Below are 112862 nucleotides of genomic sequence, written 5' to 3' on the forward strand. Positions count from 1 at the left end.
GTGTCAGTGGAACTTTGGCAGCAGTGCGTGGAGCTTCTGCGCGATGAACTGCCTGCCCAGCAATTCAACACCTGGATCCGTCCGCTACAGGTCGAAGCCGAAGGCGACGAGTTGCGCGTCTATGCGCCTAACCGTTTCGTTCTCGATTGGGTCAATGAAAAGTACCTGGGTCGTTTGCTCGAGCTGTTGGGCGAAAACGGCAGCGGCATTGCGCCTGCCCTTTCCTTGTTGATCGGCAGCCGTCGCAGCTCCGCGCCACGTGCCGCACCCAACGCGCCAGTAAGTGCTGCGGTGGCCGCCTCGCTGGCCCAGAGCCAGGCCCAGAGCCAGACACAGAAGGCAGTGCCGGCAGCGGTCGAACCCGTCGCCGTCGCGGCGGCCGAGCCTGTGCTGGTCGATGAACTGGCCGAGCCATCCTCGCGTGACAGCTTCGATGCCATGGCCGAGCCGGCTTCTGCGTCGGCCGGCAGTGCCCGGACCGAACAGCGCACCGTGCAGGTAGAAGGTGCGCTCAAACACACCAGTTACCTGAACCGCACCTTCACCTTCGACACCTTCGTCGAAGGTAAGTCGAACCAGCTGGCGCGCGCGGCTGCCTGGCAGGTGGCAGACAACCCCAAGCATGGTTACAACCCGCTCTTCCTTTATGGTGGTGTGGGCCTGGGTAAAACCCACCTCATGCATGCTGTGGGTAACCACCTGCTGAAGAAGAACCCGAACGCCAAGGTCGTGTACCTGCATTCGGAGCGCTTCGTCGCGGACATGGTCAAGGCGCTGCAACTCAACGCCATCAATGAATTCAAGCGTTTCTACCGCTCGGTGGATGCGTTGCTGATCGACGATATCCAGTTCTTTGCCCGTAAAGAGCGCTCGCAGGAAGAGTTTTTCCACACCTTCAACGCCCTGCTTGAGGGGGGCCAGCAGGTAATCCTTACCTCTGACCGCTACCCCAAGGAGATCGAAGGCCTGGAAGAGCGTCTGAAGTCGCGCTTTGGTTGGGGCCTGACGGTGGCCGTCGAGCCACCAGAGCTGGAAACCCGCGTGGCGATCCTGATGAAGAAGGCCGACCAGGCCAAGGTCGAACTGCCGCATGACGCGGCCTTCTTCATTGCCCAGCGCATCCGTTCCAACGTCCGTGAACTGGAAGGCGCATTGAAGCGGGTGATCGCTCACTCGCACTTCATGGGGCGCGACATCACCATCGAACTGATTCGTGAGTCGCTCAAGGACCTGCTGGCGCTCCAGGACAAACTGGTCAGTGTGGATAACATTCAGCGTACCGTCGCCGAGTACTACAAGATCAAGATCTCCGATCTGTTGTCCAAGCGTCGTTCGCGTTCCGTGGCGCGTCCACGCCAGGTGGCCATGGCCCTGTCCAAGGAGCTGACTAACCACAGTCTGCCGGAAATCGGCGACATGTTCGGTGGTCGCGACCATACGACCGTGCTGCACGCCTGCCGCAAGATCAACGAACTGAAGGAATCCGACGCGGACATCCGCGAGGACTACAAGAACCTGCTGCGGACGCTGACGACCTGATGGCCGTCTGCGCAGCTAATTGAAGGCAAGGGACTAGACCATGCATTTCACCATTCAACGCGAAGCCCTGTTGAAACCCCTGCAACTGGTCGCCGGTGTCGTCGAGCGCCGTCAGACCTTGCCGGTCCTGTCCAACGTATTGCTGGTCGTGCAAGGCCAGCAACTGTCGTTGACCGGTACCGACCTGGAAGTCGAACTGGTAGGCCGCGTGCAACTGGAAGAGCCGGCCGAGCCTGGCGAAATCACTGTCCCGGCCCGCAAGCTGATGGACATTTGCAAAAGCCTGCCGAACGACGCCCTGATCGATATCAAGGTCGACGAGCAGAAACTGTTGGTCAAGGCCGGCCGTAGCCGCTTTACCCTGTCGACCCTGCCAGCCAATGACTTTCCGACCGTGGAAGAAGGCCCGGGCTCGCTGACCTGCAACCTGGAACAGAGCAAGCTGCGCCGTCTGATCGAGCGCACCAGTTTCGCCATGGCCCAGCAGGATGTGCGCTACTACCTCAACGGTATGCTGCTGGAGGTTTCCCGCAACACCCTACGAGCTGTGTCCACTGACGGTCATCGCCTGGCGCTGTGCTCCATGAGCGCACCGATCGAGCAGGATGATCGCCACCAGGTCATCGTGCCACGCAAAGGTATCCTCGAACTGGCACGCCTGCTGACCGACCCGGAAGGCATGGTCAGCATCGTCCTGGGCCAGCACCACATTCGCGCCACCACCGGTGAATTCACCTTCACTTCCAAGCTGGTGGACGGCAAGTTCCCGGACTACGAGCGCGTACTGCCCAAGGGCGGTGACAAGCTGGTGGTCGGCGACCGTCAGGCGCTGCGTGAAGCCTTCAGCCGTACTGCGATTCTTTCCAACGAAAAGTACCGCGGTATCCGCCTGCAACTGGCTGCTGGCCAACTGAAGATCCAGGCCAACAACCCCGAGCAGGAAGAAGCTGAAGAAGAAATCAGCGTGGACTACGAAGGTAGTTCGCTGGAAATCGGCTTCAACGTCAGCTACCTGCTGGACGTGCTGGGCGTAATGACTACCGAGCAAGTTCGTCTGATCCTGTCCGATTCCAACAGCAGTGCCCTGCTGCAGGAAGCTGGCAATGACGATTCTTCCTACGTTGTCATGCCAATGCGTCTGTAACCCGTAGCAGGCGAAATGTCTCTTCGACGTATCATGGTCACCGCGGTGCGCAACTTGCACCCGGTGACACTCTCACCGTCCCCCCGCATCAACATCCTTTACGGCGCCAACGGCAGCGGCAAAACCAGCGTGCTTGAGGCCGTGCACCTGCTCGGGCTGGCGCGCTCGTTCCGCAGCACCCGCCTGAACCCGGTTATCCAGTACGAACAACCGGCCTGTACCGTGTTCGGCGAAGTGCAATTGGCCGAGGGTGGCAGCAGTAATCTGGGTGTATCCCGGGAGCGGCAGGGGGAGTTCACTATTCGCATTGATGGGCAGAATGCGCGGAGTGCGGCGCAACTGGCTGAATTGCTACCGCTCCAGCTCATCAATCCGGACAGTTTCCGCTTGTTGGAAGGCGCTCCGAAAATACGCCGCCAGTTCCTGGATTGGGGGGTGTTCCACGTGGAACCTCGTTTTCTGCCAGCCTGGCAACGGCTGCAGAAGGCACTGCGGCAGCGGAACTCATGGTTGCGGCATGGTACACTTGACCCAGCTTCGCAAGCCGCCTGGGACCGGGAATTGTGCCTGGCCAGTGCGGAAATAGATGAATACCGTCGCAACTACATCAAGGCCTTGAAGCCCGTCTTCGAGCGAACCCTGAGCGAACTGGTCGAGCTGGACGGGTTGACCCTTAGCTACTACCGAGGCTGGGACAAGGACCGGGAACTGCAAGAAGTACTCGCTTCCTCTCTCCTTCGCGATCAGCAGATGGGCCACACTCAGGCCGGTCCGCAGCGTGCTGATCTGCGTCTTCGTCTGGCTGCCAACAATGCAGCCGACATCCTGTCGCGTGGTCAGCAAAAGCTGGTGGTGTGCGCATTGCGCATTGCCCAAGGCCACCTCGTTAGTCAGGCTCGCCGCGGTCACTGTATTTATCTCGTGGATGACTTGCCGTCCGAACTGGACGACCAGCATCGCCGCGCGCTGTGTCGCTTGCTTGAAGAATTACGCTGCCAGGTGTTCATCACCTGTGTAGATCACGAATTACTGAGGGAAGGCTGGCAGACGGAAACGCCAGTTGCTTTGTTCCACGTGGAACAAGGCCGTATCACCCAGACCCACGACCATCGGGAGTGAATGCATGAGCGAAAATCAAACGTACGACTCCTCCAGCATCAAGGTGCTGAAAGGTTTGGATGCCGTGCGCAAGCGCCCCGGCATGTACATTGGCGACACCGATGATGGTAGCGGCCTGCACCACATGGTCTTCGAGGTGGTCGACAACTCGATCGACGAAGCCCTCGCCGGTCACTGCGATGACATCACCGTCATCATCCACCCGGACGAATCCATCAGTGTGCGCGACAACGGTCGCGGCATTCCGGTCGACGTGCATAAAGAAGAAGGCGTTTCCGCAGCCGAGGTCATCATGACCGTGCTGCACGCTGGCGGTAAGTTCGACGACAACTCCTACAAGGTATCCGGCGGTTTGCACGGCGTAGGTGTTTCTGTAGTGAACGCCCTGTCTGAGAAACTGGTACTGACCGTTCGCCGTAGCGGCAAGATCTGGGAACAGACCTACGTTCACGGTGTTCCACAGGCACCGATGGCGGTTGTCGGTGACAGCGAAACCACCGGTACCCACATCCACTTCAAGCCTTCGGCTGAAACCTTCAAGAACATTCACTTCAGCTGGGACATCCTGGCCAAGCGTATCCGCGAACTGTCGTTCCTCAACTCGGGCGTTGGCATCCTGCTGAAGGATGAACGTAGCGGTAAGGAAGAGTTCTTCAAGTACGAAGGCGGCCTGCGTGCGTTCGTCGAATACCTGAACACCAACAAGACCCCGGTCAACTCCCAGGTATTCCACTTCAACGTACAGCGTGACGATGGCGTGGGTGTTGAAGTCGCCCTGCAGTGGAACGACAGCTTCAACGAAAACCTGTTGTGCTTCACCAACAACATTCCGCAGCGTGATGGCGGTACTCACCTGGTGGGCTTCCGTTCCTCGCTGACCCGTAGCCTGAACAGCTATATCGAACAGGAAGGCCTGGCCAAGAAGAACAAGGTGGCGACTACTGGTGACGACGCCCGTGAAGGCCTGACCGCGATCATCTCGGTGAAGGTACCGGACCCTAAGTTCAGCTCGCAGACCAAGGACAAGCTGGTCTCCTCGGAGGTGAAAACCGCCGTGGAACAGGAGATGAACAAGTACTTCGCCGACTTCCTGCTGGAAAACCCGAACGAGGCCAAGGCCGTCGTTGGCAAGATGATCGATGCTGCCCGTGCCCGTGAAGCGGCACGTAAAGCCCGTGAAATGACTCGCCGTAAAGGCGCGCTGGATATTGCTGGCCTGCCAGGCAAACTGGCGGACTGCCAGGAAAAGGACCCTGCCCTTTCCGAACTGTACCTGGTGGAGGGTGACTCCGCGGGTGGCTCGGCCAAGCAAGGCCGCAACCGTCGTACCCAGGCAATCCTGCCGTTGAAGGGTAAAATCCTCAACGTCGAGAAAGCGCGCTTCGACAAGATGATCTCGTCCCAGGAAGTGGGCACGCTGATCACTGCACTGGGCTGCGGTATCGGCCGCGAAGAGTACAACATCGACAAGCTGCGTTATCACAACATCATCATCATGACCGATGCTGACGTTGACGGTTCGCACATCCGTACCCTGCTGCTGACCTTCTTCTTCCGTCAGCTGCCGGAGCTGGTCGAGCGCGGCTACATCTACATTGCCCAGCCACCGCTGTACAAGGTGAAGAAAGGCAAGCAGGAGCAGTACATCAAGGACGACGAGGCCATGGAAGAGTACATGACCCAGTCGGCCCTGGAAGATGCCAGCCTGCACCTGGACGAGTCGGCACCAGCGGTTTCCGGTGTGCAGTTGGAAGCACTGGTGAATGAATTCCGTAGTGTCATGAAGACACTCAAGCGTCTGTCTCGCTTGTACCCGGAAGAGCTGACCGAGCACTTCATCTACCTGCCGGAGGTCAGCCTGGAACAGCTGGGTGACCACGCTGTGATGCAAGCCTGGCTGGCACAGTTCCAGGAACGTCTGAATAACAGCCAGAAGTCCGGCCTGGTTTACAAAGCCAGCCTGCGCGAAGACAAAGAGCGCAACGTATGGTTGCCAGAAGTGGAGGTTACGTCCCACGGCCTGGCCAGCTATGTCACCTTCAACCGAGACTTCTTTGGCAGCAATGACTACCGTACCGTAGTCAACATTGGTGCCAAGCTGTCCAGCTTGTTGGGCGAAGGTGCTTATGTGCAGCGCGGTGAGCGCCGCAAGGCAATTGTCGAGTTCAAGGAAGGCCTGGATTGGCTGATGAACGAAACCACCAAGCGCCACACCATCCAGCGATACAAAGGGCTGGGCGAGATGAACCCTGAGCAGCTGTGGGAAACCACCATGGACCCAACCGTCCGCCGTATGCTCAAGGTCACCATCGAGGATGCGATCGCTGCCGACCAGATCTTCAACACCCTGATGGGTGATGCGGTCGAGCCGCGTCGTGACTTCATCGAAAGCAACGCGCTGTCGGTATCGAACCTGGATTTCTGATCCGGTGTAGATCGCCAGGCACTAAAAAGCCCGCGAAAGCGGGCTTTTTAGTGCCTGTAGAAATCAGTAACCGCTGAGGACGTTGACGATCACACCACTGGCAATAGCCACCAGCACATAGTCCCCGTTGACATACAACCAGCGGTGATCACGTGGTGGCGCATACAGGTGGCGTGCTTTCCAGTCGGTCACCCAGTAACGGTCGCCACGGTAGTGCGGGTCAACCACGTGGCCACGCTGCCACTGCTGATGCGGAACCGGCATGCCCGGTTGTGGGAGGAAATTCGGGTCGCGATAAGCGGGACCGCGGCCATTATCATGTCGGCCTTGGTACTGTGGCTGACCATGCGGTGGGTTGCCTTGGTGCAATGGCCGCCATCATGCCGGTCAGGTGGGCCTGGCTGCGCGAAACTGGCCAAGGGGGCGCTGAGCATGAGCGTGGCGCAGATCACGGTCAGGGTTGTCTTCATTTTGCGGTCCTCTGCATGTTGACGCCTGGCGGAAGCTGACTGGCTGCCAGGTTCGGTTAACTGATCAGACCACAATCATTCCCGCTTAATGTCAGGACAGAGGTAAAGGTCCGGTAAAGGTCTGAGGAGGCGCGGTGGATGGCACCGGCTTCGCCGGGGTTCGCGGGTGAACCCGCTCCCACAGGATGTGTGTTGCCCTCGGGAATAAGCAGGCCCTTGTAGAGCGCGTTAACCGAAGGCGTCAATTCAGGCCAAGCTCCTTCAACCGGCGATACAGGGTGCGCTCGCTCAGGCCAAGGTGACGGGCCAGTTCACTGCGCGAGCCCTTGAACTGTTGCAGTGCCTGGGCCAGCTCACCCAGGTGATTGCGCCGGCCATCTGCCGTGATCGCCCCTGTCGACCCAATGTCCTCCGGCAAATGCTCGGGCCGGATAAGTCCGTCGTCCGCAAACAAACGCGCCCTTTCCAGAATGTTGCGGAGTTCGCGAATATTGCCTGGGAATGGATGCAGCACGAGTTTCTGCAAGGCCTCGTCGCTCAGCCTGGGTGTCGGCTTGCCGGCCATGCGCTGCAGCAGGCTCTGGGCGAGCAACGGCAGGTCTTCTGCTCGTTCGCGCAATGCCGGCAGACGTATCGGGAAGCCGCTGATGCGGTAGTACAGGTCTTCGCGGAAGGTGCCGTCCGCGACCATTTGCTTCAGCGGTTTATGGGTTGCCGATACCAGGCGGAAATCCGAATGCACCGTACGCAGGCTACCCACCGGGCGGAAGCTGCCGGACTCGATCAGGCGCAGCAGCTTCACTTGCATCGCCAGCGGGACCTCGCCAATTTCATCCAGAAAAAGGGTGCCACCATGCGCCGCTTCAGCCAGACCGATCTTGCGCTGGTTGGCGCCAGTGAACGCGCCCTTCTCGTAGCCGAACAACTCGCTCTCGAACAACGATTCGGTCAGGCCGGTACAGTCAACCACCACCAACGGGCCGTTGGCCCGGGGGCTACCCAAGTGCACTGCGCGGGCGAACAGTTCCTTGCCGGTACCCGACTCACCCTGTAGCAACACCGGGATCTGCGCCGGTGCCGCACGTTGCAGGCTGGCCAGGGCCGCTTTGAACGCTGGCGCGCGGCCGACCAGCCCTTGTTCCTGAGGCTGCGCCGACGCGAGGGTGATGCTGGTCAGGCGTTCGACAAAGGCCACCACCCTGCCCTGTTCATCCAGGATCGGCCGCAGCTCTACATCCACATGCTCGGGGCCGCGTGGCGTGTGATGAATGTGCAAAACCCGCTCCGGCGCCTTGCTGTGCCACGCCTTGCGCATCGGGCAATGCTCGCCGGCCTGGTCGCAAGGCACAGCGTAGTGGTGCGAGACCTTGTGGCATTTCTCACCCAGCGGCGCCTGCTCATGGCGACCGAACTGGCGGCGATAGGCAGCGTTGGCCGCCAGGATGTTGTAGTCGGTATCTAGCACGATGGTTGGCAGGGCATCGTGCTCAAGATAGGAAACCAAAGCTAGGATGAGGGGATGGGCTTCAGGCATGACGGCACCGATTGGATGACCGGCGCAGGGTAACAAGGACTGCCAAACACTGCCATTGGCTGACAGTCGACTGCCATCTGCGCTGCCACTGTCGTCGGCAATTGTCAGCAACGGGCCGGTTTTATTGGCCAGAGCGCAGGAAAATGCCTGGCATGCATCTTGATAAACCTCCTGGCACTGCCTACGCCTGTACAAGGCTGGGCGGATAAATTGGAGAACGCGATGATCATCGGCAACAACCTGCACGTGGACGCCTTTTACGACAAGGCGACCTCGACCATCAGCTACTTGGTCATGGACGGCGAAACGCGCAAGTGTGCGTTGATCGACAGTGTCCTGGACTATGACCCCAAGTCGGGGCGTACCTGCACTGCTTCGGCGGACCAGTTGATTAACCGGGTGAAGGAGCTGCGAGCTGACGTGCAGTGGGTGCTGGAAACCCATGTGCATGCCGACCACCTTTCGGCGGCGGCCTATTTGAAGGAAAAGCTTGGCGGCCATACCGCCATCGGCGCGCATATCACCCAGGTACAGAAAGTGTTCGGTGCCCTGTTCAACGCCGAGCCTGGCTTCGCCCGCGATGGCAGCCAGTTCGATGTGCTTTTCGAGGACGAGGAAGGTTTCCGCATTGGCAACCTGCATGCCCGTGCGTTGCACACCCCGGGGCACACACCTGCGTGCATGAGCTTCATGATCGAGGACGCCGGCGAGACAGCGGTGTTCGTCGGCGACACCCTGTTCATGCCCGACTACGGTACTGCCCGTTGCGACTTCCCTGGGGCTGATGCTCGCACCCTGTACCGCTCGATCCGTCGCCTGCTGGCCTTCCCCGACCAGACCCGGCTGTTCATGTGCCACGACTACCTGCCAGGTGGCCGTGACATGCAGTACGTCACCACCGTGGCCGAGCAGCGCGCCAACAATATTCATATCCACCAGGGCATCGATGAGGACAGCTTCGTCGCCATGCGTGAAGCCCGCGACAAGACCCTCGACATGCCCGTGCTGATCCTGCCTTCGGTGCAGGTGAACATGCGCAGCGGCCAGTTCCCCGCGCCGGAAGATAACGGTGTGAGCTACCTGAAGATTCCGCTGAACAAGCTGTGACCGCCCTGCCCCATAACCAGATTTACAGGATTTACCGCCATGCCTGCCTTGTTGTCCCCTGCCAATACCGACCACCACAAAGTGGTCATCGTCGGTGCCGGCGCCGCCGGAATCGCCACCGCTTCCAGCTTGATCAGCCGTGACCCGTCGCTGGATGTGACCTTGATCGACCCCGCCGAAGTGCATTACTACCAGCCCGGCTGGACCATGGTCGGTGCCGGTGTGTTCAATGCGCCAAGCACTGCTCGCACCATGGCCTCGACCATTCCGCGCGGCGTTCGCTGGATAAAGGCACGTGTGCAGGGGTTCGACCCGCTGGGCCAACTGGTCCTCCTCGAAGGCGGCCGCGCCATCAGTTATGAACAGTTGGTGGTCTGCCCCGGCCTCAAGCTGGATTGGGCGGCCATTGATGGCCTCAGCGAGACCTTGGGCCGCAACGGCGTCACCTCCAACTACCGCTACGACCTGGCGCCCTACACCTGGGAACTGGTACAGAAGCTCAAGCAAGGCCGAGCCCTGTTTTGCCAGCCGCCCATGCCGATCAAGTGCGCAGGCGCGCCGCAGAAGGCGCTGTACCTGTCTTGCGACCACTGGCTGCGGCATGGTCACCTGGGGGCTGTGAAAGCCAGTTTCTTCAATGCCGGCGCAGTACTGTTCGGTGTGGCGGACTACGTGCCCGCACTGATGAAGTACATCGACAAGTACGCAGTGGATCTCAATTTTTCCCATCGCCTGGTCGCCGTGGACGGCCCGAACAAGCGCGCCACCTTCGTGCGCACCTTGGCCGATGGAAGCAGTGAAACCCGTATCGAGGCCTTCGACATGCTGCACGTGGTACCGCCGCAGGTGGCACCGGACTTCATTCGTGAAAGTCCGTTGGCCGACAGTGCCGGCTGGGTCGATGTCGACCCGCACACCTTGCGCCATCGCCACTTCACCAATGTCCATGCCCTTGGGGACGTGACCAACACCAGCAATGCCAAGACCGCCGCCGCTGCACGCAAGCAGGCTCCGGTCGTGGCCAACAATGTACTGGTGGCCCTGGGCAGGTTGCCTACCCTTGCCCAGTACGATGGTTATGGCTCGTGCCCGCTCACAGTCGAGCGCGGCAAGATCGTCCTGGCCGAGTTCACCTATGGCGGCAAGCTGGCTCCAAGCTTTCCCAACTGGTTGCTGGATGGCCGCAAGCCGACACGTCTGGCCTGGTTGCTCAAGGCGCAGGTGCTGCCACCCTTGTACTGGAAAGGCATGCTCAAGGGCCGCGAGTGGCTGGCACGGCCACAGCCGTTGGTAGCCGAGGGTCGGCAGTGATCGAACATCAAATACTGGGAGCGGGCCTGGGCGCGATCATCGGTGCCGTGCTGGCGTTGACCGGTGCCGGCGGTGGCATTCTCGCAGTGCCTTTGCTGGTGTTCGGCCTGGGGCTGTCGATGGTCGAGGCGGCACCGGTCGGCCTGCTGGCCGTAGGCATGGCGGCAGCGGTGGGTGCTGTGCTGGGCTTGCGGCAGGGCCTGGTGCGCTACCGGGCGGCGCTGTTCATCGCATTGATCGGTGTGGCAGCGGCGCCGTTCGGGCTGATGCTGGCGCACCGCCTGCCGAACACGCCACTGCAGTTGGTGTTCGCCGGGGTGTTGGTGTATGCCTGCCTGCGTATCTGGCGCAAGGCGGCCAAGGAACTGCGCGGCGAAGCCAATGATGCCCATCGCTACATCGAACCCTGCGTGCTGAACCCGCTGCAGGGCCGTTTGCGCTGGACCCTGCCCTGCGCGCGCGCCCTGGCCTTTACCGGCGCATTGTCAGGGCTGCTGTCCGGCCTGCTGGGCGTGGGCGGTGGCTTTGTCATCATCCCGGCCCTTAACCGCTACACCAACCTGCGCATGGCCAGCATCGTATCCACTTCGCTGGCGGTGATCGCGCTGGTGTCCACCGGCAGTGTGGTCAGCGCCAGCCTCGCAGGGGTAATGCACTGGCAGGTTGGCGCCCCGTTCGCCGTCGGTGCGGTGCTCGGCCTGCTGCTGGCGCGGCCATTGGCGGCCAGGCTGGCCGGGCCGCGCTTGCAGCAGATGTTTGCCGTGGCCGGTTGGGCTGCGGCCCTGCTGCTGGCCGGCAAGGCGCTACTGGGCTAGCAGCTCGCTCTGTTCTGCCGCGCACAGCGCCAGCAGGTAGTCCCACACTACCCGCAGGCGCACCGACTTGTGCAGTTCGCGGCGGGTGCAGATCCAGTAGCTGCGCTGGATGGTTTCGCCAGGCAGCACGCGCACCAGCGTCGGGTCGTGGCGGGCCATGTAGTTGGGCAGTACGGCGATGCCCAACCCGGCGCGGGCGGCGGTTTGCTGGGCGATCACGCTGGTGCTGCGAAACACCACGTTGGGGGCCCGGCAGAAGCTGTTGAGAAACAGCAGTTCCTGGCTGAACAGCAAGTCATCGACGTAGCCGATCCAGCTGTGCCGGGCCAAGTCCTCGCGGTTGCGCAGCGGGGGCGCGCGATCCAGGTAGTCCTGGCTGGCGTACAGGGCCAGGCGATAGTCGGTGAGTTTGCGGGTGATCAGCAGGTCGGCGTTGGGCCGTTCCAGGTGGATGCTGATCTCCGCCTCGCGGTTGAGGATGCTGACGAAGCGCGGCACTGCCACCAGCTCCACTTCCAGGCCGGGGTAGCGGTCGAACAGCGCATTCATGCGCGGGGTGAAGAACATGATGCCGATGCCTTCGGTCACCCCCAGGCGAATCTTGCCCAGCGGCGTGATGGCCTGGGTGATTTCTTCCTGCGCCAGCAGGGCGACGTTTTCCATGGCTTCGGCGTGCTTGAGCAGGGCCTGGCCCGAGGGGGTCAGTTCATAGCCCTGGGCATGCTGCACGAACAGCGCAGTCCCCAGGCTTTGCTCGATGCTCTCGATGTGCCGGGCCACGGTGCTGTGGGTGGTGTTGAGGCGCTTGGCGGCGGTAAGCAGGCGGCCGCTGCGCTGCAACTCGAGGAAAAACCGCAGATCGTTCCAGTCGAACATGCTGATCCTTTTTGGCAGTTCGTTCCGGCCTCTTCGCGGGCACGCCCGCTCCCACAGGGATCGCGTTACCTTGTGGGAGCGGGCGTGCCCGCGAAGAGGCCAGTACAGACTTACCACTGTGCTAAAACGCACAGCGGCTGCGCGAAATCTCGTGTTTCCTCCACGAAATTACTCACTAAGATGGATCGGGACAAGAATAATAATCAGGCCCGAGGTTGCACATGCCATCAGCCGATTCTGTCTTCGACTACGTGGTCGTAGGTGCCGGTCCCGCCGGTTGCCTGTTGGCCAATCGTTTGTCCGCCGATCCTTCCTGCCGAGTACTGCTGCTGGAAGCGGGTGGGCGCGACAACTATCCCTGGATCCATATCCCCGTCGGTTACCTCTATTGCATCGGCAACCCGCGCACCGACTGGTGCTTCAAGACCGAGGCGCAGCCCGGCCTGGGCGGTCGTGCGCTGGGCTATCCACGCGGCAAGGTGCTGGGTGGCTGCTCCTCGATCAACGGCATGATCTACATGCGCGGCCAGGCCGCCGACTACGACCGATGGGCCGAGCAAGGCAACGACGGCTGGGCCTGGAAGGACGTACTGCCGCTGTTCAAGGCCAGCGAAAGCCACTTTGCCGGCGCCAGCGAGCACCACGGTGGTGATGGCGAATGGCGGGTCGAGCGCCAGCGCTATAGCTGGCCGATCCTCGATGCCTTCCGTGATGCCGCCGAGCAAAGCGGCATCGGCAAGGTCGAGGACTTCAATACCGGCGACAACCAGGGCTGTGGATATTTCCAGGTTAACCAGCGCAGCGGTGTGCGCTGGAACGCTTCCAAGGCTTTTCTACGGCCGATCAAGGATCGCCCCAACCTCACCGTGCTGACCGGCGTTCAGGTTGACCAGGTGCTGCTCAACAACACCCGTGCACGGGCGGTAAAGGCGTTCTGGCAGGGTGCCTGGCACGAGTTTGCGGCACGTCGCGAGATCATCCTCTGTGCGGGTGCTGTGGGCTCTCCCGGTATCCTGCAGCGCTCCGGCATCGGCCCGCGGCAGTTATTGGAAAGCCTGGGCATTGGCGTGCGTCACGACATGCCCGGTGTTGGCGGCAACCTGCAGGATCACCTGCAGCTGCGCCTGATCTACCAGATCCGCAATTCCCGTACCCTGAACCAGATGGCCAACAGCCTGTGGGGCAAGATGGGCATGGGCCTGCGCTACCTCTATGACCGCAGTGGCCCGCTGGCCATGGCCCCGAGCCAGCTGGGTGCATTCGTGCGTTCAAGCCCGCAACAGGCCACCGCCAACCTGCAGTACCACGTGCAGCCGCTGTCACTTGAGCGATTCGGCGAACCACTGCACACGTTCCCGGCCTTTACCGCCTCGGTGTGCAACCTGCGCCCGGCCAGCCGCGGGCGTATCGATATCCGCAGCAGCGACATGAACAGCACGCCGCTGATCGACCCCAACTACCTCAGCGACCCCCAGGACCTGCGCGTCGCCGCCGATGCCATTCGTCTTACCCGGCGTATCGTCCAGGCCCCTGCCCTCGCTGCGTTCGACCCAAAGGAATACCTGCCGGGCCCAGCCCTGCAAACCGAAGAAGAGCTGTTCGAAGCCGCCGGCAAGATCGGCACCACCATCTTCCACCCGGTAGGCACCTGCCGCATGGGCAATGGCGAACTGGACGTTGTGGATAACCAGTTGCGCGTACACGGCATCCCTGGGCTGCGCGTGGCGGACGCCTCGATCATGCCGCAGATCACCTCCGGCAATACTTGTTCACCCACCCTGATGATCGCCGAGAAGGCGGCGCAACTGATCCTCAAAGGAGCTGCCACCCAGACCTATCTGAACGAAGACGCGATACCGACGCCCTGACCCCGGGTGCGTGCAGTACCGGCAGCTGGCGGTCAGAAGCTGCCGACAGTGGAACAACAAGAATAATCACTGTGGCCTGCGGGCCGAGGACAGCAACGATGTCGGATTACATCCAAGAGCAGGGTGCGGCGGCCAGCAGCTCCAGCCGTCGCGAAGAACGCAAGATCATCTTCGCGTCATCCCTCGGGACAGTTTTCGAGTGGTATGACTTTTTTCTCTATGGTGCGCTGGCAGCGGTCATCAGCAAGCAGTTCTTCGCTGGCGTGAACGACACCACCGCCTTCATCTTTGCCCTCATGGCCTTTGCCGCCGGCTTCCTGGTGCGGCCGTTCGGTGCGCTTGTGTTCGGCCGGCTGGGCGACATGATCGGGCGCAAGTACACCTTCCTGGTCACCATCGTGCTGATGGGCCTGTCCACCTTCGCGGTGGGGTTGTTGCCCACCTACGCCAGCATCGGCATCGCGGCACCGATCATCCTGGTGGTCCTGCGCATGCTGCAGGGGCTGGCGCTGGGTGGTGAATACGGCGGTGCGGCCACCTATGTGGCCGAGCATGCGTCGCCCGGCAAGCGCGGTTTCCACACGGGTTTCATTCAGTCCACCGCCACCCTTGGCCTGTTGTTGTCGCTGGTGGTGGTGCTGGGCAGCCGCTATATCAGTGGCGACCAGTTCGAAACCTGGGGCTGGCGCCTGCCGTTCCTGCTGTCGATCGTGCTGCTGGCGATTTCCACCTGGATCCGCATGAGCATGCACGAGTCGCCGGCCTTCGTGAAAATGAAGGCCCAGGGCAAGGTCAGCAAGTCGCCGATCCGTGAGTCGTTCACCTCCTGGCCGAACCTTAAAGTGGTGCTCACCGCCCTGTTCAGCATCAACGCCGGGCAGGCCGTGACCTTCTACACGGCGCAGTTCTACGTGCTGTTCTTCATGACCCAGATGCTGAAGATGGACCCGGCCCAGGCCAACACCCTGCTGATCATCAGCGTGGTCATTGGTGCGCCGTTCTTCGTGTTCTTCGGCTGGTTGTCCGACCGTATTGGCCGCAAGCCGATCCTGATGCTCGGCCTGCTCCTGGCCACGGTGCTGTACTTCCCGCTGTTCAAGGCGCTGAGCCACTACGCCAACCCACAGATCGACGCGGCCAGCCGCCAGGCGCCGATCGTGGTCACTGCCGACCCGAGAGGCTGTACTTTCCAGTTCGACCCGGTAGGCAAGGCGCGCTTCGACAGCCCCTGCGACAAGGTCAAGACATTCCTGGTCAAGCAGGGCTTGCCATACAGCTCGGTGGATGTGGCAGGTAGCGATGTGGTGGTGAACATCGGTGACAAGACCATCAACGGCTTCGACGAAGCGGCCATGCGTGCGGCGGTGGAACAGGCTGGCTACCCGGCCAAGGCCGACCCTGGGCAGGTCAACCAAGTGATGGTGGTGGTGCTGATCGTGGCGATGATCCTGATCGCGACCATGACCTATGGCCCGCTGGCGGCGGTGATGGTCGAGCTGTTCCCCACTCGCATCCGCTACACCTCCATGTCACTGCCCTACCACATTGGCAACGGCTGGTTCGGTGGCTTCCTGCCAACGGTGTCGTTCGCGCTGGTGGTGTACACCGGGGATATCTTCTATGGGCTGTGGTACCCGGTGCTGGTGACCGGGATCAGCCTGGTGGTGGGGATCTTCTGCCTGAAAGAAACCAGGGATGTGGATATCGACAAGATCTGACGGTTGGCACGGGCTTCTTGTAGGAGCGGCTTTGTGTCGCGAAAGGGCTGCAAAGCGGCCCCGGGGCATCAGCAGTGATGCACAAATTGCTGGGGCTGCCTTGCAGCCCTATCGCGACACAAGGCCGCTCCTACACCGATCACCTACACCCGCATGAGCCCATAAAAAAACCGGCTGTAAAAGCCGGTTTTCTTATGCCCCAAAAAAACTTATGCACGATTTTCAGAAAAATGTCATACACAGAAATAAATAGCTAATTCAACCACTTAGCGATCACTTCTGGCTTTTAATCCAAAAACAGTTCACAAGTTATCCACAGATGGTCAGGCCATCTGTTCCTGGGGTTTTTCCTCTGCTGGCGGCAGCGAACCCATGGCCCGCTGGGTCGCTTCGTTCCACGCCGCAGCGCGGTCGTTGAGCTCGGCAATGGCCCGTGGCCCGGTGCCGTTGGCGTACATCGGCTCGCCAATCACCACCTCGATTGTGCCCGCGCGCTTGCCCCAGCCGGTCTTGGGCCAGAACTTGCCGGCGTTATGGGCAATCGGCAGCACCGGCAGGCCGGCATTCACTGCCAGCGCGGTACCGCCACGGGAGAACTTGCCCATGGTGCCGAATGGCACGCGGGTGCCTTCCGGGAAGATCAGCACCCAGGTCTTCTGCTTGAGCAGCTCGTCACCCTTGCTGGCTACCTGGCGCAGGGCTTCCTTGGGGTTATCTCGGTTGATCGCGATCGGCCGCAGCATGGCCATGGCCCAACCGAAGAACGGCACGTACAGTAACTCGCGCTTGAGCACCTGGCTCAGCGGCGAGAAATACTGGGAAAGGAAGAAGGTTTCCCAGGTGCTCTGGTGGTTGGACAGGATCACGCAAGGCTCATCAGGCACGTTCTCGGCGCCAGTGATCTTGTAGTCGATACCCAGGATGGTGCGCACCAGGAACAACGCGCAACGGCACCAGTACACGTTGATGAACTTGTAGCGCTTGGGGAACGACAGGAACGGCGCGACGAAGAAGCTCAGCGAGCACCACAGCAGCGAACTGGTGCCCAGCAGCAGGTAAAAAAGAAAGATTCTGATCGCCTGCAGGATCGACATAGTGGCTTGTACCATTGCGGGGCATGCCCGCCTGAGAAAAATGCGCCCGAAGGCGCACTGTTTAAATTAGTTCTCTGGCGATAGCTGCCAGATCGTCGAAAATCAGTGTAGTTTCCGGGACGCCTTTTTCCAGGGTCCGCTCGCCCTTGCCGGTTTTCACCAACACGGGTTGTGCACCGACGGCCAGGGCGGCCTCCAGGTCACCTTTGCTGTCGCCAACGAACCAGACGCCTTCCAGGCCGACCTGGTAATGCTCGGCGATCGCCCGCAGCATGCCAGGCTTGGGCTTGCGGCAATCGCAGCCTTCGTCCGGCCCGTGCGGGCAATACACGATGTGGCCCACTTCGCCACCCTGCTCGGCCACCAGCGCGCGCAGGCGCGCGTGCATGGCCTCGAGGGTAGTCAGCGCATAGTAGCCACGGGCAATGCCGGACTGGTTGGTGGCCACGGCCACCGTCCAGCCCGCCTTGCTCAACTGCGCGATCGCATCGACCGAGCCAGGGATCGGCACCCACTCGTCCAGCGTCTTGATGTAGGCGTCGGAGTCGTAGTTGATTACTCCGTCACGGTCGAGAATCAGCAGTTTCAAGGCTTACCCCAGCAGCGAAATGTCGGCCACGCCCAGGAACAGGCCGCGCAGGCGGCTGAGCAGGGCATAACGGTTGGCGCGTACCTTGGCATCCTCGGCGTTGACCATCACCGCCTCGAAGAAGGCGTCGACCGGGTCACGCAGGGCCGCCAGGCGGGCCAGCGATTCGCTGTACTGGCGTGCAGCAGCCATCGGTTGCACGGCCTGGTCGGCCTGCTGGATGGCCGAGTACAGGGAGAACTCGTTGGCGTTGTCGAAGTACTTCGGCTCGACGTGATCGGCGATGGCGCCTTCGGCCTTGCTCAGCAGGTTCGACACGCGCTTGTTCACCGCGGCCAGGGCCTCGGCTTCCGGCAGCTTGCGGAAGGCTTGTACAGCCTGCACGCGCTGGTCGAAGTCCAAGGCAGAACCTGGCTGCAGGGCACGGACCGACAGGTAGGTGGCCACGTCGATGCCTTCGTCTTCGTAACGCGCACGCAGGCGGTCGAAGATGAACTCCAGCACCTGTTCGGCCAGGCCGGCGGCCTTGACCTTGGTGCCGAACTGCTTGACCGCGAACTCGACCGCACCGGTCAGGTCCAGGTCCAGCTGCTTCTCGATCAGGATACGCAGCACGCCCAGGGCGGCACGGCGCAGGGCGTACGGGTCCTTGCTGCCGGTAGGCAGCATGCCGATGCCGAAGATGCCGACCAGGGTGTCGAGCTTGTCGGCGATGGCCACGGCAGCACCGGTAAGGGTCTGCGGCAGCTCGGCGCCGGCACCGCGCGGCATGTACTGCTCGTTCAGGGCCAGGGCCACGTCTTCCGGCTCACCGTCGTTGAGCGCGTAGTAGTAACCGGCAACACCCTGCATCTCAGGGAATTCGCCGACCATCTCGGTGGCCAGGTCGCACTTCGACAGCAGGCCGGCACGGCCGGCGCGCTGGGCGTCGCCGCCGATCAGCGGGGCGATGAAGGCGGCCAGCCTGGAAACGCGCTCGGCCTTGTCGTACACGGTACCCAGCTGAGCCTGGAACACCACGTTCTTCAGGCGCTCGTTGAAGGTTTCCAGCGGCTGCTTCTTGTCCTGCTTGAAGAAGAACTCGGCGTCGGTCAGGCGTGGGCGCACGACCTTCTCGTTGCCTTGCACGATCTGCTTCGGGTCGCGGCTCTCGACGTTGGCCACGGTGATGAAGCGCGGCAGCAGCTTGCCTTCGCTGTCCAGCAGGCAGAAGTACTTCTGGTTGTCCTGCATGGTGGTGATCAGGGCTTCCTGTGGCACTTCGAGGAAACGCTCCTCGAACGAGCACACCAGCGGCACTGGCCACTCGACCAGGGCGGTCACTTCGTCCAGCAGCGCCGGCGGCACGATGGCGCTGCCTTCCTGCTGCATGGCCAGCTCGGCGGTACGCTTGCTGATCAGCTCGCGGCGCTCGGCGAAGTCGGCCAGCACGTAGGCTTTGCGCAGGTCTTCGACGTAGTTGGCCGGGGTGGTGATGACCACGTTTTCCGGGTGGTGGAAGCGGTGGCCACGGGATTCACGGCCTGCCTTCTGCGACAGGATGGTGCAGTCGACCACTTGGTCGCCCAGCAGCATCACCAGCCATTGGGTCGGGCGCACGAACTCTTCACGGCTGGCCGCCCAGCGCATGCGCTTGGGGATCGGCAGGTCGTTGAGCGAGTCTTCGACGATGGTCGGCAGCAGGCCGGTGGTGGCCTTGCCCGGGATGTGCTGGGAGAAGCGCAGCTTGGGGCCGCTCTGGTCGATTTCCGACAGCTCCACACCGCATTTCTTGGCAAAGCCCAAGGCAGCCTGGGTCGGCTCGCCGTCTTTGAAAGCAGCCTGCAGGGGCGGGCCGTCGATATTGATGCTGCGGTCAGGCTGTTGCACGTCCAGCTGGCGGATCAGCACGGCCAAGCGGCGCGGCGCGGCGTAAACCTGCTTGCCGGTGTAGTTCAGGCCAGCGGCCTGCAGGCCCTTCTCGATACCCGCCAGGAAGGCTTCGCCAAGGCTGGCGAGGGCCTTCGGTGGCAGCTCCTCGGTGCCCAGTTCTACCAGGAAATCTTGAGCACTCATTGTGCAGCCTCCAGCTTAGCCAACACTTCGTCACGCAGTTCAGGGGTGGCCATCGGGAAGCCCAGGCGTGCGCGGGCTTGCAGATAGCTTTGCGCCACGTCCCGGGCCAGGGTACGTACACGCAGGATGTAGCGCTGGCGCTCGGTTACCGAGATGGCGCGGCGGGCGTCCAGCAGGTTGAAGGTGTGCGAGGCCTTCAGGACCATTTCATAGGTCGGCAGCGGCAGCTCAAGCTTGATCAGGCGGTTGGCTTCGCTTTCGTAGAAGTCGAACAGCTCGAACAGCTTGTCGACGTTGGCGTGCTCGAAGTTGTAGGTCGACTGCTCCACCTCGTTTTGGTGGAACACGTCGCCGTAGGTGACCTTGCCGAACGGGCCGTCGGCCCACACCAGGTCGTACACCGAGTCGACGCCCTGGATGTACATGGCCAGGCGCTCCAGGCCGTAGGTGATTTCACCAGTGACTGGGTAGCACTCGATGCCGCCTACCTGCTGGAAGTAGGTGAACTGGGTGACTTCCATGCCGTTGAGCCAGATTTCCCAGCCCAGGCCCCAGGCGCCGAGGGTCGGCGATTCCCAGTTGTCTTCGACGAAGCGAATGTCGTGGACCAGCGGGTCCAGGCCGATGGCTTTCAGCGAGCCGAGGTACAGCTCCTGGAAGTTGGCCGGGTTGGGCTTCAGTACCACCTGGAACTGGTAGTAGTGCTGCAGGCGGTTGGGGTTTTCGCCATACCGCCCGTCGGCAGGGCGACGGCTTGGCTGCACATAGGCGGCGTTCCAGGTTTCTGGACCCACGGCGCGCAGGAATGTAGCGGTGTGGAAAGTGCCGGCGCCTACTTCCATATCGTAGGGCTGAAGCACCACACAACCTTGCTCGGCCCAGTAGTTCTGCAGGGCGAGGATCAGGTCTTGGAAGGTACGCACGGCTGGCGTAGGCTGGCTCACGAAATTCACCTGTATCTGGGGATGCGGATGTAAAGAGCGGGAGTATAACCTGATTCGCCTCGCCCTCTACTCATTGGAGCCTTATGCCACGCTGCTTTTGGTGTACCGACGATCCGTTGTACCAGGCCTACCACGACCAGGAATGGGGAACACCCCAGCGTGACCCGGCGTTGCTGTTCGAGATGCTTTTGCTCGAAGGGTTCCAGGCGGGGCTTTCGTGGATCACCGTATTGCGTAAACGCGAGCGTTATCGCGAGGTGATGCACGGCTTCGATCCGGTGAAACTCGCCGTCATGAGCGACGAACGCATCGAGGAGCTGATGCAGGATGCCGGCATCATCCGCAACCGCCTCAAGCTCAAGGCTGCCAGGCGTAATGCCCAGGCCTGGCTGGCTGTGGACAACCCCGCCGACTGGCTCTGGTCATTCGTCGGTGGTGCGCCGAAGATCAACCACTTCACTGGCCGCAGCGAGGTGCCAGCGGTTACCGATGAAGCCAAGGCGATGAGCAAAGCCATGCAGAAAGCCGGCTTCACGTTCGTTGGCCCTACCATCTGCTATGCCTTCATGCAGGCCACCGGCATGGTCATGGACCACACCACCGATTGCGATCGCTACGCCGCCTTGTTGCGCTGAGGGGTTACAATGCGCGCCTTGCTGAAATAAGGAATTCGCCTGTGGAAAAGTTCAAGGGCGCCCTGATGGTCGGGGTGCTGCGCCTGTTTGCCAAGCTGCCCTGGGGCGCTGTGCAGCGCGTTGGCGCCGGTATCGGCTGGCTGATGTGGAAGATCCCCAACGGCTCGCGCAATGTCGTGCGCATCAACCTCGCCAAGTGCTTCCCGGAGATGGACCCGGCCGAGCGCGAGCAGCTGGTGGGCCGCGCGTTGAAGGATATCGGTAAATCCTTCGTCGAAAGTGCCTGTGCCTGGATCTGGCCGCCGCAGCGCTCGCTGGAGCTGGTCAAGGAAGTGCACGGCCTGGAAGTGCTGGAGCAGGCGTTGGCCTCGGGCAAGGGCGTGGTCGGCATCACCAGCCACCTGGGTAACTGGGAAGTGCTGAACCACTTCTACTGCAACCAGTGCAAACCGATCATCTTCTATCGCCCGCCGAAGCTGAAGGCGGTGGATGACCTGCTGCGCGAGCAGCGGGTGCAGATGGGCAACCGCGTGGCGCCTTCGACCAAGGAAGGCATCCTCAGCGTGATCAAGGAAGTGCGCCGTGGTGGTCAGGTGGGTATTCCTGCCGACCCGGAGCCGGCGGAGTCGGCCGGGGTGTTCGTGCCGTTCCTGGGTACCCAGGCGCTGACCAGCAAGTTCGTTCCGAACATGCTGGCCGGGGGCAAGGCGGTTGGGGTGTTCCTGCATGCCCTGCGGTTGCCTGACGGCTCGGGCTTCAAGGTGTTCCTGGAGGCGGCGCCGGAAGAGATGTACAGCACCGACGTGACCGTGTCGGCGGCGGCGATGAGCAAGGTGGTCGAGCGCTATGTGCGCGAGTACCCGAGCCAGTACATGTGGAGCATGAAGCGCTTCAAGAAGCGCCCGGCTGGCGAGCCACGCTGGTACTGAGATTTTCACTGTCCCCTGTGGGAGCGGGTTTACCCGCGAATGCGTCGGTGAATCCAACATCGCATTCGCGGGTGAACCCGCTCCCACAGGGACCGCGTTAACCTGATGTCTTGCTGAGCTTCTTCAGAAACACCGTCATCTCTTTCTCGGCCTGCTTGTCCCCATGGGCCTGCGCCGCCACGATCCCCTCCTCCCAGGCCTTGCGCGCCGCCGCCAGGTCACCCTGCAGCTGATGCGCCTTGCCCAGCAGCTTCCACGCCGCCGAGTACTTCGGGTCCTGTTCCACGCACCGTGCCAGATGCACCGCCGCTTCAGCACCATTGCCTTCGTCCAGCCAGGCCTTGCCCAGGCCGAACCTCAACAACGGGTTATCCACACCCTTGGCCAGCATCTTCTCCAGCGATTCGCGCATGCCCTGTGCTCCTAGAAGAAACTCAAGCCGACGTGGAACAGCTTCTCCACATCCCGGATATGCTTTTTATCCACAACGAACAGGATCACATGGTCGCCCGATTCGATCATGGTGTCGTCGTGGGCAATCATCACCTCTTCGTCACGAATGATCGCGCCGATGGTGGTGCCCGGTGGCAGCGCGATGTCTTCGATCGCCTTGCCGACCACCTTGCTCGACTTCGAATCCCCGTGCGCCACCGCTTCGATCGCCTCGGCCGCGCCGCGGCGCAGCGAGTGTACGCTGACGATGTCGCCCCGGCGCACGTGCGCCAGCAGGGTGCCGATGGTGGCCAACTGTGGGCTGATGGCAATGTCGATGTCGCCACCCTGCACCAGGTCGACATAGGCCGGGTTGTTGATGATGGTCATCACCTTGCGGGCGCCCAGGCGCTTGGCCAGCAGCGACGACATGATGTTGGCCTCGTCGTCGTTGGTCAGGGCCAGGAAGATGTCGGCGTCGGCGATGTTCTCCTCCAGCATCAGGTCCTTGTCCGAGGCGCTGCCCTGCAGCACCACGGTGCTTTCCAGGGTGTCGGAGAGGTGTCGGCAACGGGCCGGACTCATCTCGATGATCTTCACCTGGTAGCGGCTTTCGATGGCCTCGGCCAGGCGTTCGCCGATCTGCCCGCCACCGGCGATGACCACACGCTTGTTGGTTTCGTCGATACGGCGCAGCTCACCCATCACCGCGCGGATGTCCTTCTTCGCGGCGATGAAGAACACTTCGTCGTCTGCTTCGATCACCGTGTCGCCCCGCGGGGTGATCGGGCGGTCGCGGCGGAAGATGGCCGCCACGCGGGTGTCGACGTTGGGCATGTGCGCGCGGATCTGGCGCAGTTGCTGGCCTACCAGCGGGCCACCGTAGTACGCCTTCACTGCCACCAGTTGGGCCTTGCCTTCTGCGAAGTCGATCACCTGCAGCGAGCCCGGGTGCTCGATCAGGCGCTTGATGTAGTTGGTCACCACCTGCTCGGGGCTGATCAGTACGTCGACCGGGATATGGTCGTTGTCGAACAGCTCTTCGCGGGTCAGGTAGGCCGACTCGCGCACCCGGGCAATTTTGGTCGGGGTGTGGAAAAGCGAATAGGCCACCTGGCAGGCGACCATGTTGGTTTCGTCGCTGTTGGTTACCGCCACCAGCATGTCGGCGTCGTCGGCACCGGCCTGGCGCAGCACCGTAGGCAGCGAGCCGCGGCCTTGCACGGTGCGGATATCCAGGCGGTCGCCCAGGTCGCGCAGGCGGTCGCCGTCAGTGTCGACCACGGTGATGTCGTTGGCTTCGCTGGCCAGGTGCTCCGCCAGCGTACCGCCTACCTGTCCTGCGCCGAGGATGATGATCTTCATCCGCTACTCCCTACCTTTTGTTCTTATCCGCGCGAGGCGGCGATCTTGATCAGCTTGGCATAGTAGAAACCGTCGTGGCCGCCTTCCTGGGCCAACAACTGGCGGCCGTGGGGCTGGCGCAGGCCGGCTTCGGTGGCCAGGTCCAGCTCACGGGCGCCCGGGGTGCGGGCAAGGAAGGCATCGATCACTTCGGTGTTCTCGGTCGGCAGGCTGGAGCAGGTGGCGTACAGCAGCATGCCGCCCACTTCCAGGGTCGGCCACAGGGCATCGAGCAGCTCGCCTTGCAGCGTGGCCAGGGCCGGGATGTCGTCGGCCTGACGGGTCAGCTTGATGTCAGGGTGGCGGCGGATCACGCCGGTGGCCGAACAGGGGGCATCGAGCAGAATGCGCTGGAACGGCTTGCCGTCCCACCAGCTGGCGGTGTTGCGGGCATCGCAGGCGATCAGCTCGGCGTCCAATTGCAGGCGGTCGAGGTTCTCGCGCACGCGGGTCAGGCGCTTGGCTTCGAGGTCGATGGCCACCACGTGGGCCAGGCCGGCTTCGGCTTCCAGCAGGTGGCAGGTCTTGCCACCCGGTGCACAGCAGGCGTCGAGCACGCGCTGGCCGGGGGCCAGTTCCAGCAGGTCGGCGGACAGCTGCGCGGCTTCGTCCTGCACGCTCACCCAGCCTTCGGCAAAGCCTGGCAGGCCGCGCACATCGCAGGCTTCGGCCAACACGATACCGTCACGGCTGTACTGGCAGGCGCTGGCGCCAACGCCTGCCTCGGCCAGCAGTGCCAGGTAGGCATCGCGGCTGTGGTGGCGACGGTTGACCCGCAGGATCATCGGCGGGTGGGCGTTGTTGGCGGCGCAGATGGCCTCCCACTGCTCTGGCCAGAAGGCCTTGAGCGACTTCTGCAGCCAGCGCGGGTGGGCAGTGCGTACCACCGGGTCGCGCTCCATGCCGGCCAGCAATTCTTCGCCTTCGCGTTGGGCGCGACGCAGCACGGCATTGAGCAGGCCTTTGGCCCACGGTTTCTTCAGCTTGTCGGCACAGCCGACGGTCTCGCCGATGGCCGCGTGGGCCGGGATACGGCTGTAGAACAGCTGGTACAGGCCGACCAGCAGCAACGCCTGCACATCGGCATCGGCGGCCTTGAACGGCTTCTGCAGCAGCTGCGCCGCCAGCAGGTCCAGGCGTGGCTGCCAGCGCGCGGTGCCGAATGCCAGGTCCTGGGTCAGGCCGCGGTCGCGTTCATCGACCTTGTCCAGTTGCGCTGGCAGCGAACTGTTCAGCGAGGCCTTGCCACTGAGTACAGCGGCAAGGGCACGGGCGGCGGCGAGACGTGGGTTCATTGGCCCAGCACCTTGCCGCTGGCGAATTTCTCGCGACGGCTGTTGAACAGGTCGCTGAAGTTCAGTGCCTTGCCGCCGGGCAGTTGCAGACGGGTCAGGCTCAGTGCCTGGTCACCGCAGGCGACAACCAGGCCGTCCTTGCTGGCGGAGAGGATCTCACCCGGGTTGCCTATCGCTGTGGACAAGTTGGCGGCCAGCACTTTCACGCTTTCGCCATCGAGGGTGCTGTGGCACACCGGCCACGGGTTGAAGGCACGGATCAGGCGTTCCAGCTCGACGGCCGGGCGGCTCCAATCGATGCGCGCTTCGTCCTTGTTCAGCTTGTGCGCGTAGGTGGCCAGGGCATCGTCCTGCACTTCACCCTGCAGCGAACCATCGGCCAGGCCGGCGATGGCTTGTACGACTGCGGGCGGGCCCATCTCGGCCAAGCGGTCGTGCAGGCTGCCGCCGGTGTCCTCGGCGCTGATCGGCGTGACCACCTTGAGCAGCATCGGGCCGGTGTCCAGGCCCGCTTCCATACGCATCACGGTCACACCGCTCTCGGCGTCGCCGGCTTCCACGGCGCGCTGGATTGGTGCGGCACCGCGCCAGCGTGGCAGCAGGGAGGCATGGCTGTTGATACAGCCCAGGCGCGGGATATCCAGCACCACCTGCGGCAGGATCAGGCCGTAGGCGACCACTACCATCAGGTCCGGCTTCAGCGCCGCAAGTTCGGCCTGGGCTTCGGCGTTGCGCAGGGTCGGCGGTTGGAACACCGGGATGTCATGGGCCACAGCCAGTTGCTTGACCGGGCTCGGCATCAGCTTCTGGCCACGGCCAGCGGGGCGGTCGGGCTGGGTGTAGACGGCCACGATCTCGTACGGGCTGTCGAGCAGGGCCTTGAGGTGTTCGGCGGCAAACTCTGGAGTGCCTGCAAAGACGATGCGCATGGAGTTCTCGCTTCAAAAAAGAAAAAGGCTTGCCGGAGCAAGCCTTCTGGAAGGTGGGGATCAGGCTTGCTGGCGGTGCTGCTTTTCCAGCTTCTTCTTGATCCGGTCGCGCTTGAGCTGCGACAGGTAGTCGACGAACAGCTTGCCGTTGAGGTGATCGAATTCATGCTGCACGCACACCGCCAGCAGGCCTTCGCACTCCAGCTCGTATGGCTTGCCGTCGCGGTCCTGGGCCTTCACCCGCACACGCAGCGGGCGGTCGACGTTCTCGTAGAAGCCAGGTACCGACAGGCAGCCTTCCTGGTACTGGCCCATGTCGTGGGTCAGCTCTTCGACCGTGGGGTTGATGAAGACGCGCGGCTCGCTGCGGTCTTCACTGAGGTCCATGACCACGACCTGCTGGTGCACGTTGACCTGGGTGGCGGCCAGGCCGATGCCAGGGGCTTCGTACATGGTTTCAAACATGTCGTCGATCAGCTGACGCAGGGCGTCGTCGAACACCGTCACCGGCTTGGCGATGGTGCGCAGGCGCGGGTCCGGGAATTCGAGAATGTTCAAGATGGCCATAAGGTCAGGCAGTCACTGTGCGTTCGGTTGAAAACTGAGCACACATAATAAAGGGAAACGAGGATTTCAGCACCTGTGAAAGCTCGTCTAGGGTTTTCAGGGCCAGCTTATTGCCCATTCGATGGACAGGTTGTCAAAGCGTTATCAACAAAGTTATCCACAGTTTGTGCCACGTCGATGGCCCCGTTTCGATCAAGGATGATCCCCATGCAGACCTACCATTCGTCGCCTCTTCCGCCTGCCGAACTGGAGGCCCGATTACGCCTGCACCGGCTGCCGGAGACGGGATTGCGTCGCTTTAACACCTTGCTTGAGGCTTTTGGCAGTGCCTCTTCGGCACTGTGTGCACCCGCCGGCGCCTGGCGCGCATTGGGCATACCCCAGGCCACCATCGATGCCTGGCGCAGTGCCGAAGTTCGCGAGGGTGCACTGGCCGCAATGGCCTGGCTAGAGCGCCCTAGCCAGCATTTACTGATGTGGGATGGCCCTGGCTACCCGCCACTATTGGCGGAAATCGACGATGCCCCTCCACTGCTTTTCGTCGCTGGCAACCCGGCCTTGCTCGAGCGCCCACAGCTGGCAATTGTGGGCAGCAGGCGTGCTTCACCCCCAGCACTCGACACTGCTGCGGCATTTTCCCGCTACCTGGCGCAGGCCGGTTTCACCATTACTAGCGGCTTGGCCGTGGGCATCGACGGTGCCGCTCATCGGGCCGCATTGCAGGCTGGCGGGGGCACGATTGGCGTGCTCGGTACGGGGTTGCAAAAACTTTATCCACAGCGCCACAAATCGCTTGCGCAAGCGATGATCGACAACGGTAGCGCGCTGGTTTCCGAGTACCCGTTGGATGCCGGGCCGCTACCTGGCAACTTCCCGCGGCGCAATCGCATCATCAGTGGCCTGTCGCTGGGCGTGCTGGTGGTCGAGGCAAGCCTGGCCAGTGGTTCGCTGATCACCGCACGCCTGGCTGCCGAGCAAGGCCGCGAGGTGTATGCCATACCGGGCTCCATCCACCACCCCGGGGCCAAAGGCTGCCACCAGTTGATCCGTGACGGCGCGCTGCTGGTGGAGAGCGTGGAGCAGATACTGGAAAGCCTGCAGGGCTGGCAGAACCTGCCGCCTGCGGTTGTGGATAAATTCGACCATCCCCTGCTCGCCCTGCTGCACGCTGCGCCACAAACCAGCGAAAGCCTGGCCCACTGCAGCGAGCTGCCGCTGGCCGACGTGCTGGCGCAGCTGACCGAACTGGAGCTGGAAGGCCGGGTCAGCAATGAAGCCGGGCGTTGGTTTGCCCGCGCGGGCTAAGTACACTGCTCACAAGCAAGGTATATAGGCGGAGTAACAGAAATGGTGAGCAGTTTTCGTGTGCAACAAGCCGCACGTGAGATCCGGGCGGGCGCAGTGATCGCCTATCCGACAGAAGCGGTCTGGGGCCTGGGCTGCGACCCGTGGAACGAGGACGCGGTGTATCGCCTGCTGGCGCTGAAGTCGCGGCCTGTGGATAAAGGCCTGATCCTGGTAGCCGACAACATCCGCCAGTTCGACTTCTTGTTTGAGGATTTCCCCGAAGACTGGATCGACCGCATGGGCAGCACCTGGCCGGGGCCGAACACCTGGCTGGTGCCGCACCAGGACCTGTTGCCCGAATGGGTTACCGGGCAACATGACACCGTGGCACTGCGGGTCAGTGACCACCCGGTGGTACGTGAGCTGTGTGCTTTGGTGGGGCCGTTGATTTCCACTTCGTGCAACCCGGGCGGGCGCCCGGCGGCTAAGACCCGGTTGCGGGTGGAGCAGTACTTCCATGGTCAGCTGGATCTGGTGCTGGGGGGGGCGTTGGGTGGACGGAAGAACCCGAGTGTGATCCGTGACCTGGTGACTGGCGAAGTCGTTCGTCCGGGCTGATATCGCTGGCGAGGGCTTTGCCCTCGATCGCCGGCAAGCCAGCTCCCACAGGTACTGCACATGACTTGAAATCGGCGCGGTTGGTGTGGGAGCTGGCTTGCCGGCGATTGGGCCGCAAAGCGGCCCCGGATCCCCGCAGATTTTTCTGATTTTGTCTCGAATGGCTGTCCAGCTTGCGGCTTGGGAAATATCCTACAAGCCGCGTCCCCTGCCATCACCTTCTCAGTGGGAACCAGTGCCTCTAGGCTTCATCCGTCGCTGAATACCTTGGCGATCGGGTGTGGTAGCCCGGATGCATTTTTTCCATGGCAGTCTATGGCGGCTGTGCGTGGGAGGCTTTCGAGCCTGCCTGGATTGGAAAATGCCCGGGTCTACCACCTCGCGTACAGTTGCCACCCATTCACGTGGTAGTGATTGGTGGCGGCAATGAGGAGCATTTTCCAATGATCAAGAAAATAGTCCCCAATCCACCACTACCCTGCACCTCCACCCGCCCCTTCGGCCGCTGCGATGCCGGCCACGACCCCCTATTCACCGTAAACCCGAACATTTCCGCCGAGGACGCCTTGGTTCATGTAGCTCTGTATCTGCGAGGCGCCTACGAAACGGGCTCGAAAGCCCTTGAGTATCTGCGCGAAGAAGGCCGTGGCATGTATTGGTCGAGCCTGCATTCCATTGAATTGGCAGAGGGATTGGTGGAGGCGATTCTCGATGGTATCGAGTCGATACCAACCACCCGTCTTCCACAGGCATAGCGCCCTGTTCAAGGCCGACGCAGTACCTGTGGGAGCGGGCGCGCCCGCGAACACCGGCGCAGCCGGTGCCATGCACCGCGGTGCTTGCTTCGCGGGCATGCCCGCTCCCACAGGGATAGCGCTGTATTCAACGCCGACGCAGTACCTGTGGGAGTGAACTCAAGGAAGCAGAATTGTGGAACCCACAGTCCGCCGAGCCGACAGCTCCGCCTGTGCCTTGGCCGCCTCACTCAGCGGATACCGCTGCTGGATATCCACAACCAGCTTGCCGCTACCAATCATCGCAAACAGGTCATCGGCCATGGCCTGGGTATTCTCGGCATTGTTGGCATAGGTCGCCAACGTGGGCCGGGTCACATACAGCGAACCCTTCTGCGCCAGAATTCCCAGGTTCACCCCGCTCACAGCCCCCGAGGCATTGCCAAAGCTCACCATCAACCCGCGCGGCTGCAGGCAATCCAGCGAGGTCAGCCAGGTGTCGGCACCCACACCGTCATACACCACCGGGCATTTCTTGCCGTCGGTCAGCTCCAGCACCCGCTTGGCCACGTCTTCACGGCTGTAGTCGATGGTCGCCCAAGCCCCCAGCGCCTTGGCCCGCTCGGCCTTCTCGGCAGAACTCACGGTACCGATCAGCTTGGCGCCCAAGGCCTTGGCCCACTGGCACGCCAACGAACCCACACCACCAGCTGCTGCGTGGAACAGGATCACGTCACCCGCCTTCACCTCATAGGTCTGCTTCAGCAGGTACTGCACGGTCAAACCCTTGAGCATCACCGCCGCTGCCTGCTCGAAGCTGATGTTGTCGGGCAGCTTCACCAAGTTGGCTTCCGGCAGCGTATGCACCTCGCTGTACGCGCCCAACGGGCCGCCGGCATGGGCCACGCGGTCACCCACTTTCAGCCGGGTCACGCCCTCGCCCACGGCCTCGACCACGCCAGCCGCTTCAGTGCCCAGCCCTGAAGGCAGGGATGGCGGTGCATACAGCCCGCTGCGGAAGTAGGTATCGATGAAGTTCAGGCCGATCGCATGGTTACGTACACGCACCTGCTGTGGCCCTGGCGGGGCTGGTTCGAATTCCACAAACTGCAGCACTTCCGGGCCGCCATGCTGGCTGAACTGGATACGCTTGGCCATCTCGCACTCCTGTCGTATGGGTCGGGAAAGACCTTCTATCGGACGCCTTTGCTTGATCGCCGTCAACTGCGGCGCGCGGGCTGGGGGTGGTATGCTACGCGGCGAATTCTTCCCTGCCCGTTCCTGGTGACCCGATGACTAGCCGCACCGAGGCCGTGAAAGCCTACCTGCTCGACCTGCAAGACCGCATCTGCTCTGCCCTCGAAACAGAAGACGGCGGCGCCCGCTTCGTCGAGGACGCATGGGTGCGCGAAGCCGGTGGCGGGGGCCGCACGCGGGTGATCGGCGATGGCAAGGTGATCGAAAAAGGCGGGGTCAACTTCTCCCACGTGTTCGGCGCCGGTCTGCCGCCGTCGGCCAGTGCTCACCGCCCCGAGCTGGCGGGCCGTGGCTTCGAGGCCTTGGGCGTGTCGCTGGTGATCCACCCGCACAACCCGCATGTGCCCACTTCCCACGCCAACGTGCGCTTCTTCATCGCCGAAAAGGAAGGTGAAGAGGCTGTCTGGTGGTTCGGCGGCGGCTTCGACCTGACTCCGTACTACGGCAATGAAGAAGACTGCATCCACTGGCACCGTGTGGCCGAGCAGGCCTGCGCGCCGTTCGGCGCCGACGTGTACCCGCGCTACAAGGCCTGGTGCGACCGCTACTTCCACCTCAAGCATCGTGGCGAGCCACGCGGCATTGGTGGGTTGTTCTTCGATGACCTGAACGAGTGGGACTTCGACACCTGCTTCGCCTTCATCCGCGCCATCGGCGACGCCTACGTCAACGCCTACCTGCCGATCATCCAGCGCCGCAAGGACACCCCTTACACCCCGCAGCAGCGCGAGTTCCAGGAATACCGCCGTGGCCGCTACGTGGAGTTCAACCTGGTCTACGACCGTGGCACCCTGTTCGGCCTGCAGTCCGGTGGCCGCACCGAGTCCATCCTCATGTCGTTGCCGCCGCAGGTGCGCTGGGGCTACGACTGGAAGGCCGCGCCCGGCAGTGAAGAAGCGCGCTTGACCGAGTACTTCCTGCAGGACCGCGACTGGCTCGGCCAGTAAGCCTGTGGACAATCAAGGAGCCGTCATGGACCAGTACGTCGTTTTTGGTAACCCCATCGGCCACAGCAAGTCGCCGCTGATCCATCGCCTGTTCGCCGAACAGACCGGCCAGGACCTGGAATACGCCACCCTGCTGGCGCCGCTGGACGAGTTCAGTGACTGCGCGCGCGGCTTCTTCAAGCAAGGCCGCGGTGGCAACGTCACCGTGCCGTTCAAGGAAGAGGCCTTCCGCCTGTGCGACAGCCTGACCCCGCGTGCCCGGCGCGCTGGCGCGGTGAACACGCTGAGCAAGCTGGCCGATGGCAGCCTGCAGGGCGACAACACCGATGGCGCTGGCCTGGTGCGCGACCTGACGGTGAATGCCGGGGTCGAGCTGGCGGGCAAACGCATTCTGATCCTGGGTGCTGGTGGCGCGGTACGTGGCGTGCTGGAGCCGATCCTGGCGCACAAGCCGCAGTCGCTGGTGATTGCCAACCGGACCGTGGAAAAGGCCGAGCAGCTGGCGCGTGAATTCGATGAGCTGGGGCCGGTGGTGGCCAGCGGGTTTGCCTGGTTGCAGGAACCGGTGGATGTGATCATCAATGCCACCTCGGCGAGCCTGGCCGGTGAGTTGCCGCCGATCGCCGACAGCCTGGTCGAGGCGGGGCGCACGGTTTGCTACGACATGATGTATGGCAAGGAGCCTACGCCGTTTTGCCAGTGGGCCGAGAAGCTGGGGGCGGCCAAGGTGCTGGATGGGCTGGGGATGCTGGCTGAGCAGGCGGCTGAGGCGTTCTTTATCTGGCGTGGGGTGCGGCCGGATACGGCGCCAGTGTTGGCTGAGTTGCGCCGGCAGCTGGCTCGCGGCTGAGATTGTCGGGGCCGCTTTGCGGCCCATCGCGACACAAGGCCGCTCCTACAGGGGACCGCGTCAGCAGGCATTGCGCGGTCGGTGTAGGAGCGGCCTTGCGTCGCGATGGGCTGCGCAGCAGCCCCAAAAATCTCAACCCAACATCACTCTTCAAACCGGATCGGACAAAGCTCCACCCCTTCCAGCTTCTGCAATTCCTCGATCACCTGCGGCCTGGCCCGGTGCAGGGTCAGACTCCCCCCCGCCCGCCGCAACCGCCGCGCCTCGCGGTGCAACATATCCACACCCGAGTAATCAATGAAGTTCACCTGCCGGGCATCGATAACAACATGCGGCCCCTGGCAGCGCTGCAAGCGCACCTGCAGGTAATGCGCCGCGCCAAAGAAGATCGACCCGCCCACCCGCAGCACATCTGCCTCCCCTTCACGGCTCTGCTGCACCCGTGGCCGCGAGGTGCGCTTCAGATAGAAGAACAGCGACGCCAGTACTCCGGCATAGATCGCTGTCTGCAGCTCCAGCAACAAGGTCGCTGCCGCCGTCAGCGCCATTACCAGGAACTCCGAGCGGCTGACCCGGAACAGCGCACGAATCCCCCGGTGGTCCACCAACCCCCAGCAGATCAGCAGGATGCTGCCGGCCATGGCCGGAATCGGCAGGTGCGCGATCAGCCCGGCTCCGGCAACGGCGAACACGGCCACCCACAGCGCCGAGAATACCCCGGCCATGGGCGAGCGGGCGCCGGCGTCGTAGCTCAGCCCGGAGCGGGTGAAGGAGCCGGAAGACAGGTAACCGGAGAAAAACGCACCGACGATGTTCGACAGGCCCTGTGCGCGTATTTCCTGGTCTGCGTCGATCAACTGCTCCGAACGTGCCGATAACGAGCGGGCGATCGACAGGCTCGTGACCAGCCCGAGCATGCCCACTGCCACGGCGCTGGGCAGCAGGCGCAGGATCAGTTCCACATCCAGCAAGGGCAGCGGGCTGAAGGGCGGCAGCTGGCCGGTGAATGCGGGCACACGCGGCACATGGCCAAAGAACCTGGGCAGCAGCCAGGCCAGCAGGCTTACCAAAATCAGGCTTATCAACAGGCTGGGCCAGCGTGGGCGCCAGAGCTTGAAGCCTACGCCGATCACCACTGTGGCCAGGCCCAGAATCAAGGAAGGCAGGTCGACCTCGCCGGCATGGCTGGCCAGGTCCTGCACGGTCTTCAGCGCCGTGGCCTGGCTTGGCAGGTCCATGCCCAGCAGGTTGGGCAACTGGCCCAGGGCAATGACGACAGCGGCGCCCAGGGTGAAGCCGAGCACCACGGAATGGGAGACGAAATTGACCAGTGCGCCGAAGCGCAAAAGCCCCAGCAGTAACTGAAAGATGCCGCCGAGGAACGTCAGCAGCAGCACCAGGGTGACATAGTCGGCGCTGCCGGCCACGGCCAGCGGGCTGATGCTGGCGTAGAGGACGATGGAGATGGCAGCGGTCGGGCCGCAGATCAGGTGCCAGGAAGAGCCCCACAGGCAGGCGATCAGCACTGGCACGATGGCGGCGTACAGCCCGTATTCGGCCGGCAGGCCGGCGATCAGGGCATAGGCGATGGATTGCGGCAGGGCGAGGATTGCACCGCTCAGGCCCACCAGCAGGTCCTGGCGCAGGCTGCGGCCCGATTGGCGGGGGAGCCATGAGAGGAAGGGCAGCAGGTGAGTGAGGCGATGCATGGGTTATCCACATTCCTTACTGTTTCGCCAATCCCTGTGGGGAGCGGGCATGCCCGCGAAGAAGCCGCCGCGGTGGATGGCACCGGCTTCGCCGGTGTGCGCGGGCATGCCCGCTCCCACAGGGATAGAGGTTTTGCTTGTGAGGTTACAGTTTGGCTTTGACGGCCTCCAGCGCATTGCCATCGGCCTTGGTCGTCACCCCGGCCAACCACCCTTCCAGCAACTCGGGGTGCGCCTTCAGCCAAGCCTTGGCCGCATCATCGAAGCTGATCTTCTTGTCCACAACTTCGGCCATGATGGTGTTTTCCATGTCCAGCGTGAACTTCAGGTTGCCCAGCAGCTTGGCCGCATTCGGGCAGGCTTGTGGATAACCCTTGCGGGTCAGGGTATACACCTCGCCCTTGCTGCCAAACCACTTCTCCCCGCCGCTCAGGTAATGCATCTTCAGCTTCACGTTCATCGGGTGCGGGGTCCAGCCGAGGAAGGTGATGAACTGTTGTTTCTTCACCGCCCGGTCGACCTGTGCCAGCATCGCCTGCTCGCTGGACTCCACCAGTTTCCACTGGCCGAGGTTGAATTCATTCTTGTCGATGATTTCCTTCAACGACAGGTTGGCCGGTGCCCCGGAACCAATCCCGTACAGCTTCTTGTCGAACTGGTCGGCGTGCTTCTGCAAGTCGGCGAAATCCTTCACTCCGGCATTCCACACATAGTCGGGCACTGCCAAGGTGAACTCGGTTCCTTCCAGATTGCGCGAAAGCTGCTGCACATCGCCATTTGCGATGAACTTGTCATGAAAGCCCTGCTGCGCCGGCATCCAGTTACCGAGGAAGGCATCGACGCGGCCATCCTTGAGGCCGCCGTAGATGATCGGAACGGCCAGGCTGTCGATTTTCACCTGGTAACCCAGGCTTTCCAGAAGCACGCGGGCCAAGGCGTTGGTCGTTGCGATGTCGCTCCAGCCGGGGTCGGCCATCTTCACGGTGGTGCATTGCGCGTCGCTGTCGGCGGCGTGGGCCGTGGCGGTACCCAGGCTCAGGGCCAGGGCGAACACGGCGGCGGAGAACTTGTGCATGGCGGCCTCTCTTCTCAATCCAGGGGGGCGGGCTGTGGATAACGTGCCTTGCGCTCGAGGTCGTCGAGATCGATGTGGTTGCGCATGTACTGTTGGCTGGCGTCCACCAGCGGTTGGTGGTCCCAGCTTTTCAGCTTGCCGACGGCCAGCGCCTCGGCCACCAGGCGGCGGCGCCGCTGGCTGGCCAGAACCTGCTGGCGCAGGCTGGGGATATCCCAACGCTGCTGTGCTTCATCGACAAATGCCTGCAGCAGCGCCTGGTGTTCCGGGCTGCCGGTTAGGTTCTCCCGCTCGTGCGGGTCGCGGCTCAGGTCATAGAGTAGGCATGGGTCGTCTTCGCTGTACACGAACTTGTACGGCCCGCGGCGGATCATCATCAGCGGGCCGACGGTGCCTTCGGCCATGTACTCGCCGATCACTTCGTCATGGCCGCCCTGCCCTTGCAGATGGCCGACCAGCGAGCGGCCATCCAGATGCAGGTGGTTATCCACAGCACCACCGGCCAGCTCGACCAGGGTCGGCAGCAGGTCGCAGGTAGACACCGAAGCGCTGACCCTGGCTGGCGCGAAGTGCTTCGGCGCGTGCACCAGCAGAGGCACCCGCGCCGACATCTCGAACCAGTGCATCTTGTACCAGAGGCCGCGCTCGCCGAGCATGTCACCGTGGTCGCCGGAGAACACGATCAGGGTGTCGTCAGCCAGGTTGCATTCCTCCAGGGTCTGCAGCAGCAGGCCGATGTTGTCGTCGATATAGCTGCAGGCGCCGAAGTAGGCACGGCGGGCGTCACGGATCTTGTCCACAGGCAGCGGCTTGTTCCACAGGTCGTAGACCTTCAGCAGGCGTTGCGAGTGCGGGTCGAGCTCTGCCTGGCCCAGTTCGGCGCGGGGCATGGGGATATCCACACCCTCGTAGCGATCCCAATAGCGCCTGGGGATGGTGTATGGGTCGTGCGGGTGGGTCATCGACACGGTCAGGCAGAATGGCCGGCCATCGTTTTCGCGCACATGGTCGTACAGGTACTGGCGCGCCTTGAATACCACTTCTTCGTCGAAATCCAGCTGGTTGGTGCGCACGCACGGGCCGGCCTGCAGCACCGAGGACATGTTGTGATACCAGCTCGGGCGCACGTCCGGCTCATCCCAGTTCACCGCCCAGCCGTAGTCGGCCGGGTAGATATCGCTGGTCAGGCGTTCTTCGTAGCCATGCAGCTGGTCCGGCCCGCAGAAGTGCATCTTGCCCGACAGCGCGGTGCGGTAACCCAGACGGCGCAGGTAATGGGCATAGGTCGGTACATCGGCAGGGAAGTCGGCGGCATTGTCGTAGGCACCGATGCGGCTGGGCAGCTGGCCGCTGACCAGAGTGAAGCGCGACGGTGCGCACAACGGGCTGTTGCAGTAAGCCGAGTCGAAAACCACCGCCTGTTCGGCAAGGCGGCTCAGGTGCGGCATCTGGATCGGCGAAGAGGCGTAGATCGGCAGCAAGGGCGCGGCCATCTGGTCTGCCATGATGAACAGGATATTCGGGCGCGTCATGGTGGCTTCCATCGTTGAGGGTTATGCGAACCGCTTGCCTATCAAGATGCGACTGTGGATAACATGGGTAAAGCCCATGGCGGGCAATGACTGGGATTAGCCCTGCTTATGTTTGACCACCTTGCCAAATTGTCGCTGGATACACTGCGCGTGTTCGAGGCTGCCGCACGGTTGCGTGGCTTTACCGCTGCGGCACTGGAGCTGGGCACCACGCAGCCAGCGGTGAGCCAGCAAGTCAAACGGCTGGAGGCACAGCTGGGCACGCGCCTGTTCGACCGCATTTACCGGGGTATCGAACTGACCGAGGCTGGCCAGGTGCTGTTCGAACAGGTGCATCAGGGCCTGCAGGCCATGGAGGACGGCATCGCCCAGGCCAGTGGGCGTGGCCAGAGGGAAGTGCTGCAGGTGGCTACCGACTTCGCCTTTGCGGCGTTCTGGCTGATGCCACGGCTGCAGCGCTTTCACGAGGCTTATCCACAGGTAGATGTAAGCCTGGTGACCGGTGAGCGCAGCCAGGGCATGTTGCGACCGGACATCGATGTGGCGGTGCTGTTTGGCGACGGGCGTTTTCACCAGGGCGAGAGCCGCTGGCTATTCGATGAGGAGGTTTTCCCGGTGTGCAGCCCCCGGCTGATTCATGGCAAACCCTTGTCAGCCGTGGCTTTGCAACGATTGCCCTTGCTGCACTTGAAGGGCGAGCAGGCTAGCCGTTGGTTTGACTGGGCGGGGGTGTTTCGCGGGTTTGGTGTGGCCAGCCCGCCACCGGCCGGGCAGTTGAGGTTTGATAACTATACGTTGCTGATCCAGGCGGCGATTGCCGGGCAAGGGGTGGCGATTGGCTGGGGGCACCTGGTGGATGGGCTGGTGGAGCAAGGGTTGCTATGCCGGCCGTTGGAGGGGAGTTTGCGCTCGGCGCGCGGGTATTACGCGGTGCTGCCACCACGCAAGCGGCGTGGGGCGTTGATCGAGCGGTTTGTGGATTGGCTGGAGCGCGAGCGCAGCCTGTGACATCCCCGGGGCCGCTTTGCGGCCCATCGCCGGCAAGCCAGCTCCCACAGGTGCTGTACAAGCCTGGAGCATGGCGCCGTCCCTGTGGGAGCTGGCTTGCCGGCGATGGGCTGCACAGCAGCCCCGGCAATCTAGACCACGAAGTTCAGATGCTCGCCCCGGTGCAAATCCAGCTCCAGCATATCCACCATCCCTGCCGCGACCCTGGCCAGGTGCCGCAACGGCTCGGCCAACCCCGGCTCCAGCGTACCTTCAGTGCTGCGAAAATGCTCCATCCCCAACCCGGCCAGTTCCTGCGGGGCATTGATCAGCGTCCAGTGCAAGGCACTGCGCTGTAACCCGTCCACCACCTGGTCCACACACTCCCGCTCCGCCTCGCTGTACTTGCCCGGCTCATCCAGCACATCGAAATCGCCCACCAGCAACAGCCGGCGTATAGTCGTACGCTTCAGCCCCGCCACCAGCGCCTCGCTCATGCGGGCTTGCCTGGGCAGATCGCCCGGCGCCAGCGTCGACAACAGGGCAATTACTGCCGACCCGCCTGCCGCGCCCTGCTCCGCCTGGTCGGCATTGCCCAGCCCGCCTATCTTGAAATGCAGGCCGGGGCGCGGCGCATGGCGATTAAGGTCGTCGACCACGGCGGTGACTTCGTGCTGGCGCGACAGCAGCTCTACCATCAGGGCGTTGCCCAGGCTGCTTTCTGGCCCGAACAGGACTAGTTTGAACACTGGGGTTTCGGCGTTTTTCACTGCATCACTCCCTTTGCAGGTGGTGATGTTTGGACCGCAATCAGGAGTTATCGTGCAGAGGATCAAGGGTTACCACGCCCACGTTTACTACGACGCAGCGACCATGGACCAGGCCCGTGAGCTGTGTGAGGAAGCGGCGCGGCTGTTTCCCGTGACCATGGGGCGCATGCACCAGAAACCGGTGGGGCCGCACCCGGACTGGAGCTGCCAGCTGGCCTTCGAGCCGGAGTTTGTGGGGGTGGTGCTGCCGTGGTTGGCGCTGTATCGGAAGGGGTTGGTGGTGTTCATGCACCCGCTGACCGGTGATGAGCTGGCGGACCACCGTGACCATGCGATCTGGATGGGGGCGGTGCGGCCGCTGGATCTGTCGATTTTCGGGGGATAGGCCTCTATAGCCTGTGCTGGCCTCTTCGCGGGCAAGCCCGCTCCTACAGGTCCTCCACAGCTTTCAGCATCTGTGTTGTCCCTGTGGGAGCGGGCGTGCCCGCGAAGCAGGCGACGCGGTTTAACGGCGGGCGCCGCGCACCCCTTCAGCCAGTGCCGAGCACAGGCTCAATACATCGTTGACTGCCTGCTCGGCACTCTTGGCCTGGGCAATCTTGTCGACCAGTGCCGAGCCCACCACCACGCCGTCCGACAGACGGGCAATGGCCGCAGCCTGCTCCGGCGTACGAATACCGAAACCAACGCTGATTGGCAGATCGGTATGCCGACGCAGGCGGGCAATGGCTTCGGTCACGTGCTCGGTGGTCGCCGAGCCGGCGCCGGTCACACCGGCCACCGACACGTAGTAGACGAACCCGGAGCTGCGCTCCAGCACGCGCAGCAGGCGCGCGTCGTCGGTGGTCGGGGTAGTCAGGCGGATAAAGTCGATACCCGCTGCCTGGGCCGGGGTTGCCAGTTCGGCGTCGTGCTCTGGCGGCAGGTCGACGATGATCAGGCCATCTACACCCGCTTGCTTGGCTTCGGCCACGAACTTTTCCACGCCAAAGCGGTGGATCGGGTTGTAGTAGCCCATCAACACGATCGGTGTAGTCTGGTTATCCACACGGAATTCGCGAACCATCTGCAGGGTCTTGGCCAGGGTCTGGCCGGCTTCCAGGGCACGCAGGGTGGCCAGCTGGATGGCCACGCCGTCGGCCATCGGGTCGGTGAACGGCATGCCCAGTTCGATCACGTCGGCACCGGCTGCCGGTAGGCCCTTGAGGATCTGCAGCGAGGCGTCATAGCCTGGGTCGCCCGCGGTGACAAAGGTGACCAGTGCCGAGCGGCCTTCGGCCTTCAGCTCGGCGAAGCGTTTTTCAAGACGGCTCATGCCTGTTTCTCCTGGGCGGCCATGTGGTTCATGACGGTTTGCATGTCTTTGTCGCCGCGGCCCGACAGGCACACGACCATCAGGTGGTCCTTGGGCAGCTTCGGTGCGCGCTTGATCGCCTCGGCCAAGGCGTGGGAGCTTTCCAGGGCCGGGATGATGCCTTCCAGGCGGCAGGTGGCGTGGAATGCATCCAGCGCTTCGTCGTCGGTGATGCTGACGTACTCGACACGCTTCACTTCGTGCAGGTAGGCGTGCTCCGGGCCGATGCCCGGGTAGTCCAGGCCGGCGGAAATCGAGTGGGCGTCGGTGATCTGACCGTCTTCGTCCTGCAGCAGGTAGGTGCGGTTGCCGTGCAGCACGCCCGGTACGCCGCCGTTCAGGCTGGCGGCGTGCTTGTCGGTGTGCACACCGTGGCCACCGGCTTCGACGCCGATGATCTGCACGCTTGGCTCTTCGAGAAACTCATGGAACAGGCCCATGGCGTTGGAGCCACCACCGACGCAGGCAACCAGGCTGTCTGGCAGGCGCCCTTCCTTCTCTTGCAACTGGGCGCGGGTTTCCTTGCCGATGATCGACTGGAAGTCGCGGACCATGGCCGGGTACGGGTGCGGGCCGGCCACGGTGCCGATCAGGTAGAAGGTGTCTTCGACGTTAGTGACCCAGTCGCGCAGGGCCTCGTTCATGGCGTCCTTCAGGGTGCCGGTGCCGGCAGTGACCGGGACGATTTCGGCGCCAAGCAGCTTCATGCGGAACACGTTGGCCTGCTGGCGCTCGATGTCGGTGGCGCCCATGTAGATCACGCAAGGCAGGCCGAAGCGGGCAGCGACGGTGGCGGTGGCCACGCCGTGCATGCCGGCGCCGGTTTCTGCGATCAGGCGCTTCTTGCCCATGCGCTTGGCCAGCAGCACCTGGCCGATGCAGTTGTTCACCTTGTGCGCGCCGGTGTGGTTGAGCTCTTCACGCTTGAAGAAGATCTTGGCGCCGCCGCAGTGCTCGGTCAGGCGCTCGGCGAAGTACAGCGGGTTGGGGCGGCCGATGTAGTCGCGCTGGAAGTAGGCCAGCTCTTCGAGGAACTTGGGGTCTGCCTTGGCCGCTTCGTATTCGCGGGCCAGGTCCAGCACCAGTGGCATCAGGGTTTCGGCCACGTAGCGGCCGCCGAACGAGCCGAACAGGCCATTGGCGTCGGGGCCGGGGCGGTATTGGGACTGGGTCATGGGGGCGCTCCAGGGCGTAATGAATGAGTGATGGGCTTTACTCTAACCACGGCAAGCCCAGCTGAAAACCGATAAGATTGCGCAAACTTGTCAGAAAAACTCACAGGTAAAATGGCCCACGATCTCCCTCCCCTCAACGCCCTTCGGGCTTTCGAGGCTACCGCACGGCTCAACAGCGTCAGCCAGGCGGCCGAAGCGCTGCACGTCACCCATGGCGCCGTCAGCCGGCAGATCAAGGTACTTGAAGAGCACCTGGGCGTCGCGCTGTTCGTGAAGGACGGGCGTGGCATCAAACTCACAGATGCCGGCGTACGTCTGCGCGATGCAAGTGGCGAAGCTTTCGATCGCCTGCGCAGCGTGTGCGCCGAGCTCAGCCACAACGTCAGCGAGGCGCCGTTCGTGCTGGGCTGCTCGGGCAGCCTGCTGGCGCGCTGGTTCATCCCGCGATTGGGGCGGCTGCAGGCGGATTTACCTGAACTGCGTCTGCATCTTTCGGCCGGTGAAGGTGACCTGGACCCACGGCGGCCAGGGTTGGATGCGCTGCTGGTTTACGCCGAGCCGCCGTGGCCGACGGACATGCAGGTGCATGTACTGGCCGAGGAGCGCATCGGGCCGGTGCTTAGCCCGCATTTCGCCGGTTTCGAGCGCTTGCATGGCGCGCCGGCCAAGGCCTTGCTGGACGAAGCCTTGCTGCACACCACCTCGCGCCCGCAGGCTTGGCCGACCTGGGCGCTGGAACAGGGTTTGGAGCCGGCGGCCCTCCACTATGGCCAGGCCTTCGAGCACCTGTATTACCTGCTGGAAGCTGCCGTGGCCGGGCTGGGTGTGGCGATTGCGCCGCAGCCGCTGGTCGCTGACGACCTGCGAGCTGGCCGTTTGAGTGCGCCGTGGGGCTTTTCACCTACCCCTGCGGCATTGGCGCTGTGGGTGCCCAGGCGCGCCGCGGACGGGCGCGCCGAGCAGTTGGCGCAGTGGCTAAGGGCGGAACTGGCGCGACAGGGCGCTTAGTTGCGTTTGCACATCAGGTATGCCGCCAGCAAGCCTAGCGCGCCAATGGCAACGCCGGCAGTTGTGTACGGGTGTTCCTGGGCATAGTCGCGGGTGGCGATGCCGGTCTGGCGGGTGCGGTGCTTCACTTCCTCGTAGGCATCGCTCAACAGGTGGCGCGAATGACGCAGGGCACTCTCGGCGTTGCTGCGGATTGCCTTCACCGATTTCTGGGACTCCTCCGACGCATCATGCTTGAGGTTTTCCAGGCTTTTCAGAAGGCTCTCGATCTCCGCTTCCATGCTTTCCAGGGACGTTCTACGCAGCGAATTGCGGTGCATGTTGACTCTCCTTTGCAGTATGGACTGTAAGGATTGCGACCTTGGGTCCGCGGGAAAGTGCGATCGAACTTTCGTCAATGGTGACCGCTCGCAGGTAAACCAGGCCTGCGCTGCTAGGCTCAATCTCACCATCATCCGAGGAGAGCGCTCATGACCGATCATCACACCTACAAGAAGATCGAGCTGGTGGGGTCTTCGACCACCAGCATCGAAGAGGCGATCAACAATGCCCTGGCCGAAGCCGGCAAGAGCATAAAGCACCTGGAGTGGTTCGAAGTGATAGATACCCGTGGCCATATCCGTGATAACAAGGCGGCGCACTTCCAGGTCACGCTGAAGGTCGGCTTCCGTATCGCCAATAGCTGAAACACTGCCGGGCTGGATGAGCCCGGCATGATGGGGTATTTAGGGAGGGGGCGCCTTGGCGGGCGCCTTTTCTGATTTCATCTGCACAAGGAAAGCGAGTGATGAACAAACTGATTCTGGTGCTGGGCCTGATGACGCTGGCCGGTGGTGCGCTGGCGGCGGGCAAGCCGTGCGAGGAGCTCAAGGCAGAGATTGCGGCCAAGCTGGATGCCAAGGGGGTCACCGGCTACAAGCTGGAGATCGTCGACAAGGGCGACCCGGCCGGCAAGGTGATTGGCAGCTGCGAGGCTGGTACCAAGGAGATTGTGTACCGCCGCGGCTAATATGCTGGCCTCTTCGCGGGCTCGCCCGCTCCCACAGGCATATCACAGGCTTGAGAGCGACGCTGTACCTGTGGGAGCGGGCAAGCCTGCGAAGAAGATCACGCGGTCTTGAGAGCCTGCGCCATCAGTTCATAGGACCGAATCCGGTCCGCATGCTCATACAAATCACAGGTGAAGATCAGCTCATCTGCCCCGGTCTGCTCCAGCAGTACTTCCACCTTGGCCCGCACCTTCTGCGGGCTGCCAATCATCGCCAGGCCGAGGAAGCTACCCACCGCGTCCCGTTCATGGGGCAGCCACAGCCCATCCATGCTTTCCACAGGCGGCTTCTGCATCAGGCTCTGCCCGCGAATCAGCGCGAGGATGCGCTGGTACACCGACGTGGCCAGGTACTCGGCCTTTTCGTCGGTTTCCGCCACCACCATGGGGATGCCCAACATCACATACGGCTTGTCCAATGTGGTCGAGGGCTTGAAGTGGTTGCGGTACACGCGGATCGCCTCGTGCATGTAGCGCGGCGCAAAGTGCGAGGCGAAGGCGTAGGGCATGCCGCGCATGCCGGCCAGTTGAGCGCTGAACAGGCTGGAGCCGAGGAGCCACATCGGCACCTCGGTATCGTGCCCTGGCACGGCGATCACTTTTTGATCATCGGTACGCGGGCCGAGGTAGCGTGACAGTTCCTCGACATCGTTCGGGAAGTCATCCGGGCCGCCGGCGCGGTCGCGGCGCAGGGCGTAGGCGGTCATCTGGTCGGAACCTGGCGCGCGGCCCAACCCCAGGTCGATGCGCCCCGGGTACAGGCTGGCCAGGGTGCCGAACTGCTCGGCGATTACCAGCGGTGCATGGTTGGGCAGCATGACCCCGCCAGAGCCCACGCGAATGCTCGAGGTGCCCCCGGCCAAGTAGCCGATCAGCACCGAAGTCGCCGAACTGGCGATGCCGTCCATGTTGTGGTGCTCGGCTACCCAGAAGCGGTTGTAGCCAAAGCGCTCGACGTGCTGCGCCAGGTCCAGCGAGTTGCGCAGCGACTGCGCCGGGCCGGCGTCGGCACGTACCGGCACCAGGTCGAGGGTGGAAATCTTCAGGTCACGCAGCTGCGTCATGGAGCCTCCGCAAAGGTGTTTGGCCCACAGGCCTTTTCAACTCTGTATGGGCACATTCGACGGATTCAATGCTTGCCGTGCGATTGCTCTGAACTTGCCGTAGGCGGCTGACCTCTGAAGCCATAAGCATGTAACCCGAGACCAGGAGGCATCATGAAAAAGACAGCATCGGCGATCTGGCAAGGTGGCCTGAAGGACGGCAAAGGCCTGCTTTCTACCGAAAGTGGCGCGCTCAAGCAGAACCCCTACGGCTTCAACACCCGTTTCGAGGGCTCGCCCGGGACCAACCCGGAGGAGCTGATTGGTGCGGCGCATGCCGGCTGTTTCTCGATGGCGCTGTCGATGATGCTGGGCGAAGCGGGGTTCACTCCGGACAGGATCGACACCGCTGCCGAAGTGACACTCGACAAGCAAGCTGATGGCTTTGCCATTACCGCGGTGCATCTGGTACTGAGGGCCAAGGTACCCGGTGCAAGTGAAGCGCAGTTCTTGCAGATCGCCGACAAGGCCAAGGCTGGGTGCCCGGTGTCCAAGGTGTTGAACGCGAAGATCAGCCTGGATGCGGCGCTGGTGGGTTGAAGCAGTGCAATGAGGGCGGTTTGCTGTAGTCTAAACAGCGTCGGCAGCACGCTGCCCTTTCAGGAGCCGTTTCATGATTCGCGTAGCAATCGCCGTGTTGGCTTCCCTGGTCGCCACATCTGCGCTGGCGGCGGTCAAGCCGTGCGAGGAACTCAAAGCCGAGATCGAGGCCAAGATCCAGGCCCAGGGGGTTTCGTCCTATACCCTGGAGATCGTGCCCAACAGCGAGGTCAAGGACCAGAACATGGTCGTCGGGACCTGCGATGGCGGGACCAAGAAGATCATTTATCAGAAGAATGATCGGTAGGTTCAGAATTTTGGGGGCCGCTTTGCGGCCCTATCGCGACACAAGGCCGCTCCTACAGGGATCGCGTATCTCCTGTAGGAGCAGCCTTGCGCTGCGAATGGGCTGCAAAGCAGCCCCAGGTCAAGGAATGCAGAACACCTCGCTAGGCTCGTTCACCACCACCTTGCGGCTGCCGTCATACAGCAGCACCTGCGGTTCCATCACCGGCGCCCGTGCCTCCAGGCGATAGCGTTCACCGGCCTTGAAGTTGTCAAAGCGAACAGTCAGGTAACAGGTACGATCTCGGGGCTGGGTCATGAGGCCGCCCCCATATATCTCGTAATCGAAGCGCACTACCAGTTCGTGCTTGCCCGGCGTCACCTGAAAGTAACGGCCATCTTCCAGGCGCTTGCCGTCGAGGCGGTCGGCCATGATCACCCTGCCGGGAGTCATGGTGTACAGATCGACCCAGGCCTGCTTGGGGTCGACGGGCGGCAAGGGGCTGGCGCATGCCCCCAGTGCACTGAGGGCGATCAGCATCATGGGCTGGCGCATGGCAAGACTCCCACTTGCGACTTATAGGCTACAAGCATAGCGCCGTTTGTGCGTTTCAGGTGCGCTGGCAGCCTGCAGGCGAGCCCTGGCCAACCAGCTTTTGCTGACGGTCATAGAGTTTGATCCAGGGGCGGAAGCCGATGCTGCCAGCCTGCAACTGGTAGCGCTGGCCGGCACTGAAATCCTTGAAGGTCAGCTTGACCTGGCAATCCCGCCACAAAGGCTCCTCGACCGGGCCGATATTGCTGGGGGTAACCGGAAACTGGTAGCGCACGGTCAGCTCGTGGCTGCCGGGCTGTACTTCGAAGTAACGGCTATCGGCCCAGTCGCGTTCATCTACCTGCACAGCGTGCAGCGAGGTGTTGTCGTAGGGCGTGAGGTCGATCCAGGCCTGGTTCGGGTCCGGGTCTGGCAAGGTCGAACAGGCGGATATCAGCAGCAATGAGCCGGTGACCAACAGTGCACGCATGGCGAAACGCCCCCTTGGCGAGATAGTCTTGGAGTGAATCGGCCTTGAGCGAGTCAGACAGTTCCGGATGCTTCGACTTATTCTTATGCAGCGCTCAGGCCCTGGGCCACTCGACCTTGTTTTCACCCGTTTGGTTCCCCTGCTGGCGGTGCTCCTGCTGAACGGTTGTAGCAGCGCCGCCTACTATGGGCAGTTGGCCGAGGGCCAGTGGCAGCTGCTACGCGCACGGCAGCCGGTGGAGCAGGTATTGGCCAATCCGGCCACTTCGGCGCAATTGCGCGCGCGCCTGGAACACGCCAGGCAGGCGCGGGTATTTGCCAGCCAGCAGCTGAAGCTGCCGGACAACCGCAGCTACCGGGTGTATGCCGACATTGGCAGGCCCTATGTGGTGTGGAATGTGTTCGCTACCCCCGAGCTGTCGTTGCAGCCAGTGACGCACTGCTTCCCGATTGCGGGGTGTGTGGCCTATCGCGGTTATTATCAGCAAGGCGCGGCACGTGGGGCGGCGGCGTTGATGCGCCAGGACGGCATGGATGTGTACGTGGGCGGCGTGGAGGCCTATTCGACTCTGGGCTGGTTCGACGACCCTATCCTGTCGTCGATGGTGGGCTGGAGCGACGAGCGCCTGGCCACGCTGATCTTCCATGAACTGGCCCACCAGCGCTTCTATGTGCAGGACGACACCGAGTTCAACGAGTCGTTTGCCTCCTTCGTCGAGCAGGAAGGCACGCGGCAATGGCGTGTGGCGCGGGGCCTGGCTGCCTCTGGCGGGGAGCAGGGGCAGCAGCGTGAGCAATTCATCCGTTTGGTGCTGGCCAGCCGCGAGCGGTTGCAGGCGATTTATGCCGGGCCTCTGGATGATGTGCAGAAGCGGGCGGCCAAGCAGGCAGAGTTCGAGCTACTTAGGCGGGAATACCGGCAGGTGCGTGATGCCCAGTGGGGTGGTGACAAGCGTTATGACGCCTGGATGTATGGGCCGATGAGCAATGCCAAGTTGCTGCCGTTCGGGCTGTATGACCAGTGGGTACCTGCGTTTGCGGCGGTGTTCCGTGAGGTGGGAGGGGACTGGGCGCGGTTTTATCAGCGGGTCGAGCAGTTTGGGCGGTTGCCGATTGAAGAGCGGAAGGCGGCGTTGCGGCGGTTGATGGTCAGCCGGTGAGATTTTGGGGCCGCGTTGCGGCCCATCGCCGGCAAGCCATCTCCCACCCCGACCGCATTGACCTCAGGCCATGTGCTACCCCTGTGGGAGCTGGCTTGCCGGCGATGGGCTGCAAAGCAGCCCCAATGGCTATCAAGCCTTGAGAAATGCCTGATGCATCTCGGCCAAGGTAGCAAAGTGGTAGGCCGGCTCTTCGGCCATCAACTCTTCCTGGCTACCAAACCCGTACCCCACCGCCACCGCCTGCAAGCCATTGCTGCGCGCACCGATCAGGTCATGCTTGCGGTCGCCGATCATCAGCGTCTGCGCCGGGTCCAGCCCTTCTTCCTCAAGCAGGTGACGAATCAGCTCGACCTTGTTGGTGCGTGTGCCATCCAGTTCACTGCCATAGATCACCTTGAAGTGGTGGTCGAAGGCGAAGTGCCGGGCGATTTCACGGGCGAACTTCCACGGCTTGGAGGTGGCGATGTACAGTGTGCGACCCTGCCCGTTCAGGGCCTCGAGCAGCTCCGGCACACCTTCGAACACCAGATTTTCGTACAGGCCGGTGACGCTGAAGCGTTCCCGATAGAAGTTCACCGCATCCCAGGCCTTGGCTTCGTCAAAGCTGTAGAACTGCATGAAGGCCTGCAGCAGGGGTGGGCCGATGAAGTGCTCGAGGCGGGTAAGGTCCGGCTCGTCGATGCCCAGTTTGGCCAGGGCATACTGGATCGAGCGGGTGATGCCCTGGCGTGGGTCGGTCAGGGTGCCGTCGAGGTCGAAGAGGATGTTTTGCTGGTGCATTTGCGGGTTCCACTTGAGTGCTGCGTGGCCTTCCTCGCGGGCTTGCCCGCTCCCACAGGTACGGCACTGGCCTTGAAGGCTTCGCTAGACCTGTGGGAGCGGGCGCGCCCGCGAAGGGGTTATTCCGGTTGGTCGTAGCCTTCGGCCAGGTGCTGGTCCTTGAGCTTCACGTAGTTACTGGCGCTGTAGGCGAAGAACGCGTGTTCCTGGTCGTTCAGCAGCCGGGCTTGCTTCACCGGGCTGCCCATGTACAGGTACCCACTGACCAGGCGCTTGCCCGGCGGCACCAGGCTGCCGGCGCCGATGATCACTTCGTCCTCCACGATGGCACCGTCCATGATAGTGCTGCCCATGCCGACCAGGATGCGGTTGCCCAGGGTGCAGCCATGCAACATGACCTTGTGGCCGATGGTCACTTCGTCACCGATGATCAGCGGGAAGCCGTCCGGGTTGAACGGGCCGGCATGGGTGATATGCAGCACGCTGCCGTCCTGCACGCTGGTACGCGCGCCGATGCGGATGCGGTGCATGTCGCCGCGTATCACGGTCAACGGCCATACGGAGCTGTCTTCACCGATTTCCACGTCGCCCAGCACTACCGCCGATCGGTCGACGAAGGCCCTGGGCCCAACTTTCGGAGTGTGTTGCTGGAAGCTTCGGATGGCCATGATAGCGTCTCTCATCTGTGCCGATAGGCAGGCTGCCTGCTGCGGTCGGCGTCGATTGTAATTAAGATGGGGCAGTGTTTCTTCTGCCAAGGTATCCAAACCGTGAGTGCGAACAACCCGCTTCTGCAGTCCTACGATCTGCCGCCCTTCTCGCAAATCCGTGCCGAACACGTATTGCCGGCGATCGAAGCGATCCTGGCCGACAACCGTAAAGCCATTGCCGAGATCCTCGAAAAGCAGGGCAAGAACCCTACCTGGGCTGGCCTGGTGCTGGCCATGGACGAACTGAACGACCGCCTGGGCGCCGCCTGGAGCCCGGTCAGCCACCTCAATGCGGTGTGTAACAGCGCGCAGCTGCGCGAAGCCTATGAGTCGTGCCTGCCGGCGCTGAGCGCCTACTCTACCGAACTGGGCCAGAACCGCGCGCTGTTCGAAGCCTACCAGGCGCTGATCGACAGCCCCGAGGCCGCCGGCTTCGACGTGGCGCAAAAGACTATCCTCGAGCACGCCCTGCGGGACTTCCGCCTGTCGGGTATCGACCTGCCGGCGGATAAACAGCAGCGCTACGCCGAAGTGCAGAGCAAGCTCAGCGAGCTGGGCAGCCGTTTCTCCAACCAGCTGCTCGACGCCACACAGGCCTGGACCAAGCATGTTACCGACGAAGCCGCGCTGGCCGGCCTGACCGATTCGGCCAAGGCGCAGATGGCCGCGGCCGCCCAGGCCAAGGGCCTCGACGGCTGGCTGATCACCCTGGAATTCCCCAGCTACTACGCGGTGATGACCTACGCCAGCGACCGCGCCCTGCGCGAAGAGCTATACGCGGCCTACTGCACCCGCGCCTCGGACCAGGGCCCGAATGCCGGCCAGTTCGACAACGGCCCGGTGATGCAGGAAATCCTTGACCTGCGCCAGGAGCTGGCCGAACTGCTGGGCTACAAGAACTACGCGGAGCTTAGCCTGGCCACCAAGATGGCCGAGTCCAGTGACCAGGTGCTGAGCTTCCTGCGTGACCTGGCCAAGCGGTCCAAGCCGTTCGCCGCCCAGGACCTGGAGCAGCTCAAGGCTTATGCCGCCGAGCAGGGCTGCCCTGAGCTGGCCAGCTGGGACGCCGGGTACTTCGGCGAGAAGCTGCGCGAGCAGCGCTACAGCGTGTCGCAGGAAGCCCTGCGCGCCTACTTCCCGATCGACAAGGTGCTGGGTGGCCTGTTCAGCATCGTGCAGCGCCTTTACGGTATCGAGATTGCCGAGCTCAAGGGCTTCGACAGCTGGCACCCGGATGTGCGCCTGTTCGAGATCAAGGAAAACGGCCAGCACGTCGGCCGCTTCTTCTTCGACCTCTACGCGCGCGCCAACAAGCGTGGCGGCGCCTGGATGGATGGCGCGCGTGACCGTCGCCGCACAGCCGCTGGCCAGTTGCAGAGCCCCGTGGCCAACCTGGTGTGCAACTTCACCCCGGCCGCGCCCGGCAAGCCGGCGCTTTTGACCCACGATGAAGTCACCACCTTGTTCCACGAGTTCGGCCACGGTCTGCACCATATGCTGACCCGCATCGAGCATGCCGGTGTATCCGGCATCAACGGCGTGGCCTGGGACGCGGTCGAACTGCCGAGCCAGTTCATGGAAAACTGGTGCTGGGAGCCGGAAGGCCTTGCACTGATCTCCGCCCACTACGAAACCGGCGCCCCCCTGCCCCAGGACCTGCTGGACAAGATGCTGGCGGCAAAGAACTTCCAGTCGGGCATGATGATGGTACGCCAGTTGGAGTTCTCGCTGTTCGACTTCGAGCTGCATGCAACCCATGGCGACGGCCGCAGCGTGCTGCAGGTGCTCGAAGGCGTGCGCGACGAGGTGTCTGTCATGCGCCCACCGGCGTACAACCGCTTCCCCAACAGCTTTGCGCACATCTTTGCTGGTGGTTATGCGGCGGGCTACTACAGCTACAAGTGGGCCGAGGTGCTGTCGGCAGACGCCTTCTCGCGCTTTGAGGAAGAAGGCGTGCTGAATGCCGAAACCGGCCGAGCTTTCCGCGAGGCGATCCTGGCACGTGGTGGTTCGCGCGAGCCGATGGAGCTGTTCGTCGACTTCCGTGGCCGTGAGCCTTCCATCGATGCCTTGCTGCGCCATAGTGGCCTGAGCGAGGACGCTGCAGCATGAGCGAGGTAGCCGTGAACAAGACCAAGAAACGCTTCATTGCCGGGGCGGTATGCCCGGCGTGCAGCGAGACCGACAAGCTGATGATGTGGAACGAAGACGGCGTACCGCACCGCGAGTGCGTGGCCTGCGGCTTTACTGACACCCTCAACGAGCAGGGCTTGTCGGTGCCGAAGGAGCTCGGCACCCGGGTCAACCATCTGGAACCGAAAGCCGCGCCGGCCAAGGTACAGACGGTGCAGTTCTTCCCCAACCCGAAGCTGAAGAAACCGGCTGAATAAAGCCGTCGTGCCGCCCGGGTTCGTGCCCGGGCGGGCATGCCCCGGGTGGTAGATAGTCAGGCCACCTGCTGCACGCTGGCCATGCAAGCTCGCCTGCTCTTCTCTACGAGCAAGGTGTTGCACCATGGACAACCCCCTTCTGCAAAATAGCCGTATCCCCGTCGATTATCCTTCGATCACGCTGCAAAACATGCAGTTTGCCTTCGACCACGTGCTGTTGGCGCACGAGCAAGGCATCGAGCGCATCATTCGCGAACAGCAGGCACTGCCAACCTGGGATGACATGGTGCTGGCGGTGGACGGGCTGGATAGTCAGCTGCTGACGGTGTTGTATGCCGCCTCGCCATTAGTTGGTCGGGATCAAGCCTGGGCCGGCGCCATCTTCGACTTCTTCGCCAAGGCCACGGAGCGGTTCGAACAGAAATTCGCCAATTCAGCACTGCAGGGTCTGTATGAGCGCTTGGCCAACAGCGACATCGGCAAGCAGCTGGATGCCCAGAAACGCGCCACGCTGCGCTGGCATCTGCACAAGTTCACCTCCAGTGGTGTATCGCTCGACCCCGCAGGCAAGGTACGCCTGGCCGAACTGCTGAAACGGATTGGCGCTGCGCGCGAGGCGTTTCGCAGCAACATCAACCGGCCAGGGCTGAGCATTACGGATGAGTCCGAACTGAGCGGCGTACCTCAACGCATCCGTGACGAGCTGGCTACCAGGGCACAGGAGGCGGGTGAGCCGGGTTGGTTGATTGCATGTGAAAGCGTGACTACCGACGCCGTGCTCAAGCATGCCGACAACCGGCAGCTGCGTGAGCGCGTATACCGGGCTTACAACACCCGAGGCGTCGGCCTTGGCCAACAGCAGGATAATCGCTCGCACCTGGAGCAACTGGCGAGGCTGCTGGAAGAAAAGGCCCACTTGCTCGGCTTTGCCAGCCATCTGGAGCAGAGCCTGCATTCGAAGAGCGCGGGTTCGGTTGCCCAGGTGCGCGGCTTTCTTCATGACCTTGCCGACCATGTGCGGCCGGCCGTGCTGCAGTGGCGTGCAGATATGCAGTATCAGGCCGCAGCCAAAGGTCTGGGGAATGTCCAGCCCTGGGACATTGCCTATCTGCAGGCCTCGTCGCGCGAGGTGCTTTCCACCGAAGCCTTGCGCGAACACTTCCCGCTGAATGCCGTGGTCAGCGCATTGCAGCAGTTGGCGGAAAAACTGTTTGGCGTAACGCTGCTGGCCAAGCCGCTGGCAACCTGGGATGACAGCGTGCAACCGTTCGAGGTGTGGCAGGACAACGCCTTGATCGGTTTCCTGTACCTGGACGCCGTACAGCATGCCGGCAAGCAACCTGACTCGGTGTTCACCACCTACATTCGCAACCGCCGGGTCGATGCCGAGGGCATCTTCCAGGCGGCCTCGGTGGTGGTCTACAGCGACGTGCCTGCAGCGCTGCCGGGTAGCCAGCCGTTACTGGACCATCTATCACTGCGCAAGCTGTTCCATGAATTTGGCCATGCCTTGCACCATTTGCTGGTGCGCACGACCAACCACGTGATGTCCAACGTCACCGAACTCGGTACCGATGGCGTGGAACTGTTCGGCAAGCTGTTTGAGCGCTGGGTCTGGGACGCGGATTACCTGGTGGCGATCTCTTCGCCACTTCAGGATGGCAGCAAGCTTTCCCAGGCCCGGGTCGATGAATGCCTGCGCCGCTTGCGGCAGCAAGGTGTGGAAGAAACCGCGCGCGATCTGAGCATGGCGCTGTTCGATCTGGACCTGCATGGCACGCCGAACGATGGCCGGTCCCTCGAGCAGCGCCTGGGCGATGCCCGTGAGCTTTGTGGCTACTGGCCCTTGGCCGATTTCGAGCACCCGGCGCATGCCTTCGACCATCTGGTAAACGGCTACGATGCCGGTTATTACGCCTATCTGTGGTCGGACGTGCACGCATTCGACCTGTTCACCCGCTTCGAGGCCCAAGGCCTGCTGGACCGGGCCACAGGCCGGGCGCTGCAGGAAACATTGCTTGCCCCTGGGGCATCGCGACCTTTACGTGACGGCATTGAGGCGTTTCTCGGCCGGCAGTCAAGCCAACTGCCCTTCCTGCGTTGGCATGGCCTGAAGTGAGAGTGGGCTGACCGGAGGTGCTGGAAAGAATCAGGCATGCGCGATACTGTACATGAATACAGTATTCGGGGTAGGCCATGATTCCTCCAGCACCGCAAAAGGGCCGTGGCACGGCGCACAATCCGCACAACCGCTTTGCCCCCAGCCATTCGGTGGTGGAGGATGACGGCTGGTATCAGGAGGTGCCGCAAACCCAGGGCACCGAGGTACGGGTAGAGACGGCCAAATCGGTGATCAGTCGCAATACCTCGCCCGACCTGCCCTTCGACCGTTCCATCAACCCATACCGTGGCTGCGAGCACGGTTGCATCTACTGCTATGCCCGCCCTTCCCACGCTTACTGGGACCTTTCCCCCGGCCTGGATTTCGAGACAAAACTGATTGCCAAGACCAACGCCGCCGAGGTGCTTGCGCAACAATTGAGCAAACCGGGTTACGTGTGCGCGCCGATCAACCTGGGTTCCAATACCGACCCGTACCAGCCGATCGAACGTGAACAACTGCTGACCCGTCGCCTGCTCGAAGTGCTACTGCGTTTTCGCCACCCGGTGACCATCGTCACCAAGGGGGCGCTGGTGCTGCGCGACCTCGACCTGCTGGCCGAGATGGCTCGCCAGCGCCTGGTGCGGGTGATGATCAGCCTGACCACGCTGGACGATGACTTGAAACGGGTGCTGGAACCGCGTGCGGCGTCACCCAAGGCGCGCTTGCGGGCGATCCGCGTGTTGCGCGAGGCGGGAGTGCCGGTGGGCGTGTTGTGTTCGCCGATGATTCCGATGATCAACGACAGTGAACTGGAACGGCTGCTGGAGGCGGCGAGGGAGGCAGGTGCACAGAGCGCAGCCTACATGATGTTGCGCCTGCCGCTGGAAGTGGCACCGTTGTTCGAGCAATGGCTGCAGGACCATTACCCGCAGCGGGCGGCGCATGTATTGAGCCTGATCCGCCAGAGCCGCGGCGGCGAACTGTATGACAGCCGCTTTGGTGCGCGCATGCGCGGTGAAGGCGTGTTTGCCGAATTGCTGGCGCAGCGTTTTGCCAAGGCCATGAATCGGCTGGAGTTCGAAGGGCGAGAAGCGCAGGCGCTGGATTGTTCGGCGTTTTGCCCGCCGGGTGGGCAGATGGCGTTGTTCTGATGCTTGAGCAGAGCACGGCTTTTGTGGGAGCGGGCGCGCCCGCGAACACCGGCACAGCCGGTGCCATGTACCGAGCTGCCTCCTTCGCGGGCACGCCCACTCCCACAGGTTCTGCGCAGGTTCCGGGTGCCCGCATGTGGCGCATTGCCAGCCCTCAATGCAACTAATTAAAGTTGATAATTGCAGTAATGGCTCTTGGCAGTTGATGTTTTTTTGCTATTATCCAATACCCGCCTTTCCTATCTGGAACACCTGTTCTAGAGCCTTCGAATTAAGTTTCAGTTAAGTTTTCCCCGCTAGCGTAGGAAATCAGTCTTCACCGACTGTGATCTATGGCCCGTGCGTGTCATCTAAATCCCTGCATAGCCAGAATCTTTCACCGGTAAAATGGATTTACCTACACACCGTCAAGAGGATGAATCATGCCCGTCAAGGACCCATCCAAGGTCGTACCGCAGGTCCCCGCGGAGAGCGCCGATGCCGCCCTGAAGCACATCGTCGACGGCTTCCTGCGTTTTCACCATGACGTTTTCCCCGAGCAGCAAGAGCTGTTCAAGAAGCTCGCCACCGCGCAAACCCCGCGAGCCATGTTCATCACCTGCGCCGACTCGCGCATCGTTCCCGAGCTGATCACCCAGAGTTCACCTGGCGACCTGTTCGTGACCCGTAACGTCGGTAACGTGGTGCCGCCGTATGGCCAGATGAACGGCGGCGTTTCCAGCGCCATCGAATACGCCGTACTGGCGTTGAAAGTGCATCACATCATCGTCTGCGGCCACTCCGACTGCGGCGCCATGCGTGCCGTACTCAACCCGCAATCGCTGACCAAGATGCCGACCGTGTCCGCCTGGTTGCGCCACGCCGAAGTGGCCCGCACCGTGGTCGAGAACAACTGCTCGTGCGGCAGCGAACACGAAACCATGCAGGTGCTGACCAAAGAAAACGTCATCGCCCAGCTGCATCACCTGCGCACCCACCCTTCGGTGGCCTCGCGCCTGGCAGCCGGTGAGCTGTACATCCATGGCTGGGTCTACGACATCGAGACCAGCAAGATCGAAGCCTACGACGCTGCCAGCGATACCTTCCTGCCCTTGGCTGCTGGCGAGCCGGTCCCCTGCGCTACTCCGAGAGGCCGCTACTAAGCGACCCATCCACCCGCTGGAACCTTGATAGCCGGCTGCACCCCGTAGGGGTGTGGCACGGCCTTCGGCTGCCTTGAATTCCCTGACTGCCTTGCCGGCACGCCCGCTGGCGGCCCGCGCCTGCGCGCTCGTCAGGGGCAAACGTGCCCACGGCCAGGGGAATGGCTGTGTGACAAAGAAAGGAGAAACACGGTGAACATTACACAGTTGAAAGCGGCCCTGCCGCGTGAGTTGCTGGCGTCGGTGGTGGTCTTCCTGGTGGCACTGCCGTTGTGCATGGGCATTGCGATCGCCTCTGGCATGCCGCCGGCCAAAGGCCTGATTACCGGCATTATCGGCGGTATTGTCGTTGGTTTCCTCGCCGGTTCGCCGCTGCAGGTCAGTGGCCCGGCCGCCGGTCTGGCGGTATTGGTATTCGAGCTTGTACGCCAGCACGGCATGGCCATGCTCGGGCCGATCCTGCTGCTGGCCGGCTTGCTGCAGTTACTGGCCGGGCGCCTGCGCCTGGGCTGCTGGTTCCGGGTTACCGCTCCGGCGGTGGTGTACGGCATGTTGGCGGGGATTGGCGTGCTGATCGTGCTTTCGCAGGTGCATGTGATGTTCGACACCGCGCCGCAGCCATCCGGCATGCAGAACCTGCTGGAGTTCCCGGCGACCGTGGCCGCCGCCCTACCGCAGGAAAGCGCCGGCTCTGGTTGGATGGCCGGTGCGCTTGGCCTGGGCACCATCGCCATCATGTGGAGCTGGGAGCGGCTGCGACCGCAGCGGCTGCGCTTCGTCCCGGGTGCCCTGCTGGGTGTGTCGGCCATGACGGCCATCAGTATCTGGCTGGCTTTGCCGGTGAACCGCGTACAGGTGCCGGCCGACCTGTCCGAGGCCATCGACTGGATCCGCCCTGGTGACCTGATGCAACTGGCCGACCCTACCTTGTTGGTCGCCGCTTTTGCCCTGGCCTTCATCGCCAGTGCCGAAACCTTATTGTCGGCTGCAGCGGTTGACCGCATGCACAGCGGCCAGCGTTCGGACTTTGATCGTGAGCTGTCGGCCCAGGGCATCGGCAATATGCTGTGCGGGGTGCTCGGTGCGTTGCCGATGACCGGGGTGATCGTGCGTAGCTCGGCCAATGTGCAGGCGGGTGCGCAGACCCGGGCTTCGGCGATCTTCCATGGCCTGTGGCTGTTGGCGTTCGTGGTGGCGCTGAGCAGCGTGCTGCAGCAGATCCCGGTGGCTAGCCTGGCGGGTGTGCTGGTGTTTACCGGGGTCAAGCTGGTGGATTTCAAGGCGTTTCGTGGGCTGGGCCGCTATGGCCGCATGCCGATGTTCACCTACGCGGCGACGGCGCTGGCGATCATCTTTACCGACCTGCTGACCGGTGTATTGCTGGGCTTTGCCCTGACCTTGCTGAAGCTGGCACTGAAGGCGGCGCGGTTGAAGATCAACCTGGTCAGCCTGGAGAAGGCTGGACACATGGAGCTGCGGTTGAGTGGCGCGGCCACCTTCCTCAAGGTGCCGGCGCTGACCCAGGTGCTGGATAGCGTGCCGGCGGGGACCACCCTGCATGTGCCGTTGGGTAACCTCAGCTATATCGACCACTCGTGCCTTGAGCTGCTTGAGGATTGGGGGCGCAGTAATTCGGCCAATGGGTCGCGGTTGCTGATCGAGCAGCGGCGCTTGAAGCGGCGGATCGAGGGGCGGATGCGGACTACGGCCGGGGTTGGGGCCTAGAGCCGGAATCTTTGCTGCATGAGCCGGCCCTTTCGCGGGCACGCCCGCTCCCACAGGTAATCCACAGTCATCAAGGCATGTGCTTTCCCTGTGGGAGCGGGCGTGCCCGCGAAGAGGCCGGGACAGGAACTTCAGGCCGGCTGGCCCAGCTCCACCCCCAGCTGCCGTGACAGGCACGGCCAGCGCTTCCACGCCGCGCCTGTTTCCGGGCTGCTCAATTTCTCGCGGTAGGCCTCCACCGACTCCACCGCGAAGCTTTCGTCGTTCAACATTTCATCCACCGAGTGGTGCACCACTTCATCCAGCTGATTGGCAAACGTTTCGCCAATCAGCTGGTGGGCGATCAGGTTGGCGACGGTGGTGTCGACCGGGATCAACGGTTGCTGGAAGTGACGGATGTACAGGTCGTTCACCTCTTCCACCAGGCGGTGCGCCAGGTAGGCCTCATCCAGCAGGCAGTCCAGGCCCACATGCCCTTGCATCACGCTGGGCGGCTGCAGGAAGTAGGCCTCGGCTATTTTCAGTACAGGTTTGATCTGCGATTCGATCCCGGCCTCGCGGGCGACCTCATGGGCGGCCTCCAGCAGTTCCGGAACCTGGTCGATGTAGGCGCTGACGAAGCGCGCCAAAGTACCCTGGGCGTCCTGCTCAGGCAGTTGGATCGAGGGGTGCAGGTGGGGCAGTTGCAGCTCGAGACGCTTTTTCAGTTGGCCGGTCTGGCCTTCGTGTTGATGGGCTTGGCTTACCTGCTCGCGTACAGCAGCGATGTTCATGACAACTCCAGGGACATTACGTTTCAAACGGAAGACACTAAATTAGCTCGGTATACAGAATACCTAAGACGCATTTGTTATAAGTCGCGCAAACGTGTGCATGCTCAGGCATATCGAAAAGCCATTATTGTGCCATGCCGTGTCAAGCGCGCGGTTTTCAGGCCATTCAGCCATTTCATGAAGTTCATTTCACGGGCTTCGTTGCGTGCCGTTGGTCGCTGTCTATACTCCCGGTGAACGTGATTCGTTGATGAGGCCCGACTGCTTTTAGCAGGGGCTCGGTCGTCGAAGCCAGGTAGTCTTGACCACCGTTCCCTCTTGCCGCAGGCCACGCCTCCGGGACTACAAGAACGAGAAGGGGAACCCGCAATGATGCGACATCCACATGTCTGGATGGGCCTCCTGTTGTGGTCGGTTTTTGGTCAGGCCAACGCCGCCTGGACCGTGAACATGCACCCAGGCGCGACGGAAGTCTCCAACGCCGTCTTCGACCTGCACATGACCATCTTCTGGATCTGCGTGATCATCGGCATCGTTGTCTTTGGCGCGATGTTCTGGTCCATGGTCATCCACCGCCGTTCCACCGGCCAGCAGGCTGCGCATTTCCACGAGCACACCTGGGTGGAAATCCTCTGGACCGTGGTCCCCTTCCTGATCCTGGTGGCCATGGCCATCCCGGCCACCAAGACCCTGATCGACATCTACGATGCCAGCGAGTCGGACATTGATATCCAGGTTACCGGCTACCAGTGGAAGTGGCACTACAAATACCTTGGCCAGGACGTGGAGTTCTTCAGCAACCTGGCCACCCCCACCGAGCAGATCCACAACAAGGCACCCAAGGACGAGCACTACCTGCTCGAAGTCGACCAGCCGCTGGTGCTGCCGGTTGGCGCCAAGGTGCGCTTCCTGGTAACCGCTGCCGATGTCATCCACTCCTGGTGGGTGCCGGCCTTCGCGGTCAAGCGTGATGCCATCCCCGGCTTCGTCAACGAAGCCTGGACCCGTATCGAGAAGCCCGGCATCTACCGCGGCCAGTGCACCGAGCTGTGCGGCAAGGACCACGGTTTCATGCCGGTGGTGGTCGAGGTCAAGTCAAAGGCCGACTACGACACCTGGCTGGGCGAGCGCAAGGCTGAAGCTGCCAAGCTCAAGGAACTGACCAGCAAGGAATGGACCCTGGAGGAGCTGGTGGAACGTGGTGACAAGGTCTACCACACCACCTGCGTGGCCTGTCACCAGGCCGAAGGCCAGGGCCTGCCGCCGATGTTCCCGGCGCTCAAGGGCTCGAAGATCGCCACCGGGCCGAAGGAAGCCCACCTGGGCATCGTCTTCCACGGCAAGCCCGGCACTGCCATGGCCGCGTTCGGCAAGCAGCTCTCGGAAGTCGACATCGCTGCCGTGGTCACCTACGAGCGCAACGCCTGGGGCAACAACAAGGGTGACATGGTCACGCCGAAGGACGTGCTGGCGCTGAAGCAGGCAGAAGCGCAATGAACCGGGTTACTCGCGGCAATCAATGGATTGCAGGAGACAGGACATGAGTGCAGTGATCGACGACCACGCCCACGGCCATGACCATGCGCACGGCCCGGCCAAGGGCCTGATGCGCTGGGTGCTGACCACCAACCACAAGGACATCGGCACGATGTACCTGTGGTTCAGCTTCATCATGTTCCTGCTCGGCGGCTCGTTCGCCATGGTGATCCGCGCCGAGCTGTTCCAGCCCGGCCTGCAGATCGTCCAGCCGGAGTTCTTCAACCAGATGACCACCATGCACGGCCTGATCATGGTGTTCGGTGCGGTGATGCCGGCCTTCGTCGGCCTGGCCAACTGGATGATCCCGCTGATGATCGGCGCGCCCGACATGGCCCTGCCGCGGATGAACAACTTCAGCTTCTGGCTGCTGCCGGCGGCTTTCCTGCTGTTGGTCTCGACCCTGTTCAGCCCGGGCGGCGGGCCCAACTTCGGCTGGACCTTCTACGCCCCGCTGTCCACCACCTACGCGCCGGCCAGCGTCACCTTCTTCATCTTTGCCATCCACCTGATGGGCATCAGCTCGATCATGGGCGCGATCAACGTGATCGCCACCATCCTCAACTTGCGCGCCCCAGGCATGACCCTGATGAAGATGCCACTGTTCGTCTGGACCTGGCTGATTACCGCATTCCTGCTGATTGCGGTGATGCCGGTGCTGGCCGGCGTCGTGACCATGATGCTGATGGACATCCACTTCGGTACCAGCTTCTTCAGTGCCGCCGGCGGTGGTGACCCGGTGCTGTTCCAGCACGTGTTCTGGTTCTTCGGCCACCCCGAGGTGTACATCATGATCCTGCCGGCCTTCGGCGCGGTCAGCTCGATCATCCCGGCGTTCTCGCGCAAGCCGCTGTTCGGCTACACCTCGATGGTGTACGCCACCGGCGCCATCGCCTTCCTGTCGTTCATCGTCTGGGCCCACCACATGTTCGTGGTCGGTATTCCGGTGGTCGGCGAGCTGTTCTTCATGTACGCCACCATGCTGATCGCCGTGCCTACCGGGGTGAAGGTGTTCAACTGGGTCAGCACCATGTGGGAAGGCTCGCTGACCTTCGAAACGCCGATGCTGTTCGCCATCGCCTTTGTCATCCTGTTCACCATCGGCGGATTCAGCGGGCTGATGCTTGCCATCGCTCCAGCGGACTTCCAGTACCACGACACCTACTTCGTGGTGGCGCACTTCCATTATGTGCTGGTGCCTGGGGCTATCTTCGGCATCTTCGCCTCGGCCTACTACTGGCTACCGAAATGGACCGGCCACATGTATGACGAAACCCTCGGCAAGCTGCACTTCTGGCTATCGTTCATCGGCATGAACATGGCCTTCTTCCCCATGCACTTCGTGGGGCTGGCCGGCATGCCACGGCGAATCCCCGACTACAACCTGCAGTTCGCCGACTTCAACATGGTGTCGTCGATCGGCGCGTTCATGTTCGGCGCCACGCAGATCTTCTTCCTGTTCATCGTCATCAAGTGCATCCGCGGCGGCGCGCCGGCACCGGCCAAGCCATGGGATGGCGCCGAGGGCCTGGAGTGGTCGATCCCTTCGCCTGCGCCCTACCACACCTTCCAGACGCCACCGGAAGTGAAATAGGAACCGTGCCATGAACGGCCTTTCGCTGAAACGTCTGGTGTTGCGCCTGTTGATGCTGACGGTGGTGATGTTCGCCTTCGGCTTCGCCCTGGTGCCTATCTATGACGTGATGTGCAAGGCCTTCGGCATCAACGGCAAGACCGGAGGGCAGTACGAAGGCAGCCAGGTCAGCGACCCGACGCGTTCGGTGCGGGTGCAGTTCATGTCGACCAATGCCAGCGACATGGTCTGGGACTTCTACTCCACCGCCGACCAGCTGGAGGTCAACCCGGGTGCGGTGAACCAGATGATCTTCATCGCCCATAACCCGACCGACCGGCCGATGAGTGCGCAAGCCATCCCCAGCATCACCCCGGCCGAGGCTGCGGCGTACTTCCACAAGACCGAGTGCTTCTGCTTCACCCAGCAGGTGCTGCAGCCCGGCGAACGCATCGAGATGCCGGTGCGCTTCATTGTCGACCGCGACCTGCCGGCCAGCGTGAAGCACCTGACACTGGCCTACACCTTGTTCGACATCACCGCTCGCCACCCGCCGGTCGCGCATGTCGCGGCCCAGGACGTCCAGGGCGCCCGTTAAGGGAAGGAGAACAGCAATGGCAAGTCATGAGCACTATTACGTTCCGGCGCAGAGCAAGTGGCCGATCATCGCCACCATCGGCATGTTCATCACGGTGTTCGGCCTGGGTACCTGGTTCAACGACATGAAGGCCGGCCACCCCGAGTCGCACGGGCCGCTGATGTTCTTCATCGGCGCGTTGTTCCTGGCCTACATGCTGTTCGGCTGGTTCGGTTCGGTGGTGCGGGAGAGCCGCGCGGGGCTGTACAGCCCACAACTGGACCGCTCGTTCCGCTGGGGCATGAGTTGGTTCATCTTCTCCGAGGTGATGTTTTTCCTGGCCTTCTTCGGTGCGCTGTTCTACGTGCGCGTGCTGGCCGGGCCGTGGCTGGGCGGTGAAGGGGCCAAGGGTGTTGCGCACATGTTGTGGCCGACCTTCGAATTCACCTGGCCGCTGCTGCACACGCCCGACCCGAAACTGTTCCCGCCGCCCAAGGAAGTGATCGATCCGTGGCACCTGCCGCTGATCAACACCATCTTGCTGGTCAGCTCCAGCGTGACCATCACCATCGCCCACCATGCCCTGCGTCGCGGCCACCGTGGCCCGCTGAAATTCTGGATGGCGCTGACCATCGTCCTGGGCGCCAGCTTCATCGCGTTGCAGGCCTACGAGTACCACGAGGCCTATACCAAGCTGGGGCTGACGCTGGGGTCGGGTATCTACGGCGCGACGTTCTTCATGCTCACCGGCTTCCACGGCGCCCACGTGACCTTGGGCACGATCATCCTGATCGTGATGTTCGTGCGCATCTTGCGCGGGCATTTCAACCCGGAGAAACACTTTGGTTTCGAGGCGGCCAGTTGGTACTGGCACTTCGTCGATGTGGTGTGGGTGGGGTTGTTCATCTTTGTCTATGTGTTGTGAATAGAGAACCCTGTGGGAGCGGGCGCGCCCGCGAATGCGTCGGTACATTCAACATCGCATTCGCGGGCATGCCCGCTCCCACAGGGTCAGGTGAAAACTTCAGAAGGGGGCGTGTGAGACCAGCTGACCACTGATGAAGCCCCAGGCCACCAGGCCGATGGTGAGGGCCGCCAGGGTCACCCGCACGGTCAGTGCCTTCAGCAAACGGGTCGAGTTTTCATCGTCCTTGACCAGAAACACCAGGCCGCTGAACAGGCTGGCAATCGTGGCCAACAGCATCAGGACAATCGCGGCCTTGAGCATGGCGATACTCCGGGGGGATGCGGTGATGTGGATAAGTATAGCGATCGGCCCGACGAGGCTCCGATGAGGCCGTTTCGTCCGGGCTGGGTACCAACCCTGGTGGTGCTTGCGCTGCTGCCGGGGCTGATCGCGCTTGGCTGCTGGCAACTCGGCCGTGCCGAGGAAAAGCGCGTGCTGCTGGCCGCCTATGCCGAGCGGCGGGTCGAAGCGCCAGTGGCCATGGCCCAGCTGACAGCGAACCAGGACAATGCCTTCCGCCGCGTGCATCTCTATGGCCGCTTCGACGCCGAGCACACTTTGCTGCTGGACAACCGCATGCGTGATGGCCAGGCCGGTGTCGAGCTGCTGCAACCCTTCCATGACCAGGCCAGCGGCCTGTGGCTGCTGGTCAACCGCGGTTGGCTGCCCTGGCCGGACCGCCGCGTGCCGGTGCATTTCGATACCCCTGCCCAGGCGTTGGCGCTGGACGCTTCGGTATATGTCGCGCCTGGCAGCACGTTCCAGCTGCATCCCGACCCTGCAGGAGGCCAGTGGCCGCACCTGCTGACCGCCGTGGATGCCGCGCAGTTATGGCAACAGCTCGATCGCGAAGGCTTCGCCCAAGAGCTGCGCCTGGAACCCGGCCCGGCGACCTATCGCCTGGACTGGCCGGTCGTTGCCATGGGCCCGGAAAAACACTTTGGTTACGCCGTGCAGTGGTTTGCCCTGGCAACCACTTTGGTACTGCTCTACCTCTACTTCGGCTGGCGCCACAACAAGGAGAAACGCCATGGCCACCGCCACTCCACTGGACGTGCCTGAACGTAGCAAACCCAGAGCCCGCGGGCGTTTGCAGCTGCTGTTGATTCTGCTGGTGGTGCTCGGGCCGATGGTTCTGGCCACCAGCATGTACAAGCTCAAGTTCTGGGTGCCGGACGGCCGCAGCTACCACGGCGTGATGATCGGCAACGGTGAGAGCCTTTCCGATCTCGGCGTGGCGGGCCAGGACGAGCGCTGGCAGCTGCTGGTGAGCGCACCCACAGCCTGTGCCGAGGATTGCCAGCGGCTGGTGTACCTGGCCCGGCAGATCCAGGTCGGCCTGGGCCGTGATGCCAGCCGTGCCAGCCATGCCCTGGCGGCCGCCCAGCCGGCAAGTGCCGATTACCAGGCGTTGCTCGGCCGCGAATACCCACAGTTGCAGCGTTACCCGCTGGATGCGCAACGCTACCTGCAAAAGGTCGGCGAGACCGGCCCGCAGCTGTGGATCGTCGACCCACACGGCAACCTGGTGCTGCGCTACGACGCCAAGGTCAACGGCAAGCATGTGCTGGACGACCTGCGCCACCTGCTCAAGCTGTCCAACATCGGCTAGGAGCCTGCCATGGCCAGACCCGGATTCCGCCTTGCTGTGTTCGCCACCTTGCTGGCACTGCTGGTCGTCCTGCTCGGTGCCTATACCCGCCTGACCCACGCCGGCCTCGGCTGCCCGGACTGGCCGGGTTGCTACGGCTTCATCAGCGTGCCCAAGAGCGAAGCGCAGCTGGCTCATGCCGAGCTGCATTTCCCCGAACACCCGGTGGAAGCCGCCAAGGGCTGGGCCGAGATGGTCCACCGCTACTTCGCCGGCACCCTGGCAATGGTGATCGCCCTGCTCGCCTTGCAGGCGCTGCGCCGGCATGCCCGCGATGGCCAGCCTTACCGCCTGCCCTTGCTGCTGCTGGGCGTGGTGCTGGCCCAGGCAGCCTTCGGCATGTGGACGGTCACCCTCAAGCTGTGGCCGCAGGTGGTCACCGCGCATCTACTTGGCGGCTTCACTACCCTGAGTTTGTTGTTCCTGTTGTCCCTACGTCTGTCGCGGGCCTTTGCGCCCTTGCCAAAGCTGCCATTGAGCCTGCGCCGGATCGCCGCGCTGGCCTTGCTGGTGGTGATCGGCCAGATCGCCCTGGGCGGCTGGGTCAGTGCCAATTACGCGGCCGTCGCCTGCATCGACCTGCCCACCTGCCACGGCCAGTGGTGGCCGGCGGCGGACTTCAGCAATGGGTTCCACCTGACCCAGCATGTCGGGCCCAATTACCTGGGCGGGCAGCTGGACAGTGATGCGCGAACGGCCATCCACATCAGCCACCGCCTGGGCGCATTACTGGTGACCTGCGTGCTGCTGATGCTCAGCTGGAAGCTGCACCGCTGCGGCCTCCCTGGCCTGGCGCGGCTGGTGCTGCTGGCGCTGGTGGTGCAAGTTGGCCTGGGCATCAGCAATGTGCTGCTGCACCTGCCGCTGGCCGTGGCCGTGGCGCACAACGCTGGTGGGGCGCTGTTGCTGTTGAGCATGGTGCTGGTGAACTACCGCATCCGCGTGGTCGACAAGGTTCGCGTGGGTGTCGGCCATGGCTGGCGCCTGCGGCCCGTGGCTGGCGTGGGCATCTCCCACCACATGAGGAATGATTCGTGGCGACGCTTCTGAGCGCACAGAGGGCCAGTTGGCGTGACTACCTGGAGCTGACCAAGCCCAAGGTGGTGGTGCTGATGCTGATCACCTCGCTGGCGGGCATGTTCCTTGCCACCCGTGCGGGTGTCAGCTGGAGCGTGCTGCTGTTCGGCAACCTGGGCATCGGCTTTTGTGCAGGCGGCGCGGCGGTGGTCAACCATGTGGTGGACCGACGCATCGACGCGCTGATGGCGCGTACCCACAAGCGGCCGCTGGCCCAGGGCCGGGTCGAGCCGCTGCCGGCGCTGCTGTTCGCCCTGGCGCTGGCGCTACTTGGCATGGCCCTGCTGCTGGTGTTCACCAACGCCCTCACTGCCTGGCTGACACTGGCTTCCCTGCTCGGCTATGCGGTGCTTTACACCGGCTTTCTCAAGCGCGCCACGCCGCAGAACATCGTCATCGGCGGATTGGCCGGCGCCGCCCCGCCGTTGCTGGGCTGGGTGGCGGTCAGTGGGCATGTCAGCGCCGAGCCCCTGCTGCTGGTGCTGATCATCTTCGCGTGGACCCCACCACACTTCTGGGCCTTGGCCATCCACCGCAAGGAGGAGTACGCCAAGGCCGATATCCCGATGCTGCCGGTGACCCACGGCGAGCGCTACACCAAGCTGCATATCCTGCTGTACACCTTGGTATTGCTGGCGGTAAGCCTGCTGCCGTACGCCATCCACATGAGCGGCCCGCTGTACCTGGCTTGCGCCCTGGTGCTAGGCCTGCGCTTCCTGCAATGGGCCTGGGTGTTGTACCGTGGCAGCCGGCCGCACGCAGCGATCGGCACCTTCAAGTACTCTATCGGCTACCTGTTCGCGCTGTTCATCGCGTTGCTCCTCGACCACTACCTGTTGCTGAACCTATGACCCGAACCCAGAAAACCGTCTTCATCCTCGTTGCCCTGGTCGCGTTGATCCTGGGCCTGACCGTCAACAAGGTGCTCAATGGCCGCGACCAGCCCAACCCCACCGAGCTGATCGATGCCGGCATCATCCTGCTGCCGCAGAGCCGTACCGTGGCCGACGTGACCATGACCAACCAGGACGGCCAGCCGGTGCAACTGGATGACCTGAAGGGCAAATGGTCGTTGCTGTTCTTCGGCTACACCTACTGCCCGGATATCTGCCCGACCACCCTGGCCCAGCTGCGCCAGGTGAAGAGCGAGCTGCCCAAGGAGGCCGTCGACCGGCTGCAGGTGGTGCTGGTGAGCGTTGACCCGAACCGCGACACGCCGAACCAGCTGAAGCAGTACCTGGGTTATTTCGACAAGGATTTCGTCGGGGTGGCGGGGTCGATTGAGGATACCCAGAAGCTGGCCAATGCCTTGAGCATTCCGTTCATTCCGGCCGATACCAGCAAGCCGGGGTATACCGTGGATCACAGCGGCAACCTGGCGGTAGTGGGGCCGGATGGGCGTCAGCGCGGGTTCATTCGGGCGCCGTTCAACAACCAGAAGCTGGTGGCGCAGTTGCCCGGGCTCGTGAAGCGGGATTGAGATTTTTGGGCCTGCTGCGCAGGCCTATCGCGACACAAGGCCGCTCCCACAAAGTACGGCGTACGCCTCGGTCCTCATGGTTTGCCTGCCAGGGCAAATCGCCGGCAAGCCGGCTCCCACAGGGACCTCACAGGGCCTGAGGCTGGCGCTGTACCTGTGGGAGCTGGCTTGCCGGCGAATGGGCCGCAAAGCGGCCCCGGGGATTTCGGATCAGAACGCCGGAACCACAGCGCCTTTGTACTTCTCGTTGATGAACTGCTTCACCTCAGGCGAGTGCAGCGCAGCAGCCAGCTTTTTCATGGCGTCCGAGTCCTTGTTGTCCGGGCGGGCAACCAGGATGTTCACGTAAGGCGAGTCGCTGCCTTCGATGACCAGGGCGTCTTTCTCCGGGTTCAGCTTGGCTTCCAACGCGTAGTTGGTGTTGATCAGGGCAGCATCGACCTGGGTCAGCACGCGCGGGATGGTGGCTGCTTCCAGCTCACGGAACTTCAGGCTTTTCGGGTTCTCGGCAACATCCTTCACGGTGGACAGGATGTTCTTGTTGTCCTTCAGCTTGATCACGCCGGCCTTGTCCAGCAGCAGCAGCGCGCGGCCGCCGTTGGTGGCGTCGTTGGGGATGACCACGGTGGCGCCGGAGGACAGCTCGTCCAGTTTCTTGATCTTGGTCGAGTACACGCCCAGCGGCTCGATGTGCACGCCGGCAACGCTCACCAGCTTGGTACCCTTGGCCTTGTTGAACTCATCCAGGTACGGCTGGTGCTGGAAGAAGTTGGCGTCCAGGCGCTTTTCGGCAACCTGCACGTTCGGCTGGATGTAGTCGGTGAATTCCTTGACCTTCAGCTCCACGCCCTCTTTCGCCAGAACAGGTTTGACGAAGTTGAGGATCTCGGCGTGCGGAACCGGGGTAGCGGCAACGGTCAGGGACTCGGCGTGGGCCGAGAAGGCCGCGACAGCGGCGACAACAGCAAGCAGCTTCTTCATTGATCACTCCTTGTGAGGGCCGCGACGGCCCCCGAACGGGTCGGCCGGGCCGACCCCATTGGGGTTACTTACGGGAAAAATGCACGACCAGTTTGTCGCCCACGCTCTGCAGGACTTGAACCAGTACCAGCAACAGCACCACTGTGACGACCATCACGTCGGTCTGGAAACGCTGGTAGCCGAAGCGGATGGCCAGGTCGCCCAGGCCGCCGGCACCGACCACACCAGCCATGGCGGTGTACGAAACCAAGGTGATGGCGGTCACGGTAATGGCGGCGAAGATGCCCGGGCGAGCCTCCGGCAGCAGTGCGCTGGTGATGATCTGGCGGGTAGTGGCGCCCATCGACTGAGTGGCTTCGATGATGCCGCGGTCCACTTCACGCAGGGCGGTTTCCACAAGGCGCGCGAAGAACGGCGTGGCACCCACCACCAGCGGCGGAATGGCGCCGGCGACGCCCAGGGAAGTGCCTGTGATCAGCACTGTGATCGGGATCATAACGATCAGCAGGATGATGAACGGCAGCGAGCGCAGGATGTTGACGATCAGTGACAGCAGCGCATACACACCCTTCTGCTCGAACATCTGCTTTGGCCCGCAGAGGAACAGCAGCACGCCCAGCGGCAGGCCGAGCAGCACGGTGAAGAACAGCGAGCCGAACAGCATGATCATGGTGTCGACGCTGGCCAGCCAGATTTCGGCCCAGTCGACGTTGGCAAAGAAATTCAGGGCGTCCATCAACGCAGTACCTCCATATGTACGTCAGCTGCCTTGAAGCGGGCGAACGCCGCTTCCATGTCACCGCCGATCAGGGCGAGGGTGAGCTGGCCATAGGGGACATCCTTGATGCGGTCGATACGCCCGGCGAGGATGCTGTAGTCCACACCGGTTTCGCGGGCCACGGTGCCCAGCAGCGGCGCGTAGGTGGCGTCGCCCTGGAAGGTCAGGCGCACGATACGGCCCGGCACGTGGGCGAAGTCGTCACGCTGCTCGCCTTCGTCAACCTGCTCGTCTTCCTGGACGAAGCGCTTGGTGGTGGGGTGCTGCGGGTGCAGGAACACCTCGGCCACCGAGCCCTGCTCGACGATCTGGCCGGCGTCCATCACTGCCACGCGGTCGCAGACCCGGCGGATCACGTCCATTTCGTGCGTGATCAGCACGATGGTCAGCTTCAGCTCACGGTTGATTTCGGCCAGCAATTGCAGGACCGAGGCGGTGGTTTGCGGGTCGAGGGCGCTGGTGGCCTCGTCGCACAGCAGGATCTTCGGGTTGGTGGACAGGGCGCGGGCGATGCCGACGCGCTGCTTCTGGCCACCGGACAACTGCGCCGGGTACTTTTTGGCATGGTCGGAAAGGCCGACGCGGGCCAGAAGCTCGGTCACGCGCTTGTCGATTTCGCTGCGCGACAGCTCGCCGGCCAGGGTCAGTGGCAAGGCGACGTTGTCGGCGACAGTCTTGGAGGCCAGCAGGTTGAAGTGCTGGAAAATCATCCCGACCTGCTGACGGAAACCGCGCAGCTGGCTCGCGTTGAATGCGGTAACGTCTTCGCCGTCGACGATGATCTTGCCGCCGGAAGGCTCTTCCAGGCGGTTGATCAGGCGCAGCATGGTGCTCTTGCCGGCGCCGGAATGGCCGATCAGGCCGAACACCTGGCCATCTTCGATGGTCAGGCTGGTCGGATTCAGTGCGGGGATTTCCCTACCGGCGACGCGGTAGGTCTTGTGTACCTGTTGGAACTCGATCACGTAGCGAACCTTGTGGGGCGCATGGAATTTGGGTCAGCGGTTAGCTGGGGTCGCGCATTTTAGCCTTTTCCCATAGCTGTTCTTAGCATTTATTTCGTAATGCACCAATCCTTCGGGCATATCGCGACAACCGGTAATCCTGATTGAACGCTCGGCAAAGCCTCCCGGTCACTACTTGCACACAGCCCGAAACGGGTATGCCTTAAGACTGACGAGGAGAGCCGATCATGCCCAGCAAGAACACGGACGCGCCAAAGCACAGCGAGGCCGCTGGCACCCAGACCCCGGACCGGGCCAATACCAACGCCAAGTTGCAGAGCCTGGAGGCTGACCGAAGCGATGCCACAGGCAGTGCGTTGCGTACCAACCAGGGGGTGCGCATCGCTGACAATCAGAACACGCTCAAGGCGGGTGATCGAGGCCCCTCGTTGCTCGAAGATTTCATCATGCGCGAGAAGATCACGCACTTTGACCACGAGCGCATTCCTGAGCGCATCGTGCATGCGCGAGGAACAGGGGCGCATGGCTATTTCCAGAGCTATGGCAACCACGCCGAGCTGACCAAAGCCGGCTTCCTGCAGGACCCGGAGAAAGTCACGCCCGTCTTCGTGCGATTTTCCACGGTACAAGGCCCGCGCGGCTCAGCCGACACCGTGCGTGACGTGAGGGGCTTTGCTGTGAAGTTCTACACCGACGAGGGCAACTTCGACCTGGTGGGCAACAACATGCCGGTGTTCTTCATCCAGGATGCGATCAAATTCCCGGATTTCGTCCACGCCGTAAAGCCGGAGCCGCACAACGAGATCCCGACCGGCGCTTCGGCCCATGACACCTTTTGGGATTTCGTCTCGCTGGTACCGGAGTCGGCCCATATGGTCATGTGGGCGATGTCGGACCGCGCTATCCCGCGCAGCTTGCGGATGATGGAAGGGTTCGGGGTGCATACGTTCCGCCTGATCAACGCCCAGGGCGTAGCCAGTTTCGTCAAATTCCACTGGAAACCGCGCCAGGGTGTGCACTCCTTGCTATGGGACGAAGCGCAGAAGCTGGCAGGCAAGGATGCTGATTTCCAGCGTCGCGACCTGTGGGAGGCTATCGAGACGGGTGATTACCCTGAATGGGAACTGGGTGTGCAGATCGTGCCGGAAGCCGACGAGCAAAAATTCGATTTCGACCTGCTGGACCCGACCAAGATAATCCCGGAAGAACTGGTGCCGGTTACACCTTTGGGCAAGATGGTCCTGAATCGCAACCCGGACAACTTCTTTGCCGAAGTGGAGCAGGTGGCGTTCTGCCCGGCTCATATCGTGCCTGGCATCGACTTTACCAACGACCCTTTGTTGCAGGGACGGCTGTTCTCCTACACCGACACGCAGCTTAGCCGCCTCGGCGGGCCCAACTTCCACCAGATACCGATCAACCGCCCCGTCGCTCCTAACCACAACAACCAGCGTGACGCCTTGCATCAGCATCTGGTGCACAAGGGTCGCGCATCCTACGAGCCCAACTCCATCGACGGTGGCTGGCCGAAGGAAACGCCACCAGCCGCGCAGGATGGCGGCTTCGAGAGCTACCAGGAGCGTATCGATGCGCACAAGATCCGCCAGCGCAGCGATTCGTTCAGCGACCATTTCTCGCAGGCGCGGTTGTTCTTCCAGAGCATGAGCCCGACCGAGCAGCAGCACATCATCAAGGCTTACAGCTTTGAGCTGGGCAAGGTGGAGCGGGAGACGATCCGTGCTCGGGAAGTGAATGAGATTCTCGCCAATATCGACCTGAAGCTGGCGGCTGCGGTTGCTGCCAACCTCGGTTTGCCTGCACCGAGCGCAGGCACTGTGCAAGTGAAGGGAAGCCAGCTTGCGCAGTCGCCTGCCCTGAGCCAGATGAACCACCCGGGCTCGGTTGGCATCAAGGGGCGCAAGATTGCCGTGCTGGTGGCAGATGGCGTAGACGCTGCCAGCGTGGACAAGCTGGTCAAGGCTCTGGAGGCGCACAGTGCCCGGCCGATGCTGCTTGGGCCGACCTCGGCACCGGTGACTGCCGCGGACGGTAAGCAACTGCCGGTGGATGCCTCCATGGAAGGGATGCCCTCGATCATGTTTGACGGGATTGTCGTGCCAGCGGGCAAGGCCTCGACCGATGCGCTGGCAGGCAGTGGTTTGGCCAAGCACTTCCTGCTGGAGGGCTACAAACACCTGAAGGCGATGGTGGTGACCAAAGAGCTTTTGGGCAGCTTGGGGCTGAAAGAAGACAAGGGGTTGCTGCTGGGGGACGAGCAGAAGACCGTGGATGCCTTCGTCAAAGCGGTAGAGGGGCATCGGGTGTGGGAGCGGGAGGCGGCTGCGGAGGCTGTGCCTGCCTAAGGGGCTGCTTTGCAGCCCATCGCGACACAAGGCCGCTCCTACAGGAGATCGCATTCCCTTGTAGGAGCGGCCTTGTGTCGCGAAAGGGGCGCGCAGCGCCCCCAGATTCTTAACGCTGATGCGGAACCAGAACCACCTGCGCCGGCAATGACCGCTGAATCTCGTGCTTCTGCTTCAGCTCGAACCCGCTGTCGATCTTGCGCACGCGTTTCTCCAGCAAGGTCTTCAGCCAAGGCGCATCTTCGGTACGCGGCACCTGGAACACCACCTCGCATTGATAGCTCACCACATCGGCGGCAATGTCATCCAGCTGGCGACGCATGGCGCGGCTGTCGGTGGTCTTCAAGGCCACCACGGTGCTCGGTGCAGCCGGGTCGATGATGCGCGCCTTGGGCTTGGCCTCGGCCGCTTTCAACGCCGCTTCAGCTTTCTCCAGCTCGGCCTTGCGCGCCTGGGTCACGGCGTCGCCACCGGTAACCGCCGGGGCCTGCGGCATCAGCGCGCGGGCACGGGCCAAGGCTGTGGCGGCAGCGTTCACATCACCCTTTTGCAGGAAGATCTGGCTGCGTTGCAGGTAGGCTTCGGCAAGCTGGCGCTGGTATTGCTCCAGGCGCGCGTCATCCGGCGCCTGGGCCTGCAGGGCTGCCAGCTGGTCTTCGGCGGTGGCCAGCTCGTTGCTGGCGATGTTCTGTTGCAATTGCTGCCAGGCATCTGCTTGGGCAGGTGCGGTGGCCTGCTCGACCGGCGCGTTTGAACACGCAGCCAGGAACAGGGAAAACGCGGCAACAAGCAGATAACGGGAGGCGAACGGCTTCATTCCTGCGACTCTCTATTTGCGCAAAAAGCGAGCAAGTCTACACCCAGGTGCGCACGCTCGAAAACAAGTCTTACAGACCCTTTACGTGCGGAAAGGTTGCAGGGCGCGCCTTCACACGCCCTGTTTTTCAGCGTTTTGGCAGGGCCAGGCTCAGCAAGAATAGCACCGCCGCGCAGACCACGATCGATGGGCCGGCAGGGGTGTCCTTGAACCAGGACAGAGCCAGGCCGCCGCATACCGCGGTCACGCCCAGCAGGCTGGCGCCCAAGGCCATCTGTTCGGGAGAACGGGCGTGACGTTGCGCCGCAGCGGCAGGAATGATCAGCAGCGAGGTGATCAGCAGCACCCCGACGATCTTCATGGCAACGGCAATCACCACCGCGATCAGCAGCATCAGCGCCATGCGCAGCCCGGCCACCGGCAGGCCCTCGACCATGGCCAGCTCCTCGTGCACGGTGACTGCAAGCAACGGCCGCCACAGTGCAGCGAGCAGCAGCAGGACCAGCGCGCTGCCACCGAGGATCCAGGCAAGATCGGTGGTGCTGATGGCCAACAGATCGCCGAACAGATAGGCCATCAGGTCGATGCGGACATCATGCATGAAGCTCAGCACCACCAGGCCCAGCGACAAGGTGCTGGGGGCGAGGATGCCAAGCAGTGTATCGGAGGCCAGCGGTTGGCGTTGCTGCAAGGTAACCAGCAAGATCGCCAGCAACAGGCAGCCCACGGTTACCGCCAGCGCCGGGCTGACGTCCAGAGCAAAACCCAGGGCCACGCCGAGCAGGGCGGCGTGGGACAGGGTGTCGCCAAAATAGGCCATGCGCCGCCACACCACGAAGGAGCCCAGTGGGCCGGCCACCAGCGCCAGGGACAAACCGGCAAGCAGGGCGTAGAGAAGAAAATCAGCCATGCTTGCAGTGCGCTCCGTGAACATGGGTGCCAGGGGCGACCACCGAGCCGTGCAGGTCGTGGCTGTGGTCGTGATGGTGGTGGTAGATGGCCAGGCTGGGTGCGGCGGTCTGGCCGAACAGCTCGACGAATGCTGGGTCGCCGCTGACCTGCTCGGGGTGGCCCGAACAGCACACGTGGCGGTTCAGGCACACCACCTGGTCTGTGGCGCTCATCACCAGGTGCAGGTCGTGGGAAACCATCAGCACGCCGCAGCCGTGACGGTCGCGAAGGCGGGTAATGAGGTTGTACAGCTCGGTCTGGCCAACCACGTCTACGCCCTGCACTGGCTCGTCGAGCACCAGCAGCTGGGGTTCGCGCAGCAGGGCGCGGGCCAGCAGCACGCGCTGCATCTCGCCGCCGGAAATGGTCTGGATCGGGCTGTCGATGACCTGCTCGGCGCCTACTTCCTGCAACGCCGACAAGGCTGCCGCGCGGTCTACACCGGGCACCAGGCGCAAGAAGCGCAACACTGACAGCGGGAGCGTGGCATCGACCTGGATCTTTTGCGGCATGTAGCCAATGCGCAGTTTCGGCTTGCGCCAAACCTTGCCGCGGTGCGGCTTGAGCAGGCCGAGCACGGCGCGCACGAGGGTGGTCTTGCCCGCGCCGTTCGGGCCGATCAGGGTGACGATCTGGCCAGGTGCGACCGACAGGTCGATGCTGTCGAGCACCGCCTCGCCACCGAAGGTGACACCGACCTGCTCCAGGCGGATCAGTGCATCGCTCATGCCGCGCTCCGGCAATTGCTGCAAAGGCCGACCACTTCCACCGTCTGGGTCTCGACCGCGAAGCCCACGCCCTTGGCGCTGCTGATGATGGCTTCGCTGATGCTGTCCTGTTCCAGTTCGATTGCCACATGGCAGGCCCGGCAGATCAGGAACTGGCCCTGGTGCAGGTGTTCCGGGTGGCTGCAGCCGATAAAGGCGTTGAGCGAGGCGATGCGGTGCACCAGGCCGTTTTCCAGCAGGAAGTCCAGCGCACGGTACACCGTGGGGGGCGCGGCACGGCGGCCGTCCTGCTCACTGAGCACGGCGAGGATATCGTAGGCGCCCAGCGGCTTGTGGCTTTGCCACACCAGTTCCAGCACTCGACGGCGCAGCGCGGTCAGGCGCAGGCCCTGGCGGGTGCACAAGGCGTCGGCTTCAGCCAATGCGCTGTGTACGCAATGGGAATGATCGTGAGGACGGTTGGCCAGCGGCGTGATGGACATGGGCAGCGACGGTTCTGGATGGAGACGTTATTATGTTACCTGTTTCTGACGACTCGAGTATTCACCGTGTCCCGATTCCTAGTCCTTTTTGTCGCTTTCATCGCATTTTCCGCCCAGGCCGACGTGCGCGTGCTGACCAGTATCAAACCCCTGCAGCAGATTGCCGCTGCCGTGCAGGACGGTGTTGGCACCCCTGAGGTATTGCTGCCTCCGGGGGCTTCGCCACACCACTACGCGCTGCGCCCGTCCGACGTACGGCGGGTAGGCGATGCCGACCTGCTTTACTGGATCGGCCCGGACATGGAAGGCTTTCTGCCGCGGGTACTGGGCAATCGCAGCAAGCCCACTGTGGCCGTGCAGGGGCTACCGGGCATGAAGCTTCGGCATTTTGGCGAGGACAGCCATTCCCATGAGGAAGAAGACCACGACGACCATGACCACGACCACCGCCCGGGCAGCCTGGACGCGCACCTGTGGCTATCGTCGGTCAACGCGCGTGTGATTGCAGCGAAAATGGCGGCTGACCTGGCGCAGATCGATCCGGCCAATACGGTGCGCTACCAGAGCAACCTCAAGGCCTTCGACGAACGCCTGGACGCATTGGATAAGCGGATCAAGGCGCGGGTGGCCGGGATTGCCGGCAAGCCGTACTTCGTGTTTCACGAAGCATTCGACTATTTCGAGGCCGAGTATGGCCTGAAGCACACCGGGGTGTTCAGCGTAGCGTCCGAGGTGCAGCCGGGTGCGCAGCACGTGGCAGCCATGCGCAAGCGCCTGCAGGAAGTGGGCAAGACCTGTGTGTTCAGCGAACCGCCGCTGCGGCCGCGGCTAGCCGAGACCTTGACCGCCGGGCTGCCGGTGCGCCTGGCCGAGCTGGATGCCCTGGGCGGTACCGACCCGGTGGATGGCAAGGGCTATGAGCGTTTGCTGGAGAGGCTGGGTGGCGACCTGGTTGGGTGCCTGGAACAGTTGTAAGCCTGTACCGGCCTCTTCGCGGGCACGCCCGCTCCCACAGGTACAACGACAACCTTGAGGTTTGTGTTATCCCTGTGGGAGCGGGCATGCCCGCGAAGAAGCAGAAGCTGGACTAGAGGGCAAACGGCAGGTGCAAGGCCACCTGCTGACGCTGCGCCAAACGCACTTCGAACTCGCTCGGGTCGTGGATCATCACATCCATCCCGGCAAACGATTCCGCTGCAATCAGGCGCGACAGCCAGAAGCGCACGCAGCCTACCCGCAACATCTCCGGCCACAGTTCGGCTTCGGCCGCGGTGAACGGCCTCAGCGCCGCATAGGCCGCCAGCAACGCCTGGGCGCGTGGCACATCGATCGCGCCGTGTTCATCCAGGCACCAGTCGTTCACGGTGATGGCAATGTCATACAGCATCGGCCCGGAACAAGCGTTGTAGAAGTCGATCACACCGGTCAGGTGGGTGCCTTCGAACATCACGTTGTCGCGGAACAGGTCGGCATGCAGGTTTGCCCGTGGCAGGGCCAGGATCTGTGCCTTGTGCGCACTGATTTCATCCAGCGCCGGTTGCAACAGCGCGGCTTGCTCGGCGGTAAGGCGCGGCAGTAACTCGGCACCCGAAGCCAGCATCCAGTCCAGGCCGCGGTCGGTGCGGCGCTCGATGATGTGCTCGCGGGTAGCCAGGTGAATGTGGGCCAGCAGCTCGCCGACCTGGGCGCAGTGCTGGGCGTTCGGTGCCTTGATGTGCTTGCCCGACAGCCGTGGCTGCAGCAGCGCCGGCTTGCCGCACAGCTCGCGCAGGCCATTGCCGTCGCGGTCGCGTATGGCATAGGGCACCGGCATGTCGGCTGCATGCAAAGTGTCCAGCAGCTCGATGAAGAACGGCATGTCCTCGCTGGGCCCGCGCTCGATCAGCGTCAGGACGAACTCCCCCTGTTCGAGGCTGACGAAGAAATTGCTGTTCTCGGTGCCGGCGGCGATGCCCTGGAAATCGAGCAGACGACCCAGCGCGTACGGCGCCAGAAAGGTTTCCAGCTCAGGCCGGGTCACGGGGGTGAAGACTGACATGATGAAAATTTGCCCATACGGGCACTTCCGCCGGGAAGTGCCGGGTTGATGTGAACGGTGCGCGTCAGATTACCACTCGAAGATCTTCCAGGACGGAATCAGCATGTCCGGCTGGTCGGAACGAATGAAATTGCCATCAGAGCCATCGGCGCGTACCAGGAAATAAGGCTTGCCGTTTTTCGGCGTGATCTTGATCGCATACAGGAACCCGTTCTGCCGGTACTCCTGGATGGTTTTGTCGCCTTCCGTGCGAATGGTCACCTCGGGATCGGCCGAGGGGGCGTCTTCCGCCGCCAGGGTGACGACAGGCATGGTGGCCAACAGACCGAGCAGTAACAGGCGATTGAGTGTACGCATGATAACCTTGTCCCTTTGTCGTCAATGATTCTGGCTATTCTAGCGCCGGACCCGTCGAAAAGGTTGATTCTGCTCATGAGCCAAGCGCCCCTCGTCCTGGTGGACGGTTCCTCCTACCTGTACCGCGCCTTCCACGCGCTGCCGCCGTTGACTACCTCCAAGGGCATGCCGACCGGCGCGGTGAAGGGGGTGCTGAACATGCTCAAGAGCCTGCGCAAGCAATACCCCGACAGCCTGTTCGCGGTGGTGTTCGACGCCAAGGGTGGCACCTTCCGCGATGCCATGTTCGCTGAATACAAGGCAAACCGCCCGAGCATGCCTGACGACCTGCGGGTACAGATCGAGCCGTTGCACGCCAGCGTCAAGGCGCTGGGCTACCCGCTGCTGTGCGTCGAGGGGGTCGAGGCCGACGACGTGATCGGCACCCTGGCGCGCAGCAGCGCCGCGTTGGACCGCCCGGTGATCATCTCGACCGGTGACAAGGACATGGCGCAGCTGGTGGACGGGCACATTACCTTGGTCAACACCATGACCGGAAGCGTGCTGGACGTGGCTGGCGTGCACGAGAAATTTGGCGTCGGCCCGGAACATATCATCGACTTCCTGGCGCTGATGGGCGACAAGGTCGACAACATCCCCGGAGTGCCGGGCGTGGGCGAAAAAACCGCGGTGGGCCTGCTGACCGGTATCGGCGGCGGTCTCAGCGACCTGTACGCTAACCTGGACAAGGTCCCGACGCTGGCCATTCGCGGCGCCAAGACCCTGCCGGCCAAGCTGGAAGAGCACCGCGACGCGGCGTTCCTGTCCTATGAGCTGGCTACCATCAAGGTCGATGTGCCGCTGGATATCGAAGTAGATGCCCTGGTGTGCGGCGAACCTGATCGCGACGCGTTGCTGGCGCTGTACACCGAGATGGAATTCAAGAGCTGGATCGCCGAGGTGCAGCGTGACGCTGCCAAGGCCGGTGACGAAATCGCGCCGGTCGCGGAGCAGGTGGCCAAGGTCGAGCCCAGGTACGAAACCATTCTCGACCAGGCCCGTTTCGACTTCTGGCTGGAGAAGCTGCGCCAGGCGCCATTGTTCGCTTTCGACACCGAGACCACCGGCCTGGACGCTCAGCAGGCCCAGCTGGTCGGCCTGTCGTTCGCCGTTGAACCGCACGAAGCGGCCTATGTGCCGCTGGCCCACGACTATGAAGGCGCGCCGGCCCAGTTGGACCGCACTGCCGTGCTGCAGGCGCTGAAGCCACTGCTGGAAGACCCGGCCAAGGCCAAGGTCGGGCAGAACGCCAAGTACGATATCAACATCCTTGCCAATGGCTCGCCCGCTATCGAAATGCGCGGCGTTGCCTACGACACCATGCTCGAGTCGTACGTGCTGAACTCCACCGCCACCCGTCACGACATGGACAGCCTGGCGCAGAAGTACCTCGACCATACCACCATTGCCTTCGAGGATATCGCCGGCAAAGGCGCCAAGCAGCTGACCTTCAACCAGATCCACCTGGACAAGGCCGGCCCCTACGCTGCCGAAGATGCCGACATCACCCTGCGCCTGCACCAGGCGCTGCAGGCGCGCCTGGCACAGACGCCAAGCGTGCAGCCGGTGTTGATGGACATCGAGATGCCGCTGGTGCCGGTGCTGGCCAAGATCGAGCGCCAGGGGGCGCTGGTCGATGCCGCGTTGCTGCAGGTGCAGAGCGGTGAGCTGGGGCTAAAGATGGCCGAGCTCGAGCAGCGCGCCTATGAGCTGGCCGGTGAGGAGTTCAACCTCGGCTCGCCCAAGCAACTGGGCGCGATCCTCTACGACAAGCTGGGCATGCCGGTGCTGAGCAAGACCACCAAGGGCCAGCCATCCACGGCAGAAGCGGTGCTCGACGAACTGGCCGAGCAAGGCTACCCGCTGCCGGAGGTACTGATGCAGTACCGCAGCCTGAGCAAGCTCAAGAGCACCTACACCGACAAGCTGCCGGGGCAGATCAACCCGCGCACCGGGCGTATCCACACCTCATACCAGCAGGCGGTGGCGGCCACCGGTCGACTGTCATCCAGCGACCCGAACCTGCAGAACATCCCGATCCGTACTGCCGAAGGCCGGCGCATCCGCCAGGCTTTCGTTGCCAGCCCGGGTTACAAGCTGCTGGCGGCGGACTACTCGCAGATCGAGTTGCGCATCATGGCCCACCTGGCCAAGGACGAAGGCTTGCTGCATGCCTTCCGCAACAACCTGGACGTGCACCGCGCCACGGCGGCGGAAGTATTCGGCGTAGCCCTGGAAGACGTCACCACCGATCAGCGCCGCAGTGCCAAGGCCATCAACTTCGGCCTGATCTACGGCATGAGCGCCTTTGGCCTGGCCAAGCAGATCGGCGTAGACCGCAAGCAGTCGCAGGATTACATCGACCGCTACTTCGCCCGCTACCCGGGCGTGTTGGCTTACATGGAGCGCACCCGCGCCCAGGCGGCGGAGCAAGGCTTTGTAGAAACCCTGTTCGGCCGCCGCCTGTACCTGCCGGATATCAATGCCAAGAACCCGGCCCTGCGCAGAGGCGCCGAGCGCACGGCAATCAACGCCCCGATGCAGGGCACTGCGGCCGACATCATCAAGCGGGCCATGGTCAATGTGGATAACTGGCTGAGCGAGAGCGGGCTGGATGCCCGGGTGATCCTGCAGGTGCACGACGAACTGGTGCTGGAAGTGCGCGAGGACCTGGTGGAGCTGGTGAAAGATGAAATTCGCCAGCACATGAGCAAGGCCGCGCAACTGGACGTGCCGCTGCTGGTCGAGGCAGGAATTGGTGCGAATTGGGACGAAGCTCACTGATCGGGTGGGGAAAGCTGTGTAGGATCCGTGTCGTAGGGATGCGGATCCTGGCACTGCTCAGTGCCAGCGGTGCTGAGGTTTCATGAAACTATCGCAAATAGTTTTCAGGGCTCTGGAACTAAACCGGTGAAGCGGAACTCAGAGTAACTGAATGGCTGGTGAAGCCTTTCGATGCTCCTATGTTGTGTTAAGTGTTGGCAGATATCTGGACCCCGCCCTAGCGGTCCGGACTTGGACCCCGAACTTCCCCCTCCCCATACGAAGTCCGGGGTTTTTTTTGCCCGGAATTTGCCTTGAGTCCGGTGAAGAGCGCTGTAGGAGCGGGCGTGCCCGCGAACCTGGGCGAAGCCCAGGCCATGCTCCGTGCTGGATTCTTCGCGGGCACGCCCGCTCCCACAGTAATTTCCCCCAGAGGGAACGGTGCAGGCCTCAGGCTACTGGCTTGTCTTCCAGCTCCATCCAGTCCGCCAGCACCCGGTACGCCTCTTCCACGCCCAGGCGCTTGGGCGCCGAGAACAGCTGGATGGTCACGCCATCGCCCCAACCCTTGCGGATTTCCGACTGCACCTTGAGCAGGGTGTTCTTGCCCGCGCCGTGGGTCAGCTTGTCGGCCTTGGTCAGCAGGATGTGCATCGGCATGCTGCTGGCCTTGGCCCAGTCGAGCATCATCTTGTCGAAGTCGGTCATCGGGTGGCGCACGTCCATCATCAGAATCACGCCACGCAGGCACTCCCGGCTGCCCAGGTAGGCTTCCAGGTGTTTCTGCCAGTGCTGCTTGAGCGGAATCGGGACTTTTGCATAACCGTAGCCTGGCAGGTCGACCAAACGCCGTTCATCGTCCAGACTGAAGAAATTCAATAGCTGGGTGCGCCCGGGGGTTTTCGAGGTGCGTGCCAGGCTGGCATGGGTCAGGGTGTTGAGGGCGCTGGATTTGCCGGCGTTGGAGCGGCCGGCGAAAGCCACCTCGTAACCCTGGTCGTCCGGGCATTGTTCGACCTTGGCAGCGCTGAGGGCGAATTTGGCTTTCTGGCAGAGGCCGAGGATGGGGTTCTTGACTTGCATGGGATATCCGATGTGGGTGTTGCCTGACTCAATAGGCCCGAGCCTGGCAAGCGGTGTCGTTTCCGTTTGGATGGCGGAAGTATATAATGCCCCAGTTTTTGTGTGCTCATTCTCCCGGCGAAGGAGAACGGGCATGGGGTGTCGAACAATAGCTCGCGCAACAGAACGCAGCGCGGCCCCCAACCCTGAAGGTCGTTCCGCATGGCGAAATGGCTGCTTGCTGTCGGTATGTTCCTGCCGTTTTTCAGCGCACAGGCTACACAGGATCCCGAGGTGTTGTACAACCGCACGTGCGCGGCCTGTCACACCGGGCAGTTGCCACAGGCACCCAGGCAGGGTGACCGGGCAGCATGGGAGCCAAGGCTGGCGCAAGGCATGGATGTACTGGTGAAGCACGTGACCCAGGGTTTCAAGGCTATGCCGCCGCGTGGATTGTGCATGGACTGCAGTGCCGAGGACTACCGTTTGGTCATCCTTTGGATGAGTGGCAGTCCCGATACATAACATTTCACCCTTAGCCGTGTTGGATTAGCTGATGAACAAACTAGTCGTGAGTCTGCTGTTGACCCTGGGTGTCGCAGGTGCGGCCACTGCTGCGCAACCCGTCAAAGGCGATGCCGCCGCCGGCCAGGCCAAGACGGCCGTCTGTGGCGCCTGCCACAACCCCGACGGCAACAGCCTGGCACCGAACTTCCCGAAACTGGCCGGCCAAGGCCAGCGCTACCTTGAAAAACAATTGCACGATATCAAGTCAGGCAAGCGTACCGTGCTGGAGATGACCGGCATGCTGGCTGCGTTCAGCGACCAGGATCTGGCTGATATAGCCGCCTACTTCTCCAGCCAGAAAGGTAGCGTGGGTGCTGCCGATCCCAAGCTCGTCGAGCGTGGCCGGGCGCTGTTCAACGGTGGAGACCTGGAAAAGGGCATGCCTGCCTGCACCGGCTGCCACTCGCCGAACGGCGCGGGTATCGCCTTGGCCGGTTTCCCGCACCTGGGCGGGCAGCACGCGCAGTACGTGACCAAGCAGCTCACCGACTTCCGCGAAGGCCACCGCACCAATGATGGCGATGCCATGACCATGCGCACCATCGCCGGCAAGTTGAGCAATCACGACATCGAGGCGCTGGCCAGCTACATCCAGGGGCTGCATTAACTTTCAGTTAATGTTGTAGGCCAATGATGAAAGGGCGGCCGGACCGCCCTTTTTTCCGTCCGCAGCCGTTACACTACAGAACTCGGCCCCTTCCCGGCCTGTCTCAGTGCAGGTCGCGTCGTGGCGACCAATGACTGCCCAGGAGTAAAGCATGCGTAAACTGATTCTCAGCGCCGCGCTGGTCGCTGCCAGCGTATTCGGTATGACTGCCGTCCAGGCCGCCGAGCCTGTCGCTGGCAAGGAATACCTCGAGCTGAGCAACCCTGTTCCGGTTTCCGTACCTGGCAAGATCGAAGTGGTCGAGCTGTTCTGGTACGGCTGCCCCCACTGCTACCACTTCGAGCCGACCATCAACCCGTGGGTCGATAAACTGCCCAAGGACGTCAACTTCAAGCGCGTACCAGCCATGTTCGGTGGCGCATGGGACGCCCACGGCCAGATGTTCCTGACCCTCGAAGCCATGGGCGTCGAGCAGAAGGTGCACGCCGCAGTGTTCGATGCCATCCAGAACCAGCGCAAGCGTCTGACCGACCCGCAGGACATGGCCGACTTCCTTGCCACCCAGGGCGTGGACAAGGACAAGTTCCTCGCCACCTTCAATTCGTTCGCCATCAAGGGCCAGGTCAACCAGGCCAAGGAACTGGCGAAGAAGTACGAGATCACCGGCGTACCGAGCATGGTGGTCAACGGCAAGTACCGCTTCGACCTGGGTACCGCCGGCGGGCCGGAAGGCGTACTGAACGTTGCCGACCAGCTGATCGCCAAGGAGCGCGCCGCTAAGTAGGCGGCGTAACCCATGCGCCGCTTCAGAACCGCGCGTGGCATTGGCCTGCACCAGCCGCAGGTCAACGAGCATCACCTGCAGGCCCCTGGCCTCCCTGAGGATGGTCGCCTGCGGCTGCTCAGTTTCAACATCCAGGTGGGCATCAGCACCGAGCGCTACCGGCATTACGTGACCCGCAGCTGGCAGCACCTGCTGCCGCACAACGGGCGTGCCGGCAACCTGCAGAAGATTGGCCAACTGCTGGGCGACTTCGACCTGGTAGCCTTGCAGGAGGCCGATGGCGGCAGCCTGCGCTCGGGCTACGTCAACCAGGTCGAGCACCTTGCCCACCTGGGTGCCTTCCCCTACTGGTACCAGCAACTCAACCGCAACCTTGGGCGTTTTGCCCAGCACAGCAATGGCGTGCTCAGCCGCTTGAAGCCACAACTGCTCGAGGATCACCCATTGCCCGGCCCGGCTGGGCGGGGTGCGATTCTGGTGCGCTTTGGTGAGGGCGAAGATGCGCTGATCGTGGTGATGATGCACCTGGCCCTCGGCGCCAAGACCCGCGCCCTGCAACTGGGTTACATCCGCGAGCTGATTGGCGGCTACCGCCATCAGGTGCTGATGGGCGACATGAATACCCATGCCACCGACCTGCTGGAGCACTCGCCGTTGCGCGACCTGGGCCTGATTGCCCCGCAAGTCGAGGCCACTTTCCCCAGCTGGCGTCCACAGCGTTGCCTGGACCATATCCTGCTCAGCCCAAGCCTCACGCTGGAGCGTGTCGAGGTGCTGGCGCAGCCAATTTCCGACCACCTTCCCGTTGCTGTCGAGATTCGATTGCCTGATGCATTGACTGTGGATACGCTGCCGGTCCTGAGCTAATTGCCATCACCGTTTGCGGACCCGGGCATGACTGAAGACGCTGAGCGCTGGAAAGAAAAATACCTGAAAAGCATCGAGCAGCAGGAAAAGCTCGAACGCCGTTGGGACGCCCGTCTCGACCTGCTGCGTCGTGGCTTGGTACGCAGCACCCTGGCTGCCGAAGGCAGCGACAAGGTGGTGGACCAGTGCATGAAGGAAATGCGCGAGGTCATCCGCAGCGACAACATGGACGCCGGCCTTGCCGGGTTGATTCCTCGTCTTGAGAAGGCGGTGTTGGACTCCGAACAGCGTCGGGAAGCCCGCATGAACCAGGTCAGCGATGCGCTGACAGCGCTGGTCGACCAGCTGCAAGGTCTGCCATTGCCGAACGATGTGTCGCGTCCGTTGAAAAAGCTGGCGAAGAAACTCAATGGCGGAGTGGCCCAGTCACGCGACCTGCCACCGTTGCTGGGCGAGTTGAGCGGCTTGCAGGGCCGCGCGCTGTCAGCCTTGGGCAAATCGGCGGAGGAGGCCCGCCCCGGCTTCTTGCAGCGCTTGTTCGGCAGCCGCGAGGATGGCGTGCAAGGCGAGCCAGCGCTTGTGCCACTGGCGCTGCCGGTTGCCGAGGCGCAGCCCTTGGCGGCACCTGCCGGTGCCGATGCCCCGCAGCCCGGCGACATGGACGCGCTACAGCCGCTGCCAGCCTCCTCAGCTTCTGTTGTCGAAGCACTCGTAATATCGGAGCCCGAGCTGGAGGCACCAGGCCCGGCGCTTATCGAAACGGCCGAACTGTCACCAGCCCCGCTGCCGCAGCCGTTCCCGGACGATGTATCGGCACCGGTAGCTATCGCCAGCGAGCCGCCGGTTGAAGCAGGACCGGCGCAAACACTCGAAGAAACCTTTGGCGAAGATGGCCCCTACGCCCTGCCCTACGCGGTGGAGCCGCCCTACAGCCAGGTTGCCGAGCATATCGAGCACACTCTGATCGGCTTGCTCGATGACCTCAACCTGCCGGAGCGACACAAGGCCCAGGCGCTAGAGATGCGTGAACGCGTTGCCCGCGGCTTGAACTGGTATGAGCTGATACCGGTGCTGGATGACCTGGCTGTACTCATGCTGGCGATCACCGACAGCGGCCAGCACGAATTCGAAACCTACCTGCAGCAGCTCAACGAACGCCTGGAAGGTTTCCAGAGCCACCTGCACGAGGCTAGCGCCGGCCATGCCGACAACAGCTCGGCCGCTCGCGAGCTGGATACCCAGCTGCGTGAGCACGTCGATGGGTTGCAGAGCAGTGTGCAAGGTGCCGCCGACGTCGACAGCCTCAAGCACATTCTGGAAAACCGCCTGGAAGGCCTATTGGTGACCATGGATGAGCACAAGCATGAGCGTGATCGCCGCGAACAGGAGCTGGCTGGACGCCTGCAAGGGCTGTCGGAGCGGGTGGCGAACATGGAGCAAGAGGCGCTCGGCTACCGTGAGCACTTGGAAGAGCAGCGCCAGAAGGCCTTGCTCGATCCCCTAACCGGCCTGCCCAACCGTGCGGCCTGGAGCGAGCGGGTTGAGCGCGAAATGCTCGAATGGCAGGCACACGGCGGCCATCTGGCGATGGCGATCCTCGACCTGGACCATTTCAAGCGTATTAACGATAGCTATGGGCACCTGGCTGGGGACAAGGTCTTGAAGATCGTCGCCGACCAGTTGCGCAAGCGCCTGCGCAGCCATGACTTCATCGCCCGGTTTGGCGGCGAGGAGTTTGTCCTGCTGCTGCCGCAGACCTCGCCGGCTGCCGCTGCCCAGATAGCCGAGATGCTGAGGGCCACGGTCGAGGCGTGCCCGTTCCACTTCAAGGGCGAACGGGTGGTGATCACCACGTCCATCGGCCTGGGTGCATTCCGTCCCGGCGAGCGCGGCGATCAGGTGCTCAAGCGCGCCGATGCGGCGCTTTACCGGGCCAAGGAATCGGGACGCAACCGTGTCGAGCTGGCATAGCCGGTAGCTGCTGACTCGCGGCAAGCACGGCCCTTGGGGAGCACGTTATACTGTAGCGCTCATACGCTGAGGCCACTGACGTGCTTTCCACGCTTAAAAAAACCCTGATTTCCTTCCTGCTGTTGTCTGTCGCCGGTTGCTCGACGGGCCTGCGCATCGACCGTAGCCACCCTTCGGTCAACCAGGACAACCGCATCCAGTTCGTTGTCCTGCACTACACCAATGCTTCGCTGGAGCGTTCCCTGGCGTTGCTGACCCATGGCGAAGTCAGCAGCCATTACCTGATTGGTGACGGCCCGGCAACGGTGTACCAGCTGGTGGATGAAAGCCGCCGCGCCTGGCATGCCGGTGATAGCCAGTGGCAGGGGCGGACCTGGCTGAACTCCTCGTCCATCGGTATCGAAATCGTCAACCCGGGCTTCACCGACACGCCGAATGGGCGGGTCTGGCACCCTTACAGCGAAGCGCAGGTCCAGTCGCTGATCGCGCTGCTCAAGGACATCGTCAAGCGTAACAACATCGAGCCACGGCACATCATTGGCCACAGCGATATCGCGCCGCTGCGCAAGCTTGACCCGGGGCCGCTATTTCCGTGGAAACGCCTGGCCGACGCCGGGCTGGGGGTCTGGCCGGATGCAACTGCCGTGGCACGGCAGCAAGCCTATTTCAGCGTCAACCCGCCGAGCGTTGGCTGGTACCAGCAGGAGCTGGCGCGGTTTGGCTATGCGATCGAGCAGACTGGGGTACTGGATGTTGCCACCCGCCATGTGATCGCCGCGTTCCAGATGCGTTTCCGCCCGCAGCGCTTCGATGGCATGCCGGATGCGCAGACGGCGGCGATGCTGCAGGTGCTCAACCGGATGCGTTGATCTGCCAAGGTGAGACGGGCTCTTGTTTAGAAGCGGCCTTCGGCGCTTGTAGCGAAGCGCCAAACGGCAAAGGTGATTCCTGATTCAGTTGCTATAACCTAGTAATCAACTGGATGCCCTCGATGTCAGCCCTCATCGCCTTGCTGCGCCAAATTTTTTACCGTCCCTGGATGCTGGCCACGTTGGCAGCACTGGCCAGCGCGGCACTGTTGCTTTCTGCAAGCATCGGCATTGCCCTGCAACAGATGAAGCAAAGCGAGAGTGCACAGATGAACGCCCAGGGCGAACGCTTTCTGGAGCGCCTCGAGCAGGTGTTCGGCCAGTTGCGCGAAGGGGTCGACCTGCTGCAGGCGCAACCCTTGCGCGGCTGCAGCCCGGCGATGCTGACGGCATTGCAGCAGGTAGGTCTGAGTTCCCGCTTCATTTATGAAGCGGCGTACGTGGATGGAGATGTGGCCTGCTCAAACCGCGGTGACGAGCGGGCGTTCGAACCCTTGCGCGCCCCCGACATCCAAGGGCCGACCTACAGCTACTGGCTGAACACCACGACCGAGCCGAACGAGAACCTGGCCGCGCTGATGCTTGGGAGGGGCAAGTTCGTGGTATCCACCTCTCGTGGGCACCTGACCGATGTGGTCGACCTGCCCCCGGGCGGCAGCCTTGTGGTGGTGTTGGACAACGGTGCCCGGGCCATCCCCGTGCTGGGGCCACCGCAGGTATGGCCGCCTCCTTCGGCCTGGTCAACCAGCCACAAGTCGCTGCTTGAACTCAGCGATCGACTGATCTACCGAATGCCGACCAAGTCACCGGACTACCAGTTGGTGCTGATCGCCCCGCGGGCGAGCCTGCCGTTGAGGATGAACGGCATGCTCTGGCTTCTGTTCCCCGGCAGTGTACTGGCGGCCTGTTGCATCGGCTGGCTGGTACTGCAACTGATCCTGCAGCGGCGGTCGATGAGCTCGGAATTGCAGAATGCCTTGCGTCGCGGCGAACTGCAGGTGCTCTACCAGCCGATCTTCGAGCTCGACAGCCGACGCTGTGTCGGGGCCGAGGCTCTGGTGCGCTGGCGCCGCCCGGACGGTACCCTGACCAGCCCGGACCTGTTCATCCCTTTGGCGGAAAACACCGGGCAGATTCGCCAGATCACGGACTTTGTCCTGCAGCGTGTGCTGGAACAGCTAGGGCAACTGCTGCGCTCGCATCCCAACTTGTACATTTCGGTGAATCTGGCGGCCTGTGATGTGATGGTGCCGCGCATCGGGCGGGTGGCGGCACGCTTGCTGGCCTTGCACCGTGTGTCGGCCAGCCAGATCGCCTTCGAGGTGACCGAGCGCGGCCTGATCGATGTGGTTGTGGCCCGCGACAACCTCCAGGCGCTGCGCGCAGTGGGGCATCAAGTGCTGATCGACGATTTTGGGACTGGCTATTGCAGCCTGGCGTACCTGCAAACCCTGCCAGTGGACTGCCTGAAGATCGACAAGGCGTTTATCGATGCCTTGGGGCACGACGCCGCCAGTAGCGGTGTTGCCCCGCATATCATTCGCATGGCTCACGACCTGCACCTGCGGGTGATTGCCGAAGGAATCGAGTGTGAAGACCAAGCGGTGCTGCTGAACAGCGAAGGGGTCAATTATGGCCAGGGCTGGCTTTTTGCCCGGCCACTGAATGCCCGGCAGTTTGCCGAACTGGTGACTCGAGGTCGGCTGCCGCGGCGGGTTGAGCATTGACTGATCCGGCACCGAAGATGGGGCTGGGGGCAGGGTACATTCAGACCGGTAGTGCCATGTAGAACTGGGTCCCCTGCCCCGGTCGGGAAAACACGCCCATGCGCCCGCCATGCAGTTGCACGATCTCTTTGCACAGCGCCAACCCCAGCCCCGCGCCGCCTTTCTTGCGCCCTACCTGCACGAAGGGCTCGAAGATGCGCCCCTGTTGCCCATAGGCAATGCCTTCGCCGTTGTCCTCGACACTGATGATGACCCGCTCCGCATGCCGTCGTGCATGCAGGCGGATACGACCGCCGCTGGCGGTATGGCGGATGGCATTGTGCAACAGGTTGTCCAGCACCCGGTCGAGTTGGGTGACATCGGCCTGGATACGCGGTAGCGGCGGCTCCAGCTCCGTGATCAACTCGATCTGCTTGTTCGCCGCTGGCTCGGCAAAGCGATGTTGTGCACGTTCCAGCAGTTCGTCTATGGCGCAGGGAGCCAGCTCGAGCTTCTGCATCCCGCTCTGGTAGCGGCTGAAGTTGAGCAGGTCGTTGATCAACTGGGTCAGGCGCTGCATTTCCTCGCCGATGGTCTCCAGCAGGTCATGCTCGCGCGCCTCTGGCGGGAACTTGAGCCGCTCGCGCAACAGGCCGAAGGCCATGTGCATGCCAGTCACCGGGGTGCGCAACTCGTGAGAAGCGCGCAGCACGAACTCGCTGCGCACGCGTTCGAAGGCGCGCTGCTCGGTTACATCATGCAGCACCATCACTGCGCCAAGTATCGGCCCTTGCGGGTGGCTGACCGGGGTCAGGCTGTAGGCGAGCAGGCGCGTTTCGTCATCGACCTCCATGTTCAGGTCGTCTGGCTGGCGGTCGAGGTTGCCGCCGCGCAGTACCTGCCGTAGCTGCTGTTCCAGTTCCGGGCGCTGCAGGGCTTCGGCCAGGCTGCTGCCGGCGCGGCTGTCGGTCCAGCCCAGCTGGCGCTGCGCCACCGGGTTGAGGTGTTCCAGGCGGCCCTGGCGATCAATGATCAGCAGGCCATCGTCGATGCTGTCCAGCACGGCCTGCAAGCGTTGCTGGCCAGCCAGCAGTTCATCGACGTTGGTGGCCTGGTGCTTGCGCAAGGCATCGGCCATCAGGCCGAAGCGGCGGGTGAGCTGGTTCAGTTCGGTGGCCTGTGTGACCGGCAGGGTGACGTCGAAATCGCCCTTGCCGAGTTGGTCGGCCGCTTTAGCCAATGCTTCGATCGGCTGGCCGAAGCGCCGGGCGATGTTGTGCGCGGTGATGAAGCCCAGTACCAGTACCACCAAACCCATCAGGCCGAGTACGCCGCTGACCAGGAGGGCGTGGGCGCGGGTGTGTTCCTCGCTGCGGGTGATGTGCTCCAAGGCCTGCTTGTGGGAATCGATCAGATCGGTGCGGACCTGGTTGAACGCGGCCCCGAGTGGTTGGTCAACGCCCATGCTGCGGGAGGGCGCCGGGCTGTCGCGGTAGGCCTGGAGGAAGGCCTGGTAGTTGCTGCTGGCCTTGCTGAAGCCGGTGCGCTCGCCACCTTGGTCCAGCCCTTGGTTGAGCAGGGTCTGGAAGTTGTCTTGCAGCAGCCGCAGGTTTTCCGGGGCGGTCTCGTCATCGAGGATCAGGGTCAACTGTTCGCCAAGGTTCTGGCGCAACTTCAGCCCTATTTCCAAGGTGTGGGTGGTATCGCGCACCAGTCGCTGCTGCACCGTGGCCATCTGCAGCACGCTGACCAGGCCCAGCAGCAACCCGAGCAGGGCCACGGTGACCAGCGCCGAAATGCTGAGGAAAAGCCGCGTGCGCAGCTTCATGGGCGGCCATTTCATAGGTTGTACTGCTTGCGCTTGCGGTACAGGGTGGATGCATCGATCCCCAGGGTCTTGGCGGCCTGGTCAAGGGTGTCACTGGCGGCCAGCACCGCGCCAATGTGGGCGCGCTCAAGCTCATCAAGGCTCAGCGCGGCGCCTATGCGAGGGGCGTTACCAGCAGGCTGCTCGCCCATGCCCAGGTGGCTGATTTCCACGCGTTCCTGCGGGCAGATGATACTGGCCCGCTCCACCACGTTACGCAGTTCGCGAATGTTGCCGGGCCAGCGGTAGTTGAGCAGGGCTGTGCGGGCTTCGTCACTGAAGCCGCGCGCAGGCCGAGAGTATTCCTTGACGAAGCGGGCGAGAAAGCGGTCGGCCAAGGTCAGGATGTCTTCACTGCGCTCGCGCAGCGGCGGCAGGTGCAAAGTGATGACGTTCAGGCGATACAACAGGTCTTCGCGGAAACGGCTCTCACGCACCATCTCTTCGAGGTTGAGGTTGGTGGCGGCGAGGATACGCACATCGGCGCGACGGGTGACCGGGTCGCCGACGCGCTCGTATTCCTTGTCCTGGATGAAACGCAGCAGTTTGGGCTGCAAGGTCAGCGGGAAATCGCCGATCTCGTCGAGGAATAGCGTGCCCCCATCTGCCTGGTTGACTCGCCCCAGGGTGCTTTCGCTGGCGCCGGTGAAGGCGCCGCGGGTGTGGCCGAACAACTCGCTTTCCATCAGCTCGGCGTTCAGTGACGGGCAGTTGATGGTCACGCAGGATTTGCGCGCGCGCTTGCTCCAGCCGTGGATGGCCCGGGCCAGTTCACCTTTACCTGTGCCCGACTCGCCAAGGATGAGGATGTTGGCGTCGGTGGTAGCGACCTGGCGGGCGGTTTCCAGTACCGCCATCATGGCCGGGCTGTGCGAGTCGAGGCCGTCCTTGGGTTTGCGCACTTCACCTTCCAGGGCCTCCAGTCGCGCGGAAAGCTGGCGCACTTCCAACTGTTTGGCGGTAGCCAGGCGCAGCTGGTCGGGGCTGCACGGCTTTACCAGGTAATCGGCGGCGCCGGCCTGGATCGCGTCTACCGCCGTATCGATCGCTGAGTGCGCGGTGACGATCACCACCCGCATCCAGGGGGCCTGGATACGCATCTGCGCCAGCACATCGAGGCCGTTGTCCTCGCCCAGGCGCAAATCGAGGAAGCACAGGTCGAATACTTGGCGCTGCAGCAAGGCTTCGGCCTGGGCGGCGCTGTTGGCCGTTGCCACATTGTAGCCCTCGTCCTCCAGGCAGTAGCGGAAGGTGCGCAGGATCGCGGACTCGTCATCCACCAGCAGAATGCGGCCTTGGTTGTCCTGGGCTGACTCCATGTGCTGCGCTCCTTTAGGAAAGATCTTCATTTAGTGTGGGAAAAATCGGGCAAGTTGCATGGTCCATTGTGAAGGAACCTGTCCTTTGCATGCTAGCCACTGGCCAATCAGCGCGTGGAGGCCGCGCTATCCAGATGATTTTCTTAGAGGCGCACGGTGGCACATTGGTTGCGAGGATTTTCAGTTTTTGCCTACAAAAGGAGGCACTGCCATGCCCTTTTCCATCCGAGCCGCCATGTTGGCAGCCACATTGCTACCGGTGTTCACGCCGGTATTCGCCGATCCGGTGCAAGACGCCCGCCTGGAGGGGGCCCTGCAAACTGCCCTGTCGCTGAACCGCATGCTCGACCCGTTCCGTATTCAGGTCGAGGTGGATGGCAAGCAGGCGCGGCTTTCCGGTGAGGTGGAGAACGACGTCGAGCGCCAGCTGGCAGAGCATGTGGCTCTGGCTACCCGTGGCATCGAGCAGGTTGACAACCAACTGCGGGTCAATGCCCAGCTGGTGGAGCGCCCGCTGGCGTTGCGTGCCTACGCCCAGCGCCTGGAGGATGCCACCCTGGCCGCCGTGATCCGTGCTCGGCTGCTATGGAGCCGCATAACCGAGAAGGCACCTATAGATGTACAGAGCAGCGAAGGTGTGGTGACCCTGCGCGGCAAGGTCGACAGTGCCGAGGCCAAGGAGCTGGCCGGCGTGGTGGCGCGCACCACCGAGGGCGTACACCTGGTCAACAACCTGGTCAGCCTCGATACCGCCGCCATGGCGAAGGCCCGGGAAGCTCCGGTTGGGCTGCCGACCGGGCCGCAGCCGAGTGACAGCTGGATCATCGACAAGATCCAGAACAGCTACCGCTTCAGCCGCAACCTCGATGGCCTGAACCTGAAAGTGGCCAGCGAAGAGGGGCTGGTTCGGCTTTCAGGCGAGGTGGTCAGCAGCGAGCAGAAAACCATCGCCGTGGAAATCGCTAGGCAGATCATCGGCGTGCGCGGGGTGGATGCCGACCTGCTCAAGGTAGCGACCAAGGTCGAAGGTTGATCGTGCAATTCGCACGACCCCACGGAAGGCATCGTGCAGGATACGTCCCTGTCGATTATCGCCTTCATGTGTAAATACTTGATTTTAAAGGATTTTATTTGAATCAAAAGGCTGGCATGCAGGCTGCAATTACTTATTCAGGTTTGAACAAGAATTACAGCAGGAGGAGCCGGCATGAACTGCCAATCCGTCAACCGCTTGCAGAGCGCCGCACTGCCCCTGCGCCAGGTGTTGTCACTCGGCCTGGCGCTGGTACTGACTTTGGCCGCTGGCCTCTTCTATTACAGCTGGCAGACCGCGCGCCTGGCCGAGCAAGTGGCGGCGCAGACCGCCCTGTTGACGCACATTCAGGCAACCCGTGCCAACACCCTGGTCAAGGCCGCCGACCCGCTGCCAACCGGCCAGGCCAGTGCGTCACCGGGCACCTTGGAAAATGTCGTACCCCAGGACCGCTGGGTGTTCTGACCGCCGGTTGAACCGATTCCGAAAAAGAAAGGAGAACCACCATGCTGAGTTGGGCTATCACTTTCCTCATCATCGCCATTGTCGCCGCCGTACTGGGCTTCGGTGGTATCGCGGGCGCTGCCACGGGTATCGCGAAGATTCTGTTCATTGTCTTCCTGGTGCTGTTCGTAGCCTCCTTCTTCTTTGGACGTGGACGAGGTTGAAGATGGGCAGGAAGCGTTGGACAGCCCTGGCTGCCGCCCTGTTACTGGGTGGCAGTGCGGCGGCGATGGCGGCCAATGACGGCCAGGTCCGGGTCGACCAGTTGCTCGGCTCGGACCCGGAGTACAGGGAAACCTGGCAGGACACGATCAAAGGCGAGGAACGCCTGCCTGACTGGGTGGTCAATCTGACCGGCAGTTCCCAGCAGCAGATGTCTGCCGTCACCGAAGACGGCGACAAGTACCTGGTCGGCCCGTTGTGCGAAGGCCAGGACAACTGCACCTACAAGCGCCTGATCGTGGCGTTCAGCTGGGACAAGGATGATGCCTACGGGATGCTCGTGGAGGTGCCCGAAGGTCTGCCGAACGACAAGTCGCCTACCCGCCACGCGCAGTACCGCTGGCTGGGTGAGCCGGATGACGGCATGAAGGCAATGCTGCAGGAGCAGCTCAAGCGTGACCCGAACTGGTACTGAGCGTTTGTAGCCGGTACGGATGAAAGGTCATGCACTGTCACGTAATAGAAGCTGAACCTGTCTATATTTCAGCCTTCTATGATGCGCCGCCCCGAGGAGGGGCTGCACATGACCAAGGGGCCGGGCTGTTCTGATTGTTGCAGGATCGGAGTGGCCTAGGGGTACAGGGAGTGCCTCCAGCAATGGGCCGGGTCAGGAAAGGCGGAATCGGAAGTTTCAGGTCGGCGGTGCCATAGGGGCATCTGACCAGACCTGACTTCCGAGGAGCCATGTAGGAAACGTCTCTTCCCTGCGCGATTTCCTCTTCGAGACACATTTTGTCTCGACCGCACATCAATTTTTTTCGATCAGCTCGGCGCTTGTTCAAGTGGCATTTCGGCCATTCGGATTGTCGAACAAGCCATCGCCCCTGTCCTTTTTACCCTGCCAAATCTGCCTAAATATGGCGGTTTGGTCTTGTTCGGGATTCCGAACGTTGTAAATCAAGCACTTGCGAACCTCTCGTTCTGGTCAGAAACGTTATGCATAAACGGCATGGGCCATGCGCTTCAGGCATTAGATTTCCCCCTTTGCCATCGCAATAGTTGCCGCCTTTTTCGCCGGCCGAGCGCCCTATCGCTCGCCTGCGGTGTCCTTACATGAAGTCGCCGGACGGAAGCAGCTGCTGCCCGTGACCTAGCCAACGGCTCTGTTACGCGCGTTTCCGTTGGGTGCCCATGACCACTAGAACAAAGGGTAAAGACATGAAGAAGGCAAAACTGAGCCTCGCCTGGCAGATCGTCATCGGTCTGGTCCTGGGTGTTGCAATCGGCGCTCTACTGAATCATTTCAGTGCAGAAAAGGCATGGTGGATCAGCAACGTCCTCCAGCCCGCTGGTGACATCTTCATTCGCCTGATCAAGATGATCGTCGTCCCGATCGTGATTTCGTCGCTGATCGTGGGTATCGCCGGGGTTGGCGACGCGAAGAAACTGGGCAGCATCGGCCTGAAGACCATCATCTACTTCGAAGTGGTGACCACCATCGCCATCGTCGTCGGCCTGGTGTTGGCCAACCTGTTCCACCCGGGCGCCGGCATCGACATGAGCACCCTGGGTACAGTGGACATCTCCAAGTACCAGGCTACCGCGGCCGAGGTGCAGCATGAGCATGCGTTCATCGAAACCCTGCTGAACCTGATCCCGTCGAACATCTTCGCAGCGCTGATGCGTGGCGAAATGCTGCCGATCATCTTCTTCTCGGTGATGTTCGGCCTGGGTCTGTCGAGCCTGCAGGCAGAGCTGCGCGACCCGCTGGTGCGTACTTTCCAGGCGGTTTCCGAGACCATGTTCAAGGTCACCCACATGATCATGAACTACGCCCCTATCGGCGTGTTCGCCCTGATCGCCGTGACCGTGGCCAACTTCGGGTTCAGCTCGCTGCTGCCGCTGGCCAAGCTGGTGGTACTGGTGTACTTCGCCATCGCCTTCTTCGCCTTCATGGTGCTGGGCCTGGTTGCCCGCCTGTTCGGCTTCTCGGTGATCAAGATCATGCGCATCATGAAAGATGAGCTGATTCTCGCTTACTCCACCTCCAGCTCGGAAACCGTGCTGCCGCGCGTGATCGAGAAGATGGAGAAGTACGGTGCGCCGAAGTCGATCTGCTCGTTCGTGGTACCGACCGGCTACTCGTTCAACCTCGACGGCTCGACCCTGTACCAGAGCATCGCGGCCATCTTCATTGCCCAGCTGTACGGTATCGATCTGTCGTGGAGCCAGCAGCTGCTGCTGGTGCTGACCCTGATGGTCACCTCCAAGGGTATCGCTGGCGTACCGGGTGTTTCTTTCGTGGTGCTGCTGGCCACCCTGGGCAGCGTGGGTATCCCGCTGGAAGGCCTGGCCTTCATCGCCGGTGTCGACCGCATCATGGACATGGCCCGTACCGCCTTGAACGTTGTGGGCAACGCCCTGGCAGCCCTGGTCATCGCGCGCTGGGAAGGCATGTACGACGCCGCCAAGGGCGAGAAGTACTACGCCTCGCTGATGGCCGGCAAGCAGGAAGCGGCCATGGTTGGCGAAGCTGCCAAGCGCTGAGCCTGACTGCTGTTTGACCAAAAGCCCCGACTTGTCGGGGCTTTTTGTTGCCTGTGAGATCTTGGGAGCCAATTGCGAACCCTTGTAGGAGCGGCCTTGTGTCGCGAAAGGGCCGCAGAGCGGCCCCGGCAATTTGTGCAGCGGAGCTGAAATCTTGGGGGGCGCTGCGCACCCCTTTCGCGACACAAGGCCGCTCCTACAAAGGATCGCGATCGCCAGTCACCGGCCCCGATACGCTATCATTCGGGCATTTTTCAGGGGGAACACACGGATGCTCAACGGCCTTTGGCTTGGCTTTTTCCTGGTGGCGGCAGTGTCCGCCCTGGCCCAATGGCTAATAGGCGGCAACGCCGGCATCTTCGCGGCGATGGTCGAGAGCATATTCGCCATGGCCAAGTTGTCGGTCGAGGTGATGGTGCTGTTGTTCGGCACGCTGACCCTGTGGCTGGGCTTTCTCAAGATCGCCGAGAAGGCTGGCATCGTCGAGTGGCTGGCCAAGGTGCTCGGCCCGCTGTTTGCCCGGCTGATGCCGGAAGTTCCGCCCGGCCACCCAGCCCTGGGCCTGATCACCATGAACTTCGCCGCCAACGGCCTGGGCCTGGACAACGCCGCCACGCCGATCGGCCTGAAGGCCATGCGCGCACTGCAGGAGCTGAACCCCAGTAGCACCACGGCGAGCAACGCGCAGATCCTGTTCCTGGTGCTCAACGCATCGTCGTTGACCCTGCTGCCTGTGACCATCTTCATGTATCGGGCCCAGCAAGGTGCGGCGGACCCGACCATGGTGTTCCTGCCAATCCTGCTGGCCACCAGCGTCTCCACCTTGGTCGGCCTGCTGTCGGTGGCAGTGATGCAGCGCCTGCGCCTGTGGGACCCGGTAGTGCTTGCCTACCTGATTCCCGGTGCCTTGCTGCTGGGCGGCTTCATGGCCTTTCTCGGCACCCTTTCGGCGGCCGCGCTGGCCAGCCTGTCGTCGATCCTGGGCAACCTCACGTTGTTTGGCGTGATCACCCTGTTCCTGGTGATCGGCGCCTTGAAGCGGGTCAAGGTGTATGAAGCCTTTGTCGAAGGCGCCAAGGAAGGTTTCGATGTGGCCAAGGGCCTGTTGCCTTACCTGGTGGCGATGCTGGTGGCGGTGGGTGTATTGCGGGCCTCAGGCGCCCTGGAGCTGGCCTTGGACGGTATTCGTCATGCGGTGACTGGGCTGGGCCTGGACACCCGCTTCGTCGAGGGCTTGCCCACGGCGCTGGTCAAACCGTTCTCCGGCAGTGCGGCGCGGGCGATGCTGATCGAGACCATGCAGACCCACGGTGTGGACAGCTTCCCGGCGCTGGTGGCGGCGACGATTCAGGGGAGTACCGAAACCACCTTCTACGTGCTGGCGGTTTACTTTGGTGCGGTGGGTATCCAGCGCGTGCGCCATGCCGTCGGCTGCGCCTTGCTGGCGGAGTTTTCCGGTGTGATCGCGGCGATATTCGTCTGCTATTGGTTCTTCGCCTGACCTTTTTGGGGCCGCTTTGCGGCCCATCGCCGGCAAGCCAGCTCCCACCTTGACCTCACAGACTTCAAGGCATGCGAAGTACCTGTGGGAGCTGGCTTGCCGGCGATGAGGCCCTGACAGGAGATAGAGCCGGGCCTGACTCAACGGACTGATGGTGGTTGTGTACTACCCGCCTGTGCAATGGTCCAACTCACCACCTGCCCGGTCAGCTGGTCGCAGGCTTTCCCGAAGCCGGCAACCACCGCTGACACCTGCTTGTCGGCCAGCGGCTGGCGGATTTCGAAGCGTTTGCTGGCCAGAATGCGCTGGTTGCGGCCTTGGACCAGGCGTGCGTCATAGCGGATCACCACCTCCACCGCCCCGCCCGCGCGGTATTCGGTCTGGAACGCCTGAAGCTCGCCAGCCAACTCGTAGTCGGCCTGCAGGTTGCTGTCGTCGGCGCTAAGGCGTTCTACCTGGCCGTCACGCTGGAAACCGTCTAGCAGCCGGTTGCGCAGCAGCACCGGCACTGCGTCGCTCCAGCGCGCGCCCTTGTAGCTGCTGACCACATCGCCCTGGGGAATCACTGCAATCCGTGGCCCGGCCAGCACTTCGCTGGCCAGCGGCTTGTTCAGGCGCAATGACCAGTCCAGCGCCGGCGCCGTCCGGCCGGGCTGGTTCACCGGCAGACGGTACAGGTCGACGGGCTCGCTCTGCGGCAGGATCGAGCAGGCACTGGCCAGGCTCAGTGCGGCCGCCAGGGCCAGCAGGCGCAGCGACGGTTTCATGGTTGGAACTCCTTGTTGTTGTCGCGGCCGAGCAGGTAGCCGCTAGGGTCGGCCTCCAGTTGCCGGGAAATGCCTTTGAGTGCGTTTAGGGTTTCGCGTAGCTCGCGAATCGCCGGGGTCAGCTGGTTCAGGCCCTGGGCACCGTCGCCGATGGCTTCGCGGTTGTCCTCGAGCAGGCGGTTGATGGTGGCGGTGCTCTCGGCCAGTGACTGCATGGCCTGCTCGGCGCTGCCGATTGCCTGCTTGCCTTCGCTGCCCAGCAGGCCGTTGGCATTGCGCATCAGTGCCTGGGTTTCGGCCAGGGTGGCGCTGGCCTGCTTGCCCACCTGCACCAGTTGCTCGATGGCCTGGGTGATGCTGCCGTGCTGGCCAGCGAAGGCGCCGGTGGTCTTGTCGAGGTTGGACAGGGTGTTGCTGAGGTGGCCGATGTTGTCCTCGGAAAACATCTGGTTGGCGTTATGCAGCAGCAGGTTGATGTTGGTCACCAGGTCGCTGCTGTCATTGAGCAGGCGCGAGATTGGCGAGGGCGATGCGATGATCACCGGCAGCTTGCCGTCCTTGCCTTTCAACTCGGGGCTTTGCGGGGTGCCCCCGCTGAGCTGGATGAACGAGTTGCCGGTCACGCCGGCCAGGGTCAGCTTGGCCTGGGTGTCTTCCTTCACCGGGGTGTCGGCGCTCAGGCGCACCCGTGCCAGTACCCGGCGCGGGTCTTTCGGGTCCAGGCGCAGGGTGGACACATCGCCTACCTTGATGCCGTTGTACTGCACCGGGCTGCCGCGGGACAGGCCGGAGACGGCTTCGTTGAACACCACTTCGTAGTCCTTGAAGGCGTCGTCGACACTCGACTTGGCCAGCCACATGCCGAACAGCATGGCGCCGGCCACCACCAGGACGGTGACCAGGCCGATAAGAACGTGATGGGCTCGGGTTTCCATTGCTCAGCGCTCCTGCCCGGCACGGGTGGCGGCCTGCTCGGCTGCGCGCCCGCGTGGGCCATGAAAGTATTCTTGAATCCAGGCGTCGTCGGTCTGCTCGACCTCAGCCAGCGGGCCGGCCACCAGGACCTTCTTCTGCGACAGCACGGCGATGCGGTCGGTGATGGTGTACAAGGTGTCGAGGTCGTGGGTGATGAGGAATACCGACAGGCCCAGGGCGTCACGCAGGGTCAGGATCAACTGGTCGAAGGCGGCGGCGCCGATCGGGTCCAGGCCGGCGGTGGGTTCGTCGAGAAACAGGATGTCCGGGTCCAGTGCCAGTGCCCGGGCCAGCGCGGCGCGCTTGATCATGCCCCCGGACAGCGAGGCCGGGTATTTGTCGGCGGCCGAGATTGGCAGCCCGGCCAGGGCCAGTTTCACTCCGGCCAGGTGCTCGGCATCGGCGCGGGACAGCCCGGCGTGCTCGATCAGCGGCAATGCCACGTTTTCGGTGACGGTCAGCGAAGAGAACAGCGCGCCCTTCTGAAACAGCACGCCGAAGCGCCGTTCGACCAGTGAGCGCTGCTCTTCGCGCAGGCCGGCCAAGTCCTGGCCGAACACCTTGATCTGCCCTTCGTCGGGCCGCCGCAGGCCAATGATGCTGCGTAGCAGCACCGACTTGCCGCTGCCCGAACCGCCGACCACGGCGAGTATCTCGCCGCGATACAGGTCGAGGTCGAGGTTTTCGTGCACGCTTTGACGGCCGAAGCGGTTACAGATGCCGCGGGCCTCGATCACACGTTCCTGGCCATTCACCAGCCCATCTCCATGAAGAACAGCGCAGCCACCGCATCCAGCACGATGACCACGAATATCGACTGCACGACCGCCGAGGTGGTGTGTGCGCCCACCGATTCGGCGCTGCCGCTGACCTTGAAGCCTTCCAGGCAGCCGATCGCGGCGATCAGGAAGGCGAAGAACGGTGCCTTTGCCAGGCCGACCAGGAAGTGCTGCACGCCGATGTCGCTTTGCAGCAGCGACAGGAACATGGCTGGCGAGATGTCCAGTGACAGCGCGCACACCACCGCGCCGCCGACGATGCCGCAGATCATCGCGATGAAGGTCAGCAAGGGCAGCGAAATCAACAGCGCCAGTACGCGCGGCACCACCAGCATCTCCATAGGGTTCAGGCCCAGGGTGCGGATGGCGTCGATTTCCTCGTTGGCCTTCATCGAGCCGATCTGCGCGGTGAACGCGCTGGCGGTGCGGCCGGCCATGAGGATGGCGGTCAGCAGCACGGCGAACTCTCGCAGGAACGAGAATGCCACCAGGTCGACGGTGAAGATGGTTGCGCCGAAATCGGCCAGCACCGTGGCGCCGAGGAAGGCCACCACCGCGCCCACCAGGAAGGTCAGCAGGGCGACGATGGGCGCGGCGTCCAGACCGGTCTGTTCGATGTGCGCCACGACCGGGGTAAAGCGCCAGCGATGGGGTTGCAGGGCACGGCGCAGCAGGGTTTCGAGGATCAGGCCAACGAAGCCGAGCACCTGCAGGGTGTCTTGCCACAAGGTGCCAACGGCACTGCCGATGCGCTCTAGAAGCAACAGCAGCACGTTACGCTCGGGTTCCTTGACCGGAATGCAGTAGTCCTGCACCGAGCAGTAGACATTCTTGAGCAGGGCGCGGCTGGCTTCGGGCAGGCCATGGGTGCAGCGGGACAGGCGTTCGGAGCCGAGCAGTTCGGCCAGCAGCGAGGCACCGGCGGTATCCAGGCGTCCCAGTTGGCTAAGGTCGGCGACGGTATCGGCAGCATATTGCGCCCGCAGGCGCTCGCTCTCACGCTTGAGGCTGGCATAGTGCGCCAGGGTCCAGTCACCGGTAATGCGCAGGCAGGCCGGTTGGCTACTGGTGTCCAGGGTGGCGCTGGGGGTGGTCATCGGCTCCATGCTACTGACTCGGCGCTAAGGCTTAGGGCCTGATCATAGCGCAGCGGGCATGGGCTGTTTGGTGATTATGTGCTGTCTTCACGGACCTTGGGGGCTGCTTTGCAGCCCATCGCCGGCAAGCCAGCTCCCACATGGAGCGGGTTATCGCTGGCCCGGTGGGAGCTGGCTTGCCGGCGATGGGCCGCAAAGGGGCCCCTTACACTCACCCTGCGGGCGCGTCATCGACCACCTTGAAGCGCAGCACACCGATGACCTGCCCATCCTCTGTCAGTACCCTCACCTGCCACTTGCCCACCGGGTTCGGCGGGAAGTTCTGCTTGTGGGTCCAGGCCCGGTAGCCTTCCTTGCGCCCGCCATGGATGTCCAGGGCAATGCGATCAACTTCCTGGCCGTCCTTTTGCCACACGTGATAGATCCGCTCGTTCAGGCCGCGTGGCGCGTTGATCGCGGTGTAGGCGTACAGGCCGCTGCTACGGATGCGGCTGGCGGCAATTTCGTGCAGCGAATCGCCCGGCTGGCGGTTCAGCACTTCGGTACTGACCGCCACTTCGGTCATCCACAAGGTTGCTGGTGGCACCCAGGAGCGCAGAAGCCAGCCCCCGCCGCCAACCGACAGGGTGACCAGCACCAGGGCCACGGCACGGCGCCAGTTGTTGATCGGGAAGCTGCTGGCAAGGCTGGGAAACGACAGGGCCATGGCTGCGATCAGGGCCAGCTTGAAGCTTTGCGCGGTGGTCAGGTGCAGGATGATCGGCAGCGCGGTCAGCAGGGCGGCGAACAGGGTCAGGGTATGCAGCGCCAGGAACAGCCAGCGCCTCGGTGCCAGCCACTTGTAGTACAGCGGATCGATGATCGAAATCAGCCCGGCGGCACCAAGCAGGCCGGTGAACACCAACTGGCCGCTGTTCCAGGTGGTGGTGATGAAGAAGAACGGCAGTACGAAGAACAGCGATTCCTGGTGGATCATCTGTGTCGCATAGCGCAGCAATGGCTGCGGTATTTCGCGGTTGAAGGTGCGCGCGAACAGGCCGGTGAGGGTGTTTTCCAGCATCAGCCAGAGCCAGCTGACCAGCATGAGCACAGCTACCCAGCTGGCAAGGCCAGCCTGACGGTCGACCAGGATGAAACTGCCGATGCCGGAGAGGAAACCGCCGAGCGCGATGATGCCGGGGTAGCGTTTGAGCAGTTCGATGATGCGCTGGACGATGTGGGGGATTTGGGGCATTGGGGGCTACAACAGAATGGGTGAGGTGACTGTGCTGGCCTCTTCGCGGGCGCGCCCGCTCCCACAGGGTCCGGGTTGTCACTGACCTTGTGGGAGCGGGCGTGCCCGCGAAGAGGCCGGTACTGGCAAAAGGATACCGTCGTTTCACTGCTCGCGTGTAGCACCGCTCGGTTTTTCCGGACCGTGCCGACGCCAGCGCAACAGCCCCGCTGCCAGAATCAGCCCCGATAGCAAGGCAACCAGCCCATAGAGTTCATCATAGCCAAGCAACGGCTTTTCGATACGCACATAGCCATCTTCCTTGAGCAGTTCCTTCAGCGCCTCGTTGGCCTGCGCCAGGCTGACCTGCCGCAGCTTGCGCACCGGGTTGGCGAAGCGTCCGTCGCTATAGTCGTTCAGCGCGCCCCAGTAGTAGTCGGCCAAGGCACTGTTGCCCTGGGTGCTCCAGCTTTCCTTGGCGACGCTGGCGTACTTGATGCGCTCGAAGGTGTCCGGGTCGAGGCCTTCCTTGCGCAGGTGATCGAACAATTTCTGCATCACCTCGACCGCCTGGTCGATGTCCTCGCGCTCCAGGTCGGCATTGAGGCTTAGTAGGCCGGTGTCGCCGAAGCTCTCGCGTTGTGCCGAAGGGCCGTAGGACAACCCGTTGCGCAAGCGCAGCTGGTCATACAGCGCCCAATCCAGGTAGTGCGACAGCAGGTCGAGGGTGGCCTGATGGTCGTTGTCCAGCACCGGCTCGACGAACAGCCAGTGCAGCTTGACGCTGTCGCCCAGCCAGCCGCGGGTCAGGTCGCGGCGCTGTTGAGCTTGCTGGCCGATGCTTTCCAGGGTGCGGCGCTCCTCCGGCTCGGTGGCGGGCAATTCGCCAAAGGTGCGCTCCAGGTAGGCCGGCAGCAGGCGGTCGAGGCCGCCGACCACGATCAGGGTCATGTTGTTGGCCGCGTACCAGCGGTCACGCAAGGTGTTCACCTGCTCCAGGGTCATGTCGTCGAGGTTGGAGCGCTCCGGGCATTTCAGGCCCAGCTCGGTGGCCAGCTGGTCACTGGCGGGGTGGCCGATGTCCTGGCGGTCGAGCCAGCGCTGCAGGTGGCCATAGTGGCCGCCATCCTCGCGCTCGATGATGCGCTTGGCGGTGGCCAGGGCCTTGGCATCGATGCGGGTGTCGTGGATCACCGCCAGCAGCAGGTCGAGGATTTTGCGCTGGTTGCGCGCCGGGGCTTCGATGACGAAGGTGGTGTCGGCGCTGCTGGTGTAGGCGTTCCACTCGCCGCCCAGCGATTGCAGGCGCTCTTCCAGGCCGCCCTCGCCAGTTTCGTCGATGCCACTGAACAGCAGGTGCTCGAGCAGGTGCGGCAGCTCTTTCTGCTCGCAATTGAAGTCATCCAGGCCGACGCCGACCACCAGGCGAATCGCCACATGGTCACGTTCATAACCGTTTTTCAGGATGACCTGCAGGCCGTTGGGCAACAGGTAACCTTCAACCCGCGAGCGGTCGAGGGCGAATGAGGGCAGGCTGCAGATCAGCAGGCAAACGAACATCAGGCAACGCATGGGCGAGCTTGGGTCCTCAGGTAGGCGAAATCACGGCAGACGGGCTTCGTCCGGCACGCTGTCGAGCATCAGCCCGCCCGTGTCCGAGCCGCCCAGTACCACATAGGCACTGCTACAGAACAAAGAGTTCAACCGTTTCATGTCGGCGATCAGCTCCAAGTGTAGCGAACTGGTCTCGATACTTTGCACTACCTTGCGCTGCAAGCGGCTGACATGGGCGTGGGCAAGGCGCCGTTCCTGGGCGCGAAAACGGCGTTTTTCCCGCAGCAGCAAGCGGGCGCTTTCCGGGTCGGCACTGAGGAACACCGACAAGCCCAGGCGCAGGTTGGCCAGCAGCTGTTCCTGCAAGCCGGTCAGCTCTTCCAGGCCCACCTGGGAAAACTCCCGGCGCTGGCTGGTTTTCTGCTGTTGGACCTTGCGCAGCATGCGCTCGATCAGGTCGCAGGCCAGCTTGAGGTTGATCGCCAGTTCGATGATTTCCGCCCAGCGGCGGTTGTCCTGTTCGCTGAGGTCTTCACGCGACATCTGCGCCAGGTAGAGCTTGATCGCGCTGTACAAGGCTTCGGCGTCCTCGCCGAGGGCGCGGACCTGCTGCGGCAAGGCGGCCTGGGTACCGCGCAGGGCACCGAGCATGGCTTCGAGCAGGCTGTCGACGATATCGCCCAGGCGCAGGGTTTCGCGGGAGGCGTTGGCCAGGGCCAGGCTGGGTGTTTCCAGCGCCGAGGTGTCGAGATGGCGCGGGCGAATCTGGCCGTTGCCGTTTTCTCGTTCGGGGAGCAGGGTGTTGCACAGCCGGCCCATGGGTTTGACCGTGGGCAGCATGATCAGGCAACGCAGTGTGTTGTAGAGCAGGTGGAAGCCGATGACCAGCTCCTGTGGGCTGAAGCTCAGTGAGTCCATCCAGCTCACCAGCGGGTGCAGCACAGGAATGATCAGCAGCAGGCCGATCAGCTTGTACAGCAGGCTGCCCAGAGCCACTCGGCGCCCGGCGGCGTTTTGCATGCTGGTGCTGAGGAAGGCCAGCAGCCCGCTACCGATGTTGGCGCCCACCACCAGGCCGATGGCCACCGGCAGGCTGATCACTTCGGCACCGGCCAGCGTTGCGGTGAGCAGCACGGCCGCCAGGCTGGAATAGGAAATCATGGCGAACAGAGCGCCGACCAAGGCGTCGAGCATGATGTCACCGGTCAGCGAGGCGAACAGCACCTTCACGCCTTGGGCGTGGGTAATCGGCGTAGCTGCCTGCACGATCAGCTCCAATGCCAGGATGATCAGGCCAAGCCCGATGCCTACCCTGCCCAGCTGGCCGGCCCTCGTCTGTTTGCGTGAGAGGAAGAAGATAACACCCAGGAAGATCAGCAGCGGCGACAGCCAGGACAGGTCCAGGGTCAGCACCCGGGCCATCAGCGCGGTACCCACGTCGGCGCCGAGCATGATTGCCAAGGCCGGGGTCATGGCCATCAGACCTTGGCCGACGAACGAGGTGACCAACATGGCTGTGGCGTTGCTGCTTTGCACCAGGGCTGTGACCAGAATGCCTGCGACGAACGCGAGCGGGCGTTTGCTCATGTTCTGGCTGATGATGCGCCGCAGGCTCGAGCCGAATACCCGGAGTATGCCGGTACGCACGATGTGGGTGCCCCAGACCAGAAGCGTAACGGCCGAGAGCAGGTTGAGCAGGGTCAGCATGGCGACGGCCCCCTGTTGCATCGGCCCAGAGGGCCAAGAGACGAAGCGTGAGCGTTTGAAGAATTTTCAGTGCTCACTCAAAGCTTTAGTTGTTTTGCGGAGCTGTCGCCAGCTTCGCATGGCTGCCATTTATTTGAAACACACTGGAAATGAATGATTGCCTGTGCCGGCCTCTTCGCGGGCACGCCCGCTCCCACAGATACCACACCACCCTCAGGGCCTGTGATATCCCTGTGGGAGCGGGCGTGCCCGCGAAGAGGCCAGTACAGCAAATGGCAGAATTCAGTAATCCGGGCATGAAAAAGGGCCCAGCGAAGGGCCCTTTGTGTCCTGCACTTCCTGATCTTATTGACCCGGAATGTCCTTGCGCAGTTTCACCGGCTCATGCTCTTTGCCGTTCTTGCGGGCCAAGGCAGTGCGCATGCGGATGTTGATGGCTTCCACCGCCAGCGAGAACGCCATGGCGAAGTAGACGTAGCCCTTTGGTACATGCACGTCGAAAGCTTCGGCGATCAGCACGGTACCGACCACGATCAGGAACGATAGTGCGAGCATCTTCAGCGACGGGTGCTTGTCGATGAAGTCGCTGATGGTGCCGGCGCACAGCATCATCACCAGCACGGCGACGATGATCGCGGCGATCATCACCGGTACGTGGGACACCATGCCCACCGCAGTGATCACCGAGTCCAGCGAGAACACGATGTCGATGATGGCGATCTGGATGATGGTGTAGAAGAACTTGCCACCCGCGCCTTTCGGCTCTTCCGGGTTCTCGTCCTCGCCTTCCAGGCCGTGGTAGATCTCTTGCGAGCTTTTCCAAAGCAGGAACAGGCCACCAAAGAACAGGATCAGGTCACGCCCGGAGATGCCCTGGCCCAGGACCACGAACAGGTCGGCGGTAAGGCGCATGACCCAGGTGATCGACAGCAGCAGCATGATACGGGTGACCATGGCCAGGGCCAGGCCGAAGATCCGGGTGCGCGGCTGCATGTGCTTGGGCATGCGGCTGACCAGAATCGAGATCATGATGATGTTGTCGATACCGAGGACGATCTCAAGCGCGGTAAGGGTGAAAAAGGCAACCCAGATTTCCGGGCTGGTCAGCCATTCCATGTGTTTTCCTTCGAACGGTAAAGGCGACGCGCCCGGATCAGGGCGCGTCGCGTTAGGGAAATACGCGTTTATTAAAGACTACTGAACAGCGGGAAAATGCCCATCAGCAGCGCGGCGAGCATTATGCACAGGCACACCAGCACTGCCCACTTCAAGGTGAAGCGCTGATGATCGCCGAACTCGATGCCTGCCAGGGCCACCAGCAGGTAGGTGGAGGGTACCAAGGGGCTGAGCAGGTGTACCGGTTGCCCGACGATCGACGCACGGGCCATTTCCACCGGGCTGATGCCGTAGTGGCTGGCAGCTTCGGCCAGCACCGGCAGCACGCCATAGTAGAACGCGTCGTTGGACATGAAGAAGGTGAACGGCATGCTCACGATCGCGGTGATCACCGCCAGGTATGGGCCCAGCGCCTCGGGGATGACCGACAGCAGGCTCTTGGACATGGCGTCGACCATGCCGGTGCCCGACAGGATGCCGGTGAAGATGCCGGCGGCAAAGATCAGCCCGGTTACCGCCAGCACGCTGCCGGCGTGGGCGGCGATGCGGTCTTTCTGCTGCTGCAGGCACGGGTAGTTGACGATCATGGCGATGCTGAAGGCGATCATGAACAGCACTGGCAGCGGCAGCACGCCGGCAATCAGCGCGACCATCAGGGCAGCGGTCAGGGCGCCGTTGAAGTACAGCAGTTTTGGCCGGCGCGCGTCCGGGTACTGCGAAACAGTGATTTCGCTGTGGTCGATGTCGTCGGTGGGCAGGTGCAACTCGCCCAGACGGGCACGTTCGCGCTTGCCGTACATGTAGGCGATGGCCAGGATTGCCAGCACGCCGAACAGCATGGCCGGGATCATCGGCACGAAGATGTCCGACGGGTCCACGTGCAGGGCGCTGGCGGCACGGGCGGTCGGGCCACCCCAGGGGGTCATGTTCATCACCCCGCCGGCGAGAATGATCAGGCCGGCCATGATCCGCGGGCTCATGCCCAGGCGGCTGTACATCGGCAGCATGGCGGCGCAGCAGATCATGTAGGTGGTGGCGCCGTCACCGTCGAGCGAGACCACCAGGGCCAGTACTGCGGTGCCGACGGAGACTTTCAGCGGGTCACCCTTGACCAGCTTGAGGATCTTGCGCACGGCCGGGTCGAACAGGCCGGAGTCGATCATCAGGGCAAAATAGAGGATGGCGAACATCAGCATCACGCCGGTAGGTGCGAGCTTGCTGATGCCCTCGAGCATCATCGGGCCGATCTTGGCGGAAAAACCGCCGAACAGGGCGAACAGGATCGGTACCAGTATCAGCGCGATCAAGGCCGAAAGGCGCTTGGTCATGATCAGGTACATGAAGGTGATGACCATGGCAAAGCCGAGGAAGGTCAGCATGGCAATACTCCAGGCGTGGCGCGGCGAAAGGAACGTCGATTCGGGCGGATCAGCGCGTTTGGCGCTGTGCAGGGAGCATGCGGAGGGGGGCTACGGAAAGTCGGGCACAGGAATACATCAGAATCACCATTGTTGTTGTTGATTGGGCCGGGCACGGTAGTTACCGGGTGCCCTGGCTGACCGGTCTGGTGCCGGTAGTGGGGGCTATCCTATGAGGGCAAGCTTTCAGCCAGCTTTCGCCGAAGCAAAGGCGACGAGAGGTAGGTGATGCAGGATGTGACCGAGGGTGGCTGCCACTGTGGCGCCTTGCGTTATCGGTTGGAGGGCGACCTGACGGACATTGCCCATTGCCATTGTTCGATCTGCCGGCGGGTCAGTGGCGGGCTGGTGGTGACCTGGCTCACCGTGCCCCGCTCGGGGTTCCAGTGGCTGGCGGGCGAGCCGAACTGCTATGTGGCACCGGCCAGTTGCAGCCGGTACTTCTGTGGGCATTGCGGGGCGCATGTGGCGTTGGTTACTACACATAGCCCGGAGACGGTGGATGTGACGGTGGCGACCTTGGACCACCCGGAACGGGTCAGGGCCAACCGGCATATCTGGGTGGATAGCCGGTTGCCTTGGTTGCATCTGGACGAGGATTTGCCTTCGGAGGCGGAGGAGAACCTGTAAGAGATTGTGTTGGTGCTGCTGGCTCTATCGCCGGCAAGCCAGCTCCCACAGGTACCCCAACACCTTCAGACCTGTGGGGATCTTGTGGGAGCTGGCTTGCCGGTGATAGGGCCGGTACAGCCATACTTACAACTGCAGGCCTCCTGCAGCCTTGTGCAATGCCCGCAGATGCTCGCCCACCTGCTTCACGTTGGCTTCCACCGCCGCAATCTCCCTGGCCCGCGACGGCTCCAGCAGCGCCCTCACCTCTTTGTCCAGGCTCGTGCTCAAGCGCAGCAACTGCGCTTGCCGCTCGCTGCTGACCTGTTCCAGGTGCTTGCGCTCCTGCGGCTGCGGCAGCCCGTAGCCCTTGCTATCGAGCAATTCTGCCGGGCGGCTGAGGAAGCCACTGTTGGCAAGCATCTGCCTGAGGGTCGCATCGGCCTTGCTGACGCTGCCATCCTTCAGCGCGGCGGCGTTCAGGTAACGCTGCTTGACCTCGTCCTGGGCCAGCAGCAGTTGCCGGCGCAAGCTGGCCTGTTCAAGCAGCAGCAAGGCGGCGCTGGTACGCAGGTCGGCCTGGGCGAACCAGGCCCGCCGTTGCTCGGCGTCCAGGGCCAGCCAGTCCTCGACCTTGTCCTGCTTTATTGGCAACTGCTTCTTCAACACCTCGAACATGGCCTGGTAACGGTCACGGTAGGAGTCGAAGCGATAACCCAGGCGCAACGCTTCGCGGGGGTCGTCGAGCACACTGGTGTCGGCAAGTCCCCTGCCCTTGAGCACAGCCAGCAAGCCATTGGGCATGATGCTGTCGAGGTCGTTCAGGCGCGGGTTGGCGGTGCCGCTGCGCAGCAGCTTCAACGACTCTACTGCGCAATTGTTGGACAGGAACCAGTAGTTGCCATCGTAGCTCCAGTGCATTTCGGCGGCCTGACGCACCAGGTTCTCGATCTCGTCGCGGTCGAGCCGCAAGGGCACCGAGGCCAGGCTGCGCAGTTCGGTCTTGGTGTACTCGTCGATCACCTGGCCCAGCGGCAGCACGAACAGGCGCGAGGGGTAGGCACCGACCAGGCCGTCCCAGCTGGAAAGCTGCACATCGTTGACGAAGGCGCGGTACGACAGCACCAGGCTCTGGTCGAGGTCCAGGCGGCAGTCCGGCCCGCGTGGGCGGCCCGGCTTGCAGATCACCAGGCGCAGCATGCTGTGGCCCCAGCGGCTGACCAGGTTCTGGTTGGCTTCGGCCAGCAGGTAGTCCACCTCATAGACCCGCTCGGGGTCGATTTCGCCCAGCGGTTGGCGGGCGAAGTCGCTGCCGGCATTGATGAATGGCAGGCCCTTGGCGCAGCTGTCCTGCTGCGGTGCCCAGCCGAAGTGTTCGCGCAGGTACTGGTTCAGCGCCGGACGGCGGCAGCCGTAGCTCGGGTCGAGTAGGAAGTACTCCATGTTGACCGCGATGTACTCCTTGGGGCTGCTCAGTTCATAGCTGTCGGGGCTGCGCACGAACTGGCCGTTGTGCTGCTCGCGCTCGCCGCGTCGGCCCACGTACTGCTGCCAGCCGGCCAGGTCGAGCAGGCGCGGGTCGTCGCTGAGGGTGAAGCGGCGCTCGGCCTGGCCACGGCATGCTTCGGGCAGGCCGACCTTGCCCAACGTACCTTGCTGGCGCTTGCAACGGGCGATCAGCGCGTTCTCGGCGCTGGGCCACAGCCGGGCACGGTCGTAGATATGGGTGAGTTCGTGCAGCACGGTGGCCAGCAGTTCTTCTCGCACCGTGCCATGCGGGCGGTTGGTGCGTTCGGTGGCCGCACTGCCATCGGTGAGGCTGGGCAGCAGGCGGCGATTGAGTTCGAGGGTAGAGACCAGCGATGCCTGGCCATAGGCGTCGGCAGGCATGTTGTCGCTCCAGCTGACACGCACGCGGCGGTTCAGCTGTTGCTTGAAGCTGGGGGGCAGCTTGCCCATGGCTTCGTCGAGCAGAGCCTGAGTGGCCAGGGCCTGCTGTGAGTCAAGGCCGGACGCCTGCAGCTCGAGCTGCAGGTCGGCCAGGGCGGGCGTGCCGAGCAGCGTCAGGGCGCAGCCGAGCAGCCAGGCGCGCACGCGGTTCACAGCGCGAGGATGGCTTCAGCCAGTACCTGGTCGCTGGCGTCACGCGCTTGCGGCACGCGCTCGCGCAGGGTGTTGAAGGCGGCCTCGAGCTGGGCGCCGCGGATGTCACCGTTGCTGGCGACAAAGCTGGCGGCGTCGTCATGGGCTTCGCGCACCACTTTGGAATCGCGGATCGAGGTGGTGGTGTCAGAGGTGAAATCGATCGAACGGCCAAAGGCCCGCACGATGATATTGCTGGTGGCCACCAGGGTCTGTGCCTGGGCCAGGTCGGCCAGCAGCAGCATGCCGAGGGTAGCGGCAATCAGCGGTTTACGCATGGAGCATCTCCGAAAAATACAGGGAGTCAGATTTAATTATTGGACGAGAATTGCTTGCGCCAGTTCCAGATCGCCGACGGTATGCCGTGCGCAATTGTGGCGTAATGATTCCAGTGCTGCCTCCAGCCGTGCACCGCGGATCTGGCCGTCGCTGGCGACGAAGGCAGCGGCATCGTCCTGGGCCTGGCGGACCAGTTTGCGGTCGAACGGTGCGCTGGTGACCTGGCTGGTGACATAGCCGGTGATGACCAGGCTTTGCGTAGTGGTATCCATGGCATGGGCGCTGGCCATGCCAATAACGGAGAACAGCAACGGCAACAGATAACGCATGGGCTCTACAACAGCTGGAAACGGGGGCGGCAATGGTGAGTACGGCTGTGCTGGTGGTGACCAGCACAGCTGAACGGCTCAGGCGGGGTCAGAGCGCCAGAATGGCCTGGGCCAGTTGCGCGTCGCTGGCCTGCAGGGTTGGCATCTGCGAGCGGATGTGCAGGAAAGCGCTTTCCAGCTTGGCACCGCGAATGTCGCCCTGGCTGCCAACGAAGCTGGCGGCGTCGTCACGGGCGGCCTGGACGATCTTGTCGTCACGGAACGAGGAGGAAATATCGGAAGTGGCATCGGTGGACGCGGCCACTGCGCCAACGACGGCGTCGGTGGTGACAACGAAGCTGGTGGCGTTTGCGGTGCCGGCCAGGCTCAGCATCAGGGCGGCGCCAATCAGGTATTTACGGGACATGATCGTGGACTCCTGGACTAGGGTCGGGTGGTTCTGCTTTATCGGACGCTCGCACAGCTCGTCGCGGTACTTTTCAACAGTGCGTTCTACCAGACTGTTACGCCAAGCGTATCATGCGCCGGTGTTTCTGGATGTTAATGAACAGCGCACCAATAAACTGTTCTGGTCTGTTTTATGATTTTCAAAACTGTACAGGTTCGCTTGTGAAAGGCTCTGGCATGCCGCCTGCAAACAAAAAACCCGTCGCAGTCACCTGCAACGGGTTTCGGGAATTCGCGGTGCCGGCCGAAGCCGGCAAGCCGGAGCTTAGCGCCAGAATGGCTTGCTCAGCTCTTCGTAACGCTGCGACTCGCTGATACCTGCGTCGGCCAGCAGGCGGGCGTCCAGGCGAGCCAGTTGACGGCGGCTGGCCATGCGGCGCTGCCACAGCAGCAAGGTGGACAGAGCGCGCAGCGGCAGCGAAGCGTTGGATTGTTGGGCGTTGCTTTCAAAAACCAGACCGGAACTGAGGGTACGTTCCATGATGTTTCATCCTTCCGCTTATGGCGGGATTAGGTAGTGATTTAACTGATGCCAATGATCCTCCTCTGTCGTCCATAACAGTAGATACAGTTCAGTTGAAAGACGATGGTCCAGTTAACTGTGTAACCCTACTGTTGCACTCGAAACTGGCGTAACTGTACTGGTGCGCACTTATTTGGTGCGTTTTGATTTGATGAAGAGGATTTCTCAGCCGGGAAGGCGCAAAAACACCAGTACAGTAGTACAGATTCTGTTGCAGATTGCGGCGGGAGTGTATCGATGAAAGGGTTTGACTGTTATGGCCCCTTCGCGGGCTTGCCCGCTCCTACAAGGTAAAGTGCTGCCCTTGAGGGTTGCACATGACCTGTGGGAGCGGGCAAGCCCGCGAAGAGGCCGGAACAGCGGAAGCAGGGCCGCCGT

The 112862-nt window shown here is 62.8% G+C and carries 107 protein-coding genes and 2 pseudogenes; 56 read left to right on the top strand and 53 right to left on the bottom strand.

Features of this window, described 5'->3' with window-relative positions; translation table 11 throughout:
- Genes dnaA through gyrB form a run of 4 tightly spaced genes read left to right on the top strand, consistent with a single transcriptional unit; the run spans nt 1 to nt 6227 of the window.
- Entirely contained in the window at nt 1-1539 is a 1539-nt protein-coding gene (gene dnaA / locus AC2T3R_RS00005) for a chromosomal replication initiator protein DnaA (RefSeq protein WP_024087935.1), read from the top strand.
- Between the two features lie 40 nt (nt 1540-1579).
- Nucleotides 1580-2683, top strand: a complete 1104-nt coding sequence (gene dnaN, locus AC2T3R_RS00010; protein WP_003260019.1) for a DNA polymerase III subunit beta — start codon at nt 1580-1582, stop codon at nt 2681-2683.
- 15 nt (nt 2684-2698) lie between these two features.
- Nucleotides 2699-3802 (top strand): DNA replication/repair protein RecF, encoded by a 1104-nt coding sequence (gene recF / locus AC2T3R_RS00015; protein ID WP_003260018.1) that lies wholly within the window; start codon nt 2699-2701, stop codon nt 3800-3802.
- 4 nt (nt 3803-3806) lie between these two features.
- The gene (gene gyrB / locus AC2T3R_RS00020; protein WP_013970249.1) at nt 3807-6227 is read left to right on the top strand and encodes a DNA topoisomerase (ATP-hydrolyzing) subunit B; all 2421 of its coding nucleotides are present in this window, start codon (nt 3807-3809) and stop codon (nt 6225-6227) included.
- A gap of 63 nt (nt 6228-6290) precedes the next feature.
- Here gyrB and AC2T3R_RS00025 read toward each other — a convergent pair.
- Nucleotides 6291-6697, bottom strand: a pseudogene (locus AC2T3R_RS00025) (RcnB family protein).
- Nucleotides 6698-6938: 241 nt separating this feature from the next.
- Nucleotides 6939-8231, bottom strand: coding sequence for a sigma-54 interaction domain-containing protein (locus AC2T3R_RS00030; RefSeq protein ID WP_085721401.1), 1293 nt, complete (start codon nt 8229-8231; stop codon nt 6939-6941).
- Between the two features lie 222 nt (nt 8232-8453).
- On the opposite strand from AC2T3R_RS00030, the gene AC2T3R_RS00035 reads away from it, so the two are divergent.
- From AC2T3R_RS00035 to AC2T3R_RS00045, 3 genes are read left to right on the top strand one after another with little or no spacing between them, the layout of a single operon-like run.
- Nucleotides 8454-9338, top strand: coding sequence for an MBL fold metallo-hydrolase (locus AC2T3R_RS00035; protein WP_015268429.1), 885 nt, complete (start codon nt 8454-8456; stop codon nt 9336-9338).
- Between the two features lie 39 nt (nt 9339-9377).
- Nucleotides 9378-10649, top strand: a complete 1272-nt coding sequence (locus tag AC2T3R_RS00040) for an NAD(P)/FAD-dependent oxidoreductase (RefSeq protein ID WP_410951400.1) — start codon at nt 9378-9380, stop codon at nt 10647-10649.
- Nucleotides 10646-11464: a sulfite exporter TauE/SafE family protein gene (locus AC2T3R_RS00045; protein ID WP_013970254.1), complete on the top strand. Its 819-nt coding sequence runs from the start codon at nt 10646-10648 to the stop codon at nt 11462-11464. The genes AC2T3R_RS00040 and AC2T3R_RS00045 overlap by 4 nt, the downstream gene beginning before the upstream one ends.
- On the opposite strand, the gene AC2T3R_RS00050 is transcribed toward AC2T3R_RS00045, so the two are convergent.
- A complete protein-coding gene (locus AC2T3R_RS00050; protein WP_013970255.1) occupies nt 11453-12340 on the bottom strand; it encodes a LysR family transcriptional regulator in 888 nt (295 codons plus the stop codon). The genes AC2T3R_RS00045 and AC2T3R_RS00050 overlap by 12 nt on opposite strands.
- Nucleotides 12341-12561: 221 nt before the next feature.
- On the opposite strand from AC2T3R_RS00050, the gene AC2T3R_RS00055 reads away from it, so the two are divergent.
- Nucleotides 12562-14208 (top strand): GMC family oxidoreductase, encoded by a 1647-nt coding sequence (locus AC2T3R_RS00055; protein WP_486744466.1) that lies wholly within the window; start codon nt 12562-12564, stop codon nt 14206-14208.
- Between the two features lie 98 nt (nt 14209-14306).
- Nucleotides 14307-15926, top strand: coding sequence for an MFS transporter (locus AC2T3R_RS00060; protein WP_486744467.1), 1620 nt, complete (start codon nt 14307-14309; stop codon nt 15924-15926).
- Between the two features lie 323 nt (nt 15927-16249).
- Here the strand turns inward: AC2T3R_RS00060 and AC2T3R_RS00065 are convergent, their stop codons facing one another.
- Genes AC2T3R_RS00065 through glyQ form a run of 4 tightly spaced genes read right to left on the bottom strand, consistent with a single transcriptional unit; the run spans nt 16250 to nt 20608 of the window.
- Nucleotides 16250-17035: a lysophospholipid acyltransferase family protein gene (locus tag AC2T3R_RS00065; protein ID WP_025337179.1), complete on the bottom strand. Its 786-nt coding sequence runs from the start codon at nt 17033-17035 to the stop codon at nt 16250-16252.
- Between the two features lie 46 nt (nt 17036-17081).
- Nucleotides 17082-17609, bottom strand: a complete 528-nt coding sequence (gene gmhB / locus AC2T3R_RS00070; RefSeq protein WP_015268435.1) for a D-glycero-beta-D-manno-heptose 1,7-bisphosphate 7-phosphatase — start codon at nt 17607-17609, stop codon at nt 17082-17084.
- A gap of 3 nt (nt 17610-17612) precedes the next feature.
- Nucleotides 17613-19664, bottom strand: a complete 2052-nt coding sequence (glyS, locus tag AC2T3R_RS00075) for a glycine--tRNA ligase subunit beta (RefSeq protein ID WP_486744468.1) — start codon at nt 19662-19664, stop codon at nt 17613-17615.
- Nucleotides 19661-20608: a glycine--tRNA ligase subunit alpha gene (glyQ, locus tag AC2T3R_RS00080; RefSeq protein WP_013970261.1), complete on the bottom strand. Its 948-nt coding sequence runs from the start codon at nt 20606-20608 to the stop codon at nt 19661-19663. The genes glyS and glyQ overlap by 4 nt, the downstream gene beginning before the upstream one ends.
- An 83-nt stretch (nt 20609-20691) precedes the next feature.
- Between glyQ and AC2T3R_RS00085 the strand changes: the two genes are divergently transcribed.
- Nucleotides 20692-21243 (top strand): DNA-3-methyladenine glycosylase I, encoded by a 552-nt coding sequence (locus AC2T3R_RS00085; RefSeq protein ID WP_486744469.1) that lies wholly within the window; start codon nt 20692-20694, stop codon nt 21241-21243.
- A 41-nt stretch (nt 21244-21284) separates the two neighbouring features.
- Entirely contained in the window at nt 21285-22172 is an 888-nt protein-coding gene (locus tag AC2T3R_RS00090; protein ID WP_003260003.1) for a lysophospholipid acyltransferase, read from the top strand.
- A gap of 97 nt (nt 22173-22269) precedes the next feature.
- On the opposite strand, the gene AC2T3R_RS00095 is transcribed toward AC2T3R_RS00090, so the two are convergent.
- The 5 genes from AC2T3R_RS00095 to def are packed head-to-tail and all read right to left on the bottom strand — an operon-like array spanning nt 22270 to nt 26799.
- Entirely contained in the window at nt 22270-22584 is a 315-nt protein-coding gene (locus AC2T3R_RS00095) for a tetratricopeptide repeat protein (RefSeq protein ID WP_015268437.1), read from the bottom strand.
- A gap of 11 nt (nt 22585-22595) precedes the next feature.
- Nucleotides 22596-23969 (bottom strand): Trk system potassium transporter TrkA, encoded by a 1374-nt coding sequence (trkA, locus tag AC2T3R_RS00100; protein WP_013970264.1) that lies wholly within the window; start codon nt 23967-23969, stop codon nt 22596-22598.
- 23 nt (nt 23970-23992) lie between these two features.
- On the bottom strand, nt 23993-25303 hold the full coding sequence (gene rsmB, locus AC2T3R_RS00105) for a 16S rRNA (cytosine(967)-C(5))-methyltransferase RsmB (protein WP_410951395.1): 1311 nt from the start codon (nt 25301-25303) through the stop codon (nt 23993-23995).
- Nucleotides 25300-26232 (bottom strand): methionyl-tRNA formyltransferase, encoded by a 933-nt coding sequence (fmt, locus tag AC2T3R_RS00110; RefSeq protein ID WP_410951394.1) that lies wholly within the window; start codon nt 26230-26232, stop codon nt 25300-25302. Before fmt ends, rsmB begins: the two co-directional genes overlap by 4 nt.
- Before the next feature lie 60 nt (nt 26233-26292).
- On the bottom strand, nt 26293-26799 hold the full coding sequence (gene def, locus AC2T3R_RS00115; protein WP_003260000.1) for a peptide deformylase: 507 nt from the start codon (nt 26797-26799) through the stop codon (nt 26293-26295).
- Between the two features lie 207 nt (nt 26800-27006).
- On the opposite strand from def, the gene dprA reads away from it, so the two are divergent.
- The 3 genes from dprA to AC2T3R_RS00130 all read left to right on the top strand — a co-directional run bounded on the left by dprA (nt 27007) and on the right by AC2T3R_RS00130 (nt 29459).
- Nucleotides 27007-28104 carry a DNA-processing protein DprA gene (dprA, locus tag AC2T3R_RS00120; protein WP_486744470.1) on the top strand — a complete coding sequence of 366 codons (1098 nt, stop codon included), beginning with the start codon at nt 27007-27009 and terminating at the stop codon, nt 28102-28104.
- A gap of 42 nt (nt 28105-28146) precedes the next feature.
- The gene (gene tsaC, locus AC2T3R_RS00125; protein WP_024087945.1) at nt 28147-28704 is read left to right on the top strand and encodes an L-threonylcarbamoyladenylate synthase type 1 TsaC; all 558 of its coding nucleotides are present in this window, start codon (nt 28147-28149) and stop codon (nt 28702-28704) included.
- 443 nt (nt 28705-29147) lie between these two features.
- Nucleotides 29148-29459, top strand: a complete 312-nt coding sequence (locus AC2T3R_RS00130; protein ID WP_486744471.1) for a hypothetical protein — start codon at nt 29148-29150, stop codon at nt 29457-29459.
- A gap of 159 nt (nt 29460-29618) precedes the next feature.
- Here the strand turns inward: AC2T3R_RS00130 and AC2T3R_RS00135 are convergent, their stop codons facing one another.
- Entirely contained in the window at nt 29619-30596 is a 978-nt protein-coding gene (locus AC2T3R_RS00135; protein WP_013970270.1) for an NADPH:quinone reductase, read from the bottom strand.
- Between the two features lie 134 nt (nt 30597-30730).
- Between AC2T3R_RS00135 and hemF the strand changes: the two genes are divergently transcribed.
- Both hemF and aroE read left to right on the top strand, forming a co-directional pair.
- Nucleotides 30731-31642, top strand: a complete 912-nt coding sequence (gene hemF / locus AC2T3R_RS00140) for an oxygen-dependent coproporphyrinogen oxidase (protein WP_104833667.1) — start codon at nt 30731-30733, stop codon at nt 31640-31642.
- A gap of 25 nt (nt 31643-31667) precedes the next feature.
- On the top strand, nt 31668-32492 hold the full coding sequence (gene aroE, locus AC2T3R_RS00145; protein ID WP_085706005.1) for a shikimate dehydrogenase: 825 nt from the start codon (nt 31668-31670) through the stop codon (nt 32490-32492).
- 143 nt (nt 32493-32635) lie between these two features.
- Here aroE and AC2T3R_RS00150 read toward each other — a convergent pair whose 3' ends face one another.
- The 3 genes from AC2T3R_RS00150 to betC form a co-directional block, all read right to left on the bottom strand.
- Complete coding sequence (locus AC2T3R_RS00150) at nt 32636-34201, bottom strand: SulP family inorganic anion transporter (protein WP_410953106.1); 1566 nt, start codon at nt 34199-34201, stop codon at nt 32636-32638.
- A gap of 145 nt (nt 34202-34346) precedes the next feature.
- Complete coding sequence (choX, locus tag AC2T3R_RS00155) at nt 34347-35276, bottom strand: choline ABC transporter substrate-binding protein (protein WP_054572541.1); 930 nt, start codon at nt 35274-35276, stop codon at nt 34347-34349.
- A 14-nt stretch (nt 35277-35290) separates the two neighbouring features.
- Nucleotides 35291-36808, bottom strand: a complete 1518-nt coding sequence (gene betC, locus AC2T3R_RS00160; RefSeq protein ID WP_410953105.1) for a choline-sulfatase — start codon at nt 36806-36808, stop codon at nt 35291-35293.
- Between the two features lie 108 nt (nt 36809-36916).
- Between betC and AC2T3R_RS00165 the strand changes: the two genes are divergently transcribed.
- Entirely contained in the window at nt 36917-37816 is a 900-nt protein-coding gene (locus tag AC2T3R_RS00165) for a choline sulfate utilization transcriptional regulator (RefSeq protein ID WP_137137813.1), read from the top strand.
- Between the two features lie 131 nt (nt 37817-37947).
- Here the strand turns inward: AC2T3R_RS00165 and AC2T3R_RS00170 are convergent, their stop codons facing one another.
- The gene (locus AC2T3R_RS00170) at nt 37948-38565 is read right to left on the bottom strand and encodes an NAD(P)-dependent oxidoreductase (RefSeq protein WP_410953104.1); all 618 of its coding nucleotides are present in this window, start codon (nt 38563-38565) and stop codon (nt 37948-37950) included.
- A 52-nt stretch (nt 38566-38617) separates the two neighbouring features.
- Here AC2T3R_RS00170 and AC2T3R_RS00175 point away from each other — a divergent pair, with 52 nt between their 5' ends.
- Nucleotides 38618-38950, top strand: a complete 333-nt coding sequence (locus AC2T3R_RS00175; RefSeq protein ID WP_013970278.1) for a DOPA 4,5-dioxygenase family protein — start codon at nt 38618-38620, stop codon at nt 38948-38950.
- Between the two features lie 120 nt (nt 38951-39070).
- Here AC2T3R_RS00175 and trpA read toward each other — a convergent pair whose 3' ends face one another.
- A complete protein-coding gene (gene trpA / locus AC2T3R_RS00180; protein ID WP_486744472.1) occupies nt 39071-39880 on the bottom strand; it encodes a tryptophan synthase subunit alpha in 810 nt (269 codons plus the stop codon).
- Nucleotides 39877-41094 (bottom strand): tryptophan synthase subunit beta, encoded by a 1218-nt coding sequence (gene trpB, locus AC2T3R_RS00185; protein ID WP_015268451.1) that lies wholly within the window; start codon nt 41092-41094, stop codon nt 39877-39879. The genes trpA and trpB overlap by 4 nt, the downstream gene beginning before the upstream one ends.
- 111 nt (nt 41095-41205) lie before the next feature.
- Here trpB and AC2T3R_RS00190 point away from each other — a divergent pair, with 111 nt between their 5' ends.
- Entirely contained in the window at nt 41206-42102 is an 897-nt protein-coding gene (locus AC2T3R_RS00190) for a LysR family transcriptional regulator (protein WP_061305054.1), read from the top strand.
- Here the strand turns inward: AC2T3R_RS00190 and AC2T3R_RS00195 are convergent.
- Entirely contained in the window at nt 42099-42422 is a 324-nt protein-coding gene (locus tag AC2T3R_RS00195) for an ElaB/YgaM/YqjD family protein (protein WP_003261039.1), read from the bottom strand. The genes AC2T3R_RS00190 and AC2T3R_RS00195 overlap by 4 nt on opposite strands.
- 150 nt (nt 42423-42572) lie before the next feature.
- Between AC2T3R_RS00195 and AC2T3R_RS00200 the strand changes: the two genes are divergently transcribed.
- Entirely contained in the window at nt 42573-42788 is a 216-nt protein-coding gene (locus AC2T3R_RS00200; protein WP_013970282.1) for a dodecin, read from the top strand.
- Between the two features lie 101 nt (nt 42789-42889).
- Nucleotides 42890-43111 carry a DUF1161 domain-containing protein gene (locus AC2T3R_RS00205; protein WP_410953102.1) on the top strand — a complete coding sequence of 74 codons (222 nt, stop codon included), beginning with the start codon at nt 42890-42892 and terminating at the stop codon, nt 43109-43111.
- Between the two features lie 98 nt (nt 43112-43209).
- On the opposite strand, the gene AC2T3R_RS00210 is transcribed toward AC2T3R_RS00205, so the two are convergent.
- On the bottom strand, nt 43210-44214 hold the full coding sequence (locus AC2T3R_RS00210; RefSeq protein WP_486744473.1) for an LLM class flavin-dependent oxidoreductase: 1005 nt from the start codon (nt 44212-44214) through the stop codon (nt 43210-43212).
- Between the two features lie 153 nt (nt 44215-44367).
- Here AC2T3R_RS00210 and AC2T3R_RS00215 point away from each other — a divergent pair, with 153 nt between their 5' ends.
- Together AC2T3R_RS00215 and AC2T3R_RS00220 are read left to right on the top strand one after the other, a co-directional pair.
- A complete protein-coding gene (locus AC2T3R_RS00215; RefSeq protein WP_013970285.1) occupies nt 44368-44793 on the top strand; it encodes an OsmC family protein in 426 nt (141 codons plus the stop codon).
- 73 nt (nt 44794-44866) lie between these two features.
- Nucleotides 44867-45100 carry a DUF1161 domain-containing protein gene (locus tag AC2T3R_RS00220; RefSeq protein ID WP_020191563.1) on the top strand — a complete coding sequence of 78 codons (234 nt, stop codon included), beginning with the start codon at nt 44867-44869 and terminating at the stop codon, nt 45098-45100.
- A 120-nt stretch (nt 45101-45220) separates the two neighbouring features.
- On the opposite strand, the gene AC2T3R_RS00225 is transcribed toward AC2T3R_RS00220, so the two are convergent.
- Together AC2T3R_RS00225 and AC2T3R_RS00230 are read right to left on the bottom strand one after the other, a co-directional pair.
- Complete coding sequence (locus AC2T3R_RS00225) at nt 45221-45634, bottom strand: PA0061/PA0062 family lipoprotein (RefSeq protein WP_013970286.1); 414 nt, start codon at nt 45632-45634, stop codon at nt 45221-45223.
- 55 nt (nt 45635-45689) lie between these two features.
- Nucleotides 45690-46103 (bottom strand): PA0061/PA0062 family lipoprotein, encoded by a 414-nt coding sequence (locus AC2T3R_RS00230; RefSeq protein ID WP_013970287.1) that lies wholly within the window; start codon nt 46101-46103, stop codon nt 45690-45692.
- A gap of 85 nt (nt 46104-46188) precedes the next feature.
- Here AC2T3R_RS00230 and AC2T3R_RS00235 point away from each other — a divergent pair, with 85 nt between their 5' ends.
- Nucleotides 46189-47262: an aminopeptidase gene (locus AC2T3R_RS00235; RefSeq protein ID WP_410953099.1), complete on the top strand. Its 1074-nt coding sequence runs from the start codon at nt 46189-46191 to the stop codon at nt 47260-47262.
- Nucleotides 47263-47394: 132 nt separating this feature from the next.
- Here the strand turns inward: AC2T3R_RS00235 and AC2T3R_RS00240 are convergent, their stop codons facing one another.
- Nucleotides 47395-48045 (bottom strand): HAD family hydrolase, encoded by a 651-nt coding sequence (locus tag AC2T3R_RS00240; RefSeq protein ID WP_367394382.1) that lies wholly within the window; start codon nt 48043-48045, stop codon nt 47395-47397.
- Nucleotides 48046-48164: 119 nt separating this feature from the next.
- A complete protein-coding gene (locus AC2T3R_RS00245; RefSeq protein ID WP_003261048.1) occupies nt 48165-48713 on the bottom strand; it encodes a gamma carbonic anhydrase family protein in 549 nt (182 codons plus the stop codon).
- Nucleotides 48714-48779: 66 nt separating this feature from the next.
- Here AC2T3R_RS00245 and prlC point away from each other — a divergent pair, with 66 nt between their 5' ends.
- From prlC to AC2T3R_RS00275, 6 genes are all read left to right on the top strand, one after another.
- A complete protein-coding gene (prlC, locus tag AC2T3R_RS00250) occupies nt 48780-50867 on the top strand; it encodes an oligopeptidase A (RefSeq protein ID WP_486744474.1) in 2088 nt (695 codons plus the stop codon).
- Nucleotides 50864-51145 carry a YheV family putative zinc ribbon protein gene (locus AC2T3R_RS00255; RefSeq protein WP_013970292.1) on the top strand — a complete coding sequence of 94 codons (282 nt, stop codon included), beginning with the start codon at nt 50864-50866 and terminating at the stop codon, nt 51143-51145. Before prlC ends, AC2T3R_RS00255 begins: the two co-directional genes overlap by 4 nt.
- Nucleotides 51146-51269: 124 nt before the next feature.
- The gene (locus tag AC2T3R_RS00260) at nt 51270-53264 is read left to right on the top strand and encodes a M3 family metallopeptidase (protein ID WP_486744475.1); all 1995 of its coding nucleotides are present in this window, start codon (nt 51270-51272) and stop codon (nt 53262-53264) included.
- 77 nt (nt 53265-53341) lie between these two features.
- Nucleotides 53342-54400: a PA0069 family radical SAM protein gene (locus AC2T3R_RS00265; protein ID WP_410953096.1), complete on the top strand. Its 1059-nt coding sequence runs from the start codon at nt 53342-53344 to the stop codon at nt 54398-54400.
- A gap of 422 nt (nt 54401-54822) precedes the next feature.
- Entirely contained in the window at nt 54823-55542 is a 720-nt protein-coding gene (locus AC2T3R_RS00270; protein WP_013970295.1) for a carbonic anhydrase, read from the top strand.
- 192 nt (nt 55543-55734) lie between these two features.
- Complete coding sequence (locus AC2T3R_RS00275; RefSeq protein WP_013970296.1) at nt 55735-57267, top strand: SulP family inorganic anion transporter; 1533 nt, start codon at nt 55735-55737, stop codon at nt 57265-57267.
- 131 nt (nt 57268-57398) lie between these two features.
- Here the strand turns inward: AC2T3R_RS00275 and AC2T3R_RS00280 are convergent, their stop codons facing one another.
- The gene (locus tag AC2T3R_RS00280) at nt 57399-58040 is read right to left on the bottom strand and encodes a hypothetical protein (RefSeq protein ID WP_043935172.1); all 642 of its coding nucleotides are present in this window, start codon (nt 58038-58040) and stop codon (nt 57399-57401) included.
- Nucleotides 58041-58409: 369 nt separating this feature from the next.
- On the opposite strand from AC2T3R_RS00280, the gene coxB reads away from it, so the two are divergent.
- Genes coxB through AC2T3R_RS00300 form a run of 4 tightly spaced genes read left to right on the top strand, consistent with a single transcriptional unit; the run spans nt 58410 to nt 62651 of the window.
- A complete protein-coding gene (gene coxB, locus AC2T3R_RS00285; protein WP_015268462.1) occupies nt 58410-59537 on the top strand; it encodes a cytochrome c oxidase subunit II in 1128 nt (375 codons plus the stop codon).
- A 43-nt stretch (nt 59538-59580) separates the two neighbouring features.
- On the top strand, nt 59581-61170 hold the full coding sequence (gene ctaD / locus AC2T3R_RS00290; protein ID WP_013970300.1) for a cytochrome c oxidase subunit I: 1590 nt from the start codon (nt 59581-59583) through the stop codon (nt 61168-61170).
- 10 nt (nt 61171-61180) lie between these two features.
- Nucleotides 61181-61747 (top strand): cytochrome c oxidase assembly protein, encoded by a 567-nt coding sequence (locus AC2T3R_RS00295; RefSeq protein ID WP_015268464.1) that lies wholly within the window; start codon nt 61181-61183, stop codon nt 61745-61747.
- Between the two features lie 16 nt (nt 61748-61763).
- Nucleotides 61764-62651 carry a cytochrome c oxidase subunit 3 gene (locus AC2T3R_RS00300; RefSeq protein ID WP_061305069.1) on the top strand — a complete coding sequence of 296 codons (888 nt, stop codon included), beginning with the start codon at nt 61764-61766 and terminating at the stop codon, nt 62649-62651.
- A 99-nt stretch (nt 62652-62750) separates the two neighbouring features.
- Here the strand turns inward: AC2T3R_RS00300 and AC2T3R_RS00305 are convergent, their stop codons facing one another.
- Nucleotides 62751-62954: a twin transmembrane helix small protein gene (locus AC2T3R_RS00305; protein ID WP_003258925.1), complete on the bottom strand. Its 204-nt coding sequence runs from the start codon at nt 62952-62954 to the stop codon at nt 62751-62753.
- 63 nt (nt 62955-63017) lie between these two features.
- Between AC2T3R_RS00305 and AC2T3R_RS00310 the strand changes: the two genes are divergently transcribed.
- From AC2T3R_RS00310 to AC2T3R_RS00330, 5 genes are read left to right on the top strand one after another with little or no spacing between them, the layout of a single operon-like run.
- Nucleotides 63018-63755 carry an SURF1 family protein gene (locus AC2T3R_RS00310; RefSeq protein WP_486744476.1) on the top strand — a complete coding sequence of 246 codons (738 nt, stop codon included), beginning with the start codon at nt 63018-63020 and terminating at the stop codon, nt 63753-63755.
- Nucleotides 63724-64305, top strand: coding sequence for a hypothetical protein (locus AC2T3R_RS00315; protein WP_486744477.1), 582 nt, complete (start codon nt 63724-63726; stop codon nt 64303-64305). The genes AC2T3R_RS00310 and AC2T3R_RS00315 overlap by 32 nt, the downstream gene beginning before the upstream one ends.
- A 9-nt stretch (nt 64306-64314) precedes the next feature.
- Complete coding sequence (locus tag AC2T3R_RS00320) at nt 64315-65394, top strand: COX15/CtaA family protein (protein WP_015268468.1); 1080 nt, start codon at nt 64315-64317, stop codon at nt 65392-65394.
- Nucleotides 65379-66272 carry a heme o synthase gene (gene cyoE / locus AC2T3R_RS00325; RefSeq protein WP_013970304.1) on the top strand — a complete coding sequence of 298 codons (894 nt, stop codon included), beginning with the start codon at nt 65379-65381 and terminating at the stop codon, nt 66270-66272. Before AC2T3R_RS00320 ends, cyoE begins: the two co-directional genes overlap by 16 nt.
- Nucleotides 66269-66901, top strand: a complete 633-nt coding sequence (locus AC2T3R_RS00330) for an SCO family protein (RefSeq protein ID WP_013970305.1) — start codon at nt 66269-66271, stop codon at nt 66899-66901. Before cyoE ends, AC2T3R_RS00330 begins: the two co-directional genes overlap by 4 nt.
- A gap of 210 nt (nt 66902-67111) precedes the next feature.
- Here the strand turns inward: AC2T3R_RS00330 and AC2T3R_RS00335 are convergent, their stop codons facing one another.
- The 3 genes from AC2T3R_RS00335 to AC2T3R_RS00345 form a co-directional block, all read right to left on the bottom strand.
- On the bottom strand, nt 67112-67882 hold the full coding sequence (locus AC2T3R_RS00335) for a MetQ/NlpA family ABC transporter substrate-binding protein (protein WP_100413574.1): 771 nt from the start codon (nt 67880-67882) through the stop codon (nt 67112-67114).
- A gap of 64 nt (nt 67883-67946) precedes the next feature.
- Nucleotides 67947-68618, bottom strand: coding sequence for a methionine ABC transporter permease (locus AC2T3R_RS00340; RefSeq protein WP_013970307.1), 672 nt, complete (start codon nt 68616-68618; stop codon nt 67947-67949).
- Nucleotides 68618-69625: a methionine ABC transporter ATP-binding protein gene (locus tag AC2T3R_RS00345; RefSeq protein WP_061305075.1), complete on the bottom strand. Its 1008-nt coding sequence runs from the start codon at nt 69623-69625 to the stop codon at nt 68618-68620. Before AC2T3R_RS00345 ends, AC2T3R_RS00340 begins: the two co-directional genes overlap by 1 nt.
- A 227-nt stretch (nt 69626-69852) precedes the next feature.
- Between AC2T3R_RS00345 and katE the strand changes: the two genes are divergently transcribed.
- The gene (gene katE / locus AC2T3R_RS00350; RefSeq protein ID WP_486744478.1) at nt 69853-71988 is read left to right on the top strand and encodes a catalase HPII; all 2136 of its coding nucleotides are present in this window, start codon (nt 69853-69855) and stop codon (nt 71986-71988) included.
- A gap of 109 nt (nt 71989-72097) precedes the next feature.
- Here katE and AC2T3R_RS00355 read toward each other — a convergent pair whose 3' ends face one another.
- The 4 genes from AC2T3R_RS00355 to zur form a co-directional block, all read right to left on the bottom strand.
- Nucleotides 72098-72805, bottom strand: coding sequence for a PA5502 family lipoprotein (locus tag AC2T3R_RS00355; RefSeq protein WP_247846763.1), 708 nt, complete (start codon nt 72803-72805; stop codon nt 72098-72100).
- A 127-nt stretch (nt 72806-72932) separates the two neighbouring features.
- A complete protein-coding gene (gene znuB, locus AC2T3R_RS00360) occupies nt 72933-73715 on the bottom strand; it encodes a zinc ABC transporter permease subunit ZnuB (protein ID WP_003256958.1) in 783 nt (260 codons plus the stop codon).
- Nucleotides 73708-74484, bottom strand: a complete 777-nt coding sequence (gene znuC, locus AC2T3R_RS00365) for a zinc ABC transporter ATP-binding protein ZnuC (protein ID WP_025337219.1) — start codon at nt 74482-74484, stop codon at nt 73708-73710. Before znuC ends, znuB begins: the two co-directional genes overlap by 8 nt.
- Nucleotides 74481-74966: a zinc uptake transcriptional repressor Zur gene (zur, locus tag AC2T3R_RS00370; protein WP_013970312.1), complete on the bottom strand. Its 486-nt coding sequence runs from the start codon at nt 74964-74966 to the stop codon at nt 74481-74483. The genes znuC and zur overlap by 4 nt, the downstream gene beginning before the upstream one ends.
- 18 nt (nt 74967-74984) lie before the next feature.
- On the opposite strand from zur, the gene AC2T3R_RS00375 reads away from it, so the two are divergent.
- Nucleotides 74985-75941 (top strand): zinc ABC transporter substrate-binding protein, encoded by a 957-nt coding sequence (locus AC2T3R_RS00375; protein ID WP_410953087.1) that lies wholly within the window; start codon nt 74985-74987, stop codon nt 75939-75941.
- A gap of 112 nt (nt 75942-76053) precedes the next feature.
- On the opposite strand, the gene AC2T3R_RS00380 is transcribed toward AC2T3R_RS00375, so the two are convergent.
- The gene (locus tag AC2T3R_RS00380) at nt 76054-77004 is read right to left on the bottom strand and encodes a homoserine kinase (protein WP_024087954.1); all 951 of its coding nucleotides are present in this window, start codon (nt 77002-77004) and stop codon (nt 76054-76056) included.
- A 69-nt stretch (nt 77005-77073) separates the two neighbouring features.
- A complete protein-coding gene (locus tag AC2T3R_RS00385) occupies nt 77074-77361 on the bottom strand; it encodes a DUF2782 domain-containing protein (RefSeq protein WP_015268476.1) in 288 nt (95 codons plus the stop codon).
- Between the two features lie 75 nt (nt 77362-77436).
- Between AC2T3R_RS00385 and polA the strand changes: the two genes are divergently transcribed.
- Nucleotides 77437-80184: a DNA polymerase I gene (polA, locus tag AC2T3R_RS00390; protein ID WP_410953086.1), complete on the top strand. Its 2748-nt coding sequence runs from the start codon at nt 77437-77439 to the stop codon at nt 80182-80184.
- Between the two features lie 429 nt (nt 80185-80613).
- Here polA and yihA read toward each other — a convergent pair whose 3' ends face one another.
- Nucleotides 80614-81246: a ribosome biogenesis GTP-binding protein YihA/YsxC gene (gene yihA / locus AC2T3R_RS00395; protein WP_015268478.1), complete on the bottom strand. Its 633-nt coding sequence runs from the start codon at nt 81244-81246 to the stop codon at nt 80614-80616.
- Between the two features lie 201 nt (nt 81247-81447).
- On the opposite strand from yihA, the gene AC2T3R_RS00400 reads away from it, so the two are divergent.
- The 7 genes and pseudogenes from AC2T3R_RS00400 (at nt 81448) to AC2T3R_RS00430 (ending at nt 88617) form a co-directional block, all read left to right on the top strand.
- Nucleotides 81448-81750 (top strand): c-type cytochrome, encoded by a 303-nt coding sequence (locus AC2T3R_RS00400; protein WP_015268479.1) that lies wholly within the window; start codon nt 81448-81450, stop codon nt 81748-81750.
- A 31-nt stretch (nt 81751-81781) separates the two neighbouring features.
- The gene (locus tag AC2T3R_RS00405) at nt 81782-82399 is read left to right on the top strand and encodes a c-type cytochrome (RefSeq protein WP_410953085.1); all 618 of its coding nucleotides are present in this window, start codon (nt 81782-81784) and stop codon (nt 82397-82399) included.
- Nucleotides 82400-82550: 151 nt separating this feature from the next.
- Nucleotides 82551-83183, top strand: coding sequence for a thiol:disulfide interchange protein DsbA (gene dsbA, locus AC2T3R_RS00410; RefSeq protein ID WP_003256950.1), 633 nt, complete (start codon nt 82551-82553; stop codon nt 83181-83183).
- A 34-nt stretch (nt 83184-83217) separates the two neighbouring features.
- A pseudogene (locus AC2T3R_RS00415) lies at nt 83218-84050 on the top strand (endonuclease/exonuclease/phosphatase family protein).
- A 27-nt stretch (nt 84051-84077) separates the two neighbouring features.
- Nucleotides 84078-86021 (top strand): GGDEF domain-containing protein, encoded by a 1944-nt coding sequence (locus AC2T3R_RS00420; protein WP_486744479.1) that lies wholly within the window; start codon nt 84078-84080, stop codon nt 86019-86021.
- 80 nt (nt 86022-86101) lie between these two features.
- On the top strand, nt 86102-86890 hold the full coding sequence (locus AC2T3R_RS00425) for an N-acetylmuramoyl-L-alanine amidase (RefSeq protein ID WP_410953083.1): 789 nt from the start codon (nt 86102-86104) through the stop codon (nt 86888-86890).
- A gap of 122 nt (nt 86891-87012) precedes the next feature.
- Entirely contained in the window at nt 87013-88617 is a 1605-nt protein-coding gene (locus AC2T3R_RS00430) for an EAL domain-containing protein (RefSeq protein ID WP_015268483.1), read from the top strand.
- Between the two features lie 40 nt (nt 88618-88657).
- On the opposite strand, the gene AC2T3R_RS00435 is transcribed toward AC2T3R_RS00430, so the two are convergent.
- Both AC2T3R_RS00435 and algB read right to left on the bottom strand, forming a co-directional pair.
- Nucleotides 88658-90439 (bottom strand): KinB sensor domain-containing domain, encoded by a 1782-nt coding sequence (locus AC2T3R_RS00435; RefSeq protein ID WP_410953082.1) that lies wholly within the window; start codon nt 90437-90439, stop codon nt 88658-88660.
- Complete coding sequence (gene algB, locus AC2T3R_RS00440) at nt 90436-91782, bottom strand: sigma-54-dependent response regulator transcription factor AlgB (protein WP_015268485.1); 1347 nt, start codon at nt 91780-91782, stop codon at nt 90436-90438. The genes AC2T3R_RS00435 and algB overlap by 4 nt, the downstream gene beginning before the upstream one ends.
- Before the next feature lie 211 nt (nt 91783-91993).
- On the opposite strand from algB, the gene AC2T3R_RS00445 reads away from it, so the two are divergent.
- The 6 genes from AC2T3R_RS00445 to AC2T3R_RS00470 all read left to right on the top strand — a co-directional run bounded on the left by AC2T3R_RS00445 (nt 91994) and on the right by AC2T3R_RS00470 (nt 97529).
- Nucleotides 91994-92815 carry a BON domain-containing protein gene (locus tag AC2T3R_RS00445; protein ID WP_410953081.1) on the top strand — a complete coding sequence of 274 codons (822 nt, stop codon included), beginning with the start codon at nt 91994-91996 and terminating at the stop codon, nt 92813-92815.
- Between the two features lie 174 nt (nt 92816-92989).
- On the top strand, nt 92990-93280 hold the full coding sequence (locus AC2T3R_RS00450) for a hypothetical protein (RefSeq protein WP_015268487.1): 291 nt from the start codon (nt 92990-92992) through the stop codon (nt 93278-93280).
- A 41-nt stretch (nt 93281-93321) separates the two neighbouring features.
- Nucleotides 93322-93483: a DUF1328 domain-containing protein gene (locus AC2T3R_RS00455; protein ID WP_003252966.1), complete on the top strand. Its 162-nt coding sequence runs from the start codon at nt 93322-93324 to the stop codon at nt 93481-93483.
- A gap of 2 nt (nt 93484-93485) precedes the next feature.
- Nucleotides 93486-93956 (top strand): inhibitor of vertebrate lysozyme family protein, encoded by a 471-nt coding sequence (locus AC2T3R_RS00460; protein WP_061305082.1) that lies wholly within the window; start codon nt 93486-93488, stop codon nt 93954-93956.
- A 743-nt stretch (nt 93957-94699) separates the two neighbouring features.
- Nucleotides 94700-96028 (top strand): glutamate/aspartate:proton symporter GltP, encoded by a 1329-nt coding sequence (gltP, locus tag AC2T3R_RS00465; protein ID WP_003256981.1) that lies wholly within the window; start codon nt 94700-94702, stop codon nt 96026-96028.
- Between the two features lie 271 nt (nt 96029-96299).
- The gene (locus AC2T3R_RS00470; protein ID WP_102083820.1) at nt 96300-97529 is read left to right on the top strand and encodes a nucleoside recognition domain-containing protein; all 1230 of its coding nucleotides are present in this window, start codon (nt 96300-96302) and stop codon (nt 97527-97529) included.
- A gap of 140 nt (nt 97530-97669) precedes the next feature.
- Here the strand turns inward: AC2T3R_RS00470 and AC2T3R_RS00475 are convergent, their stop codons facing one another.
- The 9 genes from AC2T3R_RS00475 to AC2T3R_RS00515 form a co-directional block, all read right to left on the bottom strand.
- Nucleotides 97670-98296, bottom strand: coding sequence for an ABC-type transport auxiliary lipoprotein family protein (locus AC2T3R_RS00475; protein ID WP_410953079.1), 627 nt, complete (start codon nt 98294-98296; stop codon nt 97670-97672).
- The gene (locus AC2T3R_RS00480) at nt 98293-99231 is read right to left on the bottom strand and encodes an MlaD family protein (RefSeq protein WP_003256978.1); all 939 of its coding nucleotides are present in this window, start codon (nt 99229-99231) and stop codon (nt 98293-98295) included. Before AC2T3R_RS00480 ends, AC2T3R_RS00475 begins: the two co-directional genes overlap by 4 nt.
- A gap of 3 nt (nt 99232-99234) precedes the next feature.
- Nucleotides 99235-100026 (bottom strand): ABC transporter ATP-binding protein, encoded by a 792-nt coding sequence (locus AC2T3R_RS00485; RefSeq protein WP_013970333.1) that lies wholly within the window; start codon nt 100024-100026, stop codon nt 99235-99237.
- Nucleotides 100023-101156, bottom strand: coding sequence for an MlaE family lipid ABC transporter permease subunit (locus AC2T3R_RS00490; RefSeq protein ID WP_486744480.1), 1134 nt, complete (start codon nt 101154-101156; stop codon nt 100023-100025). Before AC2T3R_RS00490 ends, AC2T3R_RS00485 begins: the two co-directional genes overlap by 4 nt.
- 202 nt (nt 101157-101358) lie before the next feature.
- The gene (locus AC2T3R_RS00495; RefSeq protein ID WP_015268494.1) at nt 101359-102381 is read right to left on the bottom strand and encodes a DUF5924 family protein; all 1023 of its coding nucleotides are present in this window, start codon (nt 102379-102381) and stop codon (nt 101359-101361) included.
- Between the two features lie 144 nt (nt 102382-102525).
- Nucleotides 102526-103932: a M16 family metallopeptidase gene (locus tag AC2T3R_RS00500; RefSeq protein ID WP_486744481.1), complete on the bottom strand. Its 1407-nt coding sequence runs from the start codon at nt 103930-103932 to the stop codon at nt 102526-102528.
- Nucleotides 103933-103962: 30 nt separating this feature from the next.
- Nucleotides 103963-105621 carry a Na/Pi cotransporter family protein gene (locus AC2T3R_RS00505; RefSeq protein ID WP_486744482.1) on the bottom strand — a complete coding sequence of 553 codons (1659 nt, stop codon included), beginning with the start codon at nt 105619-105621 and terminating at the stop codon, nt 103963-103965.
- 345 nt (nt 105622-105966) lie between these two features.
- The gene (locus tag AC2T3R_RS00510; protein ID WP_025337243.1) at nt 105967-106737 is read right to left on the bottom strand and encodes a TerC family protein; all 771 of its coding nucleotides are present in this window, start codon (nt 106735-106737) and stop codon (nt 105967-105969) included.
- A gap of 71 nt (nt 106738-106808) precedes the next feature.
- A complete protein-coding gene (locus AC2T3R_RS00515) occupies nt 106809-108116 on the bottom strand; it encodes a CitMHS family transporter (protein WP_015268498.1) in 1308 nt (435 codons plus the stop codon).
- 267 nt (nt 108117-108383) lie between these two features.
- On the opposite strand from AC2T3R_RS00515, the gene AC2T3R_RS00520 reads away from it, so the two are divergent.
- Entirely contained in the window at nt 108384-108785 is a 402-nt protein-coding gene (locus AC2T3R_RS00520) for a GFA family protein (protein WP_085665610.1), read from the top strand.
- 126 nt (nt 108786-108911) lie between these two features.
- Here the strand turns inward: AC2T3R_RS00520 and AC2T3R_RS00525 are convergent, their stop codons facing one another.
- The 5 genes from AC2T3R_RS00525 to AC2T3R_RS00545 form a co-directional block, all read right to left on the bottom strand.
- Entirely contained in the window at nt 108912-110867 is a 1956-nt protein-coding gene (locus tag AC2T3R_RS00525; RefSeq protein ID WP_486744483.1) for a DUF7844 domain-containing protein, read from the bottom strand.
- Nucleotides 110864-111184: a DUF2388 domain-containing protein gene (locus AC2T3R_RS00530; protein WP_003256970.1), complete on the bottom strand. Its 321-nt coding sequence runs from the start codon at nt 111182-111184 to the stop codon at nt 110864-110866. Before AC2T3R_RS00530 ends, AC2T3R_RS00525 begins: the two co-directional genes overlap by 4 nt.
- Nucleotides 111185-111220: 36 nt before the next feature.
- Nucleotides 111221-111514, bottom strand: coding sequence for a DUF2388 domain-containing protein (locus tag AC2T3R_RS00535; RefSeq protein ID WP_015268502.1), 294 nt, complete (start codon nt 111512-111514; stop codon nt 111221-111223).
- Nucleotides 111515-111602: 88 nt separating this feature from the next.
- On the bottom strand, nt 111603-111920 hold the full coding sequence (locus tag AC2T3R_RS00540) for a DUF2388 domain-containing protein (protein ID WP_015268503.1): 318 nt from the start codon (nt 111918-111920) through the stop codon (nt 111603-111605).
- 306 nt (nt 111921-112226) lie between these two features.
- Nucleotides 112227-112442, bottom strand: coding sequence for a DUF1127 domain-containing protein (locus tag AC2T3R_RS00545; RefSeq protein ID WP_003256968.1), 216 nt, complete (start codon nt 112440-112442; stop codon nt 112227-112229).
- Between the last annotated feature and the right edge of the window lie 420 nt (nt 112443-112862).

The sequence above is a fragment of the Pseudomonas sp. PVC-5-1 genome, assembly GCF_057444345.1.

Bases quoted from the DNA above. Each gene is read 5' to 3' on its own strand.
- AC2T3R_RS00030 (WP_085721401.1), bottom strand. From the start codon at position 8,231: ATGCCTGAAGCCCATCCCCTCATCCTAGCTTTGGTTTCCTATCTTGAG.
- AC2T3R_RS00315 (WP_486744477.1), top strand. From the start codon at position 63,724: ATGGCCACCGCCACTCCACTGGACGTGCCTGAACGTAGCAAACCCAGA.
- AC2T3R_RS00355 (WP_247846763.1), bottom strand. From the start codon at position 72,805: ATGAAGCCGTTCGCCTCCCGTTATCTGCTTGTTGCCGCGTTTTCCCTG.
- AC2T3R_RS00320 (WP_015268468.1), top strand. From the start codon at position 64,315: ATGGCCAGACCCGGATTCCGCCTTGCTGTGTTCGCCACCTTGCTGGCA.
- AC2T3R_RS00055 (WP_486744466.1), top strand. From the start codon at position 12,562: ATGCCATCAGCCGATTCTGTCTTCGACTACGTGGTCGTAGGTGCCGGT.
- AC2T3R_RS00210 (WP_486744473.1), bottom strand. From the start codon at position 44,214: ATGACGCAGCTGCGTGACCTGAAGATTTCCACCCTCGACCTGGTGCCG.
- AC2T3R_RS00435 (WP_410953082.1), bottom strand. From the start codon at position 90,439: ATGAAATGGCCGCCCATGAAGCTGCGCACGCGGCTTTTCCTCAGCATT.
- AC2T3R_RS00060 (WP_486744467.1), top strand. From the start codon at position 14,307: ATGTCGGATTACATCCAAGAGCAGGGTGCGGCGGCCAGCAGCTCCAGC.
- AC2T3R_RS00260 (WP_486744475.1), top strand. From the start codon at position 51,270: ATGGACAACCCCCTTCTGCAAAATAGCCGTATCCCCGTCGATTATCCT.
- AC2T3R_RS00475 (WP_410953079.1), bottom strand. From the start codon at position 98,296: ATGAAACCGTCGCTGCGCCTGCTGGCCCTGGCGGCCGCACTGAGCCTG.
- AC2T3R_RS00460 (WP_061305082.1), top strand. From the start codon at position 93,486: ATGGGCAGGAAGCGTTGGACAGCCCTGGCTGCCGCCCTGTTACTGGGT.
- AC2T3R_RS00470 (WP_102083820.1), top strand. From the start codon at position 96,300: ATGCTCAACGGCCTTTGGCTTGGCTTTTTCCTGGTGGCGGCAGTGTCC.
- AC2T3R_RS00500 (WP_486744481.1), bottom strand. From the start codon at position 103,932: ATGCGTTGCCTGATGTTCGTTTGCCTGCTGATCTGCAGCCTGCCCTCA.
- AC2T3R_RS00340 (WP_013970307.1), bottom strand. From the start codon at position 68,618: ATGGACGCCCTGAATTTCTTTGCCAACGTCGACTGGGCCGAAATCTGG.
- dprA (WP_486744470.1), top strand. From the start codon at position 27,007: ATGCAGACCTACCATTCGTCGCCTCTTCCGCCTGCCGAACTGGAGGCC.
- znuB (WP_003256958.1), bottom strand. From the start codon at position 73,715: ATGGCTGATTTTCTTCTCTACGCCCTGCTTGCCGGTTTGTCCCTGGCG.
- AC2T3R_RS00305 (WP_003258925.1), bottom strand. From the start codon at position 62,954: ATGCTCAAGGCCGCGATTGTCCTGATGCTGTTGGCCACGATTGCCAGC.
- katE (WP_486744478.1), top strand. From the start codon at position 69,853: ATGCCCAGCAAGAACACGGACGCGCCAAAGCACAGCGAGGCCGCTGGC.
- AC2T3R_RS00165 (WP_137137813.1), top strand. From the start codon at position 36,917: ATGTTTGACCACCTTGCCAAATTGTCGCTGGATACACTGCGCGTGTTC.
- algB (WP_015268485.1), bottom strand. From the start codon at position 91,782: ATGGAGTCAGCCCAGGACAACCAAGGCCGCATTCTGCTGGTGGATGAC.
- AC2T3R_RS00085 (WP_486744469.1), top strand. From the start codon at position 20,692: ATGCCACGCTGCTTTTGGTGTACCGACGATCCGTTGTACCAGGCCTAC.
- def (WP_003260000.1), bottom strand. From the start codon at position 26,799: ATGGCCATCTTGAACATTCTCGAATTCCCGGACCCGCGCCTGCGCACC.
- dnaN (WP_003260019.1), top strand. From the start codon at position 1,580: ATGCATTTCACCATTCAACGCGAAGCCCTGTTGAAACCCCTGCAACTG.
- AC2T3R_RS00220 (WP_020191563.1), top strand. From the start codon at position 44,867: ATGATTCGCGTAGCAATCGCCGTGTTGGCTTCCCTGGTCGCCACATCT.
- AC2T3R_RS00515 (WP_015268498.1), bottom strand. From the start codon at position 108,116: ATGCTGACCTTCCTCGGCTTTGCCATGGTCATCACCTTCATGTACCTG.
- AC2T3R_RS00505 (WP_486744482.1), bottom strand. From the start codon at position 105,621: ATGCTGACCCTGCTCAACCTGCTCTCGGCCGTTACGCTTCTGGTCTGG.
- AC2T3R_RS00280 (WP_043935172.1), bottom strand. From the start codon at position 58,040: ATGAACATCGCTGCTGTACGCGAGCAGGTAAGCCAAGCCCATCAACAC.
- gltP (WP_003256981.1), top strand. From the start codon at position 94,700: ATGAAGAAGGCAAAACTGAGCCTCGCCTGGCAGATCGTCATCGGTCTG.
- dsbA (WP_003256950.1), top strand. From the start codon at position 82,551: ATGCGTAAACTGATTCTCAGCGCCGCGCTGGTCGCTGCCAGCGTATTC.
- AC2T3R_RS00225 (WP_013970286.1), bottom strand. From the start codon at position 45,634: ATGCGCCAGCCCATGATGCTGATCGCCCTCAGTGCACTGGGGGCATGC.
- AC2T3R_RS00330 (WP_013970305.1), top strand. From the start codon at position 66,269: ATGACCCGAACCCAGAAAACCGTCTTCATCCTCGTTGCCCTGGTCGCG.
- trpA (WP_486744472.1), bottom strand. From the start codon at position 39,880: ATGAGCCGTCTTGAAAAACGCTTCGCCGAGCTGAAGGCCGAAGGCCGC.
- AC2T3R_RS00150 (WP_410953106.1), bottom strand. From the start codon at position 34,201: ATGCATCGCCTCACTCACCTGCTGCCCTTCCTCTCATGGCTCCCCCGC.
- AC2T3R_RS00295 (WP_015268464.1), top strand. From the start codon at position 61,181: ATGAACGGCCTTTCGCTGAAACGTCTGGTGTTGCGCCTGTTGATGCTG.
- AC2T3R_RS00480 (WP_003256978.1), bottom strand. From the start codon at position 99,231: ATGGAAACCCGAGCCCATCACGTTCTTATCGGCCTGGTCACCGTCCTG.
- yihA (WP_015268478.1), bottom strand. From the start codon at position 81,246: ATGCAAGTCAAGAACCCCATCCTCGGCCTCTGCCAGAAAGCCAAATTC.
- AC2T3R_RS00545 (WP_003256968.1), bottom strand. From the start codon at position 112,442: ATGGAACGTACCCTCAGTTCCGGTCTGGTTTTTGAAAGCAACGCCCAA.
- fmt (WP_410951394.1), bottom strand. From the start codon at position 26,232: ATGCGCATCGTCTTTGCAGGCACTCCAGAGTTTGCCGCCGAACACCTC.
- AC2T3R_RS00050 (WP_013970255.1), bottom strand. From the start codon at position 12,340: ATGTTCGACTGGAACGATCTGCGGTTTTTCCTCGAGTTGCAGCGCAGC.
- betC (WP_410953105.1), bottom strand. From the start codon at position 36,808: ATGACGCGCCCGAATATCCTGTTCATCATGGCAGACCAGATGGCCGCG.
- choX (WP_054572541.1), bottom strand. From the start codon at position 35,276: ATGCACAAGTTCTCCGCCGCCGTGTTCGCCCTGGCCCTGAGCCTGGGT.
- AC2T3R_RS00400 (WP_015268479.1), top strand. From the start codon at position 81,448: ATGGCGAAATGGCTGCTTGCTGTCGGTATGTTCCTGCCGTTTTTCAGC.
- AC2T3R_RS00065 (WP_025337179.1), bottom strand. From the start codon at position 17,035: ATGGTACAAGCCACTATGTCGATCCTGCAGGCGATCAGAATCTTTCTT.
- trpB (WP_015268451.1), bottom strand. From the start codon at position 41,094: ATGACCCAGTCCCAATACCGCCCCGGCCCCGACGCCAATGGCCTGTTC.
- AC2T3R_RS00445 (WP_410953081.1), top strand. From the start codon at position 91,994: ATGCCCTTTTCCATCCGAGCCGCCATGTTGGCAGCCACATTGCTACCG.
- AC2T3R_RS00540 (WP_015268503.1), bottom strand. From the start codon at position 111,920: ATGTCCCGTAAATACCTGATTGGCGCCGCCCTGATGCTGAGCCTGGCC.
- AC2T3R_RS00385 (WP_015268476.1), bottom strand. From the start codon at position 77,361: ATGCGTACACTCAATCGCCTGTTACTGCTCGGTCTGTTGGCCACCATG.
- AC2T3R_RS00490 (WP_486744480.1), bottom strand. From the start codon at position 101,156: ATGGAGCCGATGACCACCCCCAGCGCCACCCTGGACACCAGTAGCCAA.
- znuC (WP_025337219.1), bottom strand. From the start codon at position 74,484: ATGAGCGATGCACTGATCCGCCTGGAGCAGGTCGGTGTCACCTTCGGT.
- AC2T3R_RS00235 (WP_410953099.1), top strand. From the start codon at position 46,189: ATGCAGCGCTCAGGCCCTGGGCCACTCGACCTTGTTTTCACCCGTTTG.
- AC2T3R_RS00255 (WP_013970292.1), top strand. From the start codon at position 50,864: ATGAGCGAGGTAGCCGTGAACAAGACCAAGAAACGCTTCATTGCCGGG.
- recF (WP_003260018.1), top strand. From the start codon at position 2,699: ATGTCTCTTCGACGTATCATGGTCACCGCGGTGCGCAACTTGCACCCG.
- AC2T3R_RS00200 (WP_013970282.1), top strand. From the start codon at position 42,573: ATGACCGATCATCACACCTACAAGAAGATCGAGCTGGTGGGGTCTTCG.
- AC2T3R_RS00380 (WP_024087954.1), bottom strand. From the start codon at position 77,004: ATGTCAGTCTTCACCCCCGTGACCCGGCCTGAGCTGGAAACCTTTCTG.
- AC2T3R_RS00095 (WP_015268437.1), bottom strand. From the start codon at position 22,584: ATGCGCGAATCGCTGGAGAAGATGCTGGCCAAGGGTGTGGATAACCCG.
- aroE (WP_085706005.1), top strand. From the start codon at position 31,668: ATGGACCAGTACGTCGTTTTTGGTAACCCCATCGGCCACAGCAAGTCG.
- coxB (WP_015268462.1), top strand. From the start codon at position 58,410: ATGATGCGACATCCACATGTCTGGATGGGCCTCCTGTTGTGGTCGGTT.
- ctaD (WP_013970300.1), top strand. From the start codon at position 59,581: ATGAGTGCAGTGATCGACGACCACGCCCACGGCCATGACCATGCGCAC.
- polA (WP_410953086.1), top strand. From the start codon at position 77,437: ATGAGCCAAGCGCCCCTCGTCCTGGTGGACGGTTCCTCCTACCTGTAC.
- AC2T3R_RS00335 (WP_100413574.1), bottom strand. From the start codon at position 67,882: ATGAAGAAGCTGCTTGCTGTTGTCGCCGCTGTCGCGGCCTTCTCGGCC.
- AC2T3R_RS00510 (WP_025337243.1), bottom strand. From the start codon at position 106,737: ATGGAATGGCTGACCAGCCCGGAAATCTGGGTTGCCTTTTTCACCCTT.
- gyrB (WP_013970249.1), top strand. From the start codon at position 3,807: ATGAGCGAAAATCAAACGTACGACTCCTCCAGCATCAAGGTGCTGAAA.
- rsmB (WP_410951395.1), bottom strand. From the start codon at position 25,303: ATGAACCCACGTCTCGCCGCCGCCCGTGCCCTTGCCGCTGTACTCAGT.
- AC2T3R_RS00310 (WP_486744476.1), top strand. From the start codon at position 63,018: ATGAGGCCGTTTCGTCCGGGCTGGGTACCAACCCTGGTGGTGCTTGCG.
- AC2T3R_RS00230 (WP_013970287.1), bottom strand. From the start codon at position 46,103: ATGCGTGCACTGTTGGTCACCGGCTCATTGCTGCTGATATCCGCCTGT.
- AC2T3R_RS00040 (WP_410951400.1), top strand. From the start codon at position 9,378: ATGCCTGCCTTGTTGTCCCCTGCCAATACCGACCACCACAAAGTGGTC.
- AC2T3R_RS00265 (WP_410953096.1), top strand. From the start codon at position 53,342: ATGATTCCTCCAGCACCGCAAAAGGGCCGTGGCACGGCGCACAATCCG.
- prlC (WP_486744474.1), top strand. From the start codon at position 48,780: ATGGGGCAGTGTTTCTTCTGCCAAGGTATCCAAACCGTGAGTGCGAAC.
- AC2T3R_RS00130 (WP_486744471.1), top strand. From the start codon at position 29,148: ATGATCAAGAAAATAGTCCCCAATCCACCACTACCCTGCACCTCCACC.
- AC2T3R_RS00215 (WP_013970285.1), top strand. From the start codon at position 44,368: ATGAAAAAGACAGCATCGGCGATCTGGCAAGGTGGCCTGAAGGACGGC.
- AC2T3R_RS00135 (WP_013970270.1), bottom strand. From the start codon at position 30,596: ATGGCCAAGCGTATCCAGTTCAGCCAGCATGGCGGCCCGGAAGTGCTG.
- AC2T3R_RS00205 (WP_410953102.1), top strand. From the start codon at position 42,890: ATGAACAAACTGATTCTGGTGCTGGGCCTGATGACGCTGGCCGGTGGT.
- trkA (WP_013970264.1), bottom strand. From the start codon at position 23,969: ATGAAGATCATCATCCTCGGCGCAGGACAGGTAGGCGGTACGCTGGCG.
- AC2T3R_RS00530 (WP_003256970.1), bottom strand. From the start codon at position 111,184: ATGCGTAAACCGCTGATTGCCGCTACCCTCGGCATGCTGCTGCTGGCC.
- tsaC (WP_024087945.1), top strand. From the start codon at position 28,147: ATGGTGAGCAGTTTTCGTGTGCAACAAGCCGCACGTGAGATCCGGGCG.
- AC2T3R_RS00430 (WP_015268483.1), top strand. From the start codon at position 87,013: ATGTCAGCCCTCATCGCCTTGCTGCGCCAAATTTTTTACCGTCCCTGG.
- AC2T3R_RS00405 (WP_410953085.1), top strand. From the start codon at position 81,782: ATGAACAAACTAGTCGTGAGTCTGCTGTTGACCCTGGGTGTCGCAGGT.
- AC2T3R_RS00455 (WP_003252966.1), top strand. From the start codon at position 93,322: ATGCTGAGTTGGGCTATCACTTTCCTCATCATCGCCATTGTCGCCGCC.
- AC2T3R_RS00420 (WP_486744479.1), top strand. From the start codon at position 84,078: ATGACTGAAGACGCTGAGCGCTGGAAAGAAAAATACCTGAAAAGCATC.
- AC2T3R_RS00300 (WP_061305069.1), top strand. From the start codon at position 61,764: ATGGCAAGTCATGAGCACTATTACGTTCCGGCGCAGAGCAAGTGGCCG.
- AC2T3R_RS00270 (WP_013970295.1), top strand. From the start codon at position 54,823: ATGCCCGTCAAGGACCCATCCAAGGTCGTACCGCAGGTCCCCGCGGAG.
- AC2T3R_RS00190 (WP_061305054.1), top strand. From the start codon at position 41,206: ATGGCCCACGATCTCCCTCCCCTCAACGCCCTTCGGGCTTTCGAGGCT.
- AC2T3R_RS00035 (WP_015268429.1), top strand. From the start codon at position 8,454: ATGATCATCGGCAACAACCTGCACGTGGACGCCTTTTACGACAAGGCG.
- AC2T3R_RS00450 (WP_015268487.1), top strand. From the start codon at position 92,990: ATGAACTGCCAATCCGTCAACCGCTTGCAGAGCGCCGCACTGCCCCTG.
- AC2T3R_RS00495 (WP_015268494.1), bottom strand. From the start codon at position 102,381: ATGCCCCAAATCCCCCACATCGTCCAGCGCATCATCGAACTGCTCAAA.
- AC2T3R_RS00195 (WP_003261039.1), bottom strand. From the start codon at position 42,422: ATGCACCGCAATTCGCTGCGTAGAACGTCCCTGGAAAGCATGGAAGCG.
- AC2T3R_RS00375 (WP_410953087.1), top strand. From the start codon at position 74,985: ATGGAGACGTTATTATGTTACCTGTTTCTGACGACTCGAGTATTCACC.
- AC2T3R_RS00240 (WP_367394382.1), bottom strand. From the start codon at position 48,045: ATGCACCAGCAAAACATCCTCTTCGACCTCGACGGCACCCTGACCGAC.
- glyS (WP_486744468.1), bottom strand. From the start codon at position 19,664: ATGAGTGCTCAAGATTTCCTGGTAGAACTGGGCACCGAGGAGCTGCCA.
- AC2T3R_RS00535 (WP_015268502.1), bottom strand. From the start codon at position 111,514: ATGCGTTATCTGTTGCCGTTGCTGTTCTCCGTTATTGGCATGGCCAGC.
- zur (WP_013970312.1), bottom strand. From the start codon at position 74,966: ATGTCCATCACGCCGCTGGCCAACCGTCCTCACGATCATTCCCATTGC.
- AC2T3R_RS00245 (WP_003261048.1), bottom strand. From the start codon at position 48,713: ATGGCCATCCGAAGCTTCCAGCAACACACTCCGAAAGTTGGGCCCAGG.
- hemF (WP_104833667.1), top strand. From the start codon at position 30,731: ATGACTAGCCGCACCGAGGCCGTGAAAGCCTACCTGCTCGACCTGCAA.
- AC2T3R_RS00520 (WP_085665610.1), top strand. From the start codon at position 108,384: ATGCAGGATGTGACCGAGGGTGGCTGCCACTGTGGCGCCTTGCGTTAT.